This is a genomic window from Mesorhizobium sp. Arg314, from assembly GCF_053714275.1.
Genome location: NZ_JBSKBP010000016.1, coordinates 57672 through 146184 on the forward strand (window position 1 = coordinate 57672; position 88513 = coordinate 146184).

At 63.0% G+C, this 88513-nt stretch carries 103 protein-coding genes, 1 tRNA gene, 1 other RNA gene and 2 pseudogenes (1 of these 107 running past the window's edge); 37 read left to right on the forward strand and 70 right to left on the reverse strand.

Annotated features, from left to right (window positions below):
- Together tolQ and ybgC are read right to left on the reverse strand one after the other, a co-directional pair.
- Positions 1-214, reverse strand: the beginning of a protein-coding gene (gene tolQ / locus ACWGS9_RS18730; RefSeq protein WP_320215524.1) for a protein TolQ. It extends 497 nt beyond the left edge of the window; 214 of the gene's 711 nt are visible here — the first part of the coding sequence; its start codon is at positions 212-214; its stop codon lies beyond the left edge, outside the window.
- A 310-nt stretch (positions 215-524) separates the two neighbouring features.
- Entirely contained in the window at positions 525-998 is a 474-nt protein-coding gene (gene ybgC / locus ACWGS9_RS18735; RefSeq protein WP_454506643.1) for a tol-pal system-associated acyl-CoA thioesterase, read from the reverse strand.
- Positions 999-1050: 52 nt separating this feature from the next.
- Here ybgC and ACWGS9_RS18740 point away from each other — a divergent pair, with 52 nt between their 5' ends.
- Positions 1051-2301: a glycoside hydrolase family 5 protein gene (locus ACWGS9_RS18740; RefSeq protein WP_454506644.1), complete on the forward strand. Its 1251-nt coding sequence runs from the start codon at positions 1051-1053 to the stop codon at positions 2299-2301.
- A gap of 62 nt (positions 2302-2363) precedes the next feature.
- Here the strand turns inward: ACWGS9_RS18740 and ACWGS9_RS18745 are convergent, their stop codons facing one another.
- The 10 genes and pseudogenes from ACWGS9_RS18745 to rcdA form a co-directional block, all read right to left on the reverse strand.
- Complete coding sequence (locus ACWGS9_RS18745) at positions 2364-3266, reverse strand: metallophosphoesterase (protein WP_454506645.1); 903 nt, start codon at positions 3264-3266, stop codon at positions 2364-2366.
- A gap of 135 nt (positions 3267-3401) precedes the next feature.
- Positions 3402-4439, reverse strand: coding sequence for a Holliday junction branch migration DNA helicase RuvB (gene ruvB, locus ACWGS9_RS18750; RefSeq protein WP_454506646.1), 1038 nt, complete (start codon positions 4437-4439; stop codon positions 3402-3404).
- On the reverse strand, positions 4436-4840 hold the full coding sequence (locus tag ACWGS9_RS18755) for a PIN domain-containing protein (protein WP_454506647.1): 405 nt from the start codon (positions 4838-4840) through the stop codon (positions 4436-4438). The genes ruvB and ACWGS9_RS18755 overlap by 4 nt, the downstream gene beginning before the upstream one ends.
- On the reverse strand, positions 4837-5121 hold the full coding sequence (locus tag ACWGS9_RS18760; RefSeq protein ID WP_320308961.1) for an AbrB/MazE/SpoVT family DNA-binding domain-containing protein: 285 nt from the start codon (positions 5119-5121) through the stop codon (positions 4837-4839). Before ACWGS9_RS18760 ends, ACWGS9_RS18755 begins: the two co-directional genes overlap by 4 nt.
- Before the next feature lie 68 nt (positions 5122-5189).
- The gene (gene ruvA / locus ACWGS9_RS18765; RefSeq protein ID WP_320308962.1) at positions 5190-5810 is read right to left on the reverse strand and encodes a Holliday junction branch migration protein RuvA; all 621 of its coding nucleotides are present in this window, start codon (positions 5808-5810) and stop codon (positions 5190-5192) included.
- Positions 5811-5822: 12 nt separating this feature from the next.
- On the reverse strand, positions 5823-6236 hold the full coding sequence (locus ACWGS9_RS18770; protein ID WP_454506648.1) for a type II toxin-antitoxin system VapC family toxin: 414 nt from the start codon (positions 6234-6236) through the stop codon (positions 5823-5825).
- Positions 6237-6238: 2 nt separating this feature from the next.
- Complete coding sequence (locus tag ACWGS9_RS18775) at positions 6239-6490, reverse strand: AbrB/MazE/SpoVT family DNA-binding domain-containing protein (protein ID WP_128258751.1); 252 nt, start codon at positions 6488-6490, stop codon at positions 6239-6241.
- Between the two features lie 60 nt (positions 6491-6550).
- Complete coding sequence (ruvC, locus tag ACWGS9_RS18780) at positions 6551-7060, reverse strand: crossover junction endodeoxyribonuclease RuvC (RefSeq protein WP_320215514.1); 510 nt, start codon at positions 7058-7060, stop codon at positions 6551-6553.
- A gap of 97 nt (positions 7061-7157) precedes the next feature.
- Positions 7158-7421 (reverse strand): annotated as a pseudogene (locus ACWGS9_RS18785) (glycosyltransferase family 2 protein); the annotation flags it as partial.
- Positions 7422-7503: 82 nt separating this feature from the next.
- Complete coding sequence (rcdA, locus tag ACWGS9_RS18790) at positions 7504-8034, reverse strand: protease adaptor protein RcdA (protein WP_320215513.1); 531 nt, start codon at positions 8032-8034, stop codon at positions 7504-7506.
- A gap of 535 nt (positions 8035-8569) precedes the next feature.
- Between rcdA and ACWGS9_RS18795 the strand changes: the two genes are divergently transcribed.
- The gene (locus ACWGS9_RS18795; RefSeq protein ID WP_454506649.1) at positions 8570-9121 is read left to right on the forward strand and encodes a DUF2269 family protein; all 552 of its coding nucleotides are present in this window, start codon (positions 8570-8572) and stop codon (positions 9119-9121) included.
- 31 nt (positions 9122-9152) lie between these two features.
- Here ACWGS9_RS18795 and ACWGS9_RS18800 read toward each other — a convergent pair whose 3' ends face one another.
- Positions 9153-9923 carry a sulfite exporter TauE/SafE family protein gene (locus tag ACWGS9_RS18800; protein ID WP_454506650.1) on the reverse strand — a complete coding sequence of 257 codons (771 nt, stop codon included), beginning with the start codon at positions 9921-9923 and terminating at the stop codon, positions 9153-9155.
- Positions 9924-10087: 164 nt separating this feature from the next.
- Between ACWGS9_RS18800 and ACWGS9_RS18805 the strand changes: the two are divergent.
- A pseudogene (locus ACWGS9_RS18805) lies at positions 10088-10484 on the forward strand (GNAT family N-acetyltransferase).
- A gap of 140 nt (positions 10485-10624) precedes the next feature.
- Here ACWGS9_RS18805 and ACWGS9_RS18810 read toward each other — a convergent pair.
- On the reverse strand, positions 10625-11059 hold the full coding sequence (locus tag ACWGS9_RS18810) for an SRPBCC family protein (RefSeq protein ID WP_454506651.1): 435 nt from the start codon (positions 11057-11059) through the stop codon (positions 10625-10627).
- Positions 11060-11222: 163 nt separating this feature from the next.
- Between ACWGS9_RS18810 and ACWGS9_RS18815 the strand changes: the two genes are divergently transcribed.
- The 8 genes from ACWGS9_RS18815 (at position 11223) to ACWGS9_RS18850 (ending at position 18931) form a co-directional block, all read left to right on the forward strand.
- Positions 11223-12320 (forward strand): adenylate/guanylate cyclase domain-containing protein, encoded by a 1098-nt coding sequence (locus ACWGS9_RS18815; RefSeq protein WP_454506729.1) that lies wholly within the window; start codon positions 11223-11225, stop codon positions 12318-12320.
- Positions 12321-12500: 180 nt separating this feature from the next.
- A complete protein-coding gene (locus ACWGS9_RS18820; RefSeq protein ID WP_454506652.1) occupies positions 12501-13148 on the forward strand; it encodes a thiamine phosphate synthase in 648 nt (215 codons plus the stop codon).
- 1 nt (position 13149) lies between these two features.
- Entirely contained in the window at positions 13150-14298 is a 1149-nt protein-coding gene (locus ACWGS9_RS18825; RefSeq protein ID WP_454506653.1) for a tetratricopeptide repeat protein, read from the forward strand.
- Between the two features lie 118 nt (positions 14299-14416).
- Entirely contained in the window at positions 14417-14983 is a 567-nt protein-coding gene (gene efp / locus ACWGS9_RS18830; RefSeq protein ID WP_149791822.1) for an elongation factor P, read from the forward strand.
- 24 nt (positions 14984-15007) lie between these two features.
- Entirely contained in the window at positions 15008-15808 is an 801-nt protein-coding gene (locus ACWGS9_RS18835; protein ID WP_454506654.1) for an inositol monophosphatase family protein, read from the forward strand.
- Positions 15809-15979: 171 nt separating this feature from the next.
- A complete protein-coding gene (trhA, locus tag ACWGS9_RS18840) occupies positions 15980-16672 on the forward strand; it encodes a PAQR family membrane homeostasis protein TrhA (protein WP_454506655.1) in 693 nt (230 codons plus the stop codon).
- Positions 16673-16878: 206 nt separating this feature from the next.
- On the forward strand, positions 16879-17901 hold the full coding sequence (locus tag ACWGS9_RS18845) for a MotA/TolQ/ExbB proton channel family protein (protein WP_454506656.1): 1023 nt from the start codon (positions 16879-16881) through the stop codon (positions 17899-17901).
- A 1-nt stretch (position 17902) separates the two neighbouring features.
- On the forward strand, positions 17903-18931 hold the full coding sequence (locus tag ACWGS9_RS18850) for a peptidoglycan -binding protein (RefSeq protein WP_320215500.1): 1029 nt from the start codon (positions 17903-17905) through the stop codon (positions 18929-18931).
- 89 nt (positions 18932-19020) lie between these two features.
- On the opposite strand, the gene ACWGS9_RS18855 is transcribed toward ACWGS9_RS18850, so the two are convergent.
- Entirely contained in the window at positions 19021-19374 is a 354-nt protein-coding gene (locus ACWGS9_RS18855) for a DUF1304 domain-containing protein (protein WP_454506657.1), read from the reverse strand.
- Between the two features lie 146 nt (positions 19375-19520).
- On the opposite strand from ACWGS9_RS18855, the gene ACWGS9_RS18860 reads away from it, so the two are divergent.
- The 3 genes from ACWGS9_RS18860 (at position 19521) to ACWGS9_RS18870 (ending at position 21783) form a co-directional block, all read left to right on the forward strand.
- The gene (locus tag ACWGS9_RS18860) at positions 19521-21002 is read left to right on the forward strand and encodes a carboxypeptidase M32 (protein ID WP_454506658.1); all 1482 of its coding nucleotides are present in this window, start codon (positions 19521-19523) and stop codon (positions 21000-21002) included.
- Positions 21003-21073: 71 nt separating this feature from the next.
- Complete coding sequence (locus ACWGS9_RS18865) at positions 21074-21355, forward strand: hypothetical protein (RefSeq protein WP_454506659.1); 282 nt, start codon at positions 21074-21076, stop codon at positions 21353-21355.
- Positions 21352-21783, forward strand: coding sequence for a type II toxin-antitoxin system VapC family toxin (locus ACWGS9_RS18870; protein ID WP_454506660.1), 432 nt, complete (start codon positions 21352-21354; stop codon positions 21781-21783). Before ACWGS9_RS18865 ends, ACWGS9_RS18870 begins: the two co-directional genes overlap by 4 nt.
- Before the next feature lie 8 nt (positions 21784-21791).
- Here ACWGS9_RS18870 and ACWGS9_RS18875 read toward each other — a convergent pair whose 3' ends face one another.
- Complete coding sequence (locus ACWGS9_RS18875) at positions 21792-23594, reverse strand: ABC transporter transmembrane domain-containing protein (protein ID WP_454506661.1); 1803 nt, start codon at positions 23592-23594, stop codon at positions 21792-21794.
- Between the two features lie 205 nt (positions 23595-23799).
- Between ACWGS9_RS18875 and rpmE the strand changes: the two genes are divergently transcribed.
- On the forward strand, positions 23800-24021 hold the full coding sequence (gene rpmE, locus ACWGS9_RS18880) for a 50S ribosomal protein L31 (protein WP_027166741.1): 222 nt from the start codon (positions 23800-23802) through the stop codon (positions 24019-24021).
- A gap of 257 nt (positions 24022-24278) precedes the next feature.
- On the opposite strand, the gene ACWGS9_RS18885 is transcribed toward rpmE, so the two are convergent.
- Positions 24279-24920 carry a TetR/AcrR family transcriptional regulator gene (locus ACWGS9_RS18885; protein WP_454506662.1) on the reverse strand — a complete coding sequence of 214 codons (642 nt, stop codon included), beginning with the start codon at positions 24918-24920 and terminating at the stop codon, positions 24279-24281.
- A gap of 127 nt (positions 24921-25047) precedes the next feature.
- Between ACWGS9_RS18885 and ACWGS9_RS18890 the strand changes: the two genes are divergently transcribed.
- On the forward strand, positions 25048-25524 hold the full coding sequence (locus ACWGS9_RS18890) for an anthrone oxygenase family protein (protein WP_454506663.1): 477 nt from the start codon (positions 25048-25050) through the stop codon (positions 25522-25524).
- Between the two features lie 33 nt (positions 25525-25557).
- On the opposite strand, the gene ACWGS9_RS18895 is transcribed toward ACWGS9_RS18890, so the two are convergent.
- The 9 genes from ACWGS9_RS18895 to ssrS all read right to left on the reverse strand — a co-directional run bounded on the left by ACWGS9_RS18895 (position 25558) and on the right by ssrS (position 30644).
- Positions 25558-25866 carry an Rdx family protein gene (locus ACWGS9_RS18895; protein WP_454506664.1) on the reverse strand — a complete coding sequence of 103 codons (309 nt, stop codon included), beginning with the start codon at positions 25864-25866 and terminating at the stop codon, positions 25558-25560.
- 74 nt (positions 25867-25940) lie between these two features.
- Complete coding sequence (locus ACWGS9_RS18900; RefSeq protein WP_454506665.1) at positions 25941-26690, reverse strand: YebC/PmpR family DNA-binding transcriptional regulator; 750 nt, start codon at positions 26688-26690, stop codon at positions 25941-25943.
- Between the two features lie 302 nt (positions 26691-26992).
- Positions 26993-27757 carry a TerC family protein gene (locus tag ACWGS9_RS18905; protein WP_454506666.1) on the reverse strand — a complete coding sequence of 255 codons (765 nt, stop codon included), beginning with the start codon at positions 27755-27757 and terminating at the stop codon, positions 26993-26995.
- Between the two features lie 70 nt (positions 27758-27827).
- Positions 27828-28652, reverse strand: a complete 825-nt coding sequence (locus ACWGS9_RS18910; protein WP_454506667.1) for a TIGR00282 family metallophosphoesterase — start codon at positions 28650-28652, stop codon at positions 27828-27830.
- Positions 28649-28990 carry a helix-turn-helix domain-containing protein gene (locus ACWGS9_RS18915; protein WP_454506668.1) on the reverse strand — a complete coding sequence of 114 codons (342 nt, stop codon included), beginning with the start codon at positions 28988-28990 and terminating at the stop codon, positions 28649-28651. Before ACWGS9_RS18915 ends, ACWGS9_RS18910 begins: the two co-directional genes overlap by 4 nt.
- Positions 28968-29249, reverse strand: coding sequence for a BrnT family toxin (locus tag ACWGS9_RS18920; protein ID WP_454506669.1), 282 nt, complete (start codon positions 29247-29249; stop codon positions 28968-28970). The genes ACWGS9_RS18915 and ACWGS9_RS18920 overlap by 23 nt, the downstream gene beginning before the upstream one ends.
- 49 nt (positions 29250-29298) lie before the next feature.
- Positions 29299-29712 carry a hypothetical protein gene (locus ACWGS9_RS18925; RefSeq protein ID WP_454506670.1) on the reverse strand — a complete coding sequence of 138 codons (414 nt, stop codon included), beginning with the start codon at positions 29710-29712 and terminating at the stop codon, positions 29299-29301.
- Positions 29713-29821: 109 nt separating this feature from the next.
- Positions 29822-30406 carry a 5-formyltetrahydrofolate cyclo-ligase gene (locus tag ACWGS9_RS18930; protein ID WP_454506671.1) on the reverse strand — a complete coding sequence of 195 codons (585 nt, stop codon included), beginning with the start codon at positions 30404-30406 and terminating at the stop codon, positions 29822-29824.
- Between the two features lie 82 nt (positions 30407-30488).
- Positions 30489-30644, reverse strand: a non-coding RNA gene (gene ssrS, locus ACWGS9_RS18935) — 6S RNA.
- Between the two features lie 139 nt (positions 30645-30783).
- On the opposite strand from ssrS, the gene ACWGS9_RS18940 reads away from it, so the two are divergent.
- The 6 genes from ACWGS9_RS18940 to msrB all read left to right on the forward strand — a co-directional run bounded on the left by ACWGS9_RS18940 (position 30784) and on the right by msrB (position 34613).
- Positions 30784-31623, forward strand: coding sequence for an AAA family ATPase (locus tag ACWGS9_RS18940; protein ID WP_454506672.1), 840 nt, complete (start codon positions 30784-30786; stop codon positions 31621-31623).
- 170 nt (positions 31624-31793) lie between these two features.
- The gene (locus ACWGS9_RS18945) at positions 31794-32240 is read left to right on the forward strand and encodes a GNAT family N-acetyltransferase (RefSeq protein WP_454506673.1); all 447 of its coding nucleotides are present in this window, start codon (positions 31794-31796) and stop codon (positions 32238-32240) included.
- A 60-nt stretch (positions 32241-32300) separates the two neighbouring features.
- A complete protein-coding gene (locus ACWGS9_RS18950; RefSeq protein ID WP_320215139.1) occupies positions 32301-32495 on the forward strand; it encodes a type II toxin-antitoxin system HicA family toxin in 195 nt (64 codons plus the stop codon).
- Positions 32486-32911 (forward strand): type II toxin-antitoxin system HicB family antitoxin, encoded by a 426-nt coding sequence (locus tag ACWGS9_RS18955; RefSeq protein ID WP_454506674.1) that lies wholly within the window; start codon positions 32486-32488, stop codon positions 32909-32911. Before ACWGS9_RS18950 ends, ACWGS9_RS18955 begins: the two co-directional genes overlap by 10 nt.
- Before the next feature lie 10 nt (positions 32912-32921).
- A complete protein-coding gene (locus ACWGS9_RS18960; RefSeq protein WP_454506675.1) occupies positions 32922-34112 on the forward strand; it encodes a vWA domain-containing protein in 1191 nt (396 codons plus the stop codon).
- 96 nt (positions 34113-34208) lie between these two features.
- Positions 34209-34613, forward strand: coding sequence for a peptide-methionine (R)-S-oxide reductase MsrB (msrB, locus tag ACWGS9_RS18965; RefSeq protein ID WP_454506676.1), 405 nt, complete (start codon positions 34209-34211; stop codon positions 34611-34613).
- A gap of 115 nt (positions 34614-34728) precedes the next feature.
- Here msrB and ACWGS9_RS18970 read toward each other — a convergent pair whose 3' ends face one another.
- The gene (locus ACWGS9_RS18970; protein ID WP_454506677.1) at positions 34729-35055 is read right to left on the reverse strand and encodes a hypothetical protein; all 327 of its coding nucleotides are present in this window, start codon (positions 35053-35055) and stop codon (positions 34729-34731) included.
- A gap of 165 nt (positions 35056-35220) precedes the next feature.
- Here ACWGS9_RS18970 and ACWGS9_RS18975 point away from each other — a divergent pair, with 165 nt between their 5' ends.
- Positions 35221-35730 (forward strand): arsenate reductase ArsC, encoded by a 510-nt coding sequence (locus tag ACWGS9_RS18975; RefSeq protein ID WP_454506678.1) that lies wholly within the window; start codon positions 35221-35223, stop codon positions 35728-35730.
- A 133-nt stretch (positions 35731-35863) separates the two neighbouring features.
- Here the strand turns inward: ACWGS9_RS18975 and ACWGS9_RS18980 are convergent, their stop codons facing one another.
- From ACWGS9_RS18980 to ACWGS9_RS19035, 12 genes are all read right to left on the reverse strand, one after another.
- The gene (locus ACWGS9_RS18980) at positions 35864-36310 is read right to left on the reverse strand and encodes a hypothetical protein (protein WP_454506679.1); all 447 of its coding nucleotides are present in this window, start codon (positions 36308-36310) and stop codon (positions 35864-35866) included.
- 22 nt (positions 36311-36332) lie between these two features.
- Positions 36333-36593, reverse strand: a complete 261-nt coding sequence (locus tag ACWGS9_RS18985; RefSeq protein WP_095767239.1) for a DUF2312 domain-containing protein — start codon at positions 36591-36593, stop codon at positions 36333-36335.
- Between the two features lie 152 nt (positions 36594-36745).
- The gene (pyc, locus tag ACWGS9_RS18990; RefSeq protein ID WP_454506680.1) at positions 36746-40204 is read right to left on the reverse strand and encodes a pyruvate carboxylase; all 3459 of its coding nucleotides are present in this window, start codon (positions 40202-40204) and stop codon (positions 36746-36748) included.
- Between the two features lie 273 nt (positions 40205-40477).
- Positions 40478-41599, reverse strand: coding sequence for a branched-chain amino acid ABC transporter substrate-binding protein (locus tag ACWGS9_RS18995; protein ID WP_454506681.1), 1122 nt, complete (start codon positions 41597-41599; stop codon positions 40478-40480).
- A 137-nt stretch (positions 41600-41736) separates the two neighbouring features.
- A complete protein-coding gene (locus ACWGS9_RS19000; protein WP_320215149.1) occupies positions 41737-42084 on the reverse strand; it encodes a DUF6867 family protein in 348 nt (115 codons plus the stop codon).
- 14 nt (positions 42085-42098) lie between these two features.
- Positions 42099-42827 (reverse strand): ABC transporter ATP-binding protein, encoded by a 729-nt coding sequence (locus ACWGS9_RS19005; RefSeq protein ID WP_454506682.1) that lies wholly within the window; start codon positions 42825-42827, stop codon positions 42099-42101.
- On the reverse strand, positions 42827-44191 hold the full coding sequence (locus ACWGS9_RS19010; protein ID WP_454506683.1) for an ATP-binding cassette domain-containing protein: 1365 nt from the start codon (positions 44189-44191) through the stop codon (positions 42827-42829). The genes ACWGS9_RS19005 and ACWGS9_RS19010 overlap by 1 nt, the downstream gene beginning before the upstream one ends.
- Positions 44191-45585, reverse strand: coding sequence for a high-affinity branched-chain amino acid ABC transporter permease LivM (gene livM, locus ACWGS9_RS19015; protein WP_454506684.1), 1395 nt, complete (start codon positions 45583-45585; stop codon positions 44191-44193). The genes ACWGS9_RS19010 and livM overlap by 1 nt, the downstream gene beginning before the upstream one ends.
- Before the next feature lie 5 nt (positions 45586-45590).
- Positions 45591-46493, reverse strand: coding sequence for a branched-chain amino acid ABC transporter permease (locus tag ACWGS9_RS19020; RefSeq protein WP_454506685.1), 903 nt, complete (start codon positions 46491-46493; stop codon positions 45591-45593).
- A 336-nt stretch (positions 46494-46829) separates the two neighbouring features.
- A complete protein-coding gene (locus tag ACWGS9_RS19025) occupies positions 46830-47831 on the reverse strand; it encodes a 4-hydroxyproline epimerase (RefSeq protein ID WP_454506686.1) in 1002 nt (333 codons plus the stop codon).
- Positions 47832-47847: 16 nt separating this feature from the next.
- Complete coding sequence (locus tag ACWGS9_RS19030) at positions 47848-49116, reverse strand: NAD(P)/FAD-dependent oxidoreductase (protein WP_454506730.1); 1269 nt, start codon at positions 49114-49116, stop codon at positions 47848-47850.
- A gap of 53 nt (positions 49117-49169) precedes the next feature.
- The gene (locus ACWGS9_RS19035; RefSeq protein ID WP_454506687.1) at positions 49170-50105 is read right to left on the reverse strand and encodes a dihydrodipicolinate synthase family protein; all 936 of its coding nucleotides are present in this window, start codon (positions 50103-50105) and stop codon (positions 49170-49172) included.
- Between the two features lie 68 nt (positions 50106-50173).
- Between ACWGS9_RS19035 and ACWGS9_RS19040 the strand changes: the two genes are divergently transcribed.
- Positions 50174-50878, forward strand: coding sequence for a GntR family transcriptional regulator (locus ACWGS9_RS19040; protein ID WP_454506688.1), 705 nt, complete (start codon positions 50174-50176; stop codon positions 50876-50878).
- A gap of 27 nt (positions 50879-50905) precedes the next feature.
- On the opposite strand, the gene ACWGS9_RS19045 is transcribed toward ACWGS9_RS19040, so the two are convergent.
- Both ACWGS9_RS19045 and ACWGS9_RS19050 read right to left on the reverse strand, forming a co-directional pair.
- Positions 50906-51223: a hypothetical protein gene (locus ACWGS9_RS19045; RefSeq protein ID WP_454506689.1), complete on the reverse strand. Its 318-nt coding sequence runs from the start codon at positions 51221-51223 to the stop codon at positions 50906-50908.
- 263 nt (positions 51224-51486) lie between these two features.
- The gene (locus ACWGS9_RS19050) at positions 51487-51789 is read right to left on the reverse strand and encodes a hypothetical protein (protein ID WP_454506690.1); all 303 of its coding nucleotides are present in this window, start codon (positions 51787-51789) and stop codon (positions 51487-51489) included.
- 136 nt (positions 51790-51925) lie between these two features.
- Between ACWGS9_RS19050 and ACWGS9_RS19055 the strand changes: the two genes are divergently transcribed.
- Positions 51926-52099, forward strand: coding sequence for a hypothetical protein (locus ACWGS9_RS19055; protein ID WP_454506691.1), 174 nt, complete (start codon positions 51926-51928; stop codon positions 52097-52099).
- 12 nt (positions 52100-52111) lie between these two features.
- Here the strand turns inward: ACWGS9_RS19055 and ACWGS9_RS19060 are convergent, their stop codons facing one another.
- Both ACWGS9_RS19060 and ACWGS9_RS19065 read right to left on the reverse strand, forming a co-directional pair.
- Complete coding sequence (locus ACWGS9_RS19060) at positions 52112-52297, reverse strand: hypothetical protein (protein WP_454506692.1); 186 nt, start codon at positions 52295-52297, stop codon at positions 52112-52114.
- 117 nt (positions 52298-52414) lie between these two features.
- Complete coding sequence (locus ACWGS9_RS19065; protein WP_454506693.1) at positions 52415-53911, reverse strand: CoA-acylating methylmalonate-semialdehyde dehydrogenase; 1497 nt, start codon at positions 53909-53911, stop codon at positions 52415-52417.
- A 366-nt stretch (positions 53912-54277) separates the two neighbouring features.
- On the opposite strand from ACWGS9_RS19065, the gene ACWGS9_RS19070 reads away from it, so the two are divergent.
- The 3 genes from ACWGS9_RS19070 (at position 54278) to ACWGS9_RS19080 (ending at position 57970) form a co-directional block, all read left to right on the forward strand.
- Entirely contained in the window at positions 54278-55159 is an 882-nt protein-coding gene (locus ACWGS9_RS19070) for a LysR family transcriptional regulator (protein WP_454506694.1), read from the forward strand.
- A 208-nt stretch (positions 55160-55367) separates the two neighbouring features.
- Positions 55368-55808, forward strand: a complete 441-nt coding sequence (locus tag ACWGS9_RS19075) for a hypothetical protein (RefSeq protein WP_454506695.1) — start codon at positions 55368-55370, stop codon at positions 55806-55808.
- Positions 55805-57970: a phospholipase D-like domain-containing protein gene (locus ACWGS9_RS19080; protein WP_454506696.1), complete on the forward strand. Its 2166-nt coding sequence runs from the start codon at positions 55805-55807 to the stop codon at positions 57968-57970. The genes ACWGS9_RS19075 and ACWGS9_RS19080 overlap by 4 nt, the downstream gene beginning before the upstream one ends.
- Before the next feature lie 30 nt (positions 57971-58000).
- Here the strand turns inward: ACWGS9_RS19080 and ACWGS9_RS19085 are convergent, their stop codons facing one another.
- The 12 genes from ACWGS9_RS19085 to rsfS form a co-directional block, all read right to left on the reverse strand.
- Positions 58001-59359 (reverse strand): D-amino acid dehydrogenase, encoded by a 1359-nt coding sequence (locus ACWGS9_RS19085; protein WP_454506697.1) that lies wholly within the window; start codon positions 59357-59359, stop codon positions 58001-58003.
- Positions 59295-59822: a nucleoside-diphosphate kinase gene (locus ACWGS9_RS19090; RefSeq protein WP_454506698.1), complete on the reverse strand. Its 528-nt coding sequence runs from the start codon at positions 59820-59822 to the stop codon at positions 59295-59297. The genes ACWGS9_RS19085 and ACWGS9_RS19090 overlap by 65 nt, the downstream gene beginning before the upstream one ends.
- Positions 59819-60238 carry a nucleoside diphosphate kinase regulator gene (gene rnk / locus ACWGS9_RS19095; protein WP_454506699.1) on the reverse strand — a complete coding sequence of 140 codons (420 nt, stop codon included), beginning with the start codon at positions 60236-60238 and terminating at the stop codon, positions 59819-59821. The genes ACWGS9_RS19090 and rnk overlap by 4 nt, the downstream gene beginning before the upstream one ends.
- A 285-nt stretch (positions 60239-60523) precedes the next feature.
- Positions 60524-61675 carry an alanine racemase gene (gene alr / locus ACWGS9_RS19100; protein ID WP_454506700.1) on the reverse strand — a complete coding sequence of 384 codons (1152 nt, stop codon included), beginning with the start codon at positions 61673-61675 and terminating at the stop codon, positions 60524-60526.
- 75 nt (positions 61676-61750) lie between these two features.
- The gene (locus ACWGS9_RS19105; RefSeq protein ID WP_454506701.1) at positions 61751-62272 is read right to left on the reverse strand and encodes an RNA pyrophosphohydrolase; all 522 of its coding nucleotides are present in this window, start codon (positions 62270-62272) and stop codon (positions 61751-61753) included.
- Positions 62273-62318: 46 nt separating this feature from the next.
- Complete coding sequence (locus ACWGS9_RS19110) at positions 62319-63512, reverse strand: divergent polysaccharide deacetylase family protein (RefSeq protein WP_454506702.1); 1194 nt, start codon at positions 63510-63512, stop codon at positions 62319-62321.
- Positions 63513-63717: 205 nt separating this feature from the next.
- Positions 63718-65049, reverse strand: coding sequence for a S41 family peptidase (locus tag ACWGS9_RS19115; protein ID WP_454506703.1), 1332 nt, complete (start codon positions 65047-65049; stop codon positions 63718-63720).
- A 1-nt stretch (position 65050) separates the two neighbouring features.
- Positions 65051-66385: a murein hydrolase activator EnvC family protein gene (locus ACWGS9_RS19120; protein WP_454506704.1), complete on the reverse strand. Its 1335-nt coding sequence runs from the start codon at positions 66383-66385 to the stop codon at positions 65051-65053.
- A 101-nt stretch (positions 66386-66486) separates the two neighbouring features.
- The gene (locus ACWGS9_RS19125) at positions 66487-66843 is read right to left on the reverse strand and encodes a type II toxin-antitoxin system RelE/ParE family toxin (RefSeq protein WP_454506705.1); all 357 of its coding nucleotides are present in this window, start codon (positions 66841-66843) and stop codon (positions 66487-66489) included.
- Between the two features lie 2 nt (positions 66844-66845).
- Positions 66846-67106: a ribbon-helix-helix domain-containing protein gene (locus ACWGS9_RS19130; protein WP_454506706.1), complete on the reverse strand. Its 261-nt coding sequence runs from the start codon at positions 67104-67106 to the stop codon at positions 66846-66848.
- Positions 67107-67241: 135 nt separating this feature from the next.
- Entirely contained in the window at positions 67242-67724 is a 483-nt protein-coding gene (gene rlmH, locus ACWGS9_RS19135) for a 23S rRNA (pseudouridine(1915)-N(3))-methyltransferase RlmH (protein ID WP_454506707.1), read from the reverse strand.
- 62 nt (positions 67725-67786) lie between these two features.
- Positions 67787-68164: a ribosome silencing factor gene (rsfS, locus tag ACWGS9_RS19140; RefSeq protein WP_320215178.1), complete on the reverse strand. Its 378-nt coding sequence runs from the start codon at positions 68162-68164 to the stop codon at positions 67787-67789.
- 230 nt (positions 68165-68394) lie between these two features.
- On the opposite strand from rsfS, the gene ACWGS9_RS19145 reads away from it, so the two are divergent.
- A complete protein-coding gene (locus ACWGS9_RS19145; RefSeq protein WP_454506708.1) occupies positions 68395-69246 on the forward strand; it encodes a mechanosensitive ion channel family protein in 852 nt (283 codons plus the stop codon).
- A gap of 13 nt (positions 69247-69259) precedes the next feature.
- On the opposite strand, the gene ACWGS9_RS19150 is transcribed toward ACWGS9_RS19145, so the two are convergent.
- The 5 genes from ACWGS9_RS19150 to obgE all read right to left on the reverse strand — a co-directional run bounded on the left by ACWGS9_RS19150 (position 69260) and on the right by obgE (position 75204).
- Positions 69260-70546, reverse strand: a complete 1287-nt coding sequence (locus tag ACWGS9_RS19150; RefSeq protein WP_454506709.1) for an MFS transporter — start codon at positions 70544-70546, stop codon at positions 69260-69262.
- A 251-nt stretch (positions 70547-70797) separates the two neighbouring features.
- Positions 70798-71385 carry a nicotinate-nucleotide adenylyltransferase gene (locus ACWGS9_RS19155; protein WP_454506731.1) on the reverse strand — a complete coding sequence of 196 codons (588 nt, stop codon included), beginning with the start codon at positions 71383-71385 and terminating at the stop codon, positions 70798-70800.
- 328 nt (positions 71386-71713) lie between these two features.
- Positions 71714-73000 carry a glutamate-5-semialdehyde dehydrogenase gene (locus tag ACWGS9_RS19160; protein WP_454506710.1) on the reverse strand — a complete coding sequence of 429 codons (1287 nt, stop codon included), beginning with the start codon at positions 72998-73000 and terminating at the stop codon, positions 71714-71716.
- Positions 73001-73033: 33 nt separating this feature from the next.
- Entirely contained in the window at positions 73034-74176 is a 1143-nt protein-coding gene (proB, locus tag ACWGS9_RS19165; RefSeq protein WP_320309025.1) for a glutamate 5-kinase, read from the reverse strand.
- Positions 74173-75204 carry a GTPase ObgE gene (obgE, locus tag ACWGS9_RS19170; RefSeq protein ID WP_454506711.1) on the reverse strand — a complete coding sequence of 344 codons (1032 nt, stop codon included), beginning with the start codon at positions 75202-75204 and terminating at the stop codon, positions 74173-74175. Before obgE ends, proB begins: the two co-directional genes overlap by 4 nt.
- Positions 75205-75352: 148 nt before the next feature.
- Here obgE and ACWGS9_RS19175 point away from each other — a divergent pair, with 148 nt between their 5' ends.
- On the forward strand, positions 75353-76216 hold the full coding sequence (locus ACWGS9_RS19175) for an endonuclease/exonuclease/phosphatase family protein (RefSeq protein WP_454506712.1): 864 nt from the start codon (positions 75353-75355) through the stop codon (positions 76214-76216).
- A 179-nt stretch (positions 76217-76395) separates the two neighbouring features.
- Here ACWGS9_RS19175 and ACWGS9_RS19180 read toward each other — a convergent pair whose 3' ends face one another.
- The 3 genes from ACWGS9_RS19180 to rplU form a co-directional block, all read right to left on the reverse strand.
- A complete protein-coding gene (locus tag ACWGS9_RS19180; protein ID WP_454506713.1) occupies positions 76396-76983 on the reverse strand; it encodes a GNAT family N-acetyltransferase in 588 nt (195 codons plus the stop codon).
- A 127-nt stretch (positions 76984-77110) separates the two neighbouring features.
- Positions 77111-77380 (reverse strand): 50S ribosomal protein L27, encoded by a 270-nt coding sequence (gene rpmA / locus ACWGS9_RS19185; protein ID WP_112100306.1) that lies wholly within the window; start codon positions 77378-77380, stop codon positions 77111-77113.
- A 101-nt stretch (positions 77381-77481) separates the two neighbouring features.
- Positions 77482-78177, reverse strand: a complete 696-nt coding sequence (gene rplU / locus ACWGS9_RS19190; protein WP_454506714.1) for a 50S ribosomal protein L21 — start codon at positions 78175-78177, stop codon at positions 77482-77484.
- A 406-nt stretch (positions 78178-78583) separates the two neighbouring features.
- Here rplU and ACWGS9_RS19195 point away from each other — a divergent pair.
- Positions 78584-78673: transfer RNA gene (locus tag ACWGS9_RS19195), tRNA-Ser, on the forward strand.
- Between the two features lie 282 nt (positions 78674-78955).
- Here the strand turns inward: ACWGS9_RS19195 and ACWGS9_RS19200 are convergent.
- The 3 genes from ACWGS9_RS19200 to ACWGS9_RS19210 all read right to left on the reverse strand — a co-directional run bounded on the left by ACWGS9_RS19200 (position 78956) and on the right by ACWGS9_RS19210 (position 82119).
- Positions 78956-80569, reverse strand: a complete 1614-nt coding sequence (locus ACWGS9_RS19200) for a hypothetical protein (protein ID WP_454506715.1) — start codon at positions 80567-80569, stop codon at positions 78956-78958.
- Positions 80570-80711: 142 nt separating this feature from the next.
- Complete coding sequence (locus ACWGS9_RS19205; RefSeq protein ID WP_454506716.1) at positions 80712-81203, reverse strand: hypothetical protein; 492 nt, start codon at positions 81201-81203, stop codon at positions 80712-80714.
- 463 nt (positions 81204-81666) lie between these two features.
- Positions 81667-82119 (reverse strand): Ros/MucR family transcriptional regulator, encoded by a 453-nt coding sequence (locus ACWGS9_RS19210; protein ID WP_454506717.1) that lies wholly within the window; start codon positions 82117-82119, stop codon positions 81667-81669.
- Positions 82120-82453: 334 nt separating this feature from the next.
- Between ACWGS9_RS19210 and ACWGS9_RS19215 the strand changes: the two genes are divergently transcribed.
- Positions 82454-83290 (forward strand): hypothetical protein, encoded by an 837-nt coding sequence (locus ACWGS9_RS19215; RefSeq protein WP_454506718.1) that lies wholly within the window; start codon positions 82454-82456, stop codon positions 83288-83290.
- A gap of 92 nt (positions 83291-83382) precedes the next feature.
- On the opposite strand, the gene ACWGS9_RS19220 is transcribed toward ACWGS9_RS19215, so the two are convergent.
- Positions 83383-83694 carry a helix-turn-helix transcriptional regulator gene (locus ACWGS9_RS19220; protein WP_454506719.1) on the reverse strand — a complete coding sequence of 104 codons (312 nt, stop codon included), beginning with the start codon at positions 83692-83694 and terminating at the stop codon, positions 83383-83385.
- Positions 83695-83736: 42 nt separating this feature from the next.
- Between ACWGS9_RS19220 and ACWGS9_RS19225 the strand changes: the two genes are divergently transcribed.
- The 4 genes from ACWGS9_RS19225 to ACWGS9_RS19240 are packed head-to-tail and all read left to right on the forward strand — an operon-like array spanning position 83737 to position 85338.
- A complete protein-coding gene (locus tag ACWGS9_RS19225) occupies positions 83737-84063 on the forward strand; it encodes a hypothetical protein (RefSeq protein WP_454506720.1) in 327 nt (108 codons plus the stop codon).
- A 4-nt stretch (positions 84064-84067) separates the two neighbouring features.
- A complete protein-coding gene (locus ACWGS9_RS19230) occupies positions 84068-84229 on the forward strand; it encodes a hypothetical protein (RefSeq protein ID WP_454506721.1) in 162 nt (53 codons plus the stop codon).
- A gap of 24 nt (positions 84230-84253) precedes the next feature.
- Complete coding sequence (locus ACWGS9_RS19235) at positions 84254-85078, forward strand: hypothetical protein (RefSeq protein WP_454506722.1); 825 nt, start codon at positions 84254-84256, stop codon at positions 85076-85078.
- Positions 85075-85338, forward strand: a complete 264-nt coding sequence (locus tag ACWGS9_RS19240) for a hypothetical protein (RefSeq protein ID WP_454506723.1) — start codon at positions 85075-85077, stop codon at positions 85336-85338. The genes ACWGS9_RS19235 and ACWGS9_RS19240 overlap by 4 nt, the downstream gene beginning before the upstream one ends.
- A 357-nt stretch (positions 85339-85695) precedes the next feature.
- Here the strand turns inward: ACWGS9_RS19240 and ACWGS9_RS19245 are convergent, their stop codons facing one another.
- Together ACWGS9_RS19245 and ACWGS9_RS19250 are read right to left on the reverse strand one after the other, a co-directional pair.
- Positions 85696-86373, reverse strand: coding sequence for an outer membrane protein (locus ACWGS9_RS19245; RefSeq protein WP_454506724.1), 678 nt, complete (start codon positions 86371-86373; stop codon positions 85696-85698).
- Between the two features lie 771 nt (positions 86374-87144).
- Positions 87145-87393, reverse strand: a complete 249-nt coding sequence (locus ACWGS9_RS19250) for a hypothetical protein (RefSeq protein WP_454506725.1) — start codon at positions 87391-87393, stop codon at positions 87145-87147.
- A gap of 146 nt (positions 87394-87539) precedes the next feature.
- Between ACWGS9_RS19250 and ACWGS9_RS19255 the strand changes: the two genes are divergently transcribed.
- A complete protein-coding gene (locus ACWGS9_RS19255; protein WP_454506726.1) occupies positions 87540-88112 on the forward strand; it encodes a hypothetical protein in 573 nt (190 codons plus the stop codon).
- A gap of 26 nt (positions 88113-88138) precedes the next feature.
- On the opposite strand, the gene ACWGS9_RS19260 is transcribed toward ACWGS9_RS19255, so the two are convergent.
- Positions 88139-88513 (reverse strand): hypothetical protein (locus ACWGS9_RS19260; RefSeq protein ID WP_454506727.1); only part of this gene is annotated, 375 nt, incomplete at its 5' end.

An 88513-nucleotide genomic window follows, 5' to 3' on the forward strand; every position in this document is an offset into this window, starting at 1 on the left:
CCAGCGACTGCCCCGACCAGAAAACCTGCTCGAAGCGATTGAGCGCCAGCCGCATGCGGCTATAGGCGACGAGCTTGTCGATGATGATCGCCCAGGTCCAGATCGAGGCGCAAAGCAGGCCGATCATGACCAGCTTGACCACCCAGCCGGCCTGCATGAACAGAGCCCAAATCGACAGATGCGCGCCCGGTTCGGCGAGTGCGATGTTTTCCATGACTTAAGTCCTTAAGATTTTCCGGGCATCGCTGGCGGCTGACCCATGGGCATCCCTTTGGTCCGATCGCGCGAAGCTTGAAGCTTGCGGGACTAGCCCCGAATGCACCGTTCCGCGGCCTTTTCGAGGCAAATATTGGTGAAAGGAAGGCGCGCGAATTGCGCCAATCTTCGCCAATTCCTTCATGAACCGTTATGGTTAAGGATGGGTTAGGATATCAGGCGCGGCGCATTGCCGCGCTTGGCTTGGCCGGCCGGTAGCCGGAGCCGCCTGGTTGACGCGTACGAGATTGTGCTGGCGAGCGAGAGGCTCAGGCCCTTGCCTTCGGTATAAAAGCAGCGATCCAATCCTTCGGGAAGCGCTTTGGCCGGCCGCTTTCGCCGACGATCGCCGCTTCGACCCTGGCCTCGACCAGGACGTCGCCGCCGCGCTTCAATTGCTGCCCCATGAAGATGCGGGCGCCGGAAATGTCGTCGGTGCGCGTGTCGATGGTGAGGATATCGTCCATGCGCGCCGGCGCGCGGAAGTCGATCTCCATGCGCCGCACCACCCAGACGATGCGCTCGCCATGCTTGCCGTCCAACAGTTCGGTGTGATGGACGCCGGTGAGCCTCAGGTAATCGGAGCGGCCGCGTTCGAGGAACTCGAGATAGCGCGCATGGTAGACGACGCCGGAAAAATCGGTGTCGGCATAGTAGACCCTGGCCATCAGCCGGTGGCCGAAATCCGTCAGGGCTCCGGAAAGCCCGGCGCTAAGCGCCGCAGATTCACCATGATCGTCCATCGCGCTTTCCTTTTCTGGCCTGAGGGGGCAGGTGTTTTCGCGCGGGAACGGGATGGCACTGTTGGGCACGATGATCAAGACCTTGATGGCGGCGCTGCTTGCGTTTGCCGCGTTGGCGCTTCCGGCCGAAGCGGCGACGTTCTCGATGAAGCGCGGCCTCAATCTAGACCAGTGGGTCACCTGGCCGACAGAGGACAAATGGGGCGACCGCGAGGCGATCCTGCCTTATCCGGAGTGGCGTAAATTCCTCAAAGAGGACGACCTCGAGGCGCTCAAGGATGCGGGCCTCGACTTCCTGCGCATGCCGGTCGACCCGTCGCCCTTTCTTTCGGACCAGACCACGGCTCTGCGCGGCGACCTCTATGCCGGCGTCCTGGACTCGGCGCGCATGATCAATCGCGCCGGCCTGAAGGTGATCGTCGACCTGCATTTGATCCCGGCCGGTGGCAACCGCAAGATCGGCATGAGCGAGGTGATGGATGACCCCACGACGTTCGACGCCTATGTCGAAATCGTGCGCAACATGGCGAAGACACTTGCCAGGGAAGACCCGCAGCTTGTCGCGCTGGAACTGATGAACGAGCCGATCGTCGATTGCGACGAGAACGGCACCGATCTTTGGCCCGAACGCCAAAAGCAGCTGTTCGCGGCCGCGCGCGCCTCGGCCACCAGGCTCACGCTTGTGCTCACCGGCGGCTGCTATTCGATCGCGGTCTCCTTGGCGAAGGTCGATCCGAAAGCGATCCCGGACGACAACATCATCTGGGCCTTCCATTCCTACGATCCGTTCCTTCTGACGCATCAGGGCGCGACCTGGGCCGGCGATTTCATCCAATACGTCACCGGCTTGCCCTACCCGCTGACAGCCATTTCGAAGGCGCGGCTGGACATGGCGCTGGACACGATCCGCGGCCGGATCAGTGCCGAGGCGCCCTGGGCGCGGCAAAGCGGCATGCTCGCCTATCTCGACGAGCAGGTGGCGACGATGGACAGTCCCGAAAAGCTCCTCGCCGTCATGGAGGCGCCGTTCAAGACGGTCGACGCATGGGCGAAGGCCAACGGCATCAAGCCGCAGGATATCACGCTTGGCGAATTCGGCATGATCCGCAAGGAATATGGCAACCGCTTTGTCATGCCGGCCGCATACCGCGCGGCCTATGTGCGCGACATGATCGCCCGCGCCGAGGCGCATGGCTTTTCCTGGTCGGTGTGGAGCTATGGCGGCGCCTTCGGCATCGTCGACGCGTTCGACGGCGAGAAGGCGGAACCCGACGTGATGAACGCGATCCGTGCGCTTCGCTGACGACATGCATCAAAACAAAGACTTAAAGCGCGTCGCCTGAATCCGTTTCAGCACGACGCGCTTTAGCCGAGATCGATCTGCAGGATTTCCGGCCGCACCCCGAAACGTATCGGGGCGATGCTGAAGCCCAGCCCGGCTGAGACAATCAGGTTGCGGTCGTTTTCGACGACATGGCCGTAAGCGTAGCGGTTGCCGAAGTCGGACGGCACGACCGGCGAATAGCCAAACAGCCGCACCTGTCCGCCATGAGTGTGGCCGGACAGCGTCAGCGAAACCCGCCCGGGCACTTTCGGGAAGATGTCGGGCTCATGCGCGAGCAGGATGACGGGCGTCGTGTCGGAGACCTTGCCGAGCGTGCCGTCGAGATCATCCATACCCTTGAAGCCGCGGCGGCCCAGTGCCTTGCTTGGCCGGATTGCCAGCTGGTCCGCTAGTCCGGCGATCCAGAAGCCATGCCCGTCTTTCTCCAGCCGCACGACGTCGTTTTCCAGCACCGGGATGCCTACGCTTTCCAGAGCCTTGCGCGCAGCCGTCGGCCCGGCTTCGGCCCGCTGCGCTGCATGATCGTGCCACCAGTCGTGATTGCCGAGGATCGAGAGCACGCCGAGCGGCGCCCTCAGCCCTGAAAGGGCGGAGGCCCAATCCGGTGCAGACACGTCGGCCGTCACCAGGCGCATTCCGTCGACATAGTCGCCAAGCAGCACGATCAGGTCCGGCTGCAACGCATTTGTCTTTTCGACGAGCGAGGCGATCCGCTCCGGTGTCATCCAGGGCCGGCAGGCATGGATGTCGGCCAGTGCTGCGACACGCAGCTTGAGGCCTGCCGGCCAGTGAGGCGGCGTCAGGGCGTAGCGCTTCACATGGGTGAGCATCATCGGCTCGATGCCGACCGCATAGGCACTGAGCGACACCATCGACAGGAACGAGCCGCCGATGAGGCGCAGAAAGCCACGTCTGGTGATCATCAGTCAGCCCAAGCCCCGGGAGATTCCACAAGCAAGCTTTGCCTTAAAGGCGGCAATTGCGCCCTCAGCTAGGCCGAGGCGCGCAGATTCTGCGCAGACGGGCCATTGCGCGGCCAAATGGCAAACAAATCTGCGTTACTCTTCCTGGAACAGGCTGATCTGCTGCTGGGCAATATCCTTCGGCGGGTCGAGCCCGAGATGCCGCCAGGCGTTGGCGGTGAGCACGCGGCCCCGCGGCGTGCGCTGGATGAAGCCCTGCTGGATGAGATAGGGCTCGATGATGTCCTCGATAGCGTCGCGCGGCTCGGAAAGCCCGGCCGCGATCGTTTCGATGCCGACCGGCCCGCCGCCGAAATTGCGCGCGATCATCGACAGATAGCGGCGGTCGAGCGCGTCGAGGCCGAGCGCATCGACCTCCAGCCTTGTCAGCGCCTCGTCGGCGATCCTCCTGTCGACATGACCGTCCCCGGCGACGGAAGCAAAATCGCGCACCCGGCGCAGCAGCCTGCCGGCGATGCGCGGGGTGCCGCGCGCACGCCGAGCGATCTCCAGCGCGCCATCGTCGCCGAGCGGCATCGAGAGGATGCGGGCGCCGCGCCGCACGATCTGCTCGAGCTCCTCGACCGTATAGAAATTGAGCCGGACCGGGATGCCGAAACGGTCGCGCAGCGGATTGGTCAGAAGCCCAAGCCGGGTCGTCGCCGCGACGAGGGTAAACCGGGCAAGGTCGATCTTGACCGAACGCGCCGCCGGCCCCTCGCCGATGATCAGATCGAGCTGGAAATCCTCCATTGCCGGATAGAGGATTTCCTCGACCGCCGGATTGAGGCGGTGGATCTCGTCGATGAAGAGGACGTCGCGCTCCTCGAGATTGGTCAGCAACGCCGCGAGGTCGCCTGCCTTGGCGATGACCGGGCCGGAGGTGGAGCGGAAATTGACGCCGAGCTCGCGCGCCATGATCTGCGCCAGCGTCGTCTTGCCGAGCCCCGGCGGGCCGACGAACAGCACATGGTCGAGCGCTTCGCCGCGGCCCTTGGCGGCATCGACGAAGACTTTGAGATTGGCGCGCACCGCCGCCTGGCCGACGAACTCGTCGAGCGACTGCGGCCGCAGCGTCTGGTCGGCATCCTCGCCGCGCTTGTCGGGGGCAATGAGGCGGGGCGAAAGGTTCATGCCAGCAGCTCCATGCCCGCGATTGATTTAGCGGCACGCTGATCGAACGTGACCGTATACGAACAACCCAAATTTCGATTGTGCTCGGCGATCAATGCGTCGGCAAAATCGACCTGTGGCGAGCTAGACCGTTCGAGCGCCACAACGATGGCATCGAAATCTTCGAACATGAGCGTCTTGATTTTGAGCAATCTTTGGATTGCCGCCTGCACCTGCTCCTTCGGCAGCCTGTAACGCGAGATAAGCGACCAGCTGAATTCGACTAACACCACCAGGCTGACAAAGCCGGGCTTGTCTTCATTGAGGCTCTCGCCAAAGGCAAGAGCCTTTGTCCGCTGTTCAGCATCGTCGTTCAGCACCATTCGAAGCAGAACGTTCGTGTCGATGCCGATCGATGTCACGCGCCACCCTCTTGTCCGTCGCGTGACTTATCTCCTGCCACGTGCCTGCCCACGGCATCTCGAACGGCAGCATCAATTTCTTCCAGAGAAGCAGGACCGCCGGGAGGGTCTCCCAGAAAACCGGCGAGGTCGGCGAAATCGAGATTGCGCGGTGTTCCAACGAGATAGCCGTCCACGACCGTCCAAGCGATCATATCTCCAGCCTTTAGCGACAGCGCATCCCGCACGTCTTTGGGAATGGTAAGCTGTCCCTTCGAGGTTAGACTGGCATACGCGCCCATTTTCTTACTTTCTAAGAAATTTCCTACACTTCATATGGTAGTCGGAATTTTGTTTTCCAGCAATCATCTCACCGCGCCAGTTCCCTCAGCCCGAAGCGGATCAGCTTGGAGGCATCCGCGCCTTCGCCGGCCGACTTCAGCGCGGCGGCAACCGCGTTGGCCGCGATGTCGCGCGAATAGCCGAGATTGACGAGTGCCGAGACCGCATCCGTAATCGGTGCAGCCGCGACGCCTTCGCCGAGCTCCTGCTTGAGGCCGATCGTGCCGGTGGCAGCACCAGCATAGGCCGGCGCCTTGGTGCGCAATTCGGTGACGATGCGCTCGGCCACCTTCTTGCCGACGCCCGGCGCGCGGGAAACCATGGCGATGTCGCGCAGCGCGATCGCATTGGCGAGGTCGGCCGGCGCCAGCGTCGACAGCACCGCCAGCGCCACCTTGGCGCCGACGCCCTGCACATTGCTCATCAACAGGCGAAACCACTCGCGTTCCAGCCCGGTCTGGAAGCCGTAGAGCCGGATCATGTCCTCGCGCACATAGGTCTCGATAAACAACACCACCGCCTCGCCGGGCGACGGCAGCGATGCCAGCGTGCGCGTCGAGCAATGGGCGACGTAGCCTACGCCGTGCACGTCGACGAGGCAGGTATCCTCGTCGATCTCGTCCAGCGTGCCTTTCAGCTTGCCGATCATACGTGAGCTCTCTTAAGGGTGGGTGTCGGGCGCGATAAGCTCGACATCGGGAAAGTATTTTCTGAAACCTGCCGGATCGCGCGTAAGGATGGGATAGCCTCTAATGACGGCATGAGCACCGATCAAAAAATCGGGCATGACCTTCTCGCGCGGCCCTCCTTGCCGACGATAAAGCAAAAATGCCCTCGACGCTGCGAAGGCTGCTTCGAACGGCAACCCCTCACGTCGGTATTCGTCTTCGGACAACACATCGTCGACATGTTCGATCGTCTCGTAGCGTATCGAAAACTCTGCGTAGATGATCTGATTGATGACCAGGCTGCCTCGCTTGCGGGCAGCCTCTATTTTCGGCCGCGACCATTTCAGCCAGACGGGATCGCGAACCGCGACATCGATAAGCACATTGGTATCGACAAGCGTCGCCAAGATCAGCGATCCCTTGTCAGGGCCATGACGTCATCGGCATTCATCGTCTGATCGCCGCTGCCCTCCAGCCGATCAAGCGCGGCGAGAAAACTGGCGAGCCGTTCGCGATCTGCCTGCCGTCCCTTGTCGTGCCGGGGCGTGATCGTGATCTTTCCGCCTTCAATGCCGAAAATGACTTCGCTGTTGGCGACAATGCCGAATGTCTCGCGCAGATCGCGAGGAATGGTCACTTGGCCCTTGCTGGTCACACGCATTGGCAAATCCTTTCTTACAAGTAAGGAATATTCCAACAGACGGAACAAGTCAAGAACGACCTACCCCGCCACCGCCATCCGGTAGGCGACGCTCTGGCGGTGATGTGCATGGCAGATGGCGATGGCCAAAGCGTCGGCTGCGTCGTCTGTATCGAAGATCGCCTTCGGCATCAGCACCTTGACCATCATATGGATCTGCTTCTTTTCGCCGTGGCCGACGCCGATCACCGCTTTCTTGACCGCATTGGGAGCGTATTCGGCGACCACCAGCCCGGCGCGCGCCGGCACCAGCATGGCGATGCCGCGCGCCTGGCCGAGCTTCAGCGTCGCCGTCGCATCCTTGTTGACGAAAGTCTGCTCGACCGCCGCCTCTTGCGGCATGGCCTGATGCAGGATTTCGACCAGCCCGTCATGCAATTGGCAGAGCCGCGTCGCCAGCGGCGCCTTGTCGTCCGAACGCACGGTGCCGGAAGCGACGAAGCGCAGCGAATTGCCGAGGCTGTCGACGACGCCCCAGCCGGTGCGCCTCAAGCCCGGATCGATGCCGATGATGCGAATCGCTTCCCCCATGCGCCAAGTTTAGCCGCGGCGACGAGCGATGCCAGAAAAATGTGAACAAACCAGAAACAACCGCGATCCTAAGAGCGCCTTTTCAGCGCGACGCGCTTTAGTTCGTCATGCGACGGATAGTTTTCGACAATTGCGTGAGAAATTCCGGTCTGGACGATGCGACCAGCTTCCATGCCAAAACTGCATTCCCCATGCGCCGCGGCAGGATTCCGATGCAGAGGAACCAGGCCGCCAGGGCAGCCCGCCGACGCCAGGATGCGTTCATTTCCAGACTGGCGGCGACGCCCGCTCTTGCCAGTCCCAGCCGGGAGTCGGTCGTAACTGGATGCTGGGGATCGTCGACACAGAGCGAAGCCAGCCGCATCACGGCTCGCCAGACACGGAGCGAAAGCCGGTTCCCGCTTCCGCGCGACGCTATCGCGGCGTTTGTTGCAAACGCGGTTTCAGCCGCGTGCGAAAGCCGTATTCAAGAGGCTGATCTGGTCGGAAACCGGGTTGGCCCTGCGGCCGGACGTACGCGTGTCGTTGATGACGCCGCCGTAGATTTCTTCATCCATGCGCCGCACCAGCGCCTGCAGGCGCAGCGAGTGCGTCACAAGTTCCAGAAAATCCTTGGGCAGTTCGTTCCAGCCAAGCGCCTCGTCATGCGCGGACGCGGTGTCGAGCCGCACCTTGGATTTCTCCGAGGCCACCTGGTCGCGCGTCATCTCGCCGGAATTCGCCGCCCGCTGCAGCAGAAGCCAGGAGGCGACCTGCATCAGGCGGGTGGTCAGCCGCATCGATTCGGCCGCATAGAGCGTGGCCGCAGTGCGCGACAATTTCTTGGCTTCGAGCCGGCCCTTGCCATCGAGATATTCGGCGGCCTGTTCGACCAGCCCCATGCCTTCCTGGTAGAGCGGCTTGAAGGATTGGGAGAAAACCCTGCGCTCCGCCAATTTGATGGTCTTCGCGCTGCCCTTCGAAGGCTCGTTCATCGATACGCCCCTGCACTGCCGCAAGCCGATTCGCCAATCCTTGCCGACGCGGCCCGCACCCTAAATGACTGAGGCTTGAAAATGCGCTTCGACGCCCATGAAGGCAAGCACATGTTTAACAAACGGTTAACGCCGATCGCGTTGCAGCCGGCCGCCGCGGACAAAAAAAGAGCCGCGGATAAGGCGGCTCTCAGGAGTTTAACAGGGAGGCGTCAAACAAAGTGGCTCCAACCACTCGGTAAGAATCCAGCAAAACTGGATGCGCATAGTAAACGCCTGTAAAGCTTAATGAACCCTTAACGCAGCGCAGATTTTTTAACCGAACGCGCTTTCCTGTGCCGGAACAGGACAGACCGGCTTCGCCGCTTAAGATCCCTGCGGAGGCCTGATTTCGCATGCCGATCGCAGCTCCGAAACATGCCGGCTGCTGACGCGGCATCGTTCCGAAACACTCGCCCCGCAAAAGGCCGCTCCCCCCAAGCGGTGCGCAAACTCGCGCCGCCGCAAAATCAAGCAGGATATCCAGGAGCAAACCATGGATTGGTATTCGATCGTCAAATTCCTCCACATCGTTTCGGCCATCTTGTGGGTCGGCGGCGGCTTCGTGCTTTTCCTGCTCGGTGTGCTCGCCGAGCGCGCCGGCAACATCGAGGACAAGCTGCAGGCGATGCGCGCCAGCGGACAGCTCGGCGGCAAGTTCTTCGCGCCGATGTCGATGCTGACGCTGATCTTCGGCCTCGTCATGTGCGGCTTCTGGGTCGGCTTTGCCGAATTTTGGATCGTCATCGGCCTTGTCGGCTACGCCACGACCTTCTCGATCGGCATGTTGATCTTCAAGCCGACCGGCGAGCGCATGGGCGCCATGATCGCCAAGGAAGGCGTGACGCCGGCGGTTCTTGCCATCGGCCAGCGCATGATGAACTGGGCGCGCCTCGATTATGCGGTGATGCTGGTGATCATCGCCGACATGGTGCTGAAGCCGACCTTGCACGACATCGGCATTCTTGCCGGCATGGCGATGGTGGTCGCTCTGGGTGCTGTGCTCGCTTTCGGCGGCAGCCGCCAGATGGTGCCGAGCGCCGCCTGAGCCTTTCGTGAGGGTGGCTTGGTAGCCACCCTCACATGAGACCGATAATGCCGTCCCACAGCAGCTTGACGGCGACCACAGCAACGGTGGCGTAGGTGAACGGATAGAAGATTTCCGGCCGCATGCGGCGCACCAGCCAGGCGCCGGCGATGGTCGCAAGCGGTGCCAATGGCATCAGCACCGCCGAGGCGGTCAGGTTGGTGGTGTCGAACTGGCCGAGCGCGAAGTAGGGGACGAGCTTCAGCGCATTGGTGGCGGCAAAGAAGATCGCCGCCGTTCCCGACAGCACTTTCGGGTCGAGCCGGATCGGCAGCGCATAGACCTGGAAGGGCGGGCCGCCGACATGGGCGACAAAGCTGGTGAAGCCGGCGACCGTGCCCCAGAAGCCGGCGGCGATGCGGTTCGGCGCGGCCGCATGGTCGGCGCCGTGGCGGAACTGCAGGTATAGCCAGCGCAGCACGAAGACCAGCGCGACGACGCCGACGATCAGCCGCACCATTTCCTCGGTGACCAGAGCCGCGGTCAGCCAGCCGAGCCCAATGCCGATGACGGCGCCAGGCATCATGTCGACCAGCATCCTGCGGTCGTAGACGCCCCACCAGGTCCACACCGAAACAACGTCCATCAGGCACAGGATCGGCAGCAGGATGGCGGCCGCCTGAACCGGCGGCATGGTCAGCGCCATCAGCGGCACGCCGACAAAGCCGACAGCGCCGCCGAAGCCGCCTTTCGACAGGCCGACAAGGATCACCGCCGGAATGGCGGCGGCATAGAACCACGGATCGCTGAGCAGGCCTGACATCGGCAATGGAAGGTTGAAGAAGGCGGGAATTCAGCCATAGCGCAGAATACCGCCGTCGGGATAGTCATTAATGCCGGCATCCGCTATTGCCGGCCCGGCATCGACGAGCGGCCGTGCTGCGATGCTTCGTCGTACGGTCGGCTCGCAACCTTCGAGGCGTGGGAATGAGCGCCATCAGCATCCGCCGGGCCTGCGCAACGGACATTCCGGCGATCGTCGCGATGCTTGCCGACGATGCGCTCGGGCAGGCCCGCGAAGACGCCAGCCTGCCGCTGGCGCAAGCGGCGACCATGTCATCGGCACGCTGCAGATCACCTTTCTCGCCGGACTGTCGCTGCGCGGCGCCCGGCGCGGCCAGATCGAGGCTGTGCGCATCGCGTCGAGCCGGCGCGGCGAGGGGCTGGGACAGCGCCTGTTCGAATGGGGGATCGACCAATGCGGCGCGCGCGGCTGCCGGGTCGTCCAGCTGATGACCAATAGGAGCCGGCTCGACGCGCACCGCTTCTATGGGCGCGCCTTGGCTTCAAGGCCAGCCACATCGGCTGCAAGCTGGAACTCTAGAGCAATCCAGGAAAAGTGTGAGCGGTTTTCCGTCCGGAATTGCGTCAAAACAAAGAGATAGAGCGGTTCGCCGTTTCCGTGAAACGGTGAAACGCTCTAGCGGTTGGTGCCGTTGGCTGTCGGCAATAGCAGCCGCAGCCCTACATCTTGTCCGGTCCCGGGTCGCCACCGGCGGCGGTGATTGCGAGCCGGCTCAGATAGTGCGCCCAGCCCTTCTCATGGCTGTCGCAAATCTCTCGGTCGGCAAGGCCGCTATGGGTGAGCTTGACCCGCGTTCCGCCGGACTCTTCGACCAGATCGATTTCGACAAGGCTCGAACCGGGCGGTGTCCGATCGTTGCCCTCCCAGCCGAAGCTGTAGGCAAGGCGGTGGACGGGTACAACCTCGGTGAATTGGCCGCGTGCCGTGGCTCTTCCCGCCAAATTCAGCAAGTAAAGACCGCCGGGCTTGGCCTCTGCCGTTGCCTCCGTTCCCATCCAGCGCACGATCTTGTCGGGATCTGCCAGGAAGGCGAAGACCGTCGCCGGCGGCGCCGCGATCTGCACCTCACGACGAACGATCAAGGGTTCAGCCATCGAAATCTCCCAAGTAAGCGTGCGGCAACATCGCCCGCCCGACAGGCGCCGCCGGACCAGCGCTTCCGATTCGACGCTAAATCGCCCTTCCGTTCAACAAAAAATCTCCTTGGGTTGATTCGCGTTGGTGACAGCAACGGAACGCCGAAGCATGATCGTGTCGATGCGGCTTTCTTCAACTCTCGCCTGGCTCGTCGACAGCGCCGGCGGCGCCGTCCAACCGGATGATTTTCTGGCTACGCTCGGCGCGCGGCTGGTTGACGACGGGCTGCCGCTCGCCGGCGGAGCCCTGACGCTCGCCGCGCCGCATCCGATCATAACACGCCGCGCCTGGCTGTGGCGGGCCGAGACAGGCGTCGTCATGGAGGCGCTGGGTTTTGGCGCCGGCACGATGCCTGGAGCCGCGGAGGGCGATCTCGGACGCGAATGGCTGGCGGGACTGGGAACCGGTGTTGTGCACGATAACACGGTTGGGCCTGAGCGTGAGGATGCGCAATCCGAGAATCCAAAACTGAATTGGGTCGCGGCCCGCCCTCTCGCGGAGCACGAATCGAACACACTGGACCAAGTGGCGCGCTTTGCCGCCGCACCACTTGCCGCTCTCGCCGCCAGGTCGGCGTTGTCGGCCCTGCTTCAGGCCTATCTCGGGAAGCGAAGCGCGGCGCAGGTGTTGGCCGGCCGTTCTCGGCGCGAGGTTGGTGAGACGATCCGCGCCGTCCTGCTCTACAGCGATTTGCGCGACTTTACCGCCCTGTCGGAGGAGACGAACGCCGAACAGGTCGTGGCGGCGCTCAACGCCAGCTTCGACCGCATCGCTGGCGCCGTTCACGCTTTTGGCGGCGAGGTGCTGAAATTTATCGGCGACGGAGTGCTGGCGATCTTTCCTGTCGGCGAGCGCTCGGCTTCAGAGGCTTGCGAAGCAGCGTTGCGCGCGATTGGAGCGGCGCGGGCGGGAATGGCGCAGCTCAATCAGGTTCGTACCAGACAGGGCATGCCCGAACTGCAGTTCGGCATGGCGCTGCATCTGGGCGACATGGTGTGGGGCAATGTCGGCACAGCTGACCGGCTGGATTTCACCGCGATCGGCTCGGCCGTAAATCTCGTCAGCAGGCTCGAAGGCCTGTGCCGGCCGCTTGGACGGAGTGTCCTGATCTCGGGGGCTGTCGCCGCGGAAGTATCAACACCTTTGGTCCTGCTCGGCGAACATCAATTGCGCGGAATCGCCAGATCGTGCGCCGTCTTCGGCCTACCGGTCGGGTGACCCCTAAAACGGTTCGGCGTTTCGTGAACCGGTGAACCGCACTAGACCGAGGGGCGCCGCCCGCGGCGGCCCCGGTGCCCAACGATCCTGCTTCGCCCGCCTGTTCAAACAGGGCGCTTTGCTCTATGCCGCAATGCAACCATCTTCGCCCGGCATAGGCGAAACCGGGATCGAAGGCCAATGAACGAAGCAACCCCGCCCAACCGCTGCCGCATCGTGCTGATCGCGCCGCCGCTTGTACCGGCTGAGCATATCTGCGCGGCATTCGAGGGTGGCGACGTCGCCTCGCTGATCCTGCCCGACAACGGGATGGGCGATGCCTCCTTCCAGGCCTTCGCCGAAAGGATCGTGCCTATCGCACAAGCCGCCGGCGTCGCGGTCATCATCGCCGGCGACAGCCGCATCGCCGGGCGCGTCCAGGCCGACGGCATCCATGTCGACATGAGACCCCAGGAGCTCGCCGAGACGATCGAGCGCCTGGCCGGCAAGATGATGGTCGGCGTCGGCGGCGCCAAGACGCGCGACGAGGCGCTGGAGCTCGGCGAAGCGCGGCCCGATTACATGTTCTTCGGCCGCTTCGGCTATGACAACAAGCCGGAGCCGCATCACCGCAACCTCGCTCTCGGCGAATGGTGGGCGGAGATGATTTCGATCCCCTGCGTCGTCATGGCTGGTTCCGAGCTTGCTTCCGTGGAGACGGTGGCCGCGACCGGCGCCGAGTTCGTGGCGCTTTCCAGCGCCGTGTTTGCCGACGGGCGCGATCCGCGGGCGGCGATCGCCGCCGCCAACGCGCTGCTCGATGAAACCGCGCCGCGCTTCGAGGATTGACATGCGCTTGCGTGTGCTTCTTCTGGCTGTCCTGCCCGGCTTGATCGCCCCGGCTTGCTGGCTGAGCAATGCGGCGATCGCGGCCGAAACCGTCCCGCTGCCGCAACCCCGGCCGGATACGAGCGCGCCGGACAAAAGCGCACCGGATACAAGCAATTCAAATGCTGGCAATTCAGATGCTGGCAAACAAGACGCTGGCAAGCCGGATGCGGGCAAGCCCGCTGCCGCGCCTATCGACAAGCCGATCCAAAACACCTTGCCGCAGCCGGCCACGATGACGCCGCCATCGGCCGACGCCGTCAATCCCGACCGCTTCGGCGCCAAGCAGCCGGACGCCGCCTATGGCGCTTTCCAGCGCGGGCTCTACAAGACCGCCTACAACCTTGCCATGGAGCGCGCCAAGAATGGCGATCCGGCGGCCGAGACGCTCGTGGCCGAAATCCTGTCGCGCGGGCTGGGGGTGCCGCTCAATCCGGCCGAGGCCGGCAAGTGGTATGCGCTGGCCGCCGAACAAGGCGTGCCGGAGGCGCAGTTCCAATACGCGCTGATATTGCTCGACGGCCGCTATGTGAAGAAGGATGAAAAGGCCGCCTTCGCGCTGATGCAGGCCTCGGCCGAGGCCGGCAACCGGCTCGCCCAGTTCAACTTCGCGCAGTTGCTCGTCCAGCAGGATCCGGGCGATGACGGCCTTGCAAAGGCCGCCGTCTATTACGAGCGCGCGGCCGCTACCGGCCTTGCCGACGCGCAATATGCGATGGCGCAGCTCTATGCCAGTGGCGTCGGCGGCAAGCCGCATGACGACGCCCAGGCGCGCTCCCTTCTGGCGCAGGCGGCAAGGCAGAACTACGACACCGCGCAGATCGACCTCGCCGCCTGGATGATCGAGGGACGTGGCGGCGGCCGCGACCTGAAATCGGGCTTTGGCTGGATGAAGCGGGCGGCGGAAGGCGGCAATGTCGCCGCCCAGAACCGTCTCGCCAAGCTCTATATGGGCGGCATCGGCACCGACCCGGACCTGATCCTCGCCGGCGCCTGGTATATCGTCGCCCGCCGCGCCGGACTGATCGACCCGCAGATGGACGATTTCCTGCAAGGCCTCGACGACGACCAGACCAAGCAGGCGCTGCAAAAGGCAAATCGCCTGCCGTAGCACGCGACACCATGGCGGCACCGTCTTACCCACTCCCTTGCCTCCCCTGGCAATTTGTGGTCTTGGAGGCGCCAAAGCGCGACCCGCGCCAGAAAAATCTCATTCGGATCAGTTCATCATGGCCAAGATCAGTGGCAACGAAATCCGTCCCGGCTATGTCATCGAGCACGATGGCGGGCTTTGGGTGGCGGTCAAGACCAACACGGTCAAGCCGGGCAAGGGCGGCGCCTACAACCAGGTCGAGTTGAAGAACCTGATCAACGGCACCAAGCTCAACGAGCGCTTCCGCTCGGCCGAGACCGTCGAGCAGATCCGGCTCGACCTGAAGGATTTCTCCTTCCTCTACGAGCAGGGCGAGGCGCTGGTGTTCATGGACACCGAAAGCTACGAGCAGCTCGAGCTGGCCAAGGACTTCGTCGGCGAGCGCGCCGCCTTCCTGCAGGACGGCATGATGGTGACGGTGCAGCTCTATGAGGAACGGCCGATCGGCATTTCGCTGCCCGACCAGGTGACGCTGACCATCACCGAGGCCGACCCGGTGGTGCGGGGCCAGACGGCCGCCTCTTCCTACAAGCCGGCGGTGCTGGAGAACGGCATCCGCGTGCTGGTGCCGCCCTTCATCTCGGCCGGCGAGCGTATCATCGTGGACACCAACGAAATCACTTACGTGCGCCGCGCGGACTAGTAGACAACAGCAGAAAGAACAAAAATGGCGCGTTCCGCTCTCCTCAACGTCATGGTCCAGGCCGCGATGAAGGCCGGCCGCTCGCTGTCACGCGACTTCGGCGAGGTCCAGAACCTGCAGGTCTCGATGAAGGGACCGGGCGACTATGTCAGCCAGGCTGACCGCAAGGCGGAAGAGATCGTCTTTGCCGAGCTGTCCAAGGCGCGGCCGGGCTATGCCTTCCTGATGGAGGAGCGCGGCGCGGTCGAGGGCGAGGACGCCCAGCACCGCTGGATCGTCGATCCGCTCGACGGCACCACCAACTTCCTGCACGGCATCCCGATCTTCTCGGTGTCGATCGCGCTCGAGCGCCAGGGCCAGATCGTCGCCGGCGTCGTCTACAATCCGGCGATGGACGAGCTCTACACGGCCGAGCGCGGCGGCGGCGCCTTCATGAACGATCGCCGGCTGCGCGTTGCCGGGCGCTCCAAGCTGACCGATACCGTGATCGGCTGCGGCGTGCCGCATCTCGGTCGCGGCCAGCACGGCAATTTCCTGATCGAGCTGCGCAATGTCATGGCCGAAGTCTCCGGCGTTCGCCGCCTGGGCTCCGCCGCGCTTGATCTCGCCTATGTCGCGGCTGGGCGCATGGACGGTTTCTGGGAAACCGGCCTGTCGTCCTGGGACATCGCCGCCGGCATCCTTTTGGTGCGCGAAGCCGGCGGATTCGTCTCCGACATGGATGGCGGACAGGGCATGCTCGACAGCGGCGAAGTCGTTGCGGGCAATGAGCTCATCCAGCGCGCTTTGCTCAAGACCGTGACGAAGCCGCTGTCCTCTCGTTGACACGCAAGCCGCGTTGACCGCGCGGTGCGCCGATGCGCCCCTGGCGCAAATCAAAGTGCTGCAGCGTCCTTCGCGCGTCGAAAGGACGCGCGGCGCGGTAGTCGCAAAACCGCAACCGAACCTTGAAATACTGACCTGCAACAGCCCAGATTAGGGTAGCAGGACCATTTGATGAACGACACGCGGCCAGATACCCAGCTTGAAATCCCCTTCGTGGAGCGCTGGCATTATTCGCGCGCCGAAATGATCGCCGACGGCATCGTCCATGCGGTAGGCATCGTGCTGGCGATCGCTGCCGGCTCGACTTTCTTGGCGCTCGCAGCGTTACACTCCGGGCCGGGTGAGTATGTCGCCGCGGTTTTCTATGTCGTCTCGCTGCTCACGGTACTCTCGGTATCGCTTGCCTACAATCTGTGGCCGGTCTCGTGGCCGGCGAAATGGATCCTGCGCCGCTTCGATCATGCCGCGATCTATCTCCTGATCGCCGCCACCTACACGCCCTTCCTTGCCCAGCTCAACAACTCGCCGCTGGCGCTGCCCATGATCGTCGTCGTGTGGAGCGCAGCAGCGACCGGCATCGCCGTCAAGATGTTCCTGCCCGGCCGCTACGACCGGCTGGCCATCGTCTTCTACCTCGCCATCGGCTGGAGCGGCGTGGTGCTGGCGGGACCACTGGTCGAGACGCTGCCGACAACCTCGGTCGCGCTGCTTATCGCCGGCGGCGTCGTCTATTCCTGCGGCGTCATCTTCTTCGCCTGGAAAGGCCTGCGCTTCCACAATGCCGTCTGGCACGGCTTCGTCGTCACCGGCGCCGGCCTGCACCTGGCCGCCATGGTCGATTGCCTGGTCGTCAACCGGTTCTGAATCCCGATGCATGTCGCCCAAAAGTGCGCAGCGGTTTTGGGAGAACGACATGCATCAAAACAAAAGATTAAGGCGCGTCGCCTGAAAGCCTTTCGGCGCGACGCGCTTTAGGCGGCTGCGATATTGCCAAGCGCCATTCAATTTGGTCACAATTCCGTTTAGAGTCGCGGCAATTCTGCGGCGGTGGCATCGGAAACGGGGCACGGATGGCTTTTCTCAGATCCTTCGGCAGGCGATCGGACGTCCTGGTCTATGATCCGCACAAGCTGTCGAGCCCGCAGGTCTTCCTGCTCACCATGGTGATCTTCCTGATCATCGTCGCTTTCATCGCCGCCATCCTCACCCGTCAGATCTCCAGCGCCTTCTCCAGCAATCCGGGCCTCAACGGATTGATCGTCGGCGTGCTGGTGATCGGCATCCTGCTTGCCTTCGTCCAAGTCGGGCGGCTGTTCCGCGAGGTGCGCTGGGTCAATTCCTTCCGCGCCGGCTCCGAAACCACCGAGCCGGTTCTTTTGGCGCCGATGAAGGCGATGATCGGCCGCTCGTCATCGATGGCCTTCTCGACCTCTTCGATGCGCACGATGCTCGATTCCATCGCTACCCGCCTCGACGAAAGCCGCGACACCTCGCGCTATCTGGTCGGCCTCCTGGTGTTCCTCGGCCTGCTCGGCACCTTCTGGGGCTTGCTCAACACCATCGCCTCGATCCGCGAGACGATCGAGGCGCTGGACCCAGGCACCGGCGATGCGGCGGCTGTCCTCGATGCGCTGAAGCAGGGCCTGTCGGCGCCGCTCGCCGGCATGGGCACCGCGTTCTCGTCCTCGCTGTTCGGCCTTTCCGGCTCGCTGGTGCTCGGCTTTCTCGACCTGCAGGCCGGCCGCGCCCAGACCCGCTTCTACACCGAGCTCGAGAACTGGCTGTCCTCGGTCACCGATCTGTCGTCGGACATCGTCGTCTCCGACACCTCAAAAGCCGCCGATTCCTCCGAGGACATCCGCCTGCTGTCGGAGCGGCTGCGCAGCCTGCAGGAGAATGGCGGCGGCTCCAATCCGCGCGTCGCCACCGCCATGGCCAACCTTGCCGACGGCATCTCGGGGCTGGTGAAGAACATGCGCTCCGAGCAGCAGATCATGCGCGACTGGGTCGAGGCCCAGTCCGATGAGCAGAAGGCCATGCGCAACACGCTGGAAAAGATCGCCGACGCGCTGAAGAAGCAAGGGGTCCACTGACGTGGCGCTGGCAAGACGGCGCGTCGATCGCCGCATCGACTACTGGCCGGGTTTCGTCGACGCGCTGTCGACGCTGCTTCTGGCGATCATGTTCCTGCTCACCGTCTTCGTGCTTGCGCAGTTCCTGCTCAGCCGCGAAATCTCCGGCAAGGACACGGTGCTCAACCGCCTCAACTCGCAGATCAACGAACTGACCCAGTTGCTTGCGCTGGAGCGCTCGAACAGCCAGGACAAGGAAGATACGCTCACCAACCTGCAGGCTTCGCTGTCGGCCACGGAAGCCGAAAAGAGCCGCCTCGAACAATTGCTGGCGCAGGGCGCCGGCGCCGGCGACGCGGCCAACAAGCGCGCCGACCAGCTTACCGGCGAGCTCAGCAACCAGCGCCAGATCAGCCAGCAGGCGCTGAGCCAGGTCGAGATCCTCAACCAGCAGATCGCCGCACTTCGCAAGCAGATCGGAGCGCTGGAAGACGCGCTCAACGTCTCCGAGCAGCGCGACCACGACTCCAACACCAAGATCGCCGATCTCGGCCGCCGCCTGAACGTCGCCCTGGCGCAGCGCGTCCAGGAACTCAACCGCTACCGCTCCGACTTCTTCGGCCGCCTGCGCGAGATCCTCGCCGACCGCGAGAACATCCGTATCGTCGGCGACCGCTTCGTCTTCCAGTCGGAGGTGCTGTTTCCGACCGGCTCCGACGAGATCAACGATGCCGGCAAGGTCGAGATGAAGAAGCTCGCCGACGCCATCATCGAATTGCAGAAGGAAATCCCGCCTGAGATCAGCTGGGTGCTGCGCGTCGACGGCCACACCGACAACAAGCCGCTGTCCGGCACCGGCCGCTATCGCGACAATTGGGAATTGTCGACGGCGCGCGCGACATCGGTGGTGAAGTTCCTGATCGAGAACGGCGTGCCGGCCAACCGTCTGGTGGCCGCGGGTTTCGGTGAGTTCCAGCCGCTTGACCCTGCCGATACCGACGAGGCGCGCGGCAAGAACCGTCGTATTGAACTCAAGCTCACCGAACGTTGATCCAAGATCACACAAAGTCACGTGAAATTGTCACGTGAAATTGTTCGCCGGCTTCGCGGGGCCTCCGTCCCGAGGGCGTCCTTTTTGGCTCAAAGGCCGAGCCAGAGCACGACGATGGCGAGCACCGCCGGCACCGTCTGTATGAAGAGTATCTTGCGGCCCACGGTCGCGGCGCCGTAGAGGCCGGCAATAGTGACGCACAGCAGGAAGAACATCCTGATCTGAAACCCGCCGGCGCCAAGATAGAGCCCCCAGATCAGGCCTGCGGCAAGAAAGCCGTTATAGAGGCCCTGATTGGCGGCAAGTACCTTCGAGGCACTGGCGAATTCCGGCGTCAGCTTGAATGCCTTGTGGCCGCTTGGCGTGTCCCACAGCACCATCTCCAGATAGACGATGTAGCAGTGAATCAGCGCCACCAGCCCGACCAGGATATTGCCGATCATTGTCGCCTCCAACCATCCGTCCCAGCATTGATCACGCACTGCCGTCCATAGGCAAGACAGGTTGACGCTGGGACGGCCGATCAGGGTTGCCAAGCTCGGCGCCATGGTATCTTTTCGCGCCAGCCAACTCGCAGCCGGATGTACCCATGTCCTTCCAAAAACTCGACGAACTCGGTCACAAACTCGAAGCGCTCGAGCATGCGCTGGCCATCCTCGGCGCCGACGAAGCGACACATATGGCGGTCGGCGGTGGCGAAAAGCGCGCCGAGGCGATGTCCTCGCTTGCCGGCATGCTGCATCGTCAGGCCACAGCGCCCGAGATCGGCGACTGGATTTCAGCCGCCGAAGCCGAGCCGCTCGGCGAGGAGCGGCAGGCGGCAGTCAGGGAATTGCGCCGCCAATACACCAACCTCACCTGCCTGCCGGCCGAATTCGTCGAGCGCCAGACGGTGGCGCGCATGCGTTCCGAGCAGCTCTGGCGCGACCTGCGCGCCAAGAACGACTGGGCCGGCTTCCTGCCGGCGCTGGAAGGCGTCGTGACCCTGGTGCGCGAGGAAGCCGCCTTGCGCGCCGATGCGCTCGGCCTCACCCCCTATGACGCGCTGATGGAACAGTACGATCCCGGCAACCGCGCCGCCGATATCACACCGGTGTTTACCGAGCTGAAGGCCTTTCTCAAGGATTTCCTGCCGCATGCGCTGGCCGTGCAGGACGCGCGGCTGGCAAGGCACCCCTTGAAGCCGCTGTCGGGCAGCTATGCCGTCGACAGGCAGCGCGAGCTCGGCCTTGCCATGATGACCGCCGTCGGCTTCGACCTCACCCACGGCTCGCTCTCGGTATCGCATCATCCCTTCTGCGGCGGCGTGCCGACCGACGTGCGCATCACCACCCGCTACAAGACGTCCGACTTCCTGTCGGCGCTGATGGGCGTGCTGCACGAGACCGGCCACGCGCTCTACGAGCAGAACCTGCCGAAAGCCTGGTCGCATTGGCCGCTCGGCAAGGCGCGCGGCATGGCCGTGCATGAGAGCCAGAGCCTGTTCGTCGAAAAGCAGATCGGCCGTAATTCCGCCTTCTGGCGCTGGGCGCTGCCGGTGGTCGAGAAGCATCTCGGCGAAGCCTGGTCGCTCGACGACGTCCTGCCGCATGTCCACCATGTCGAGCGCGGCCTGATCCGCGTCGACGCCGACGAGGTGACCTACCCGCTGCACGTCATCCTGCGCTACGAACTCGAACAGGAGCTCGTGTCCGGCCGGCTGGAGGTCGCCGACTTGCCGGAGGCGTGGGATGCCAAGATGCACGACTATCTCGGACTCTCGACCATCGACAGCCCGGCCGATGGGCCGATGCAGGACGTGCATTGGCCGGGCGCGGCCTTCGGTTATTTCCCGTCTTACACGCTGGGCGCGATGATGGCGGCGCAGCAATGGGCGGCTTTGACCAGGGAGCATCCGTCTGCCGACGAGGATCTCGCCAAGGGCGATTTCAGCGCCGTCAACGACTGGCGTCGCGCAAAGATCTGGTCGCAGGGATCGCGCTGGTCGACGCCGGAATTGCTCGAGCGCGCCACGGGCGAGAAGCTCAACGCCGCTTACTTCACCGAGCACTTGCGGCGGCGATACGGATAAACTCCGACAAAGCGTGAATTGCTTTTCATACTTTCGGAGCATACATTTTCGTATGATTTCGGGAGTGCACCGTGGGAATTTCAGTTTCTAAAGAACGTGCCACCTTTTCGATCGCAGCGGACATAAAGCGTCGGCTGGAAGAAGAAGTGCCCAAAAGCGAAAGATCGCGGTTCGTGGAAACGGCAATCGATCAGGCATTGCGCGCAACTGCCGTGAACCGCCTTAAAAAAATGCTGGATGAATTGCCGCGCAATTCCAGTGTCCAGGGCGAAAGCACCACTGATTTTCTACGTGCCCAACGTATGAAATGGGATGGTCGGCCGCTCGACGTGCTCGAGGGCGGCAAGGAATGATCGTCGTTGATGCGTCGATTTTCGTGAAGCTTTTCAAGCAAGAAGAAGACAGCGAGGCGGCGCGTAACTTGGTCGATCGCATGCTGGAGCAGGGAGAAGGCTTTCTCGCTCCATCGATAGTTCTGTATGAGGCTCTTTCAGCCGCCTTACATGTCGAATTGCCGCTCACTACGGTAGGCCGGCTTTTCGATCAATTTCGAGAACTGGGGCTGGTGATCGAAGAGCCCACCACGCGGGATTTGGCAACGGCCGAGAAAATCGCAACGTCAGCCTCACCCGGAAACGGTTATCCTACTCTATTCGACAGTATCTATCATGCGATGGCGCTTGAACGTGGCGGCACTTTTGTCACCGCCGACCAGCGCCACATCGCCAAGGCTGGGCAGTTTGGCAGTGTTGTGCTGCTGGCGGATTGGCAACCCAGCTGATCTCCCCTTCACTCCGCCGCGCCCCTGAAGGCGCCGGCCCCCGTCTCGAACTGCAGCTTGGCAAGCCGCGCGTAAATGCCGCCCGTGGCGACCAGGCTCTGATGCGTGCCTTCCTCGACGATGCGTCCGCCTTCCATGACGAGGATGCGGTCGGCCTTGAGCACCGTCGCCAGCCGGTGGGCGATGACGATGGTGGTGCGGCCGCGCATCAGCCGCTCCAGCGCCCTTTGCACCAGCGTCTCGCTTTCGGCATCGAGCGCCGAGGTCGCTTCGTCGAGCAAGAGGATCGGCGCGTCGCGCAGGATGGCGCGGGCAATCGCGATGCGCTGGCGCTGGCCGCCGGACAGTGTCACGCCGCGCTCGCCGACCTGGCTGTCATAGCCCTTGTCGAGCCTGGCGATGAACTCGTCGGCAAGGGCGGCCTTGGCCGCGGCCTCGATATCGGCATCGCTGGCGCCCTGCCGGCCGAAGCCGATATTGTCGCGGACGCTGGCGGCGAAGATGGTGACGTCCTGCGGCACGATCGCGATGCGTTGGCGCACAGCCGCCGGATCGGCGTCGCGCACGTCGACCCCGTCGATGACGATGCGGCCGGTTTCGGGATCGTAGAAACGCAGGATCAGCGAGAAGACGGTGCTCTTGCCGGCGCCCGAAGGCCCGACGATCGCCACCGTCTCGCCGGGCTTCACCTGGAAGCTCAGGCCATGCACGGCGGCGCGGTCCGGCCGCGCCGGATAGGAAAAGGAGACGTCGTCGAAGCTGATCGCGCCCTTGGCCGTGGCCGGCAAGGGAAGCGGATCGACCGGCGACCGGATCGCCGGGGTCTCGGCCAGGATCTCGGTCAGCCGCTCGGCGGCGCCCGCCGCCTGCGACAGCTCGCTCCACACCTCAGACAGCGCGCCGAGCGCGCCGGCGGCAAACACCGAATAGAGCAGGAACTGGCTGAGCGTGCCTGCCGACAGCGTCCCGGCAAGCACGTCGCGCGAGCCGAACCACAGCACCGCGACCACCGAGGAAAAGATCATGAAGATGGCGAAGAAGGTGAGGAAGGAGCGTGCGAACACCGAGGCCCGCGCCGCTTCAAAGGCAGCGTCGACGGCGCCTGCAAAGCGGCCGGTGACCAGCTTCTCGTTGGTGAAGGCCTGCAGCGTGCGCACCGCGCCGATCTGCTCGCTGGCATAGGCGGTGGCTTCGGCAAGCGTATCCTGCGCTTGCCGAGACTTGCGCCGCACCGAGCGGCCGAAGGCGACCAGCGGCAGCACGATCAACGGGATGGCCGCGATCACCAGGCTCGAAAGCTTCGGGCTGGTGACGACCATCATCGCCACCGCGCCGAGGCCGAGGATGACATTGCGCAGCGCGACCGAGGCGGTGGCGCCGACCGCCGACTTCACCTGCGTGGTATCGGCGGCCAGCCGCGACACGATCTCGCCCGAATGCGAGCGATCGAAAAACGCCGGCGACAGCGTCGTGACATGGGAGAAAACGTCGCGGCGGATGTCGGCGACGACGCGCTCGCCAAGCGTGATGACAAAATAGTAGCGGCTGGCCGAGGCGGCCGCCAGCAAAGCCGCCATCAGAACCAGTGCCGCGAAATACTCCGCGATGAAGCTGGAGCCCGCCGCCTGGAACCCGTGGTCGATCATGCGCCGCACGGCCAACGGCAAAGCGAGCGTGGTTACCGCCGCCGCGATCAGCGAGATGATGGCGCCGATGACGAGCTTGCGGTAGCGGACTACATAGGGAAAAAGGCTTCTGAGCGGCCGGACCGAGCGCCTGCGCTCGCCTCCACTGACACCGATATCCGCCATGAGCGTTTCCTCTGGCCGCTTGGCTTTACTGCGCTTCAATATGCGCGAGCCACGGCCTTGTGATTCAATTCCGGCTGATGTATAGGCTCGCCGACCGTTTTAGAAGCCGTGGCTTTCCATTAGCTGCGGCTTCGAGTTTTAAAAAGGGGCGCATCGACGCAGGCCTTAGGCCCGTCACCAGCGCCGGCAGCCAGGAAACACGACAATGAAGGCCGATATCCATCCCGACTACCACACCATCAAGGTCGTCATGACCGATGGCACCGAATACCAGACCCGTTCGACCTGGGGCAAGGAAGGCGACACGATGAACCTCGACATCGACCCGACCACGCACCCGGCCTGGACCGGCGGCCAGCAGACCCTGCTCGACCGCGGCGGCCGCCTGTCGAAGTTCAAGAAGCGCTTCGAAGGTTTCGGCCTCTAAGCCGGATACGCCTGCAGGATTTGAAAAACCCGCCTTCGAGGCGGGTTTTTTTGTCGGCTATAGTTCAGTTCCCCTTCTCCCCGTTTACGGGGAGAAGGTGCCCGAAGGGCAGATGAGGGGCAGCGCCAGCCTCGACGATTGGCTAAATTCGGTGACAGTGCACTTTTTTAACGTGCCTAATTTCATAGGCTGGCGCCGCCCCTCACCTACATGCCGGCATCCGCTCTCGCCGGCGGTTTCGCCGATCGCCACCGTCCCTACTCGCCCACCAGTTCCCTCAGCGCCATGCGCTTGTAAGCCGTGACCAGCCTGTCGCCCTCTTCGCGATCTACGGAGATCGCCAGCCGCATGGCGGCCTCGCCCATCTGCCAGACGAGAAACGCCGTCGTCTCCAACGCGACGGGATCGGCGGCCGGACGCAGCCGCTTCAGCACCGCGACAAGGAACTCCGCATTCGCCCGACTGTCGGCGAGCTCGAGTTCGCGCAGCGCCTTGTCGGCCTGCGTGCCCGACCAGATGTCGCGCATCACCGGCTCGGCGAGGAACAGCCGGTAATAGATGTCGACCAGCTCCGAAAACGCCCGTTTCAGACCTTCGGCGTCGCCGACATCCTTCAGCGCCGCCGCAATGCAAGCCTGGCTTTCGGCTGTGTAACGCTCGGCTAGCGCCCAGACGATGGCCCGCTTGTCCGGAAAGAACTGGTAGAGCGAGCCGATCGACACCCCAGCCCGTTCCGCCACCTCGCCCATGCGCATGGCATCGCTGCCCTGCTCGGCAATCAGCGCCGAGGCGGCCGCAAGCATGCGCTCGACCCGCTCGCGGCTGCGCTGCTGGCTCGGCGAGCGGCGCGGCGAAGCAATGGCGGCATGGTCCGGCTTCGCGGCGACTTTTTCATCCATGGCTCTCTCCGGGCGATTCTTCGAAAACTGGCTTGACGCACAAAATACGAGGGTTTATCACGTTTTGCAAATGTGAGAGTTATTCACATTCTGAAATCAAGCAAACCCGGCATCTGGAGCAACTGAGATGATGAAACTTCTTCCCACCCTCACCTTCATCGCCGCGATCGGCTCCGGCATCGTCGGCGGCGTGTTCTTCGCCTTTTCCAATTTCGTCATGGCCGCGCTCGCCCGGCTGCCCGTCCCGAGCGGCATCGCGGCCATGAACTCGATCAGCATTACGGTGATCACGCCGACCTTCATGACGGCGCTGTTCGGCACCGGCCTCATCTGCCTCGTGCTCATCGCCGCAGCTCTCTTCGGCTGGAGCCAGTCGGGTTCCTACTGGCTGCTTGCCGGCGCCGTGATCTATTTCGTCGGCAACCCGATCGTGACCATGGTCTTCAACGTCCCGCTCAACGACGCGCTGGCCGCCGTCGATCCGGCAAGCGCCAACGGCGCCGCCGTGTGGACGAACTATCTGAGCGAGTGGGTGATGTGGAACCACGTGCGGACCATCACCGCAATCGTGGCGATGGCCTGCTTCATCATGGCATTGATCTGAGGATAAGCAGCCCGCGAATGCAAAGGACCTCCCTCAGGCGGGGTCCTTTTTATGAGACTTTCGATCGGAGTGTCCCAGATCGCGGTCCGGGTCGATGACGTCGCGGACCAACTGCTTGAGTTTTGCCGCATCGGGAAAGCCGCCGTCACGCTTGCGGTCCCAGATAAGCACGCCGTCGCAGGAGATGGTGAAGATGCCGCCGGTGCCAGGCACCAGTGTCACCTCGCCGAGATCGGTGCCGAAAGTGGACAAGAGCTCTTGCGCCATCCAGCCTGCACGCAACAGCCACTGGCATTGCGTGCAGTAGGTGATGCGGATGGTGGGAATCGCCTTCTCGCCCATGCCAGATTGAGCCCCGCTCATATCGGATTGAGCTCCGCTCATATCGGATTGAGCTCTGCTCATATCCTCACCGGTCAGGCCGCGCTGAGCTTGGCCATGGTCTCGTCGTCGACCTCGAAATTGGCGTAGACGCTCTGCACGTCGTCATCGTCCTCGAGGGTGGCGACGAGCTTCATCAGCGACTGCGCCCGCTCTTCGTCGACCGGGACGTTGTTCTGCGGCTGCCAGATCGGCTTCACCGATTCCGCCTCGCCGAGCGCGGCTTCGAGCGACTTCGACACTTCACCGAGATTTTCGAAGCCGCAATAGATGGTGTGGCCTTCCTCGTCGGATTCAACGTCGTCGGCACCGGCCTCGATTGCGGCTTCCATCACCTTGTCGGCGCTGCCGGCCGAAGCCGGGTAATAGATTTCGCCGGCGCGGTTCCACATGAACGACACCGAGCCGGTTTCGCCGAGCGCCCCACCAGCCTTGGTGAAGGCGGCCCGCACATTGGAGGCCGAGCGGTTGCGGTTGTCGGTCAGCGCCTCGACGATCAGCGCCACGCCGCCCGGGCCATAGCCCTCGTAGCGCACGGCCTCATAGTTTTCGCCGTCGCCCGCGGACGCCTTGTTGATGGCGCGCTGGATGTTGTCCTTCGGCATCGACACGGCCTTGGCGTTCTGCACGGCAAGGCGCAGGCGCGGGTTCATCGATACATCGGGCGTCCCGCTCTTGGCGGCGACGGTGATTTCGCGCGCCAGCTTGGAAAACATTTTCGATCGCACCGCGTCCTGGCGGCCCTTGCGGTGCATGATGTTCTTAAACTGCGAATGGCCAGCCATGGCACCCCTGTCGTGTTCGGCTAGAGCATCCCGAAGCGAGGTGGCATCACCTTGTCTTCTGCAAAATGCTCGAATTCAAATTTTCAGAACGTCCAAGGCATGCCAGCGAAGGCACGCGGCGCTCTTTGTCGGAATGGCCGGCTTATAGATAAATCGGCTCAATTCGTCCAGCCGCGCCGTGGCGTCCAGAGCAATTCCAGGAAAAGTGCGTAGCGGGGCTCGGCGCCTTCGCCGTAGCCTTCCGTTCGGAATTGCGCAAGAAAGGGCATTTCGGCTTAGCGGCTCGCTGGCGTTGCCGCGCCCTAGTGCCCGCCGCCGGATCCCTGTTTCTTGCGATTCCGCGCCAGCATGTTGAGACCCTCGACCAGGGCGGAAAAACCCATGGCGGCGTAGATGTAGCCCTTGGGCACATGATAGCCCATGCCGTCGGCGATCAGCGTCATGCCGATCATCAGCAGGAAGCCCAGCGCCAGCATGACGATGCTGGGGTTCCTGGCGATGAAATTGGCGAGCGGCGTCGCCGCCAGCATCATCACGCTCACCGCAACGATCACGGCGATATACATGATGGCGATCTCGTCGGTCATGCCGACGGCGGTGATGATGGAATCGATCGAGAAGACCAGGTCGAGCAACAGGATCTGGAAGATGGCGCCGGCAAGGCTCATCTGCAGCGTGCCCACCATCGTGTCCTGATGGTCCTGCGGGTCGACCGTGTGATGGATTTCCTTGGTCGCCTTCCAGACCAGGAACAGGCCGCCGGCGATCAGGATCAGGTCACGCCAGGAAAAGCCGTGGCCGAAAGCGGTGAACACCGGCGCCGTCAGTTGCACGATGATCGAGATCGTGGCGAGCAGGATGAGGCGCATGACCAGCGCCGCCGAGATGCCCAGCCGGCGCGCGCGGACGCGCTGCGCTTCCGGCAGCTTGTTGGTCAGGATCGAGATGAAGATCAGATTGTCGATGCCGAGCACGACCTCAAGCACCACCAGGGTCAAAAGCGCGACCCATGCGGTCGGATCGGAAACAAAATGAAAGTGCGGCGCCAGGAATTCGACAAGCTGCATGGAGGTCGTCCCCTCTACGATCTAGAGCAGTGTTGCCGGCAATTAGGTACTTTGCACACCTATATCAATGTCACGACCAGAAGGACGGCGCCGTTTCTTCCAGCCGCGGCCCGCGACGAAACGGCGCGATTTTTTCGGCCAGCCCGGTGCGGTCTGAGATAGTGACGCCGACGCCGCACAAGGTCGCCGGCCCGTTCGCTGCTTCGAAGCGGCCCTTCGGCACCTTCGACAGGAAGCGGTTGAGCGGCTCCTCCTTGTCCATGCCAAGCGAGGAATCATAATCGCCGCACATGCCGGCATCCGAAATATAGGCGGTGCCGCCATTGAGGATCTGATGGTCGGCGGTCGGCTGATGCGTATGCGTGCCGACCACGAGGCTGGCGCGGCCGTCGACGAAATGCGCGAAGCACATCTTCTCCGACGTCGCCTCGGCATGGAAATCGACGATGGCCGCATCGGCCTGCTCGCCGAGCGGGCAGGCGGAAAGCTCGCGCTCGCCGGCCTGGAAAGGATCGTCGAGCTCGGGATGCATGAAGACCCGGCCCATGATGTTGGCGACCAGCACGCGCGCGCCGTTGCGGGCGATATAGACGCCGGAACCGCGTCCCGGTGTGCCCTTGGGAAAATTGGAAGGCCGCAGGAAACGCTCCTCGCGCGGCGCGAAGATCAGCGCATCGCGCTGGTCCCAGACATGGTTGCCGGTGGTGACGACATCCGCGCCCGCCGCGAGCGTCTCGCGAAAGATCTCCTCGGTGATGCCGAAGCCGCCGGCGGCGTTCTCGCCATTGACGATGACGAAATCGAGCTTGAAGTCGGAAATCAGCCCCGGCAGCTGTTCCCAAACCGCCGTGCGTCCCGTCTTGCCAACCATGTCGCCGAGGAAGAGAAGTCTCATGCGGCGCTACGCGTGCCAAGCGCCCGCGACACCGTTTCCGGCTCCTTGGCGATAACCTGCAAATAGGCCTGCGCCGCCTGGTCCGGCTCGGTTCTGCCTTGCTCCCAATCTCTAAGCGTGCCGAGCGGAATGCGATAGCGGACTGAAAACTCCTCCTGGGTGAGATGCAAAGCCCGGCGGATCACCTTGACGCGCGCAACAGCCGCCATACCCGGCCGATCCGTGTTGATCGGAGGATTGTTCCTGTCCGCCAAAGCCCCGGCTTCCGCATCCGCATCACTCATGGTGCGCAGACGGTTCCAATCGGTTCCGGATTCAGTCTTGGCGTGCTTGATCATATGCTTTCTGCTCATGGCGCGTCGCCTTTCTGGCGGAGATCAGTCTTATTCGGTCGCCGCGCTCGGTGTAAACCACCGTCAGCACCAACCCATTGACGATACCGATGCCGATGAAGCGCTCCTCTTCGTATTCCATGGAGCGATCCGAATAATGCAGCGCATGGATGTCATCGAACAGGCGTTTCGCATCGAAAAACGCCACGCCGTGCTTGGCAAGATTGCTCGCTGCTTTCTCATCGTCCCATTCGAATTCAAGCATGCCGACCTACTGGAATTCAGTAGTAGTATTGGTCAGACGGGCACGGACGTCAAGCCGTGACGCGGCGTCCGCGCAGCCAGAAGAACCAGACATAGAACGCGGTGAACCCGCCGGTCACGGCAAGGAGCAACAGCCCGCCGGTCCAGCCCTTCATGGCCGCGGTATCGAGGTTCGACGGATCGGCGGGGTCGTAGTAGAATTCCACCTGTTCGCCTTTGGCCGCCTTGTAAAGACCGATGTCCTTTCCCTTTCCGGACCATGGCATCGGCGCGTCGTTGGCCACATAGGTGACGGCGACATTGATGCCATCCGTGGCAAGGCCGTTCGCCTGCATTTCGCTGTAGGGACTGACATCCGTTACGGTAGCTACAGTTCGATGCCAGGCGGCTTGGTGATGCAAGCTTGTGCCGATGATGTGCGCTCCCATCGCAAACAGCGCCGCAGCGATCAGGGCGAAAGGCATCAGCAAATAGCGTGCGAATATAAACACCACGACCCCCCGTCGGCTCGGACTATATTGCAGGAATATTGCCCGACGGGTCTTTGAACCGCGTTAAGCAGATCGCGATATTTTAAGCGATGTCGAAGCGCCGCAACCCGCTCTCGGTCAGTATTTCCGCAATGATGACGTCATGGTTCTCTTCCGGCACCCGCTCGACTTCCTGGCAGTCGAAGGCGATGCCGATCAGCCTCGGCGTGATGCCCTTGTCGGCCAGCCTGGCGATGGCGCGGTCGTAATAGCCGGCGCCGTAGCCGATGCGGTGGCCGCGGGCGTCGAAGGCCGCAAGCGGCACCAGCATCAGCGTGGGATCGAGCACTTCCGCCTCGGGATGCGGCCCGACAGTACCGAACCCCATCTCGACCATGGGCGCGCCGCGCACCAGCTCGCGAAAGACGATCGTGGTCTTGTCGAGGATCGCCGGCAGGCAGAGCCTGGCGCCCTTCTCGCGCAGGGCGAACATCAGCGGCCGCACATCGACCTCCGAGCGCATCGGCCAGAAGCCCGAGACGATCCGGCCGGGCTCGAAGTCGATCTTTTCCTTCGCGGTCTCGGCCATTTCGAGCGCGATCTCGACACGCCAGAACTCGTCGAGCGCATCGCGGCGCGCCAGCGCATCCTTGCGAAGCTGTTTTTTCAGGTCTTTTGAATGTGACATGCTGTGACGCTAGAAAAGGCCGGATATGGATGGAGTCGCAGGAACGACGCTTTCTAGTGCAAGTCTCCCAAAATTGGGAGAGTGACGATCCACACAACCGGTGGAGAGGTCGATCCCGGGTGCCTACAAAGTAGGTGGGCGCCGTGTGAGAAAACCCACGGGTCTTCCCAGGGACAGCTCCCTAAGGATCGATAAGGCCCCGGGGAAAAGTGTCTCCTGCCGGGAAGCGCAGACCGCCGACAGCAAATATAGGCCGATGGTTAGCCGAGCGCCAGAGATACCGGCATCGCGGCTGACGTTATTCTCACTCTCGATATCTCGGCCTTGCGCGCATGCGCACGGCTCCTTACGGTCCGGCCGCACGGACAGGAGAAAAGATGCGTTTTGAAGGCACAGCGGCCTATGTCGCCGACAGGGATCTGATGGTCGCGGTCAACGCCGCGATCGCGCTGGAGCGGCCCTTGCTGGTCAAGGGCGAGCCCGGCACCGGCAAGACCGAGCTTGCCCGCCAGGTGGCCTCGGCACTCGGGCTGGAGTTCATCGAATGGAACGTCAAGTCGACCACCAGGGCGCAGCAGGGCCTCTACGAATATGACGCCGTCTCGCGGCTGCGCGACAGCCAGCTCGGCGACGAGCGCTTCAACGACATCGCCAACTACATCAAGCGCGGCAAGCTGTGGGACGCCTTCGCGGCGCAGAAGAAAGTCGTGCTTTTGATCGACGAGATCGACAAGGCCGACATCGAGTTTCCCAACGACCTTCTCCAGGAACTCGATCGGATGGAGTTCTTCGTCTACGAAACCGGCGAGACGATCCGCGCCGAATTCCGGCCGATCGTCATCATCACCTCGAACAACGAGAAGGAACTGCCGGACGCCTTCCTGCGCCGCTGTTTCTTCCACTATATCCGCTTCCCCGACATCGATACGCTCCACCGCATCGTCGAGGTGCATTACCCCGGCATCAAGCAGAACCTGGTGCGGGCAGCACTCACCCAGTTCTACGAAATCCGCGAGGTGCCAGGCCTGAAGAAGAAGCCGTCGACCTCCGAAGCGCTCGACTGGATCCGCCTGCTGGTCGCGGACGACATCGCGCCGGAAGATCTGCGCGCCGACCCGAAGAACATGCTGCCCAAATTGCATGGCGCACTGCTGAAGAACGAGCAGGACGTGCACCTGTTCGAGCGGTTGGCCTTCATGGCGAGACGGCAGCAATAATGCATGTCGCCCTGAAGTGTGGAGCGGTTCTGGGACAACGACATGCATAAAACCAACGGGCTAAAGCGCGTCGCGCTCTAGCCCGCCAGCAATAGCGCTTTCCCCGTCCGTGGACCGTTGCCGGTAAGCGGTCTCTGCCGCAGTTTCCGGCCAACACATTGGAGGAAGAAATGTCCGAGATCACCATCCGGCCGCTCGCGCAGTCCGATCACGCCGACTGGCGCCGCCTGTGGACCGACTATCTGACCTTTTATGAAACGAAGCTGCCGGAAGAAGTCTACGCGATCACCTGGAAGCGGCTGTTCACGGAAGGCGAGTTCGAGCCAAAGGGGTTCATTGCCACGCTCGACGACAAGGCCGTCGGCCTGACCCATTATCTCTATCACCGCTCCGGCTGGTCGGAGAAAAACAACTGCTATCTGCAGGACCTGTTCGCCGACCCGAAGGTGCGCGGCAAGGGCGTGGGTGCCGCGCTCATCAAAGCCGTGCAGGACGAGGCCGGCAAGATCGGGGTGAAAAACGTCTACTGGATGACGCACGAGACCAACGCCACCGCGCGCCGGCTCTATGATCATGTCGCACGGCGCACGGGCTTCATCGAATACGACCTGCTATGACGATCACGCAGTTGAAATAACGCTTATTGCGCAATATATTGCGCAGGTCCGAGTTTGCCGATGCCGCTGATCGAGACCAACACACGCAAGATCATAGCGAGGCTCTTGCGAGACGGTTGGGTAAGTGTCGGCGGCGGCAAGCATGACAAGTACGAGCATCCGGACAAGCCCGAGGTGATGCTCGTAGTGCCGCGACATCGTGAGCAATCCCCCGGCGTTGCCCGGTCGATCGCCCGGATGGCTGGATGGATTTGAGGATCGAACGGATGGCACATTATGTCGGAATTCTCGACGGCGCCGACGATACCTGGGGGGTACGGGTCCCTGATCTTGCCGGTTGTCACGGCGGCGGCAAAAACCCCGAAGAGGCCATCGCAGATGCGACGTCCGCCGTCCGTGAATGGGTCGAAGCACGCCTGGCGAAACGTCTGCCATTGCCTGTACCGAATACGATCGCCGAACTGCTGAGGCAGGGTGAGATCGACAGCTCCGCCGGGGAGTCCGCCGTGATGATTCCGGTATTGATCGATTCCGGCCGGCCCGTACGGGCCAACCTATCCCTCGATGCCGGCCTTCTGGCTGCGATCGACGAGGAAGCCAGCCGGCGCGGCCTCACCCGCTCCGCCTTCATAGCAAGCGCTGCAAGAGAGAAGATCGAAGGGCACCGATAGCAATCCTGCCATGTTCCTCCCCTTCTTCCTCGAACTGAAGGCAGCGCGCGTTCCCGTCTCGCTCAGGGAATATCTGTCACTGCTGGAGGGGCTGGAAGCCGGGCTCGTCGACTATGACGTCGAGGGTTTTTATTACCTCGCGCGCGCGACCCTGGTGAAGGATGAGCGCCACATCGACCGTTTCGACCAGGTGTTCGCGCATGTCTTCAAGGGCGTCGAGGCGCTTGGCGGGCAAGATGCCGTCGATGTCACTGATGTACCGGAGGAATGGCTGCGCCGGCTCGCCGAAAGGCACCTGACCGAGGAGGAGAAAAAGCTGGTCGAGGCGCTTGGCGGCTTCGACAAGCTGATGGAGGCGCTGAAGAAGCGGCTCGAGGAGCAGAAGGGCCGCCACCAGGGCGGCTCGAAATGGATCGGAACCGGCGGCACCTCGCCCTTCGGCGCCTATGGCTACAACCCGGAAGGCGTTCGCATCGGCCAGCACGAGAGCCGGCATCGCCGCGCGGTGAAAGTCTGGGAAAGGCGCGAGTTCAAGAATTTCGACGATACGGTCGAGCTCGGCACCCGCAACATCAAGGTGGCGCTGAAGCGGCTGCGCCGCTGGGTGCGCGAGGGCGCCGAGGAGGAGTTCGACCTGCCCGGCACCATCCATGCTACCGCCGAGCACGGCTATCTCGACGTGAAAACCCGGCCCGAGCGGCGCAATGCCGTGAAGTTGCTGATGTTTTTCGATGTCGGCGGCTCGATGGACGACCATATCCGCGGCGTCGAGGAACTGTTCTCGGCCGCGCGCGCCGAATTCCGCCAGCTCGAATATTTCTACTTCCACAACTGCCTCTACGAGCGCGTCTGGAAGGACAATCGACGGCGGCTTGCCGAGACGATCCCGACTTTCGACCTCATCCACAAATACGGGCCGGACTATAAGGTGATCGTCGTCGGCGATGCCTCGATGAGCCCTTACGAGATCGCCCATACCGGCGGCTCGGTCGAGCACTGGAATCCTGAGGCCGGCAGCGTCTGGCTGGCGCGCCTGTTGCAGCAATGGCCGAATGCGATCTGGCTGAATCCGGAAGCTGAAAAGAACTGGCGCTATACGCATTCGATCCAGTTGATCAGCGACATCTTCGGCGGCCGCATGTTCCCGCTGACGCTTGCCGGGCTCGAAGCGGCGACTAGGCAGTTATCGCGCAAGCACTAGCGAACGAGTCTGGCTGGGCAGGCCTGTAACAAATACCTATGTTGGTGCGAATATAGCTTGCAACCAACAACGAGCCGCCAAGGCCGAGGAGATTTCATGGACACCCACGCCTATCCCGTCACCCGCACCGATGCCGAGTGGCGCGCCCGGCTGACGCCGGAGCAATATGCCGTGATGCGCAACCACGGCACCGAGCGCCCCGGCAGCTGCGCCCTGCTCTATGAGAAGCGCGCCGGCACCTTCTTCTGCGTCGGCTGCGACCAGCCGCTGTTCGAATCCAAGCTCAAGTTCGAGAGCGGCACCGGCTGGCCGAGCTTCAACGATCCGGTTCCGGGGTCGATCGATACCACCGTCGATCGCAGCTACGGCATGGTCCGCACCGAATGCCACTGCTCTCGCTGCGGCAGCCATCTCGGCCATGTCTTCGAGGACGGCCCGCCGCCGACGGGCCTGCGCTATTGCATCAATGGCGTGGCGTTGCGCTTCGAGCCTGCGGCCTGAACTATCTCGGATATGACTTTGCAAAGGGCGGCTTCGGCCGCCCTATTTCGCGTGGAGCAATTCCAGGAAAAGTGTGACGCGGTTTCCGTCAGGAATTGTTCAATAGAGTAGCTCCTCAGACGACAGCCGTTGCGATCAACCAGAGCGCGGAACCCAGCATCATCAGCTGTGCCGTGAAACCGCCGGCCTTCTCAGCCGTCCGCCAGACGGCGATAGTCAGGAAGATGTTGTAGGGCACCGGCAGGAAATGCACCGTCAGCACCAGCCAGAGCGGCAGCTTAAATCCCAGCAGGATCAACGCCAGCGCCGAAGAAGCGATGCTCAAGATTGTCCCGACCAGCAGCATGTCGCGCCAGAACAGCCGGTCGAGTGGCGCTTCACCTCTCCAGCGTGTTCGGAAGAAGCCAGTATTCTCGTTCGTTGCCGGAGCTGGGCTGTCCATCAATCGGGCCTCGTAGCCAACCGCTGAAGTCTCGAAAAGCGCCGACGAAATCGCAAAATCGGACGCCGGGAGGTGCAGAAATCGACCGCGAAAACGTGTACCATCACAAATCTGTGATCCGCATCGCATTCTGTCTTTTGCATGGCAAACACGGAGGGATTCGGAATGACCGGTCACGTCTACAATGTTCTCTTTCTCTGCAACGCCAACTCGGCCCGTTCGATCATGGGCGAAGCCATTCTCAACCGGCTCGGCGCCGGCCGCTTCAAGGCTTATTCCGCCGGTGCGAACCCCAAGGGCACCGTCAATCCCTACGCTCTGCAGCTCCTGGAAAGCCTGAACTACGATACATCCTTCGCCCGCTCGAAAGGCTGGGACGAATTCGCCGGACCGGACGCGCCGGAGATGGATTTCGTCTTCACGCTCTGCGACAGCACGGCCAACGAACACTGTCCGGTATGGCCGGGTCATCCGATGACGGCACTTTGGGCGGTGCCGGACCCGTCCAAGGCCGGCGGCACGGATGCCGAACAGCATCTGGCCTTCGCCGAAGCCTATCGCATGATGAGCAATCGCATAGGCTTGTTCACGAACCTGCCGATACACGCGCTCGATCAAATGGCGCTGCAGCAGCATCTCGAAGATATCGGCCGCGACCAGCCGCGAGCAAACTGAACCCCGACCCCGGGCTAATGCATGTCGCCCGGAAGTGTGCAGCGGTTCTGGGACAACGACATGCATCAAAACAAAGACTTAAAAAGCGCGTCGCCTGAATCCGGTTCAGCGCGACGCGCTTTAAGCCCCGGCTTTACGGCCGGGCTTCGCCCAGCACGGCAAGAACCGCCTGTTCGAAGCGCGAGCACTCCGTCACCAGCCAGTCGGCCATGGCAGGCCAGTTATCCTCGGCGTAGCAGTTCACCCGCCACATCGAGTTGATGCCCAGCCCCTCACAGCACTGCTCCGGCTTGAGCTCCAGCCTCGCCTCGATCGCAGGCTGGAACGGCCTCAGCCGCGACCATGACTCCGTAGCGCCGAACTTTTCATTGCGCCCGAAGAAGACGCCGACATGGTTCTGCGCCGGCGCGACATACATCGAAAGCACCAGGGCGAAATCCGGCATTCCGCGCTGCCAGAACCAAGGCCCGCGTCGTGCAAGCCTGGCCCGTTCCTCCGGGTGCCGCTCGGCAAACAGCGCCCAGAAGCCGCGCTGGCGGAACTCCGAAGCGCGGCGGCCGCCGAAGTCGAACTCGTTCATGGCCGGGCTCCGGCCAGAAACCTCAGGCCATGCCGAGAGCGGCCTTGTAGAGGTCGAGGATCGACTCCTCTTCCTGGCGCTCGGCCTGGTCCTTCTTGCGCAGCCGCACGATGGTGCGGATCGCCTTGGTGTCGAAGCCGGTGCCCTTGGCCTCGGCATAGACATCCTTGATGTCGTCGGAGATCGTCTTCTTCTCTTCCTCGAGCCGCTCGATGCGCTCGATGATGGTGCGCAGCTGGCCGGCGGCTACAGTCTGGCTGGTCTCGGTGATTTCGTCGGCCATTTTTCTCTCCGCGTCTTCTTGAAGCCAGGGCGATTCCCGCCACGGCAAATTGGAGCGGGTTCCCTGCCCGAGCGGGCGCGGCGGGTCAAGATACTATCGAGCCGTTGTGAACGGCTGCTGCCAGCCGTTCGTTTCGTGCCGCGCTTTGCTCGTCACCTGAAGGCGATGAGCAGATCCTTCGCATCGATCTGGTCGCCGGCCTTGACCAGCACTTCGGCGATCTCGCCGTCGCGTTCGGCGTGGAGCGCGGTCTCCATCTTCATCGCCTCGATCGACAACAGCACATCGCCCGCTTTGACCGCCTGGCCGGTCGCCACGGCAAGCGCCGACACCACGCCCGGCATCGGTGCGCCGACGTGCGCCTCGTTACCGGGCTCGGCCTTGCGGCGCGCCTTGGCGGCCGAAGCGCCATGCGCCCTGTCCGGCACCTTGATGCGGCGCGGCTGGCCGTTGAGCTCGAAGAAGACGGTGACCATGCCCTTGTCGTCGACATCGCCGAACGCCTGGCACCGAACCACCAGGGTCTTGCCCTTCTCGATGTCGAGGAAAATCTCGTCTTCCGACTTCATGCCGTAGAAATAGGTCGGCGTCGGCAGCACGCTCACCGGCCCGTAGGTCTCCTGCGCGGCGGCGAAGTCGGTGAACACCTTCGGATACATCAGCCATGAGGCGAATTCATACTCCGAGAGCTTTCGATCGAGCTTGCCCTCGATCTCCTTGCGGCTGGCCTTCAGGTCGGCTGCTTTCAGCAGCGAGCCCGGCCGCACGGTGATCGGCTTCTCGCCCTTCAGCGCCTTCTTCTGCAGCGCCGCTGGCCAGCCGCCAGGCGACTGGCCGAGATCGCCGCGCAGCATCGACACGACCGAGTCCGGGAAGGCGATGTCCTTGGCCGGGTTCTCGACATCGGCGACGGTCAGATCCTGGCTGATCATCATCAGCGCCATGTCGCCGACCACCTTGGACGACGGCGTCACCTTGACGATGTCGCCGAACATCAAATTGACGTCGTGATAGGCCTGCGCGACCTCGTGCCAGCGCGTCTCGAGGCCGAGCGAGCGCGCCTGTTCCTTGAGGTTGGTGAACTGGCCGCCCGGCATCTCGTGCAGGTAGACTTCCGAGGCAGGTCCCTTGAGGTCGCTCTCGAAGGCGACGTACTGGTTGCGCACCGCTTCCCAGTAGAAGGAAATGCGGCGGATCCATTGCGGATCGAGACCGGGGTCGCGCTCGGTGCCTTTCAGCGCCTCGACGATCGAGCCCAGGCAGGGCTGCGAGGTGTTGCCGGAGAAGGAATCCATCGCGGCGTCGATGGCGTCGGCCCCGCTTTCCACCGCCGCGAGCACCGTCGCCGCCGAGAGGCCCGACGTGTCGTGCGTGTGGAAATGGATCGGCAGGTCGGTCGCCTCGCGCAGCGCCTTGAACAGCACGCGCGCCGCGGCCGGCTTCAAAAGGCCGGCCATATCCTTGACGGCGATGATGTGCGCGCCGGCGGCTTCCAGCTCCTTGGCGAGCCCGACATAATAGTTGAGGTCGTATTTGGCCCGCGCCGGATCGAGGATGTCGCCGGTGTAGCACATCGCCGCTTCGACCAGCTTGCCCTCGGCGCCGACCGCGTCCATGGCGACGCGCATGTTCTCGACCCAGTTCAGGCAGTCGAAGACGCGGAACAGATCGACTCCGCCGCTTGCTGCCTGGCGGACGAAGTGCTGGACGACATTGTCGGGATAGTTGGTGTAGCCAACGCCGTTGGCGCCGCGCAGCAGCATCTGCAGCAGAAGGTTGGGCGCCGCCTCGCGCACTTTGCTCAGCCGCTCCCACGGATCCTCGGTGAGGAAGCGCATGGCGACGTCGAAGGTTGCGCCGCCCCAGCATTCCAGCGACAGGAGCTGCGGCAGCGCCCGTGCATAGGTGCTGGCGATGCCGACAATGTCATGCGTGCGCATGCGCGTGGCAAGCAGCGACTGGTGGCCGTCGCGCATCGTCGTGTCGGTGACCAGCACCTGGCGCTGCTCCCGCATCCAGATCGCGAATTTCTCCGGGCCGAGCGCGTTGAGCCTCTGCTTGCTGCCATCCGGAACATGCCCGTTGAGGTAAGGCACGACCGGAGCCGCCAAATTCGCCTTCGGCATCGGCCGGCCGCGCGTCTCGGGGTGGCCGTTGACGCTGACATCGGCCAGATAGGTGAGCAGCTTGGTGGCGCGGTCCTGCCGCTTCACCTGCTCGAACAGTTCCGGCGTCGTGTCGATGAACCGGGTCGTATAGGAGTTGTCGGCGAAGCGCGGGTGGTTGATGATCGCTTCGAGGAAGGTGAGGTTGGTGGCCACGCCGCGGATGCGGAACTCGCGCAGCGCCCGGTTCATGCGCGAAATCGCCTCGCCGGGTGTCGGCGCCCAGGCTGTCACCTTTTCGAGCAGCGGATCGTAGAAGCGGGTGATGACCGCGCCCGAATAGGCGGTGCCGCCGTCGAGGCGAATGCCGAAGCCGGCCGCCTCGCGATAGGCCGTGATGCGGCCATAGTCCGGGATGAAATTGTGCTCCGGATCCTCGGTGGTGATGCGGCACTGCAAGGCGTGGCCGTTGAGCCTGATGTCCTTCTGCGCCGGCACGCCCGATTCCTTCGTGCCGATGGCGAAGCCGTCGAGGATATGGATTTGCGCCTTGACGATGTCGATGCCGGTCACCTGCTCGGTGACGGTGTGCTCGACCTGGATGCGCGGATTGACCTCGATGAAGTAGAACTTGCCGGTGTCGGCGTCCTGCAGGAATTCGACCGTGCCGGCGCCGATATAGCTGGTCTCGCGCGCGATCTTGAGCGCATAGGCGCATAGCTCCTGGCGCAGCTCCTCGCTGAGATACGGCGCCGGCGCGCGCTCCACGACCTTCTGGTTGCGGCGCTGGATCGAGCAGTCGCGCTCGAACAGATGCACCGCGTTGCGGTGCGTGTCGCCGAGCACCTGGACCTCGACATGGCGGGCGCGTTCGATCAGCTTTTCGAGATAGACCTCGTCCTTGCCGAAGGCGGCTTTCGCCTCGCGCTTGCCTTCCATCACCTCGCGCGCGAGATCGGCCTCGGCGCGGATGGCGCGCATGCCGCGACCGCCGCCGCCCCACGAGGCCTTGAGCATCACCGGATAGCCGACCTCCTTGGCCAGCTTCTTGACCTCGTCCATGTCGTCCGGCAGTGGATCGGTCGCAGGCACTACCGGCACGCCGACCTCGATCGCCAGGTTGCGCGCGGCGACCTTGTTGCCCAGCCTGCGCATCGTCTCCGGCTTCGGACCGATGAAGGTGATGCCGGCCTCGGCGCACGCCTCGGCGAATTCCGGGCTTTCCGACAGCAGGCCGTAGCCGGGGTGGATGGCGTCGGCGCCGGACAATCTGGCGACCCGGATCACCTCCTCGATCGACAGATAGCTTTCGATCGGACCCATATCCTTGGCAAGATGCGGTCCGCGGCCGACCTGGTAGCTTTCGTCGGCTTTGAAGCGGTGCAGCGAATACTTGTCCTCCTCCGCCCAGATCGCCACGGTTTTGAGGCCGAGCTCGTTGGCCGCGCGGAACACGCGGATGGCGATTTCGGACCGGTTGGCGACGAGGATCTTCGTGATTGCCAAGGACTGGGCTCCAGCAGCGGAAGGACGTTGAACCGGCGCAATGATTAGCGTGAAAATGCTGCAGTGCAAACGAATTTGCACGACATCTAAAACGATTTAAATCGTTTGTTTGCGCCAAACACGCCGCTTCTGTTCTTCCAACGCCATCGGTAGGTGGCGGGAGGGCCGTCCAAGGCGCAACGCGAAGTCCCCCTGCCGGCCGCAAACCCGCAAATAAAAATGCCCGGCGCAAGCGCCGGGCATCCCATAGAAAGTCGGCTTGAATTTGCCGGCTTATTTCTCGAAATAGCTGTACTTGCCGTCGTCACCCTTCTTCCATTCGTAGATGACGTAGTCCGGACGGGTGATGTCGCCCTTGGCGTCGTAGCCGATCTCGCCAATAACCGTCTTCCACGGACCGCCGGACTTGATCACTGCGGCAACCTTCTGCGCATCGTCGGCCGAACCGACCTTGGCGATGGCCTGGGCGATGATCTGAACGGCGGCATAGGAGTAGAGCGTGTAGGCTTCCGGCTCGAAGCCGGCGGCCCGGAACTTCTCCACGACTGCCTTGGCGTCCGGGTTCTTGCGCGGATCCGGAGCGAAGGTGTTGAGCGTGCCGGCAACGGCGTCGCCGGCGATCGAGGCCAGTTCGTTGGAGACGATGCCATCGCCCGAGAACATCGGCGCCTTCAAGCCCTGGTCGGCCGTCTGACGGATGATCAGGCCGGCTTCGGTGTGCAGGCCGCCCCAGTAGATTAGGTTGACGTTGTTTTCCTTCATCTTGGCGATGAGGGCCGAGAAGTCCTTGTCGCCGACATTGATGCCTTCATACATCACTTCCTTGATGCCGTCGGCGTTGAGGTTCTTCTTGGTCTCGTCGGCAAGGCCCTGCCCGTAAGGCGTCTTGTCGTGGACGATGGCGATCTTGGCGTCCTTGAAGTTCTTGGCGATGTAGTCGCCGGCCACCTTGCCCTGCTGGTCGTCGCGACCGCAGGTGCGGAAGGTGTTCCACAGGCCGCGCTCGGTGAGCTTCGGATTGGTTGCCGACGGCGTCATGACGAGGATGCCGTTTTCGGCATAGACTTCCGAAGCCGGAATGGTCACGCCCGAATTGAAGTGGCCGTCGACGAACTTGACGCCGTCGGCGACGAACTTGTTGGCGACCGAGATGCCCTGCTTGGGATCGGAGACGTCGTCGCCGATCTCGATCTTGAGCTGCTGGCCCTTGACGCCGCCCGCCGCATTGATGTCGGCGACAGCCTGTTCCGCGCCCTTCTGCAACTGTGCGCCGAAGGCGGCATTCGGTCCGGTGATCGGACCGGCGACGCCGATCAGGATATCCGCAGCCCACGCGCTGCCGCTGAACGCGATGAACGCGGTCAGCGCAACGGCGGACAAGAGTGATTTTTTCATTGAAACGCTCCCATTTACGGAGTGGGCGTGGATGATACTTTCATGCGATGCCCACCCTTATCGCAGAAAGCATAGAATGCCGATTTTCAGGCACTTGTCACGCCGATTCATCCCCGAAACGGCGCAATGGTGAACGGTCAACCTTTCGGCTTCCAGCTTAATAAGGAAGCTCTTTCGTAGAGCCAGTTATACTGTGTGACCATCTGGTTGGTGCGCGTGTATTGATAGCCGAGAAAGCCAAGGATCATCAGCACGATGGTGTCGACGACATAGTAATGCAGCGAGAACATCGTGCCGTCGAACAAAGCGTGATGGATGAACCGGATGCCGATGCCGAGGCCGAGCATGAAGAAGAACAGCCGCACATGGCTGCTCCAGGTCTGCGCCGCCGCCTTGCCGGTCATCCATGCCGCCCCGCCGCCAAGCAGCCCGGTGACGAACAGAAAATGCCAGATCGAGGCTTCTTCGTAGAGAATACCTTGCATGGTGAAGTCCTCTCTCAGTGATGTCCGCCTTCGAGATAGGCGGCGCGCACTTCCGGATTGGCGAGCAACTCCTTGCCGGTGCCGCTCATCGTCACATTGCCATTGACCATGACATAGCCCCGCGTGGCGAGCTTGAGCGCGCCGAAGGCGTTCTGCTCGACCAGGAACACGGTCAGCCCCTGCGTCCTGTTGAGCTCACGGATGGCGTCGAAGATCTGCTTGACGATCAGCGGCGCGAGCCCCAGCGACGGCTCGTCCAGCAACAGCAGCTTCGGCCGGGCCATCAGCGCGCGCCCGATGGACAGCATCTGCTGCTCGCCGCCCGACAGCGTGCCGCCGCGCTGGCCGATGCGCTCCTTCAGCCGCGGAAACAGCGTGAACACCTTTTCGACGTCCTCGGCATAGTGCTGGAGGTTGTCGAGGCTGGCGCCCATCTGCAGGTTCTCCATCACCGTCATGCGCGGAAAGATGCGGCGTCCTTCCGGCGACTGGGCGATGCGCAGGCGGGCGATCTCGTGCGTCGGCATCTGGGTGATGTCGGTGCCGGCGAAGGTGATGGTGCCGGCGCGAGCGCGCGGCGCGCCGAAAATGGTCATCATCAATGTCGACTTGCCGGCGCCGTTGGCGCCGATAAGTGCCACGACCTCACCCTGGTTGACGCTGACATTGACGCCGTTCAGCGCCCTGATGTTGCCGTAGTAGGTCTCGACGCCCTTGATGTCGAGCAGCGTTGCGCCGGCCATTATTTACGCCCTCCACGCGTCGCGGGCTTGGCCGCCACTTCCTTCGCCAGCGTCTTCGCCTGGCCGATCCAGTCCTCGCGGGCGATGCGCCCGTCGAACGCGAGATAGGCTTCCGCCGCTTCGATGTCCGCCTTCTTCCAGGCGGCGATCTGGTCGAAGTGGAAGATACCGTGCTCGTTCAGCTTCCGCTCGTTGACCGGACCGATTCCCTTGATGCGGATCAGGCTGTCCGCCTTGCCGCCGCGCGGCGCGTCGAGGCGATTGGAGATGCCTACGGCTTTCGCCGGCGCCTTGCCGGTTGCCTTCTTCGCCGAAGCTTTTGCCGCCGGCTTGCTGGCGATCGATGCCGCGCGGGCATCTACCTGCGCCGCTTTCGAGGCGCCCTTGGACACCGTGACCCGCTCGCCCTCATCCGCGTGTTCGACGGTATCGGAAACCGGCCCCGCCATCATTGACGCGGAGTTGGCTGGGCCATGCGCGGAATCGGGGCCCGTATCGAGCTGCTCGATGACATCCTCGTCGCCGACTTCGGTCAGCACCGTCTCGACCTCCTCGTCGTCGACGCCGAGATAGGCGGCGATGACGCGCGGATCCGTCCTGACCGATTGCGGGTTGCCGTCGGAGATCTTGCGGCCGTATTCGAGCACGACGACATGGTCGGAAATCTTCATCACCACCGACATGTCGTGCTCGATGAGCAGGATCGAGGTACCGGTGCTCTTGATGCCCATCAACAGCTCGTTGAGCGCCGCCGATTCCTTCGGATTGAGGCCGGCGGCCGGCTCGTCGAGGCACAGAAGCTCCGGCCCCGTGCACATGGCGCGCGCGATTTCCAGTCGCCGCTGCGCGCCATAGGGCAGGTCGCCCGCCGGATCGTCGGCGCGGTCGACAAGGTCGGCTTTCTCCAGCCAGTGCCTGGCGAGATCGATCGATTCGGCCGAGGCCTGGCGATAGCTCGGGAAGCCGAACAGGCCGAGGAAGGTGTAGCCCGAGGCCTTCATCAGCTTGTTGTGCTGGGCGACCAGCAGGTTTTCGAGCAGCGTCATGCCAGAGAACAGGCGGATGTTCTGGAAGGTGCGCGCCACATTGGCGCGCGCCGGGATCTCGTGGTTGGGCAGGCGCTCAAGCAGATAGGTCGAGCCGTCGCTTTTGTTCAGCGTGATCATGCCCTCGGTGGGCTTGTAGAAGCCGGTGATGCAATTGAACACCGTCGTCTTGCCGGCGCCGTTCGGGCCGATCAGCGCGGTGATCTCGCCGCGCGTGGCCTGGAAGGACAGGTCGCCGATGGCGACCAGACCGCCGAACTTCATCGACAGGTGTTCGACCTGCAGGATGAAGTCTTTCGAGGAAGGGGTCGCGTTCATCAGCCGTGGCCCTCCTTGGTGAAGGAGCTTGAGACCGCTCTTCGCTCCTTCAGGAAGGCTGTCGGCTCACGACTGCCGACGAAGCCGCGCGGCTTCCACAGCATGACGATCACCATGGCCATGCCGAAGAGCAGCATGCGGTAGAGTTCAGGGGTGAAATCGGGACCGAACACGGCTTTGAGGAAGTCGAGCTCGCGCAGGATTTCGGTGCCGCCGATCATTACCAGCGCCGCCACCGCGATGCCGCCGAGCGAGCCCATGCCGCCCAGCACGACGATGGCAAGGATGATCGCCGATTCCAGGAAGACGAAGGATTCAGGGCTGACGAAGCCTTGCCGGGCAGCGAAGAACGAGCCGGCGAAACCGCCGAACATGGCGCCGGTGGCGAACGCCGTCAGCTTGGTGGTGGTGGTGTTGATGCCGAGCGAGCGGCAGGCGATCTCGTCCTCGCGCAGCGCTTCCCAGGCACGGCCGACGGGCAACCGGCGAAGCCTGATGGTAACGAAGGCGGTGAGGAAGCAGAGCCCCAGGATCAGGTAGTAGAGGAAGATCTTGTAATAGGCGCCCGACTGGGCGATGCCCAGCACCTTGGCAATATAATTCGGGTCCGAGACGTTGAACGACATCAGGCCGAAGAACGACACTTTCGGGATACCGGAAACACCGGCCGAGCCGTTGGTCACCTCGCGCCAGTTGATCAGCACGAGGCGGATGATCTCGCCGAAGGCCAGCGTTACGATCGCAAGATAGTCGCCGCGCAGCCTCAGCACCGGGAAGCCGAGCATGACGCCCCAGAAGGCGGCCATGCAGCCGGCGGCCGGCAAAAGGATCCAGAACGACAGGCCGAAATGTGTGCCGAGCAACGCGTATGCATAGGCGCCGACCGCGTAGAAGGCGACGTAGCCGAGATCGAGCAGGCCGGCCAGACCGACCACGATGTTCAGGCCCCAGGCCAGCATCACATAGATCAGGATCTGGATGCCGAAATTGTCGACCCATTTCAGCGAGCCCTGGAACCCTACCAGAAGCACGATTGCCACCGGGTACAGCAACAGCACGCCGACGCCGATCTTGTTGAAGTTGCGGCGCACGAAGCCAGGCTCCGTCACAGCCACCGCCGGCGCTTTTGCCTTTTCGGCCTTGGACCGTTCCATCGCCGGAACCGCGTAGGCGACATAGAGGAAACGGCCTACGGCAACGAGGCCGACCACAAGGGCGAGCAGGCCCCAGCGCTTCACCAGGATCAATTCGTTGCTGATGTTCTGGTCGGTCCTCAGGCCGACGAACAGCACGAACAGGCCAAGCGAGATGGCGCCGGCATAGAGGGCTTCGCGAAAAGCGCGCTGCATGGGAGTAGCGACGGTGTCGCGCTCCGAGGACGTTGTAGCGGCCATGAGGATCAGACCTTTTCGACTTCAGGCCGGCCCAGGATGCCGGAGGGCAGGAAGATCAGCACGATCGCCAGGATCGAGAAGGCAGCGACATCCTTGTAGTCGATGGAGAAATACGCCGACCACATGCTCTCGATGAAGCCGATGAGCAGTCCGCCGAGCACGGCGCCAGGCAGCGAGCCGATGCCGCCGAGCACGGCCGCCGTAAAGGCCTTCACGCCCGGCACGAAGCCGTCGGAGAACACCACGACGCCGTAATACATCAGGAAGAGCGTGCCGGCGACAGCGGCAAGTGCTGCGCCCATGATGAAGGTAATGGAGATGGTGCGGTCGACATCGATACCGAGCAGCGCGGCCATCTTGCGGTCCTGCTCGCAGGCGCGCTGGGCGCGGCCAAGCGCCGTTCTGTTGACGAGGTACCAGAAGAGCACCAGCAGAGCCGCCGTCACAAGCACGATGATGATCTGCTTCAGCGAGATGCTGATGCCGTCGATCGTGTAGACCTGGCTGACCATCGGCGGGATCGGCTTGTTGCGCGGCCCTTGCGTGACTTGCACGAAGTTGGAGAGCGCGATCGACATGCCGATGGCGGTGATCAGCGGCGCCAGCCGGAACGAGCCGCGCAGCGGCCGGTAGGCCACCTTCTCGATCGTCCAGTTGTAGAGACTGGTGAGAAGCATCGCCACGATCATCATGATCAGAAGCGCCACCACCACCGGCACCGAATAGAACAGCGCGCCGAGGATCAGGAAGACGATGAGCGCGGTGAAGGCGCCGACCATGAAAATGTCGCCATGGGCGAAATTGATCATGCCGATGATGCCGTAGACCATCGTGTAGCCGATCGCGATCAGCCCATAGATAGATCCCAGCGTCAGCCCGTTGATAAGCTGCTGGACGAAGTACTGCATATTTACGCGGCTCCCCTGGAATGTCGCCTTTGCGGACGCATTCCTTTTCGTATTTCCCCTAGTCGTAAAGTTTCGAGCCCGGATTGCAACGTGATTTTTCAATCGCTCCGCGTGGTTTGGAAGCACGCCGCCCGATTGCCCGTTTTTTCGCACCCGACCTCTGGACTATCGCGGACCCTACCATTGGCACAACGCAATGTCTTTGACGATTCAACCTTATGATGAGCCTCCTGTCGAAGGAATCAGCGTCAAAATAAGTTGATGAGGAGATTCCTTGCGTTAACCGAGGTGGCCCGTTCTACCCGGAACAACCTCCCCCGCGTGAGGCCGTGACGCTTATGTGACAATGAATCCGTGCGCGAACGGATCACGATCGTCGATGAAGATGGTGTTCAATCCGGTCATGCGCGCCCAGCCGCCGATCGAAGGGATAATCGCCGGCTTGCCCGCCACGCTGACCTCTTTTTCGACCCTGCCCCTGAACAGCGACCCGATGATCGATTCATGCACGAAGCTGTCGCCGGCCTTGAGCTTGCCCTTGGCGTGGAGCTGCGCCATGCGAGCCGAGGTGCCGGTGCCGCAAGGGCTGCGATCGATCGCCTTGTCGCCGTAGAAGACAGCGTTGCGGGCATCGGCCTCGGCATGCCGGGGCTTGCCGGTCCACAGCATGTGCGACAGCCGGTTGATGCCGGCGTTCTCCGGATGGACGAAGGAATATTTCTCGTTGAGGCGCTGCCGCACCAACGGGCTCCAGGCAATGAGGTCGCCCGCCGAATGATCGGCCATGTCCTGGTAATTCTTCTGCGGCTCGACGATGGCGTAGAAATTGCCGCCATAGGCGACGTCGACGCTGATCTCGCCGAGCACCGGGCATTCCACCGTCAGGCCTTCGGCGTAGAGGAAGGACGGCACATTGGTGATACGCACCTCCTCGACATATTCGCCGACCTGTTTGTATTCGGCGATGACCAGGCCGGCTGGCGTGTCGAGCCGCAGCACACCCGGCGTCTTCGGCTTCACCAGCCCGTGCTCGATGGCAAAAGTCACCGTGCCGATCGTGCCATGGCCGCACATCGGCAAGCAGCCCGATGTCTCGATGAACAGGATAGCGATGTCGCAGTCCTCGCGTGTCGGCGCATAGAGGATCGAGCCCGACATCACGTCATGGCCGCGCGGCTCGAACATCAGCCCGGTGCGGATCCAGTCATACTCGGCGAGGAAATGCGCCCGCCGCTCCATCATCGTCGAGCCTTCGAGCAAAGGCCCGCCGCCGGCGACAAGACGCACCGGATTGCCGCAGGTGTGGCCGTCGATGCAGAAGAAGGATTTCTTGGCCATGATGCTTCCTAGACTGTCAGAACCGTTGTGCGCGGAATGGGATGAGATCGAGCGGCGGAGTCTGCCCGAGAACGAGATCGCGGATCAAGCGGCCGGTCGCCGCCGCCTGGGTCAGTCCGAGATGGCCGTGACCGAACGCGTAGAAGACATTCGGCGCGCGCGCCGCGCCGATCACCGGCAGCGAATCCGGCAGCGACGGGCGATAGCCCATCCACTCGCGGCCGCCTGACGGATCGAGTCCCGGCAGGAAACGTTTTGCCTTTTCCAGCATCGCCTTCGAGCGCGCGAAATTCGGCGGCCGGTCGATGCCGCCGAGTTCCACGGCGCCGCCGACGCGCACGCCCGTTTCCAGCGGCGTGATGACGAAGCCATGCCCGGAAAAGATCAGCTGCCGCTTCACGTCGAAGGCGGAAACCGGCAGGGTCGTGTTGTAGCCGCGCTCGGTTTCGAGAGGGATGCGGTCGCCGAGATTCCCTGCCAGGAGATGCGACCAGGCGCCCGCGGCGATCAGAAGCTTTTTTGCCGTCCGCCTGGTCCCGTCGGCCAGAACGATCGTGGCGCCCTTTGCATCCGCTTCTATGCGCTCGACCCGCGCATGCTCGAAACGGGCACCGAGTTTTTCCGCATAGGCCCAGACCGCCTTGCCGAGCAGCTTGGGGTCGGCGACCGTTTTCCAGCCCGGCACGAAGGTGCCCTTGACGAAGCGCTGCGCCAGACCCGGCTGCAGCGCCGCTATCTCTTCGCCCTCGACATGGCGAAAACCGATCCCGAAGCGCTCGCGCGCCGCCCAACCCGACAGCGAGGCGCGAAACTCGGCCTCGCTTTCATAAAGCTCCAGCGAGCCGTCCTCATGCAGCATCGGCCGCGTGCCGGAGCGGTCGAGCAGGCCCATCCATTCGGCTTCGGCCAATCTCATCATACCGGCCTGCGTGGCGAGGCTCGCCTGGTAATGCTCCGGCGCACCCGCCCGCCAGAAGCGGATCAGCCAGGGCAGCAGTTTGGGCAGATAGGCCGGCGGGATGGTCAAAGGTCCGAGCGGATCGGCGAGCCATTTCGGCAATTGCTTCACCATGCCCTTATGCGCCAGGGGCAGCACATCGGTGAAGGCAAAGGCGGCGGCATTGCCGGAGCTCGTTTCCTCGCAGATGCCGGTGCGGTCGAAGACGGTGACGCTGCGCCCCGCCTCCGAGAGCAGGGTCGCAGCGCAGATACCGATGATGCCGCCACCGATGATGGCGATGTCTTCTCCCTCTCCCCGCTCACGCGGAGAAGGTGCCCGAAGGATGGATGAGGGGCGGCGCCCCTCCTCGGAATCTTGCTGCACGCGAATGCTGTCCCTTATTCGGCCGCCACCATCTTCTCCGTCGATCGAGGAGAACTCTGGAACGACGGCAGCGTCGGGCGCACCGCCAGCGCATCCTGGATGATCTTCTCCACTGCCCTGCGGCGTTCGCCGGAGAGCGGCTGGCGCGGCATGCGCACGCGGTCATTGGTACCAATCGCCAGCACTTCGGCAAGCTTGATGTTTTGGACCAGATAAGTGGACACATCGAGGTCGAGCAACGGCCGGAACCAGCGGTAGATTGCCAGCGCCTCTTCGCGGCGGCCCTGCTTCATCAGCTGATAGATCGCGACCGTCTCGCGCGGGAAGGCGGTGACCAGGCCGGCCACCCAGCCGATGGCGCCGACCGACAGCGCCTCGAAGGCGAGGTTGTCGACGCCGGTGAAGAGGTCGTAGCGGTCGCCGAACCGGTTGATGATCTCGGTCGAGCGGCGGATGTCGTCGGAAGATTCCTTGATGGCGACGAAGCGATTGTCCGAGGCCAGCTCCTCCATCAGCTCGACGGTGACGTCGACGCGATAGGCCAGCCGGTTGGAATAGATCATCACCGGCAGGTCGGCGGCTTGCGCGACCGCGCGAAGAGCGGCGACCGTCTCTTCGGGATTGGTGTGGTAGATCGGGCTCGGCACCACCATGAGGCCATCGGCGCCTTCCTTGGCGGCGCGCTTCGCGATGCTTGCCGCCTCGCGGGTGCCGGGCTCGTTGACGGTCAAAAGCACCGGCTTCTTGCCGGCGACTTTCTGCGCCGTCTTCAGCACCTCGATCTTCTCGTCATGCGACAGCATCGGCCCTTCGCCGAGCGAACCGCAGACGATGATGCCGTCGCAGCCGGCCTCCATCTGCAGCCCGTAGCAGCGCTCCATCTCGGCATGGTCGAGGCGGTCGTCGGCGGTGAATTTGGTCGTGACTGCGGGGAAAACTCCGGTCCACATGGCCATCTCTCCTCTGATATATCAGCCGTATATCTATTAAGGGTTGGCGTGTCAACGCTGAATCCGTTATGATATATGAAAAATATATCAGGAGCCTGCCGTTGATCTCCCCACTGATATCCATCGAGACGAACGCGACCTTCGAGCCGGCGGCGACCAAGGCCTATCGCGCGCTGGAGCACATGATCGTCACGCTCGAGCTGGCGCCATCGAGCTTCGTCACCGAAGGTGCGCTGATCGAGCGGCTGGGTCTCGGACGCACCCCCGTGCGTGAGGCGATCCAGCGGCTCGCCTGGGAAGGTCTGCTGGATATCAGGCCGCGTGCCGGCATCGCGGTCGCGCCGCTTCACGCCGGCGACTGGCTGCGGGTGCTGGATGCCAGGCGCGGCATCGAGGTGGTGCTCGCCCGCTCGGCCGCCCGCTTCGTCACCCGCGAGGCCGCCGACCTGTTCCACGAGGCGGCTTTGGCCATGCAGAAGGCGGTGATCTCCGGCAACGTGCTTGCTTTCATCCAGGCCGACAAGGCGCTCGACGAAGCGCTCGCGATCGCCGCCGACAACCCGTTCGCGGCGCGTGTGGCCGCCCCCTTGCAGACGCACAGCCGCCGCTTCTGGTATCGCTACAAAGCCGACACCGGGCTTGCCGAATCGGCCGAGCATCACGTCGCGCTGATCCGTTCCATCCTCGACGGCGACGAGGAAGGTGCTGCCAAGGACGCCAAGAAATTGATGGCGCTGCTGCGCGGCCACGCCGAGGTGGCCGCCACGCGATGAGCCGTTCAGCGTTCTGCCTCGTCGCATTCAGCCGCCCGGCTGCCCGACCGCGGTGGCCCGAGTATCTTCCCAGCCCTCGCCGGCCGCCAGGATGCAGCTCTGGTCTTTGACGTCGGTCATCAGGATGGTCCAGGTTCCGCTTGCCGAGACGAACACTTCGAAGATGGCGGCTTGTCCGGCCACGCCGTAGCCGAGCCGCTTCTCCTCGAATGCCTCCGCCAGCCTCGCGACCAGATAGTCATGGCCGCCGCAGATGACTTGCGCCCGCGCCGGAACTGCCGGCAGTGCGATCATGGCGCCAACGGCCGCAAGCTTGACCCATCGAAACGAAAATTCGCGTGCCATGGGGCACCTCCTTCGCCTTCGCATTCCGGCAAGGGAGGCACATTCGGCCGCCTCAGTATGCCGGAAGGCTCCAGGCCGGATTGGACGTCTTCATCACGTCGCTCCTTCTGGTTTCCGGTCTGTCCCAGGGAGATTATGACTCCCTGGATTCGATATGGTGAAGCTTCGCCCCGTAAACAAGCGGTGCCGCGGAAAGCGCCTCGGTGCAACCCGGTGCTCGACCGTGAGAGCCATGGCGGCGCTCAGCTCGGTTCCCTGGCAGTTCAGGCACCCGGCATGGCTGCCGTGATCGTCGGGCTGTCCCAGCCCTCGCCGACGGACAGAACGCAGCTCTGGCCTTTGGTATCGGAGGCAAGCACAGTCCAGCTTCCCTGGTCGGACACAAAGATCTCGAGCACGACGTTCGGATTGATCAGGCCGCGTCCGGCCTCGCTTTCGTGGAACTTGGCACCCAGCGCCTTGATGATATCGGCGCGCGCCGCGCATTGCGCGGCCGCGTTCGCCGGCGCGGCTCCGCTAGTCACAGCCGCTGCAACCAACATTGTCGCCATGAGAAATCGTGTCATCCGACACCTCCTTGCGCCAGACGAGAACCCCGGCTGCCACCGGCGCTGTTTGACTGCCTGCACGCATGGCAGGAATACAGCCTAAGGCGGATGGTGGTCTGTTGGTTCCATCACACGGCGATGGAATTATTAGAAGATGCAGATGCTCGCCGAGCGCGATGTGTCGGGAATTAATGCACCTGAAGTTGCGCTTCGCCTTGGTGGTGCGAACTGGACCGTGCATGGCTGGGCGGACGAAAGCCGTGGCATTCCCCGGCACCCATACAAAAAGAAGCGCGGTTTGCACCGCGCTTCCTTGATTTCGGTTTAGGGGACCGTCCGGTCAGTTCATCGTCGGGATGACGAACTCGGCGCCGTCCTTGATGCTCGCCGCGCGCCCACAGACGCAACGCGGCGAGGACGCGCAACCAAGAAACCGTCCGGTCAATTCATCGTCGGGATGACGAACTCGGCGCCGTCCTTGATGCTCGCCGCGCGCCCACAGACGCAACGCGGCGAGGACGAGCAACCAAGAAACCGTCCGGTCAGTTCATCGTCGGGATGACGAATTCCGCACCGTCCTTGATGCTCGCCGCGCGCCCGCAGACACAACGCGGCGAGGACGCGCAACCAAGAAACCGTCCGGTCAATTCATCGTCGGGATGACGAACTCGGCGCCGTCCTTGATGCCGGACGGCCAGCGCGAAGTGACGGTCTTGGTCTTGGTGTAGAAGCGGAAGGCGTCCGGGCCGTGCTGGTTGAGGTCGCCGAAGGACGACGCCTTCCAGCCGCCGAAGGTGTAGTAGGCGATCGGAACCGGGATCGGCACGTTGACGCCGACCATGCCGACCTGGACGCGGCTGGCGAAGTCGCGCGCGGCGTCGCCGTCGCGGGTGAAGATGGCGACACCATTGCCCATCTCGTGATCGTTGGCGAGCTTGATGGCATCCTCGTAGCGCGGCGCGCGCACCACCGAGAGCACCGGCCCGAAGATTTCTTCCTTGTAGATGCGCATGTCGGCCGTGACATTGTCGAACAGGCAGCCGCCCATATAATAGCCGTTCTCATAGCCCTGCATCTTGAAGCCGCGGCCGTCGACGACGAGCTTGGCGCCTTCCTTGACGCCGATATCGACGTAGCCCTTTACGCGCTCCAGCGCCTGCGCCGTCACCAGCGGACCGAAATCCGCGGCAGAATCCGTCGACGGACCGACCTTCAGGCTTTCGACGCGCGGCACCAGCTTTTCCATCAGCCGGTTGGCGGTGTCGTTGCCGACCGGCACGGCCACGGAGATCGCCATGCAGCGCTCGCCGGCCGAGCCGTAGCCGGCGCCGATCAGCGCGTCGACCGTCTGGTCCATATCGGCGTCGGGCATGATGATCATGTGGTTCTTGGCGCCGCCGAAGCACTGCACGCGTTTTCCCGCCGCGGTGCCGCGCGAATAGATGTAGTGGGCGATCGGCGTCGAGCCGACGAAGCCAATGGCCTTGATGTCCGGATCGTCGAGGATGGCGTCGACGACTTCCTTGTCGCCGTTGACGACATTGAGGATACCGGCCGGCAAGCCGGCCTCGATGAACAATTCTGCGATGCGGATCGGCACGCCCGGATCGCGCTCCGACGGCTTCAGGATGAAGGCGTTGCCGCAGGCGATGGCCGGCGCGATCTTCCACAGCGGGATCATGGCCGGGAAGTTGAATGGTGTGATGCCGGCGACGACGCCGAGCGGCTGGCGCATCGAATAGACGTCGATGCCGGGGCCGGCGCCATCGGTGAACTCGCCCTTCATCATATGCGGAGCGCCGATGCAGACCTCGACCACTTCTAGGCCGCGCTGGATGTCGCCCTTGGCGTCGGCGATCGTCTTGCCATGCTCGCGCGCCAGGATGTCGGCCAGTTCGTCATAGTCGCGGGCGACCAGCTCGAGAAACTTCATCAGCACGCGCACGCGGCGCTGCGGGTTGGTGGCCGCCCACTTGGGCTGCGCCGCCTTGGCGTTCTCGACCGCGGCGCGAAGTTCCGCCTGCGAGGCCAGAGCCACCGTGCCGCGCACGGAGCCGTCCATCGGCTGCATCACATCCTGCTTGCGGCCGCTGGTGCCGGCGACATGCTTGCCGCCGATGAAATGACCGTATTCGATCATGCTTTCTCTCCCTGTCTTGGTGATGATCTCATTGTCCGCCTTTGCGGCGGCGATGGCAACGCGAGGAAGATCGCAACCGTTGTGCGGAAAATAGACAACGATGAGGGAGTGTGCATTAATTGTCGCAAATGATGGATTGCTGAAAGCGCTGAGGCTTGCGTTTCTTCACACCCCCCTCTGGCCTGCCGGCCATCTCCCCCGCAAGGGGGGAGATCAGACGTCACGCCAGCTTTCGCCAATCACCAGCGCTTGAGAAGAGGCGCCGTCAAGGAAGGTGCCAATCTCCCCCCTTGCGGGGGAGATGTCCGGCAGGACAGGGGGGGGTGGGCGGGAACGCGACGCCCGTCACCAATGCGGACCACCCCCATGAACTGGGATGACGTCCGCATCTTTCTCGCCGTGGCGCGCGCCGGCCAGATCCTTGGCGCGGCGAAACGCCTGGAGCTCAATCACGCGACGGTCTCGCGCCGTGTCGCCGCGCTCGAGGAGGCGCTGAGAACAAAGCTTTTCCGCCGCCTGACCACCGGCAGCGAATTGACGCCGGCCGGCGAGCGCTTCCTCGACATAGCCGAGCGCATGGAAGGCGACATGATCGCCGCGCGCGCGACGATTGCCGGCGAGGGCGACGATGTCTCAGGCACGGTGCGCATCGGCGCGCCCGACGGCTTTGGCGTCGCTTTTCTGGCAAAGCGGCTCGGCGAGCTCACCGCGCTGCATCGCGAGCTCACCATCCAGCTGGTGCCGGTGCCGCGCTCCTTCTCTTTGTCGCGGCGCGAGGCCGATATCGCGATCACCGTCGAGCGGCCGACCGAGGGCAGGCTGGTGGCGGGCAAGCTGGTCGACTACACGCTCGGCCTGTTCGCGTCCCGCGCCTATGCCGAAGCCAACGGCCTGCCCAAAGCGCCGGCCGAGCTCGGCCGGCATACGCTGATCGGCTATGTGCCGGACCTCATCGTCAGCCCCTCGCTCGACTATGCCGCCGAGTTCAGCCCTGACTGGCGCACCAGCTTCGCCATCTCCTCGGCGCTGGGACAGGCCGAAGCGGTGCGCTCCGGCGCCGGCATCGGCATCCTGCACACTTTCGTCGCCCGCTCGATGCCCGAGCTTGTGCCCGTCGACATCGTGGCACCCATCCGCCGCGCCTACTGGCTGGTCTATCATGAATCGGTGAGACCGCTGCGCCGCGTCCAGCTCGTCGCCAACTTCATCACCAGGGCGGTGGAGCGGGAACGGGGCCTTTTTGTCTAGAACACGATCCAAGCGAAGCGCCGACCAGATACGCGGTCGCCAAAAGAAACAGACGCATCCCAAAATCCCTCGCTGCAGCCGGTCTTATCACAGGCAGTTGGTCGTTGCCGCCTTGCCTCCGCCACAAATTCGGCCAGTGTGGCAGCCGCGCGCTTGCCATGCCATGACAGAGCGCGGGGGGACAACCTTTCGGAACGCCGGCGGAAACATGCGAGCCGTTCTTGCCATTCTGCCGCTGCTGTTTCTGTCGGACTGCGCCAATCCCTGGACGAAGGTTCCTGAAGCGGACCTGCCGAAGCCGATCCGCTATGTTTTGTCGCGCCCCTCGCCTTTCGTCATCGGCAATTATTGCGGCCCGGGCACGCGCACCGGCGATCTCTCGGCAAGGCCGGTCGACCGTCTCGATGCCGCCTGCAAAATCCATGACGCCTGCTACATTGCCCGGCACGACCATTGCGACTGCGACGGCGCGCTGGTCGCCTCCGCGAGGAAGATTCGTGACGACCGGACGGCGCCGCGCAAGATGCGCGGCGAGGCCGAATTGCTGATCGCCACCTTCGCGTTTCCCGTTTGCAGGATCTTTCCGCAAGGCTTCATGCCGCCGCGCGACCCGGCTGAGCTCAAGGCCATGAACGGAGCGACCGGATGAGTGTCGGGCCAGCCGTCGCCAAGGCGCTGCTTGGACTGGCGCTTGCAGGTCTGGCCGGCTGCGTCGGCAGGCCTGGAAATTCGGCCTGCGCCTTCTTTCCGGGCGACGACGCCTGCGGCAACCTGCCCGTCTCGGCGGATAGCACCGGCGCCGAGATAGCCACGGCGCATTACTTCGCGGGCGATGGCGACAGCGTCTATGACATGCAGTTCCAGGCGCTGCTCGCCCAAAGCCGCGTCGATGCGCTCGACCGCGCCAACGGCACCGGCCGCTTCGGCCGCGACTGGCGCGATGTCCAGAACAGCAGCTTCCACGCGACCTACGAGGCGCTGCAACGGTTGGCGAAACCGCTCGACGACACTGAGCTGGCACCGGCGCATGGCAAGCCGGGCGAAGGTCATTTCACTGGCCGTTGGCGCATGTCGCGGCAGACCCTCTATCTCGATGCCGCCGCGCGGCCCTCGGCGCCCAAGACCTTCAGCTTCTCCGGCCTGCAGGCGCGCTCGGTCGAGATCGTGCTGCGCCAGGCGGGGCAGCAGCCTGTCGATATCAGCGGCACCTGCAACGGCGCGCTCGCGATCCGCGCATCGGGCCGATCCACTACCGTCGCCAGGGCTTCACCATTCCATCTGAACCTGCCGGTCGCCGAAACATCCGTCAGCCTGTTTCCGGACCAGGCGCTCAGCCGCTGCGATTTGCGCATCGGCTCCGCCCTGGCGCCGGCCGGCGCGCCGCTGACCCTGCTGCGCGAGGAGACCGCCGATCCCTGGATCGCGGCGCTCGACAGCCGCTACGACCGCTGCCCGGTGCCCGACCCGGCTGGGATGGAGGAACTCGACCGCGTCTTTTATGCAAGCCGCTGGCTGTCGCAGACCTGCGCGCTGCCGCTGGAATCCCCGACCCTGCTGCGCAAATCGCGCGACGGCTTCAACGCCAAGGTCGAGGCCCTGCTCGGCAGGACGCTGCCGGACAGCGCCTTCGACAAGGCGGATCCCGAGCTGCCGCTCGATTTCTCAAACGCCCCGAACCTCAGGCTGATCTATCTGTCGTCGCTGGAGTTCAAAGCGGATTTCTCCGGCCGCGTCATGGAGCGATTGATCCGCCATCACGCAGCACTTGGCACCAAGGTGCGCATCCTGGTGACCGATGTGCTGGAGCGGGAGAAGGACGACGCCATGCTGCACCGGCTGGCATCCGAATTCCCCAATGTCGAATTGCAGGAATATCGCTGGCAGGCCGATCACGGCGCGCCATTCGACGAACAGATCTCACAGCTGCACAAGACCCATCACATCAAGATGCTGGCGACGCTCGCGCAAGAGCCTGGACGCTCGCGCGTCATCATCGGCGGCCGCAACATCCATGACGGCTTTCTGTTCCACAAGCCGGTCGACCTGACCCCCTATCCGGACCTGGAGCAATACGGCAAGACCGATGGCTTCTCACTGAACTACTATTCCAACTGGAGCGACTTCGACATCGAGATCGCCGACCAGGCGACCGTCGAGACGCTGGCAGCGCATCTGTCGACCATCTGGCTGCGCGACGCCGACACCAACCTGTCGCGGCCGTTTTCCATTCCCGCGCCGTCAGGCGGCCGCCCCCCGCAGGGCGTGGCACGGCATTTCATTTCCGTGCCCTACGAGGACGGGCACGCGCTGGAGGCCTATTTCGTCGAGCTGATCGACACCGCCGAGCATCGCATCCAGATCGTCAATCCCTACCTCAACCTGACGCCCGATATCGCCCGGGCCTTCGACCGGGCGCTGGCCAGGGGCGTGAAGATCGATGTCGTCGGCCGCATCGATCTCAAGGGCGATATTGGCGGCCGGTTCCTCACCGCGCTCAACAAGCTGTTCGTCGAGAAATACGGCGACCGCATCAACATCCGCGAATTCAAGGCGCCGGATGTCGTGCTGCATTCCAAGATCATGATGATCGACGAAAGGCTGGTCGCCATCTCCTCGGTCAACCTCAACAACCGCAGCTTCTTCCATGACTCAGAGAACGGCATGGTCGTGCTCGATCCGGCTTTCTACCGCAGCATGAAGCCGGTCTATGACGATTACCTCGCCCATTCGCGCCCGGTCGCCGCCAATGTCACGATCGGCTGGGCCTACAGGCTGCTGTTCAGCGACACCTGGGTCCGGCAGGCATTCTGAACGGGTTCCCCTGAGTGCCTCAAACGCGTATCAAACAGGCTTCAAATAGCGTTCCGGGCTGAGGTCGCGCGCGTTGATCTCCGGCACCCGGTTGGACATGATGTCGGCCAGCACCTTGGCCGAGCCGCAGGCCATGGTCCAGCCGAGCGTGCCGTGGCCGGTATTGAGGTAGAGATTGGCAACCTCGCTTAGCCCGACCAAAGGCGGTCCGTCCGGCGTCATCGGCCGCAAGCCGCACCAGAAGCTCGCCGCCTTGAGGTCGCCGCTGCCGGGGAAGAGATCGCCGACCGAATGTTCGAGGGTGCGGCGGCGCGATTCATGCAGGCGAAGATCATAGCCTGAAATCTCCGCGGTGCCGCCGACACGAATCCGGTCGCCGAGCCGTGTGATCGCCACCTTGTAGGTCTCATCCATGACGGTCGATACCGGCGCCGCGTCGGCGTTGACGATCGGCACCGTGATCGAATATCCCTTCACCGGATAGACCGGAATCGGCCGCCCCAACTCATGCATGAATTGCGCCGAATAGCTGCCCATCGCCATCACGAAGGCGTCGGCGGATTTCCACCCGGTATCCGTAAGGACGCCGGTGAGGCGATTGCGGTTCCTGACGATGCGCCTGATGGTCGAGCCGTATTCGAAGGTGACGCCGCGCGCCACGCAGATGTCGGCGAGCTTGTCGGTGAACATCTTGCAGTCGCCGGTCTCGTCTCCGGGAAGCCTGAGGCCGCCGACGAATTTCTCGCGCACCGCCGCAAGCGCCGGCTCGGCTGCGATACAGCCGTCGCGGTCGAGGATCTCGTAAGGGACGCCGTATTTCTTCAGCACCTCGACGTCGCCGCCGGTGCCGTCGAGCTGCTTCTGTTTGCGGAAGAGCTGCAGCGTGCCCTTGGTCCGTTCGTCGTAAGTGATGCCGGTCGCCTCGCGCAGCGCCTTCAGCGTGTCGCGGCTGTACTCGGCAAGCGGCACCATGCGCGACTTGTTGAGCGCATAGCGCTCGGCCGTGCAGTTGCGCAGCATCTTGAGGAGCCACGTCCACATATTCGGGTCGAAGGCCGGCCGCACGACCAGCGGGCCGTATTTCATCAACAGCCATTTGACGGCCTTGACCGGAATGCCAGGCCCGGCCCAGGGCGAGGCGTAGCCCGGCGATACTTCGCCGGCATTGGCGAAGCTGGTTTCGAGCGCCGGCCCCGGCTGGCGGTCGTAGACGGTCACTTCATGGCCGGCCTCGGCGAGGAAGTAAGCGGTGGTGACCCCGATCACACCACCGCCCAAAACGATGACTTTCATTCTATGCTCCCTCAAACGCCGATCATGCCGCCTAAGGGCCTGGATCGTCCCCTTCTGTCTGCCGGATTTTGCCGCGCCCGCCAAGAGGCCAGTCATCGGCAGGGGCGCTGTAGACCAGCTTGAGGCCGTGGCCTCGCCATCCGGCGGCGCGGTCCAGCGCCGCCCGCCGCGCGGCCTCCGGCTGGTAGGCCACGCCCTCGAGAAGGATCGGCTCAGCGCGGCCGTCGGGCCGCTCGGCCAGCGTGGATTGGCCTGCGCTCATGCCGAGCAGGCAGAGGCCGCGCCATGTGCCGACCGGCAGGCCGGACCCGACGGGAGCCGATGCTTCGGCTCGCACCAGCGTTCGCGTCTCGGATGAGCCTCCGCCGACGCGGAAAATCACCCGGCTGTCGAGCGTGGCAAGGTCGGGCTCGGCAGCCGCGGTCGCAATGACGCTGCTCGCGGCAAGCTTGCGGTCGAGCATCGGCGCGATCGGATCGGCAAGCGCGCGACGGCGCCTCAGCATCGCCTCGAGCACCGCGAAGTCCTTGGCGGTCAAGCGATAGACGGTTCCGGTCATGGCGCCCTCCGCGGTGACGTTTGCTCGACCGCGTCGATCGTTGCCGAAAGAACCCGGCTATCGCGGCTTCGCCAGGAAACCGTGCTGCCGGCGCGGGCGCCGATCAGCGCCGTTCCAAGCGGCGTCAGCACCGATACGCGTTTTTCCGCGATATCGGCCTCGGCCGGATAGACCAGCGTCACCCTCTGGACGCTTCCCTTTGGGTCGTGAAGCGTTACCGTCGAGCCCATCCGCACCACGTCGGCGGGCATCGCCGCCTCGGCGGAGACCCGGGCGCGGTCCATCTCGGCAAGCAGGTCGTCGGCCATATCGGGCACACGGTCGAGAAAGGCCCTGGCAAGATTGCTCAGCCGGTCGTGATCCGCGGCGCTCACAAGGATGGTGTTTCGGGAACGCGATTGCGTTGCTGCATGCATGGCATACCTCATATGCTGGCGCATCGGCGACCGAATGCGCGCAAGCCGCCGGCTCCCGATCTTGTCCAGGAATAGCGGCGGCGAACAAACCGGCCGCAAGGGCCGGCTCGATGAAAATGTCTGGAATTCAAACGCCCCGGTTCACGCAGCCGCCAGCATTGGCGGCCACGCCGGGGCTACGCTCCCGCGATGGGGCAAACCCTGAAGCAGGTTTTGGTATAAGCGAGGTTGCTCATCCCCCGAACCTTGCCGAGAAGCACCGGCTTGTCAAGCAAGGCGCCAGCCTCAGGCGCCGATGTATCGGCGGTGAAAGCGCGCACCCAGGCTGGTCAATATCTCGTACCCGATGGTGCCGGCGTGGCCGGCCGCGTCGTCGACGCCTTGCGACGGACCGATGAGCTCGACGAGGTCGCCCTCGCTGAGCCTGCCGGCAGGAAGCGCCGAGATGTCGAGGATGATCGAGTCCATCGACACGCGCCCGATGAAAGGCAAGCGCACGCCCTCGAACCAGGCGGCCGAAGCCGCGCGCCGGTGCCAGCCGTCGCCATAGCCCAGCGAAATGGTCGCCAGGCTAAGCAGCCCGTCCGCATTGTGGGTGTGACCATAGCCGATGCCGGCGCCGGCGCCGACCTGCCGCGTCTGCGCCACCTTGGCCTGCAGCCGTATGACCGGCAGCATCGGGTTGGGTGCGTTGGGCGTCGGGTTGACGCCGTAGAGTGCGGCACCCGGGCGGGCAAGGTCGTAGTGATAGGCCGGCCCGAGAAAGATACCGGAGGAGTTGGCTAAAGAGGCGGATGCTGCGGGCAGCATCTTGCGCAGTCGGTCGAATTCGAGCCGCTGCTTCTCGTTCGCCGCCTGAAGCGGCTCGTCGGCGCGGGCGAGATGGCTCATCACCAAACGGATATCGATGCCGTTGAAGGCGCCGGTCTCGCCCGCGACCGCCTCGACTTCCGCCGGCGCCATGCCAAGCCGGGCCATGCCGCTGTCGACCTGGATGGCGGCAGGCAGACCCTGGCCCATGCCTCGCGCGGTCTCGCGCCAGGCCTTCAGCTGGATGGCGCTGTTGACGACCGGGCAAAGCCCGGCCGCCGCGGCTTCCGGCTCCGAACCGGGCGGCAGGCCATTCAGCACGAAGATGTCCGGCCCCGGGCCGATCGCCTTGCGCAGCGCGATGCCCTCGCCGAGCAGCGCGACGAAGAAGATATCGCAGCCCTCTTTCGCCAGCGCTGCCGCCACCTGAGCGGCGCCAAGCCCATAGCCGTCGGCCTTGAGCACGCCGGCGCAGCCGACACCGTTCATTCGCGCCTTCAGCCGGCGATAGTTTTCCCGTATGGCGCCGAGATCGATCGTCAGGATCGCGCCGGCGGCTGCCTCGCTCACCGTCGAGCCGCCGCCCGCATCATTTGCCGGAAACCCACGTCTGGTGTCGTCGTTCATGGCGACCCCCGTTGATGACATCGGCTATCAATACGGCCACGGGGCCGCCTCGACAACCGGGACGGATGATGCCGGTCAGCGAGCCAAGTGCCGGAATGCCGCGACAACCTGCTCGTAGACCGTGCGCTTGAACGGCACGATCAGCTCGGGCAGATCCTGCATCGGCCGCCAGGCCCATTGATCGAACTCGGCCGTGTGGCCGCCGGGCGGCGGATCGATCTCGATCTCGCCCTCGTCGCCCTCGAACCGGTAGGCGAACCATTTCTGCGTCTGGCCGCGATAGCGGCCTTTGAAGGCTACGCCGACCAGATGCGGCGGCAGATCGTAGTTGATCCAGTGCGGCGCCTCGGCGAGCAACGACACGCTGCGCATGCCGGTTTCCTCATAGAGCTCGCGCCCGGCAGCCTCGATCGGCTCTTCGCCCTCGTCGATGCCGCCTTGCGGCATCTGCCAAAGCTGCGTCGTGCCGGCAAACTCGCTGTCCGGTTCGGCGATGCGGTGCCCGACCCAGACCAGGCCTGCTCTGTTGAGGATCATCAGCCCTACGCAGGGACGGTAAGGCAGCGTTTCAGGATCGATCTTCTTGGCCATGGGCAAGGGTTCCAGCCGTCTTTGAGAATGGACTTCGGCGAGGCGGGTAGGGTTATCCCTTTTGCGGATCGATCGCCACCGCCGAGATCGGCACGATCTCGATACCGCGCTTCTTCGCCTCGGCAATCCAGGACGTCACCGTGTCGACGGTGATATCGAAAGCCGAACCGATGCCGACCGCGCTGCCCTTGGCCCGCGCCGTCGCTTCCAGGCTATCCAGCTTCTTGAGGATTTCGCCGCGGTCCTGCACGGCATCGATCGCCATGTCGCCGGCGACGAAGGGCACGCCGTCCTTCAGCGCGAGATCGGAGGCGACGCTGCGCGCCAACGAACCGTCGTCGACATAGGCCAGCCCCCGCTTGCCGAGCTCGGCCATGAACGGTTCCATTGCCGATGGATCGGCCGAGAAGCGCGCGCCCATATAGTTCATGACCCCGGTATAGTTGGTCGTGCGCGACAGCGCCCAGTGCAGACTCTTCAGGTTTTCGTCCGGGCTGGCCGAGACCGTCAGCGTGTTGCGGCCGGGATTGACGTTCGGATAGTCGAACGGCTCGAGCGGAACCTGCATGACGATCTCATGCCCACTCTGCCTCGCCGCTTGCATCCAGCGGCCGATGCTGTTGCCTTGCGGCGCGAACGCCAGTGTCACTTCGGCCGGCAGCTTGGCGATCGCCGCCTGCGTGCCGGTCTGCGAGACGGCGAGCCCGCCGATGACGATCGCCACGCGCGCGCCGCGCGCACCCGACCACGGCCGCGCATAAACGTCGAACGGCCGCCTTCCATCGGCGGAGCGCATCGGCAGCGGACCGGTGTTGGTGGCCTCGATCAGCGCCCTGTCGGGGATGTGGGCGACCTTCAGGTTCTGGCCGAGCGTCGACGGATCGCGGATGACGATCGCCGCTTTCGGCGGGCCGTCGCCCTCCTCGGTCTGGACATGGATGATCTGCGGGCCGCCGCTCTTCATCGGCGTTCCGGCCTGCGGCGCGACCGCCGCAACCGGAGCCGGCGCGGGCGCCGGTGCAGGCGCCGCCACGGGAGCTGCAACTCCCTTCGGTGTCGCCACGGCTACTTCTTCCGGTTTGCGGAACGGCTTTTCCCGCAAGGCAATCGCGCCGGAAACGCCGATCACGGCAAGCACGGCCAGCACAGCGACAAGCGAGCCTGAGCCGATGCCACGCGAGGCAGGCCGCTTTGGCTGGAGCGACTGTCCAAGCGGGCGTTCGATGTCCTTGCCGATCTCAACCAAGTTGTGTTCCCCGGAAGCATGCCGCTTAAATGAATGTCACGATCTTCGTGACATCTCGCGCAAACTTCGCAATCGCTGGCGCGATACCCCAGACGCGTGGCGCCCCAACCGCAACCCCCGAATCAAACTGCCGGAACCTCACGGTCCCGGCAGCATTGCATTGCTTCGATCAGTCGGCCAGAGCTTTGCCCCGGCCGTGCCGGCGTTACTGGTTCAGCACGGCCTTGTCCGGGTTCGGCGGGAACGACGGATCGGTCTTTTGGCCGCGCAGAAGCTGCTCGGCATAGATCAGCTGCAGGTCGTCCTTCGGATCCGGCGGCACATAGGCCGCAGAGCCCGAGCCGGTCTTGCTCTCGTCGGCGCCCTTGATGTGACCCTTGAGATCGGACTCGCCGCGGGTCAGGTCACGACCCTGCAGATCCGGCGGCAACGGCTGGTCGACCTTGATGTCGGGCGTGATGCCCTTGCCCTGGATCGACTTGCCGGACGGCGTGTAATAGAGCGCCGTCGTCAGCCTGAGCGCGCCATTCTCGCCGAGCGGGATGATGGTCTGCACCGAGCCCTTGCCGAAGGACTGCGTGCCGACCACAGTGACGCGGCGCAAATCCTGCAGCGCGCCGGCGACGATTTCCGAGGCGCTCGCCGAACCGCCATTGACCAGCACGATCATCGGCTTGCCGTTGATGTCGTCGACCTGCTTCGGTTTGGCGTCGAAGCGGGTGACGTCCTTCGGATCGCGGCCGCGCGTCGAAACGATTTCGCCGCGCTTGAGGAAAGCATCCGACACGCTCACCGCCTGGTCGAGCAGGCCGCCCGGATTGAGGCGCAAATCGAGCACATAGCCCTTCAGCTTGTCGTTCGGCACCTGCTTCTTGATGGTCTCGATGGCGTTCTCGAGATCGTCATAGGTCTTTTCGGTGAAGGAGGTGATCTTCATGTAGCCGATGTCGTTCTCGACCCGGTACTTCACCGCCTTGACCTTGATGATGTCGCGCACCACCGTCAGCTCGATCGGCTTGTCGGCGCCCTGGCGCAGGATGGTGAGCTTGATCGGCGTGTTGACCGGCCCGCGCATCTTCTCGACCGCGTCGTTGAGCGTCAGGCCGCGCACCTCTTCGCCGTCGATCTTGGCGATATAGTCGCCTGCAAGCACGCCCGCCTTGGCGGCCGGCGTGTCGTCGATCGGCGTGATCACCTTGACGAGGTCGTTCTCCATGGTGACTTCGATGCCGAGGCCGCCGAACTCGCCCTTGGTCTGCACGCGCATGTCCTGCGCCTGCTCGGCGTTCATGTAGGAGGAGTGCGGGTCAAGCGAGGCCAGCATGCCGTTGATGGCGTTCTCGACCAGCGACTTGTCGTCCGGCGGCGTCACATAGTTCGCGCGCACGCGCTCGAAGATGTCGCCGAAGATCGCCAGCTGCTTGTAGGTTTCCGAACCCGCAGCGTTCGCCGCCGAACCCGGTGCGCCGTAGACCAGGCTCATTGCCGATGCGCCCATCAGCGCGCCGGCAAACAGAAGCGACAGTTTCCGCATCATTTCACGTCCTTCCAGAAAATCGGTCCGCCCACCATGGGGCCGGATCGACGGGTTTTCCATCCTTGCGGAACTCGACATAGAGTTCCGACGTCGAATTCTCATTCCGCGAGGCCGAGGTGCTTGCCACCCGGGCCTCTCCCATCGCGCCGATCGGCTCTCCCGCGAGCACCGACTGTCCCGTCGCGACGCTGATTCTGCTCATCCCCGCCAGGACGACATGATACCCATCACCCGCATTGAGGATCAAGAGTTGACCATAGGAGCGAAACGGCCCCGCATAAAGCACGTTTCCATCCGTCGGCGCCGTGACGATGGCCCCCGATTGTGTCGCAACCATGTCGCCCTGCATCGGTGCGCCATTGCCGTCATCGGTGCCGAAACGCCGTTTGATCCTGCCGATGACCGGCAGCGCGATCTGGCCTTGCAATGCCGAAAACGGTGCCGATCCCGTGAGGCGGTTAGCCTCCGGCACCGGCAGCGCGGCAGGCTCGGTCGTCGAGGCCGTCGTGTCGCTGTCGGTCGATTTTCGCTCGCCGGCCTTGGCCTGGTCCTGCGCCTTGCGCGCCTTGTCGGCTTCGAGCGAGGCGATCAGGTCCTTGAGGCTGCTGGCTTTTGCCGCCAGTTGCTGCGAGCGCTGCTGCTCGGCCGCGATCGCCGTTTGGGTATCGGCCTGCAGCTTTTTCTTGGCCTCGAGCAGCATGGTGAGCCGCTTCTTCTCCGCCGTCTGGTCCGTGACGGCGGTGGAGAGCCTGGCCCGTTCGGCCTCGATCGAGGCCGTCACCCGCGTCTGTTCCTTGAGATCAGCCACCAGCCTGTCGGTCTGCTGGCGCAGTTCCGGCACCACCGCGCCGAGCAGGATGGCGCTGCGCACCGACGACAGCGCATCTTCCGGCTTGACCAGGATCGCCGGCGGCGGATTGAGTCCCATGCGCTGCAGCGCGCCGAGCACTTCGGCCAGCACGTCGCGCCGTGCCGCGAGCGAGGCGCGCAGCTTCTTTTCCTCGGCTTTCAGCCCTTCGAGCTTGGCGCCGATGTCCTCGATGTCCTGGCCGAGCTTCTGTTCCGTCATCGCCGACTGGATGAGCGCCGCGGTGATCGAGGCATAATCCTTGCGGACCGAGGCGATGTCGGCGGCAAGCTTGGCCAGCCGCTCCGACGACAGCGTGATCTCCTTGGAAACCTGCTCGTATTCGGCCCGGCTCTGATCCGGATCGGGCGCGAGGTCGAGCGAATTTTCGGCCGCCCGCACCGGGCCGAGCGCAACCAGGGCGGCGACAAGGGTCAAGCCGCAGCGGCTGCGCCAGGCGCGCGTTCTCGAATTCCAGCCTTCAGACATCAGGCCTCGACTCTACCCGCCGCTTCGTTAACGAACCATCAACCATGTTGGAAGCGCCGCGTGATCGTAATGTCGAGTTATTGAGGCGGAAATCCGGATAGCTACGTGTCTTCCGATCGCGTTTCTACGACCTGCAGATCCTCGGCCAGCCGTACCGGCACATCCATTTGATCATGCAGGATGCTCACGACGCCAATCCGGTCGCCGGAAAGCTTGCGGAAGAACACGTAGTGGCGGCCATAGTGGCTGAAATAGACGTCCACTTTCAAATCAGCGGCAATCGCCAAATTACCGGGGAGCTTTCGCCAGAGAGGAGGTGTTTCGGAAAGGATCTGCAAGTGCTGATGCAGGCCCGTGACATAGCGGATGGCCTGCGCCTCGCCCCATTTCTCGACGGTATCGTTCCAGATTTGGTCCTGCGCTGCGTCCGCTGGCGGATAGAACAGATACCCTACCATGCCTAGAGGCTTCGGCGTTGATTGCGCCGAATAACATTCTCGGCCGATACAGACCGGAATTCGCTCTCTTCAGCCCTCAGACCTGGCTCAAGCTGCCTCTTCAACCAGTCCCACGCTTCGTCGCGGGTCTGCAAATCGCGACGGATCAAGGCGCGGATATACTCGCTGGCATTTTCGTAAAGGCCGTTCTCGCCAATCTGCTGTTGCAGATGCGCCTGGAGTTTACCGCCGACACGAACATGAATGCTGTTATCTGCTGCCATAAACCAAAAGATCCTGCTCGCCTCACATTATGGAATCGTCGCAAATATTGTCAATATCTGCTACAGTCGATCAAAGTCCTGTTCTATGGCAACCCGAGGCCGATGCCCGTCCAGGTTCCGGTTTTTGAGCGCCATTCACGAGCGATGATATGGGTGACCCGCCAGGATCGTGGCGATCCGGTAGAGTTGCTCGCCCAGCATCACGCGCACCAGCTGGTGCGGCCAGGTCAGCGCGCCGAACGACAGGACCAGGTCCGCCTGCTCGCGCAAGGGTTTGTCATGACCGTCGGCGCCGCCGATGGCGACGACCAGCGCCTTGCGGCCGCCGTCGCGCAACTGGCCGATGCGGGCGGCCAGATCCTCCGAGGAGAGCGACTTGCCGCGTTCGTCGAGCAGGATGAGGACAGCGCCGGACTGCAATTGGGCCTGCAGCTTCTGGGCTTCCTCGCGGCGCCGCTCATCGGCGCTCTGTCCGCGGCTTTCAGGAACCTCGACGAGGCCGGCAAACTCCAGCCCGACCGCGGGCCCGCTTTTGGCGAAGCGCTCGAAATAGCGGTCGGCGAGTTCTCTCTCGGGGCCGGTCTTCATCCGGCCCACGGCATGAACGGTGATCTTCATCCTCGCCCCGACGAGCTTGTCCTAACGCATACCGTGACGTTTCACGGCACGCGGATCAAGGCTCAGTGCAAGGTCTCTTCCTCGAGATCCGGCGCCTGCCACATCTTTTCGAGATTGTAGAATTCGCGGACTTCGGGGCGGAAGACATGGACGATGATGTCGCCCGAATCGATCAGGACCCAGTCGGCGCCAGCCAGCCCCTCGACACGCGCCGTGCCGAGACCGGCATCCTTCAGCGCCTTGAGAAGATGATCGGCGACAGCCGAGACATGACGGTGCGACCGGCCCGAGGCGATGACCATAAAGTCGCCGAGGCTCGATTTTCCCTGGATGTCGATTGAGACGATGTTTTCGGCCTTGGAGTCTTCCAGACTGGCAAGGACTGTGTCGATGGCGAGGGACGCGGCGGCGTTTCCGCTGATCCCTGCCGGCGAAGGCATGACGTCAGCCTTCTTCCGCAGTGCTGTTCTCAGTGTGTTTCCTTTCCCAACAAGAACAACCAAATCACCAGGCAAATCAGGTGACACCACTTAGATAGGCAGAGTTCCGTTGCAGTTTCAAGACGACAGCCCCCGCACGGCGGCTCAGGCGGCTCCGCAAGTGGCGCAAAGGGCGGGAACTGATCTCCGGCGCATGGGTTATCGGCTCACCGACCAACGGGATTCCAGCCATGCCCACCGACCCGCAAAGCGCCCTCATCACCATCCAGGCCGGGCTCGCGCAGCTCAGCACGCTGATCGTTTCCTATTCCTTCTCCGCCATCGGCGCCATCATACTTCTGGTTGTCGGCTATTTCGTCGCGGGTCTCGCGGAGCGCTCGATCTCCGCCGGCCTCGGCCACGTCCACGGCTTCGACGCGACCTTGCGTCACTTCTTCTCCAAGATCGTCCGCTATGCCATCCTGATGCTGGTCACCATCATGGTGCTCGGCCAGTTCGGGGTGCAGACCGCCTCCATCATCGCAGCCATCGGCGCCATTGGCCTGGCCATCGGACTGGCGCTGCAGGGCACGCTGCAGAACATTGCCGCCGGCATCATGCTTCTGGCGCTCAGGCCCTTCCGCATCGGCGAATATGTCGAGGTCGGCTCGATTGCCGGCACGATCGAGGAGATCGGCCTTTTCGCCACCAAGCTGCGCTCCGTCGACGGCGTCTATGTGCTGGCGCCCAATTCGACGCTGTGGAACCAGCCGGTGCGCAACTTCACACGCAACGGCGTGCGGCGCACCGACGTCACCTTGAGCATCGGCTCCTGGAACGACATCGACCGCGCACAAAAGACGCTGCTTGTCATCGCCGGCGCCGAAAAGCGCATTCGGCGCGAGCCGGCACCGATCGCCTTCGTGGCCAATCTCGGCGACACGACCGTTTCGCTCACTTTGCGCTACTGGACCTCGGCGGCCGACTACTTCTCCACCCAGATCGACACGACCAAGCGCGCCAAGCAGGCCTTTGACAGCGAGGGCATCTCGATCCCGCTGCCGCCGCCGGAAGTGCCGGCGCCTGAGGCACGCAAGCAGTAAGCCCATCGGTTCTTCACTTGGGAGCACTCGTCTCGTCCGGCGCGAAGGCAAGCTCTACCGGCAAAGGCGTCTGCGCGCTCATCGGCGCGAAGCTGCCGCTTGTTGGAGCTGGAGTCGGCCGCCCCGCCATCACGCGCCACAGCACGAACAGGCAGAAGGCCGAAGCGATGACGATGCCGACATAGATGAAGGTCGCGGTGCCGAAGACCGCCGAAAGCGCTGTCACGATGCCGGGCACGACGAAGCCGGCCAGCGACCAGGCAAACAGCATCGAGCTCGAAAGCGCCAAAAGCTCGTCCTTGCCGGCGCGGTCGGCGGCATGCGCGCTGGAGAGCGCATAGATCGATTCCGACGCCCCGTCCCAGATCAGGTAGATCACCACCAGCACCATCAGCGCGCCGCCGTCGAAGACGATGGCGAGCACGCTGGCAAAGGTCGCGAGCGCCGCCGCGCCCGCCAGCACGTAGCGGCGGTCGGTGCGGTCCGAGATCCAGCCGAGCGGGATCTGCAGGATCAGCGTGCCGACCGGCATTGCCGACAACAGCAGCGCCACATCGGCCTGGCTGTAGCCCTTGGCGGTGGCGTGGATCGGCGCGAAGCCGGAAACGATCATCGACAGGCCGCCGACCGCCAGCATGCCGGCGACGCCGACCGGCGAGATCCGCCAGGCGCGGCGAAGCGCTACCGATGCGGCCTGCGGCGCGGGCGGCTGCGCAAGCCGCGTCATGCCCACCGGCAGGATGGAGAGCGCGGTGAAGGTGATGCCGATCAGCGAGGCGGCGGCCGTGTGGATGTCGACCACGGCGAGCGTGGCATACCCCACGCCCAGTCCGGCGATGTAGGCGACATAGAACACTGCCATCACCCGGCCGCGGATCGCATTCGGCAAGGCGTCGTTCAGCCAGCTCTGCGCGACGATGAACAGGCCGCAAATGGCGAAGCCGTAAAGCGCGCGTGCCGCGATCCACAGCAGCGGGATCGGCCCGGCGCCGATCGCGGCGTTGGAAAGCGCGATCAGCGCCGAAAGCACCATGAAGGCGCGGGCGTGACCGACGCGCCGGACGAGCGGCCCGGTCAGGATGCAGCCGGCCAGCCCGCCGGCCGAAAGCCCGGTGACGATCAGCCCGGCCCAGGTGGGGTCGAAGCCGTCGGCGCCGAGACGCACCGGGATATAGGCGAACATCAGCCCGTTGCCGATCGCAATCAGCGCCATCGACACGATGACGCTGGCAATGGCAATCAGCGGCGACGTTTGCGCGGCGCGGCCCGGATCGGTCGTGGTGGGATTCTTCTCCAGCATGCGTTCGCAGCTTGACGCACAGGAGGGCAAAAAGCCGCCGTAAAAGCGACATGGCCGGACTTCCTTCCCCCCCTTGTGGGGGAAGGCGGATTGCCGCGAAGAGGCAAGACGGATGAGGGGTGTTCCAGCGGAACGAGACGTTGGTGATTGCGGCTTTCGACGAGCGTGTTGGCCAAGCTGGAGCACCCCTCATCCGTCTCGGCGCTGCGCGCCGATCCACCTTCTCCCACAGGGGGAGAAGGAAGAGGCGCTCAGTCCTTTGCCGCCTTGCGGATCGCGGTGGACGAGAGCGAGGATCGCGGCCCGTGGATGAAAGTCCAGGCCGGCGCTTGCATGCGGGCAAGCAGCGGAGCATCGCCTTCATCGACACGGGCATAGTCGAAGGTCTTGGCGACCACCGAAGACAGGAAGGAGAGCGTGGCGCCCGGGCGATCGATGACTGCGATCGGGAAGGTCAGCACGATCTCGCGCCAACGTTGCCAGCGGTGGAAATCCCGCAAGCTGTCCGCGCCCATGATCCAGACGAAATCGACGCCCGGGTTGCGCGCCTTGACCAGCGCCAGCGTGTCGGCGGTGTAGCGCACGTGCTGCGCCGCCTCGAAGGCGCTGACCTTGATCCTGGGGTTCCTGGCGATCTTTTCGGAGAGTGCTATCCGCTCGGCGAGCGGCGCCAGTTCCCGCACGCTTTTGAGCGGATTGCCCGGCGTCACCATCCACCAGAGCTGGTCGAGCGCAAGCCGTCTGAGCGCGATCTCCGCGACCAGCGCATGACCGGCATGCGGTGGATTGAACGAGCCGCCGAAGAGACCGACGGTCAGGCCCTTGGCGGCGTGCGGCATACTGAGGTAGCGGGCGGGTACCGGCTGTTCAGGTTGGGAAAGCATGGTGCTAGGCGCCCCCCTCTGCTCTGCCGGGCATCTCCCCCTCAAGGGGGGAGATCAGATGTCGCCGCGACTTTCGCCAATCGCTAGCGTTGCAAGCCGAGCGGCGGCGCCGAAGCTGCCAATCTCCCCCCTTGAGGGGGGTGAGGAGTGGTCCGCGAAGCGGACGGGAAGCCAATTGCTTGGCTTTCCGAACGACGAACGCCCGGAGCGATAGCGAAGGGCCGGGTCCGGCAGGACGGAGGGGGGTGCCTTGGCACAAAGGCTCACGCTCTGGCGGCAAACGTCAAGGCCTCACCTGTCCCGACCCGCGCACGCGGTATTTGAACGAGGTGAGCTGCTCGACGCCGACCGGCCCGCGCGCATGCATCTTGCCGGTGGCGATGCCGATCTCGGCGCCCATGCCGAACTCGCCGCCATCGGCGAACTGCGTCGAGGCGTTGTGCAGGAGGATCGCCGAATCGATCTCATTGAAGAAGCGCTCGACCGCCCTCGCATCCTCGGCGATGATCGCCTCGGTATGGTGCGAGGAAAAGGTCTCGATATGCTCGATCGCCCCAGTGACGCCGTCGACCAGCTTCACCGCGATGACGGCGTCGAGATATTCCGTCACCCAGTCGGCATCGGTCGCCGGGCTGGCGTCGGTGAAAGCTTTCATCGCCTCGGCGTCGGCATGGATTTCACAGCCGGCAGCGCGAAGCGCTTCCAGGATCGGCACCAGATGCGTGGCGGCGACCGCGCGGTCGACCAGCAAGGTCTCGGCGGCACCGCAGACGCCGGTGCGCCGCATCTTGGCGTTGACGGCGATCGCCACCGCCATGTCGAGCTTTGCCGAGCGGTCGACATAGAGATGGCAGATGCCTTCGAGATGCGCGAAGACCGGCACCCGCGCCTCGGTCTGCACGCGCCCGACCAGGCTTTTGCCGCCGCGCGGAATGATGACGTCGAGATTGCCGCCAAGCCCTTTCAGCATCTCGCCGACGGCGGCGCGATCGGTGGTCGGCACCAGCTGGATGGCATCTTCCGGCAGGCCGGCCGCCTTCAGCCCTTCGACCATGCAGGCATGGATCGCCGATGATGAATTGATCGAATCCGAGCCGCCGCGCAGGATGACCGGATTACCCGCCTTCAGGCAGAGCGCGCCGGCATCCGCCGTCACGTTGGGGCGGCTTTCATAGATGACGCCGATGACGCCGAGCGGCGTGCGCACACGCTCGATATTGAGACCGTTCGGCCGGTCCCATGCGGCAATGACATCGCCGACCGGGTCCTTGAGCGTAGCGATCTCGCTTATGCCGTCGGCCATCGCCTTGATCCGCGACGCGTCAAGCTTCAACCGATCCATGAAAGAGCCCGACAAACCGGTTTCCTCGCCGTTCGACATGTCGATGGCGTTGGCGTCGAGGATGGCCTGCTCGTTGCGCAGGATGGCGTCGGCCATGGCGGCCAAAGCGTCGTTCTTGGCTTTGGTGGAAGCGACGGCAAGCGGTCGAGCGGCAGCGCGGGCGCGGCGGCCGATATCGGCCATCAGCACCACGGTATCTTCGCCGGATTTTTCATGCAGCTTCAGCATGGTTCATCCTCCGCCCAGTCGTCGGCCAATACTCTAGCCGTCGGCCAATACTTGGTCGCCGGCAACGCTTACCACAAGGTCGTCGCGATGGATCATAGCCGAGCGCGCCTCGTAGCCGAGCACATTTTCGATCTCGGCCGTCTTCAGGCCCGCGATCCTTACGGCATCGGCGGCATCATAGGCAACAAGGCCACGCGCGATCTCGCGGCCCTCGGGCGACAGGATCGCCACAGTGTCGCCGCGCGAAAAATTGCCGCTGACCAGCTTCACCCCGGCCGGCAGCAGCGACTTGCCCGACTTCAGCGCCCCGATGGCGCCGGCATCGACGGTGAGCCGGCCGGCCGGCTCGAGCTGCCCGGCGATCCAGGTCTTGTAACCCTTCACCGGACTGGCGCTCGGCTTGAAGAACGTCGCGCGTTCGCCGCGTTCGATCGCCATCAGCGGCGACAGCCTGGTGCCCGACGTGATGATCATGGCGGTGCCTGCGGCATTGGCGATCTTGCCGGCATCGAGCTTGGTGCGCATGCCACCGCGCGACAGCTCTGAAGCCGCCGCCCCCGCCATCGCCTCGATGTCGGGCGTGATGCGGTCGACCACCGGGATGAACTTCGCCTGCGGGTCCTTGGCCGGCGGCGCCGTATAGAGTCCGTCGATGTCGGAGAGCAGCACCAGAAGATCGGCGCCCATCATCGTCGCCACCCGCGCCGCAAGCCGGTCATTGTCGCCATAGCGGATTTCCGACGTCGCCACCGTGTCGTTCTCGTTGATGACCGGCACCGCCTTCATCTTGAGCAGGGTCGAGATGGTCGCGCGGGCATTGAGGTAGCGGCGGCGTTCCTCGGTATCGCCAAGTGTCAAAAGGATCTGGCCGGATTTCAGCCCGTCCTTGCCGAGCGCGTCCGACCAGGCGCCGGCGAGCGCGATCTGGCCGACGGCCGCCGCCGCCTGGCTTTCCTCGAGCTTCAGCGCGCGCTTGCCGAGGCCGAGGATAGTACGGCCGAGCGCGATGGCGCCCGAGGATACGACCAGCACTTCGGCACCGGCATTGGCGAGCATTGCGATGTCGTCGGCCAGAGAGCTCAGCCAGTCGCGCTTCAGGCCGGTCGCGCGATCGACGAGCAGCGCCGAGCCGATCTTCACGGTGATGCGCCGGTATGATTTCAGCGATGTCGTCATTGCTGCCAGCGCGTCTCGACAGGAGCGGGCACGGCATCGCGGGCTTCAGCCACCACCGCCATCAGCGCGCGCAGCACGGCTTCGACGCCTTCACCCGTGACGGCCGAGACAAGCATCGGGGCCCGGCCGGCGGCGCGTTTCAGCGAAGCGGCCTTCTTCTTGCGCTGATCCGCGTCGAGGATGTCGATCTGGCTGAGCGCGACGATCTCGACCTTGTCGGTCAGCCCGTTGCCATAGGCATCGAGCTCGGCACGCACGGTCTTGTAGGCCTTGCCCGGGTTTTCCTCCTGCGCTGAAATGAGATGGAGCAGCACGCGCGTGCGCTCGACATGGCCGAGGAAGCGGTCACCGATGCCCACCCCCTCATGCGCGCCCTCGATCAGGCCGGGTATGTCGGCAAGCACGAATTCGCGGCCGTCGATGCGGGCAACGCCAAGGCCCGGATAGAGCGTCGTGAACGGATAGTCGGCGATCTTCGGCTTGGCGGCGGTCACGGCGGCAAGGAAGGTCGACTTGCCGGCGTTGGGCAGTCCGACCAGGCCGGCATCCGCGATCAGCTTCAATCTCAGCCAGACGCTGAGCTCCTCGCCCGGCAGGCCGGGATTGGCGCGCCGCGGCGCCTGGTTGGTCGAGGTCTTGAAATGCTGGTTGCCGAAGCCGCCATTGCCGCCCTTGGCAAGCAGGAAGCGCTGGCCGACAATCGTCAGGTCGCAGATCAGCGTCTCATTGTCCTCGGCAAAGATCTGGGTGCCGGCCGGCACTTTCAGCGTGATGTCGGCGCCCTTGGCGCCGGTCATGTTGCGGCCCATGCCGTGCATGCCGGTCTTGGCCTTGAAATGCTGCTGGTAGCGGTAGTCGATCAGCGTGTTCAGCCCGTCGACCGCTTCGGCCCAGACATCGCCGCCGCGCCCGCCGTCGCCGCCATCCGGGCCGCCGAACTCGATGAATTTCTCGCGCCGGAACGACACCGAACCGGCGCCGCCGTCGCCGGAGCGTATATAAACCTTGGCCTGGTCGAGGAATTTCATCGTCGTTTCGAGTTTCTGCTATTGCGCTTGCGGGATTGCTCTAAACCAAGGCAGGGCCGAGGGCGAGGCCGATTTGCGACTAAAGCGCCGGATGCCCTTTGCCAAGGACGCGGTAGCACTGTGCGGGGCGTGACTGAGGGGCGCGGGAATGAAGATCGTTTCCTACAACATCCAGTACGGCATCGGCCTCGACGGCAAATACGATGTCGGCCGCATCGCCGACGCCGTGCGCGGCGCCGATGTGATCGCGCTGCAGGAGGTGACCCGCAACAACCCGCGCAACGGCGGTCGCGACATGGTCGCCGAGATCGGCGAGGCGCTGCCCGATTATTTTGCCGCCTATGGCAGCAATTTCGAGGTCAACATCGGCTCGCGCCTGGAGAACGGCCGCGCCATCTCGACCAGCTTCCAGCTCGGCAACATGGTGCTGTCGAAGACGCCCATTCATTTGTCGCGCAATCTCCTTTTGCCGCGCAGCCGCAGCCTCGAGGCGATGAACTTCCAGCGCGGCGCGCTCGAAGCGCTGATCGAGACGCCGCTCGGCTTCATCCGCTTCTATTCCACCCATCTCGACCATCGCAGCCCGGTCGAGCGCCAGAACCAGATCCGTTTCCTGCGCCAGCGCCTTCTGAATTACACGCTGGAAGGCGGCGGCCTGTCGGGCATTCCCGAAATCGGCCTGCCGGACCTGCCTTATCCGGAAGCCTTTATCGTCATGGGCGACTTCAACATGCTGCCGGGCTCACCCGAATATGTCGAACTCGCCGGCCGCCCGGATCATGAGTTCGGCATGCCGCTGACCGCCGATCTCGCCGTCGATATCGCCCAGCGTCTCGCCGTCGCCGATCTGGTCACCTGGGTCGATCCCGACCGCCCCGAAAACAAAAGCCGCTACAAATGCATCGACTACATCTTCACCAGCGCTTCGCTTGCCAGGTCGCTGCAGCGCCTGTGGTCCGACCGCCAGGCTGTCGGCTCCGACCACCTGCCGCTCTGGGCTGAACTGAGCTGAGCTCCGAACTCCCCCTCATCCGGCCGCTACGCGGCCACCTTCTCCCCAAGGGGAGAAGAGGCAGGCATCGGCGCCTCGAACTCCTCTCCCCTCGGGGAGAGGTCGGATTGCCCCGAATTGCCCTTCGCAATTCGGGGCAATCCGGGTGAGGGGCGCTGCTTAGCCCTGCGAAGCAACTGTCAAAAATGGACCCAGTTGCGCAGGCTGGTCCACGTCTTCCTATCCAACCGGTAGCGCTCGACCGGCACCTGGCCGGCGACGATCGAGTTCAGCATGCCCTGGCCGGCATACTGGAAGCCGCATTTGTGGATGACGCGGCGCGAGGCTGGATTGATCACCCTGGTCGAGGCATGCAGCACCTGGATCGAGGTGCTCTGGAAGGCGAGGTCGACCAGGGCGTGCGCTGCCTCGGTGGCATAGCCGCGCTTCCAGTACGGTTCGCCGATCCAGTAGCCGAGCTCCAGCCCGCGATCGGTGGTGTTCAGGCCGGCGCAGCCGACGAAGGTGCCGGTGTCCTTGAGCGTCAGGGCATAGACGATGCCGGCGCGGCGCGAAGCCGCCATGGCGAGGAAGGTGCGGCCCTCGGTTTCGCCGTAGGGATGCGGCATGCGAGCCAGCATTTCGGCGACATGCCGGTTGTCGGCCAGAGCAACGAGCTGCTCGAGATCGCTGTCGCGCGGCGCGCGCATTACCAGCCGCTCGGTGGCGAGCACCGGGCAATCGATCGCGTAACTTTCGTCGTCGGTATCTTCCGCTTCGGCAACCATTTTAGTCCTCCAGGGCAAGAAAAAAATGAAAAAGGAGAGAGGGCAAGCCCATCTCTCCTGATCCTTTTCCTGGCCTGGCCAGACACCGGTTCCCGAGATGGGCGCCGGTGTTATGGTGCGGAACCGGCTACTCCGCTGCTTTGGTAATCGGGTTCACCGATACGTAGGTTCGGCCGTTGGCTTTTTTGTTGAAGGTGACCGCACCGGCTTCGAGCGCAAAAAGGGTGTGGTCCGTGCCCATGCCAACATTGGTGCCCGGATGCCAGGTCGTGCCGCGTTGGCGGATGATGATGTTGCCGGCGACGACGGCTTCACCGCCGAACTTCTTCACGCCGAGACGCTTGGAGTGCGAATCGCGACCGTTGCGCGACGAACCGCCAGCTTTCTTGTGTGCCATCTAACTAACTCCGATGCGCCCTGGGGGCGCTTGAATGGTCTTATGAACGCGTTCGCGTTCCGTTTCAAGTGCGTACCGGCGACGATCGCCGCCGGCTCGTCTTACTTCTTCGCCAGTTCCTTGGCCTGCTCGCGCCAGTCCTTGATCTGGTCGGCGCTGAACGGCATGTGCTCGTCGATCTTGGCGACGTCCTTGTCGCTGAGCTTGGCGAGCTGCGCGAAGGTGATGATGCCCTGCTCGGCGAGATCCTTCGCCGCGACCGGGCCGATACCCTTGATCACGGTCAGGTCATCCGGCTCGCCCTTCGGCGCCTTGAACAACGGCGCGGCCTTTGCCTCTTCGCCGGCAGCGGCCTCTGCCTTGGTTTCCTTCTTGGCCTTGGGCTCCTTCGGAGCGGTCTCGGCCTTCGCCTCGGCGGCGACTTCCGCCTTGGCTTCTGCCTTGGCTTCCGGCTTGGCAGTGGCCTTCTTCGACGGCTTGGCGCCACCCAGCAGGATCTCGGCGATCCTGACGGTGGTCAAAAGCTGGCGGTGGCCGATCTTGCGGCGCGAATTCTGGCGGCGACGCTTCTTGAAAGCGATGACGGTGCGGTTCTTGCCCTGCTCGACGACTTCCGCCGTGACCAGAGCGCCATCGACGAACGGCGCGCCGAAGGTGACATTCTCGCCTTCGCCATGCGCGAGCACATTGCCGATCTCGACGATATCGCCGACCTTGGCTTCGACTTTCTCGATCTTCAGGAGATCGTTGGCGGCGACGCGATACTGCTTGCCGCCCGTTTTAATGACTGCGAACATTTTTTGCCTTTCGCTGTTCGGTCGGCCTCGATGAACCGCGTCAGGCGGTTCGGCCGTCTTTTTGTCAGTCTGCGGGTTCAAAAAACAAGCGGCGCGGAAGAGCCTCCACGCCGATTGCGGGCCGTCCCTAACCGAAGGTTGCGTTGGAGTCAAGGCAAGCGCTGTTTCTTGAGCTGTTGTTGGTGCGCCGCGAACCGCGCCGCTTGCGAGGCGGCGACATCCGTCGTCCGGTGGCATCGCGCCGATGAGTGGCAGGATCGCGTTATGCTCCACGCAGGCGAGGCTTGGCCGTCGCGCCGCGGGCCCTTTTCGAAGAAGCCGGAAATCCGACGAATAGGGCCTTGTAACCGGAGCAGTCAGCCGTTATCTAGTGCGCCGCGCCGGCAACGGCCGACCATGACCTCGCGGAGAGGTGGCAGAGTGGTCGAATGCACCGCACTCGAAATGCGGCATACTCGCAAGGGTATCGGGGGTTCGAATCCCTCCCTCTCCGCCATACGATTTCCTTAAGTGATTGATCCAACATCGTTTTCCGGCGTGAGTTTTAGCTTTCCCCACCTCCTTCCCCACTTAGCTACTTTGTGACCCTCGTTTTTGGGGCGCTGGAATATTGTTCTCTGCCTACACGTACCGTGCCAATTTTCGGCGGCTCGATTTTGGAATCGCAATGTTCAGCAGCGCCAAAAGCTCGACCGCTTTAGCGGGAAAGCGGCGGCGTTATTCGTCGCTCTAATCGGCTGGAGCTCCGACAGTGATGGTCAGCCGCTCTCGGGGCAAGCTAGTACCCGGCAAAGTCGAGGTTGCCGCGAAGTTTCGGGTAGTAAACTTGGTCGTCCTGGATCGCAGAAGTGAGCGTGGTATACGGCCCATTCGGGTTGCCGCCGTCATGCGACCGGCTGATGGCAAGTCCTGGAGCGTGGAAGAATAGGCGGCTGTCATCACCCATGTTCTTGGCGGTGGCGTCGACTACGCAGTGCGCAAAAATCCGCCTCTGAAACCTGTCTGCCGGAGAGAACGACGCAAGGGTTCCGAACTCTGTCACCCAGACATATCGCGGCAGTTCGATCGCTCTAGCTAGTGATTGAACGGCTTCCTTTACATTATTGCGAAGCAGGCGATGTTTGTATTTCCAACCGTACGTGAGATAGGTCCTTGCTATGACTTCATTCTGGCCCATGGCCGCGACAAATTGGTCGCCCAACCCAAGAGAGTGGCCAAGGTTCTGAGCGTAGTTTCCTTTCAAATTGCCCCAAGCAGCGCCGTAGCTATTGAGTAGATCCCACGAAAACCACTCTGCCTTCTCAGCTGGGACAAACACTTTGTCCGGCAGCGGGATGATCAAGAAATGAACATTTCCGCGCACGCTATAGGGTGTCTCACCAATCGCACCTCCAGCAACGATCGGCATGCGGAGGTTTGGGCCTTGCTGGTCGTCGTTCACGTAGAAAGCGGAGCAAAATTCCGCTCTGGTCGGTTGCGGCGGAAGCGCTCCAGCCGCCGGCGAATTATGATCAAACACTTGGCCTGATGCTACGACTGCGTGCCCAATATCGGCGCCCATGTATCCAAGCCCCACGATGACCGGAATGCCCGAATCAACGTATCTATTGATCACATCTGCGGGCCTGATGCCTTGCCACACTGGTGCGTTGTTCCCACCGTTTGCTATGTAGGTCAGAGGCATGCGCCCTCCAGCCCGGAGCGCCGATACCATCCCATTGAGGCTCAAGAACTCGGAACCATTGGGGATGGTCGATGCGACGCTCTCCGACTCCCTCATCATCGCCGCTTCAGTGATACCTACCGTTGATATCCATGGCCCTTTATGACGAGCATGGAAATGCCTACTCGCCGTCCAGATTGCAGCCTGAGCGCAAGCTCCAATCCGCTGATCTTGCTGAGTCATGGGAAGTGCGTGGATCGAGAGTTCGGCGCCGAGCACGTGAATGTCATATTTTGCTCTGACAAGCGCGTGGCTCTCGTAGTTGGCTGGCGATGGTGGCGTTTCTAGAACCGCCTGTGCGAGGGGCGCTTCGTGGATCGGCCGAAGAATTACATAGCCTAGGTAGGCCGGCCTTCCTTGCAATTCGAGTTCGATCGCCATTTCAGAAGGTGTGACAAGACCCACTACCGCCGACAAATCGGCGCGAAAGAAATGCAGTCGTTTGCATAGCTTCGTATGCCGCTTGAAAAGACGAGCGTAGTAGGCGGCGAACGCTTCAGTGAAGTCCCGGTCTAGATATTCGTCTTCAACAAGAACGGTTTGAGCCCCGAGCGATTGAAGCTGCACGACCAAATTGTTCGTGATGTTGGGGTTAGCCTGTCCCGCTTTGAGCGCGTCTATAACCCAGTTCCAGCCAGCCGCGTCCAGCAGTATCGCCGATACCGCCATTTTTCGTTCAGCCCCCCAGCTAACGTTATTTCACCGAAGAGATTGCCTCTCATCCGAGGACTGCGCAGATGCTTCGCAGTTGCTCAATGCCAGAACGACGCCTAGGGACAGCGTAACAATATGCCGGTGCATTCCCGCCGACCTAAGACGGTTTGATGCCAGCGGCTCTGAGCTTCGCACCAAGGCTGGCGCGAGTGGCGCACGCTGCTTTGTCACCTGCGACGCACTTTTTGTTGGCATCCGACCAATCGAGCAAAGCGGTGTTCAGCCAGCTTCCCGGTGCACGTGCGATACCATATGGCGTTGGCGGAGCCCCAGAGGCGACCGAAGCGGCGGCGGCAGCGGCCCCGGTGCCCTGGCCGTGGGGTGCGCGTTTCCAACCGCTCATGATGAGGCAGTTCCGCATGTACTCGTCTTCGTTGATCGCATTGCCAAGGGCATTACCGATTCCGGCGCCGGCTACAAAGCCGGGGGATCCGATAGCAATATAGCCCTGGTCAACAGAGCGCTTCTGCATGTCGCATTGCGCGTGCGCCACGTCGAAACTTGGCCCATACCCTATCTGAACGTAATCGTTTGGATTATCAGTTTGACAGCCACTCAACGCGGCACCGGCACAGAGTGCCAACAACACCCTTACTCTCATACCCCCAGCCCTCCCATGGCTTAAAGTTAAGCATCTCTTAAAGCTAATATTTTCGCAAGAGGGAGCGCTACTTTCGGTAAATGCAGCCGAATTTGTAGCTTCCGGCATCCCGCCGGATATATAGGGTTATTACTGTCGGCGACACTTGCGGCTCATGCCTTCCGCAGCCTCACGCCGGCGGCGACAAGAATCCGGATCATCAACTAAACACTCACAATCGACGCCCCGGTGCCGGGTATGCCACGACCTTGGCGAACATGAAGCTGCGGCCCTAGTCCCAATCCTGATCAGGTGTAGCAGGACGGCGATTCCAATTTCTGACGGCGTTCAACTCGTCGATGCAGACCGGGCCGGACGCGCCGCAGTCATCGCACCGCACCACCACTCGGCCCCTCATCGGTTGCATGTGGCCGCACGTCATTGCTCGTACAGAACGGGCAAGGATCCGCAGTCACCTGGTCGAGCGCTTCCTCCCGGCGCTCTTTGCCGGCTCTGCAACGGGTTTGCGCCCGAGCCCGCTCGCCTTCGCCAACTCTGAACGCTGTGCCGCATAGTTCGGCGCCACCATTGGGTAGTCTGACTTCAATCCCCATTTCTCCCGGTACTCGTCGGGCGTCAGGCTGTAGTGCACGGCGAGATGACGCTTCAGCGACTTGAACTTCTTCCCGTCCTCAAGACAGATGATGTAGTCAGGGAAGACCGATCGCTTTGGATTAACCGCCGGCTCTTGCTTCGGCTGGTCGGGTGCGGTTGCGGGGCCGATACCTGACAGCGACGAATGAACGGAGGCGATCAGTTCGGACAGGCCGGAGACGGGCACGGCGTTCTTGCTGACATACGCCGAGACAATATCTGCCGTCAGTCCGACAAGATCGACGGTCTGGGTTTCGTTTTCTTCGCTCAAGTATTCGCTCCTAGAATTGGGATCTGTACCCCCCCCCCCCACGCAGGCGGCCGTATATCGCAATTTCAATTAATGCGGAGATAAATTCCACCAGGCAACTGGATTTCCGGCCCGGATTTCGGATCGATCAATTGCCCTTCGGACACTTGATAGGATTCACTGCATCACAGCGCCGATTGCGGCGATGTAGAGCGGAAGTAGCAGCGGCCCTTTTTCGCCTTATCCGACTGCGCCTCGGCCCGCAGCCTCAATGAGGCGCGAGCCATCACCAGAGAGTATGTTGCTCTTTGACATCCCGTGGCTAGAAATAGCTCAGTTCACCGGAAACACTCACATGATCGACCCCCTTGCAATAGGACTGGTAGGCGGTTTCTGCGTTGGTCTGCTCTGCGGGAGACCGGCTTTGGCATCCAAGAAACATAAGGCTGAATTGGAGCAGCCGCCTGCTTATGAACTTCGACGAAACGTTGAAGATGCAGAAGGCCGTTATCTGGAGGTCCTGCGCCGCGAGCTGGCGAATATTCTGATTGCAAAGAACCCGGATATGATGCTCACCGTTTATGAGAAGGCGTGGCAATACCAGAGGGAAATTGTCGCTGCCGATCCAGAGCGGCGCAATGCAGACCTCAATTCGATAACCCAGAAATTCAAATACTACCATGAGTTCGAATTGCTCGGGACCAGACATTTTGTCCCGTACGAGATAGCAATGTTTTTAATCTCCGAGGACCAGGTGGTCGAGAGGTACATGGAGATTTCAAAAATGCTGATCCTGCGCCGCACGATAATCGGTGGCGAAAAACCGCACCAGCTATTCGATGACTATGATCACGAGGTGCTGACTAAATCCATTAGAGCGCAAAAGGACCGGACCTTTAAGGCGAAGATGGAGCACGCATTGGGCCGGTTCTATGCCTTCTGTTCGGGCTACGATCAGAGCCCTGGCGCAACCGGCGCGCAGCGACCAGAATTCGACATGAACGACGTATCAGTGTTCAAACTCAGATCGGCGAATTTTACCCCTGAGAATGAAACCGCCATCGTGTTTAAGTTCACAGGCGAATATGCGGTATATTCGACGTTCTATAATGACGCACGCAACCGCACCTATGAATCATACTATCGGTCTGACGCGACTTTTCGTGAGCGGCATGGTCTTGAACTAAGGTGACGAAGGGTACGATAGCAGCGGTTGCGCAGACTGCCGATGGTGGCGATGGCAAGATAGTGGCGGGTATCTCGTCTCTGTCCCGATAGGAACATTTAGACGCGCGGCTTTGCCAGTCTGACACCAGCGCCGCCGCCATTCTCCGGAATGAAAACCACGCCCGCAGCTTCGAGGGCTCGCTCAACTGCCATCACATTGTCGGCAGAGCTTCGGCCTGTCCCGAGCGCTTCCATGCGCTTGATCGTTTGCACCGAGAGCCCGGCCGCCCCCGCGACGTCCTCTTGAGTGAGACTTGTCAGGGCGCGGGCTGCCTTTATCTGCTCGCTGTTTATCACGAAAAACCTCTCATATGTCACTTTTCGTACAATATACGTATCACCACGGTTGACACTCTGCAATCCGTCCACTATACGTAACGTACAACGTGATTAACTTCAAGGCACACGGCAATGACCGTTCTCTTGTCTCTGGATCTCACCCCGGCCATCAATGCTCACGATGAGCGCATTGCTTCGGCTTGGCGCATTTCCAGCCAGGAAGTCAGTGAGGCGATCCGGTTCGTGCAGCAGAGCCTGAAGGTGATCGCCGAGGCCGATGAAATGCTGACCCCAACCATCCGCCTGCATCGCCCGGCCTATGTCGAGCAGTGCTGCAAGCGCCTTCCGTGGGAGCTTTCGCTCTACCTCGGACACGTGCGCCGCATCAGCGAGGCGGAGGCCGAAATGGAAGCGCGCGGTATGGCCTTCGCCAAATCATCTTACGCATGGGGAGAATGAGCAGATGCGCAGCAAGATCGAATGCCCATACTGCGGCGCGACCGAAGGTCTGCGCGTGGCTTGCGACTGCGGAATTGAGACTCCCGATTACATCTGTGAGGGCTGCTTCACGCCGACCGACACCGGCCCCTGTTTCGACGATCTGCCCGAACTAAACCCGCTCTAACCACTCACCAACTGGAGAACATCAATGCCGAACACCATCGTTCAGGCAGCCGGCGAAGCTATGCCCGCTGCCAACCTGAACCGTCGCCGACTCCTTCTGGGCCTTGCCGCAGCATCGGCCGCAGCCGCTGCAACTGTTCCGTCAAATGCGGCGGCAGTTCCGGCTGAAAACCCCGAGTTGCTCGCGTTGAGCGCGAATCTGCCGGCCATCGTCGACGAATGTCTCGTGGCAACCCGTGTCGTGCGTGAAATTGAAAAGCGATGGTACGCCGCAACGCCGAGAGCGCCCGACGAGTTGACGGTAGCCGGTACCGGCGAGCCGTATGAGAGAAATCAGCCCGGCAATCCCGAACCGGGGCTGCTTTACGGCTCCTTGTGGCGCAAAGGGGAGGCATTCCCGCGCCGCATCGTGGTCACAGCCTCAGGTCTCAATTGGCCGATGGCACATGCTAAGCGCCGCTTGCGGAAAGCCAAGAAGGAAGGAAACGCAGCCGACTACTTACAGGCCGAGGAGGAACTTGCTCGGTTGAAAAAGCTGCAGGCCACAGCTTCCAACTACGAGACCGAATTCGCCGATCTCAAAGAGAAGGCGAAGGCCGAATACGACCCCGCATGGCCGATCAAATCCGAACTCATGGAAAAGCTCGAAAAGCACATTGCCGCGATCATGAGGGCAGAGGACCGAACCATTGAGGGGCTGATCATCAAGGCCCAGGCCCTTGGCGAGTGGGATCGCGTGACCAGCGCCGACAAAGGCGGAATTTACAAGGTCGCATTTCGGCACGGTGCGAATTGGCACGGGCAGATCGCCGCGTCGGTTCTTCGCCATGCGAAAGGCGGTGTAGCATGACCCGGCCTTCCAACAACCTGGACGACCTCCAGAGCGACATCACGCATCTGTCGACCCTCATCAACATCATCACCGAAAAAGCGCTCGATATATGCATTCCCGACATGTCGGATGAGACGCGGAGCGAGGTAAAGGACGTGACGGGGCTTCTGTGGATAGCCAGAGATCTTGCCGAGCAGATCGCCGCCAATGCCGAGGCCTGTCAGTGCCGCATCATCGAAGACCGGCGGCTCGGCGAGTCGCACTCGGCAATGAACTGACGAGCCAAACGCTTCTGACATGGGCCCGGCTGCCATGGGGCCGGGCTTTTTGTGTCTGTGGTAGAAAAGTCACGCAACTCGAATATGCAGCACTTCAACTGGTGCGCACTTATTATCCAGCTAAGCGAGGCGTACCGTCGTCGGCAGGGCATAGGGGATGCCCGTCCTTGACTCCTCCCGAACTAACGCCTGCTGTGGGCGGACCGGTGGGCGTTTTCTTATTGACGATGGCCCGGCGGCTTCGGCTTCCGGGCCTTTTCCGTGTCGCGATCATGTCGCGTGGAGAAAAGCCCTTTGGGATGCCAATCTAGGTGACATCATGGCCGACATCCTGGATGTGGCGGCCAGACGGTCAGGTCAGAACTTGTAGCTCACGCCAACGCGAACTGCGTGGTCCCGCACCTTCATGCTTTCGACGACAGTCGAAAAGGCCGGCGCCAGATTTCCATTGGCGGTCCCGAAGTCAGTGTAGCGATATTCAACGCGCGCGCTCCATTTGTCAGTGAACGCGTATTCAAGACCGGCACCGATCGTCCAGCCAGTTTTGGTCTTTGACCACGACATCAAAGTCGCCGGGTTAGGGCCGCCCTCAAAGCGGAAGTTACCGAAGGCCACGCCGCCAGTGACGTACGGTAGGAAGCGATCGAAGGCATAACCGACCCTGGCGCGAACAGAGCCCTGCCAGCGCAAATCGGCGCTGCCAGCGCTGTTGAAGCCGAAGGGATTATTGAAGCTGTCTTTGACATTGGCGTATTCGATATCGCCTTCCAGGCCAACCACAAGCGGCGAGTCGAACTGATGATTGTAGCCAACGTACACACCACCGACAAATCCACTTGGCGTGAAACTTCCGCCTGGCGCTCCATTGCTGAAACTGTAGCCCGTTTTCGCCCATTCATAGCCAGCCTGAGCGCCGACATAGAGCCCCGTCCAGTTGTACGTAGAGGCCACAGGCTCCTGGGCGAGGACGTCAGCCGCGAATGCGCTGCCGGTTGCTGCAACAAGAGCGGCGGTCGCGAGCAGAATCGATTTCATGGCAAGCCCCTTTGCGATCGATACGAAAACTTAGAACGAACCTCCCAATCGGAAAATGGTTTGGATGGCCCCTGGCGACGATTTCAATATCTTGTTGCGGATGGGTCACAAGGCGACCCCCGCCGGTCAGGGGACGACAGTGGGATTCTGCGTCTTGCAATCCTTCCCGCCGGGCAAAGCATGAACCGCGCCGACGAACCCCCTGTGGTCATGGTGATAGCTGCGTGCGGCCGAAGCTCAATGACCGTGCTGTCGGGCTTAGCTACAGGCACAGAGTCCATTGCTAACGCTACGGCGTGGTGTAGCCCGTCACGAATGCCCCCATCCTTGTCGAACTGCCAGACGGAGCCCTCAGTCCTAATGATGCGACTTGGCTTGCCTTCGTCATACTCTAGCATTGCCCACAACACACGCTGCCTAGTACAGGGCTAAACTTCCATCCCCCTGTTTTTAGGGCTCGTCCGAACTAGAGTATTATCTTTACGCAATCGACCTCCACGGGCCCGCTGACGGTTTCAAGCAATAATTTCCTGGCGTGCTCGTGTCCGCTGTCTATCGACAGTGCGTAACAATCGACCCGTTTTGCATGGTCAAGTTGCAGATCTGAATCTCGCCGGTAATGGAGTTCATTCGCCACGCGAACAGATTTCCGTCTGCGCCCATGCCTGGAGCGACCTTATAGGGAGCCAGAATCTGGGCGCCGATGATCGAGGCGCCAATCAAGATTGCTCCAATCAATATGGCGCGCTCAGTTTTCATCGAATCCCGTGACTATGCAGTCTCCAGCGCACCATGCACACGGAAAAACGTGGCAAGGCTCTTGGCAGCATCTTCAGATGCAAATTTGGCTAGAACCCGACCTGGTGCTTTGGGGTCTTGGTTGTCCATAGCAACAAGGTATAGGCCGAATTGGTCGAAGGCCGGATTGTCCTGCCGAGCAATCTCGGCCTCATGGTCAGTTATTTCGCAGATACACAAACTCTCCCGGTTCGATAGAGTAGCGACCGCTTGGAACGTCATGATTCGTCTCCTTTATCAAAGGGTGGGCAGCCGTGGTTAACAAACCGTCAATTTCAGTGAACAAGCTTGGGGAGTACATTATCAGTAAGGGGGCGAGGCAGAGGAAAATTCTGCACGATAGGAAGTACCCAGACCCCGATTTTCAGATGGGCATGTATCACAAGGAAGCGAGTGAGGCCGTAGCGGCTTATCTGGCTGCCGGCGCGGTGGACCCGTCGCCATTGGATACGACCCTCCATTCGCTGGCGCAGTTGACATCGGACAAGATCGGCGCGGCGAGACGGATAAATGCCAACATCGACGCCTTGGAGCGTTTCAACACGATGCTGGACGACATCGATCTTATGGGTGCCGAACCGGAATTGGGCGCTCACGCTCCGGCGAAGCTGACCTTCCACAACGTCGAGATTTCTGTGCGACCGGAGATCGTGCTGCGAGCGACGGTGAAGGGAAAGAAATACATCGGGGCACTCAAGCTGCACTTTTCTAAGTCGCATCCCCACACGGAGGAATCGGCTGGTTTCGTGTCGGCCGCCGTGAATGAGTACTGCCGGCTTCATGTTGCGGGCTATGGGGTTGCCGTGGTCAATCCGTCTTTCTGTCAGGTGATCGACGTTGCATCCGGCAATGTTTTCGCTGGCGTAAAGGCGACAAAGCAGCGCCTGAACGACATCGCCGCCGAATGCCAGAACATTGCGGCTCTGTGGCCGACGATATGATCGCGACCTGAGTGCGCCTTGTACCCTCAATTCATCGCCGGCCCCCTACCAGTGAACGCTTCAGCCCGAACACCGGAAACTCGCTCCAGTGTCTCGATCGTGCGCTCCAGCAAGAGCATGGTGCAATCTGCCAAGAGACGATCATCTTCAGGTATGGACGCGACGGCGGCTGGCAGTAGCACGTTGGCCGTGGCAGCGAATGCCAGCGCATCGGCCGGGGTAGCCGCTTGCGATTGAAGCAAGCCGGCCAGCAGGTTCAGCAGGTGCTGGCTCTGGTCAGCCCCGCCAGACGCGTGCAGCCGGATTTCCGATGCCATTTCCTGAGCAACAGACGCAGCTCGCCGGATCTCGGAGGGTCCGCCCTTGGTGGATTGCTGAACAGGCTCGTTCATTGCCACTTG

Bases quoted from the DNA above. Each gene is read 5' to 3' on its own strand.
- ACWGS9_RS18895 (WP_454506664.1), bottom strand. From the start codon at position 25,866: ATGGGCGAGAAGGCGATTCCCACCATCCGCATCACCTACTGCACGCAA.
- ACWGS9_RS19180 (WP_454506713.1), bottom strand. From the start codon at position 76,983: ATGGTTGCCGAAGCGGAAGATACCGACGACGAAAGTTACGCGATCGAT.
- ACWGS9_RS19255 (WP_454506726.1), top strand. From the start codon at position 87,540: ATGGGCATGTATCACAAGGAAGCGAGTGAGGCCGTAGCGGCTTATCTG.
- ACWGS9_RS19200 (WP_454506715.1), bottom strand. From the start codon at position 80,569: ATGGCGGTATCGGCGATACTGCTGGACGCGGCTGGCTGGAACTGGGTT.
- ACWGS9_RS18745 (WP_454506645.1), bottom strand. From the start codon at position 3,266: ATGATCACCAGACGTGGCTTTCTGCGCCTCATCGGCGGCTCGTTCCTG.
- ACWGS9_RS18995 (WP_454506681.1), bottom strand. From the start codon at position 41,599: ATGAAAAAATCACTCTTGTCCGCCGTTGCGCTGACCGCGTTCATCGCG.
- ACWGS9_RS18950 (WP_320215139.1), top strand. From the start codon at position 32,301: ATGCCGCTGATCGAGACCAACACACGCAAGATCATAGCGAGGCTCTTG.
- ACWGS9_RS19040 (WP_454506688.1), top strand. From the start codon at position 50,174: ATGATATATGAAAAATATATCAGGAGCCTGCCGTTGATCTCCCCACTG.
- ACWGS9_RS18900 (WP_454506665.1), bottom strand. From the start codon at position 26,690: ATGGCTGGCCATTCGCAGTTTAAGAACATCATGCACCGCAAGGGCCGC.
- ACWGS9_RS19045 (WP_454506689.1), bottom strand. From the start codon at position 51,223: ATGGCACGCGAATTTTCGTTTCGATGGGTCAAGCTTGCGGCCGTTGGC.
- rpmE (WP_027166741.1), top strand. From the start codon at position 23,800: ATGAAGGCCGATATCCATCCCGACTACCACACCATCAAGGTCGTCATG.
- ACWGS9_RS19245 (WP_454506724.1), bottom strand. From the start codon at position 86,373: ATGAAATCGATTCTGCTCGCGACCGCCGCTCTTGTTGCAGCAACCGGC.
- ACWGS9_RS19010 (WP_454506683.1), bottom strand. From the start codon at position 44,191: ATGAACGCGACCCCTTCCTCGAAAGACTTCATCCTGCAGGTCGAACAC.
- ACWGS9_RS18975 (WP_454506678.1), top strand. From the start codon at position 35,221: ATGACCGGTCACGTCTACAATGTTCTCTTTCTCTGCAACGCCAACTCG.
- ACWGS9_RS18815 (WP_454506729.1), top strand. From the start codon at position 11,223: ATGCGGCTTTCTTCAACTCTCGCCTGGCTCGTCGACAGCGCCGGCGGC.
- ACWGS9_RS18985 (WP_095767239.1), bottom strand. From the start codon at position 36,593: ATGGCCGACGAAATCACCGAGACCAGCCAGACTGTAGCCGCCGGCCAG.
- ACWGS9_RS18860 (WP_454506658.1), top strand. From the start codon at position 19,521: ATGTCCTTCCAAAAACTCGACGAACTCGGTCACAAACTCGAAGCGCTC.
- ACWGS9_RS18940 (WP_454506672.1), top strand. From the start codon at position 30,784: ATGCGTTTTGAAGGCACAGCGGCCTATGTCGCCGACAGGGATCTGATG.
- ACWGS9_RS19125 (WP_454506705.1), bottom strand. From the start codon at position 66,843: ATGGTAGGGTATCTGTTCTATCCGCCAGCGGACGCAGCGCAGGACCAA.
- ACWGS9_RS19155 (WP_454506731.1), bottom strand. From the start codon at position 71,385: ATGCCGCACGCCGCCAAGGGCCTGACCGTCGGTCTCTTCGGCGGCTCG.
- ACWGS9_RS18875 (WP_454506661.1), bottom strand. From the start codon at position 23,594: ATGGCGGATATCGGTGTCAGTGGAGGCGAGCGCAGGCGCTCGGTCCGG.
- ACWGS9_RS18980 (WP_454506679.1), bottom strand. From the start codon at position 36,310: ATGAACGAGTTCGACTTCGGCGGCCGCCGCGCTTCGGAGTTCCGCCAG.
- rplU (WP_454506714.1), bottom strand. From the start codon at position 78,177: ATGTTCGCAGTCATTAAAACGGGCGGCAAGCAGTATCGCGTCGCCGCC.
- rcdA (WP_320215513.1), bottom strand. From the start codon at position 8,034: ATGAACGAGCCTTCGAAGGGCAGCGCGAAGACCATCAAATTGGCGGAG.
- ruvC (WP_320215514.1), bottom strand. From the start codon at position 7,060: ATGGGGGAAGCGATTCGCATCATCGGCATCGATCCGGGCTTGAGGCGC.
- ACWGS9_RS19000 (WP_320215149.1), bottom strand. From the start codon at position 42,084: ATGCAAGGTATTCTCTACGAAGAAGCCTCGATCTGGCATTTTCTGTTC.
- ACWGS9_RS19225 (WP_454506720.1), top strand. From the start codon at position 83,737: ATGACCGTTCTCTTGTCTCTGGATCTCACCCCGGCCATCAATGCTCAC.
- ACWGS9_RS18925 (WP_454506670.1), bottom strand. From the start codon at position 29,712: ATGCCTTTCGCCCTGATCGCTGCGGCGCTGTTTGCGATGGGAGCGCAC.
- ACWGS9_RS18890 (WP_454506663.1), top strand. From the start codon at position 25,048: ATGATGAAACTTCTTCCCACCCTCACCTTCATCGCCGCGATCGGCTCC.
- ACWGS9_RS18910 (WP_454506667.1), bottom strand. From the start codon at position 28,652: ATGAGACTTCTCTTCCTCGGCGACATGGTTGGCAAGACGGGACGCACG.
- ACWGS9_RS19215 (WP_454506718.1), top strand. From the start codon at position 82,454: ATGATCGACCCCCTTGCAATAGGACTGGTAGGCGGTTTCTGCGTTGGT.
- ACWGS9_RS19085 (WP_454506697.1), bottom strand. From the start codon at position 59,359: ATGACTGGCCTCTTGGCGGGCGCGGCAAAATCCGGCAGACAGAAGGGG.
- ACWGS9_RS18800 (WP_454506650.1), bottom strand. From the start codon at position 9,923: ATGTCAGGCCTGCTCAGCGATCCGTGGTTCTATGCCGCCGCCATTCCG.
- ACWGS9_RS18905 (WP_454506666.1), bottom strand. From the start codon at position 27,757: ATGCAGCTTGTCGAATTCCTGGCGCCGCACTTTCATTTTGTTTCCGAT.
- ACWGS9_RS18825 (WP_454506653.1), top strand. From the start codon at position 13,150: ATGCGCTTGCGTGTGCTTCTTCTGGCTGTCCTGCCCGGCTTGATCGCC.
- ACWGS9_RS18775 (WP_128258751.1), bottom strand. From the start codon at position 6,490: ATGCGTGTGACCAGCAAGGGCCAAGTGACCATTCCTCGCGATCTGCGC.
- livM (WP_454506684.1), bottom strand. From the start codon at position 45,585: ATGGCCGCTACAACGTCCTCGGAGCGCGACACCGTCGCTACTCCCATG.
- efp (WP_149791822.1), top strand. From the start codon at position 14,417: ATGGCCAAGATCAGTGGCAACGAAATCCGTCCCGGCTATGTCATCGAG.
- ACWGS9_RS19080 (WP_454506696.1), top strand. From the start codon at position 55,805: ATGAGTGTCGGGCCAGCCGTCGCCAAGGCGCTGCTTGGACTGGCGCTT.
- trhA (WP_454506655.1), top strand. From the start codon at position 15,980: ATGAACGACACGCGGCCAGATACCCAGCTTGAAATCCCCTTCGTGGAG.
- ACWGS9_RS19230 (WP_454506721.1), top strand. From the start codon at position 84,068: ATGCGCAGCAAGATCGAATGCCCATACTGCGGCGCGACCGAAGGTCTG.
- ACWGS9_RS19235 (WP_454506722.1), top strand. From the start codon at position 84,254: ATGCCGAACACCATCGTTCAGGCAGCCGGCGAAGCTATGCCCGCTGCC.
- ACWGS9_RS18760 (WP_320308961.1), bottom strand. From the start codon at position 5,121: ATGGGCGCGTATGCCAGTCTAACCTCGAAGGGACAGCTTACCATTCCC.
- ACWGS9_RS19115 (WP_454506703.1), bottom strand. From the start codon at position 65,049: ATGATGCGGAAACTGTCGCTTCTGTTTGCCGGCGCGCTGATGGGCGCA.
- ACWGS9_RS18795 (WP_454506649.1), top strand. From the start codon at position 8,570: ATGGATTGGTATTCGATCGTCAAATTCCTCCACATCGTTTCGGCCATC.
- ACWGS9_RS19240 (WP_454506723.1), top strand. From the start codon at position 85,075: ATGACCCGGCCTTCCAACAACCTGGACGACCTCCAGAGCGACATCACG.
- ACWGS9_RS18955 (WP_454506674.1), top strand. From the start codon at position 32,486: ATGGATTTGAGGATCGAACGGATGGCACATTATGTCGGAATTCTCGAC.
- ACWGS9_RS19150 (WP_454506709.1), bottom strand. From the start codon at position 70,546: ATGCTGGAGAAGAATCCCACCACGACCGATCCGGGCCGCGCCGCGCAA.
- ACWGS9_RS19070 (WP_454506694.1), top strand. From the start codon at position 54,278: ATGAACTGGGATGACGTCCGCATCTTTCTCGCCGTGGCGCGCGCCGGC.
- rpmA (WP_112100306.1), bottom strand. From the start codon at position 77,380: ATGGCACACAAGAAAGCTGGCGGTTCGTCGCGCAACGGTCGCGATTCG.
- ACWGS9_RS18870 (WP_454506660.1), top strand. From the start codon at position 21,352: ATGATCGTCGTTGATGCGTCGATTTTCGTGAAGCTTTTCAAGCAAGAA.
- ACWGS9_RS18960 (WP_454506675.1), top strand. From the start codon at position 32,922: ATGTTCCTCCCCTTCTTCCTCGAACTGAAGGCAGCGCGCGTTCCCGTC.
- ACWGS9_RS19120 (WP_454506704.1), bottom strand. From the start codon at position 66,385: ATGTCTGAAGGCTGGAATTCGAGAACGCGCGCCTGGCGCAGCCGCTGC.
- ACWGS9_RS19250 (WP_454506725.1), bottom strand. From the start codon at position 87,393: ATGACGTTCCAAGCGGTCGCTACTCTATCGAACCGGGAGAGTTTGTGT.
- ACWGS9_RS18945 (WP_454506673.1), top strand. From the start codon at position 31,794: ATGTCCGAGATCACCATCCGGCCGCTCGCGCAGTCCGATCACGCCGAC.
- ACWGS9_RS19020 (WP_454506685.1), bottom strand. From the start codon at position 46,493: ATGCAGTACTTCGTCCAGCAGCTTATCAACGGGCTGACGCTGGGATCT.
- ACWGS9_RS18820 (WP_454506652.1), top strand. From the start codon at position 12,501: ATGAACGAAGCAACCCCGCCCAACCGCTGCCGCATCGTGCTGATCGCG.
- ACWGS9_RS18970 (WP_454506677.1), bottom strand. From the start codon at position 35,055: ATGGACAGCCCAGCTCCGGCAACGAACGAGAATACTGGCTTCTTCCGA.
- ACWGS9_RS18885 (WP_454506662.1), bottom strand. From the start codon at position 24,920: ATGGATGAAAAAGTCGCCGCGAAGCCGGACCATGCCGCCATTGCTTCG.
- ACWGS9_RS19175 (WP_454506712.1), top strand. From the start codon at position 75,353: ATGAAGATCGTTTCCTACAACATCCAGTACGGCATCGGCCTCGACGGC.
- ybgC (WP_454506643.1), bottom strand. From the start codon at position 998: ATGGACGATCATGGTGAATCTGCGGCGCTTAGCGCCGGGCTTTCCGGA.
- proB (WP_320309025.1), bottom strand. From the start codon at position 74,176: ATGACGACATCGCTGAAATCATACCGGCGCATCACCGTGAAGATCGGC.
- obgE (WP_454506711.1), bottom strand. From the start codon at position 75,204: ATGAAATTCCTCGACCAGGCCAAGGTTTATATACGCTCCGGCGACGGC.
- ACWGS9_RS19065 (WP_454506693.1), bottom strand. From the start codon at position 53,911: ATGATCGAATACGGTCATTTCATCGGCGGCAAGCATGTCGCCGGCACC.
- ACWGS9_RS19005 (WP_454506682.1), bottom strand. From the start codon at position 42,827: ATGGCCGGCGCAACGCTGCTCGACATCAAGGGCGTCGAGACCTACTAC.
- ACWGS9_RS19090 (WP_454506698.1), bottom strand. From the start codon at position 59,822: ATGACCGGAACCGTCTATCGCTTGACCGCCAAGGACTTCGCGGTGCTC.
- ACWGS9_RS18835 (WP_454506654.1), top strand. From the start codon at position 15,008: ATGGCGCGTTCCGCTCTCCTCAACGTCATGGTCCAGGCCGCGATGAAG.
- ACWGS9_RS19050 (WP_454506690.1), bottom strand. From the start codon at position 51,789: ATGACACGATTTCTCATGGCGACAATGTTGGTTGCAGCGGCTGTGACT.
- msrB (WP_454506676.1), top strand. From the start codon at position 34,209: ATGGACACCCACGCCTATCCCGTCACCCGCACCGATGCCGAGTGGCGC.
- ACWGS9_RS19035 (WP_454506687.1), bottom strand. From the start codon at position 50,105: ATGTGGACCGGAGTTTTCCCCGCAGTCACGACCAAATTCACCGCCGAC.
- ACWGS9_RS18740 (WP_454506644.1), top strand. From the start codon at position 1,051: ATGGCACTGTTGGGCACGATGATCAAGACCTTGATGGCGGCGCTGCTT.
- ruvB (WP_454506646.1), bottom strand. From the start codon at position 4,439: ATGAACCTTTCGCCCCGCCTCATTGCCCCCGACAAGCGCGGCGAGGAT.
- rlmH (WP_454506707.1), bottom strand. From the start codon at position 67,724: ATGAAGATCACCGTTCATGCCGTGGGCCGGATGAAGACCGGCCCCGAG.
- ACWGS9_RS19025 (WP_454506686.1), bottom strand. From the start codon at position 47,831: ATGGCCAAGAAATCCTTCTTCTGCATCGACGGCCACACCTGCGGCAAT.
- ACWGS9_RS18920 (WP_454506669.1), bottom strand. From the start codon at position 29,249: ATGCTTGAATTCGAATGGGACGATGAGAAAGCAGCGAGCAATCTTGCC.
- alr (WP_454506700.1), bottom strand. From the start codon at position 61,675: ATGAACGACGACACCAGACGTGGGTTTCCGGCAAATGATGCGGGCGGC.
- ACWGS9_RS19055 (WP_454506691.1), top strand. From the start codon at position 51,926: ATGCAGATGCTCGCCGAGCGCGATGTGTCGGGAATTAATGCACCTGAA.
- ACWGS9_RS18855 (WP_454506657.1), bottom strand. From the start codon at position 19,374: ATGATCGGCAATATCCTGGTCGGGCTGGTGGCGCTGATTCACTGCTAC.
- ACWGS9_RS19145 (WP_454506708.1), top strand. From the start codon at position 68,395: ATGCCCACCGACCCGCAAAGCGCCCTCATCACCATCCAGGCCGGGCTC.
- ACWGS9_RS19075 (WP_454506695.1), top strand. From the start codon at position 55,368: ATGCGAGCCGTTCTTGCCATTCTGCCGCTGCTGTTTCTGTCGGACTGC.
- ACWGS9_RS19130 (WP_454506706.1), bottom strand. From the start codon at position 67,106: ATGGCAGCAGATAACAGCATTCATGTTCGTGTCGGCGGTAAACTCCAG.
- rnk (WP_454506699.1), bottom strand. From the start codon at position 60,238: ATGCATGCAGCAACGCAATCGCGTTCCCGAAACACCATCCTTGTGAGC.
- ACWGS9_RS19160 (WP_454506710.1), bottom strand. From the start codon at position 73,000: ATGCTGAAGCTGCATGAAAAATCCGGCGAAGATACCGTGGTGCTGATG.
- ruvA (WP_320308962.1), bottom strand. From the start codon at position 5,810: ATGATCGGCAAGCTGAAAGGCACGCTGGACGAGATCGACGAGGATACC.
- ACWGS9_RS18845 (WP_454506656.1), top strand. From the start codon at position 16,879: ATGGCTTTTCTCAGATCCTTCGGCAGGCGATCGGACGTCCTGGTCTAT.
- ACWGS9_RS18930 (WP_454506671.1), bottom strand. From the start codon at position 30,406: ATGTCACATTCAAAAGACCTGAAAAAACAGCTTCGCAAGGATGCGCTG.
- ACWGS9_RS18810 (WP_454506651.1), bottom strand. From the start codon at position 11,059: ATGGCTGAACCCTTGATCGTTCGTCGTGAGGTGCAGATCGCGGCGCCG.
- ACWGS9_RS18915 (WP_454506668.1), bottom strand. From the start codon at position 28,990: ATGATCAAGCACGCCAAGACTGAATCCGGAACCGATTGGAACCGTCTG.
- rsfS (WP_320215178.1), bottom strand. From the start codon at position 68,164: ATGCCTTCGCCGGCAGGGATCAGCGGAAACGCCGCCGCGTCCCTCGCC.